Genomic DNA, 115,107 nt, shown 5'->3' on the forward strand with positions numbered 1-115,107 from the left:
CAACCTGCAGACTCTCATTATGAACGAGGGACCAACAGGGGGCAGGTCACCCTCAGTCGCCATTTCTTCAGTGTGTTCAGCGAGGCTTTCCGTCTATGATTATGCCATCATAGAAGATGTTAGCGGCACCTGCCGGAGTCTTGAAGCGAAGCCCCCAGTCAGGGCGAGCAAGCAGGTGCTGTGCAACGTCCTCCAAGGATCGGTAGAATACAGCATTCGCTGACTCATTGTGACCATCTCCGGCCGGATGCACACGATAACCCCCTCTCTTGCCAAAGCGATCTACTTTCGTCCTTGCGTCACCGGGGGCATACCAGTGTGGTTCTAAGGTAACGCCTTTCCAATCAACCGTTATTTTCGTCATGAATGACGGCCTTCTTTCGTCAGTTTGAAAATGTTTTTGCGTTGTAAGTGCTACCCGAGAAATTGGACTGCCATCAAGCAGTTGTAGGGTCGACTTCTGCCTATCAAGGCGACCAGCAGGGCAAGATTAGCCCTCACTGCTGACCGAGGACTGCAAGACCATGCCACGGATAATCAGTCCAGTGACGCTGCGCTGCGGCGATGACTATCCTGTTAAATGTCAGCAAAGGGCCGATAGCGAAGAACGCATCTCTCTCGTCGCTCGAGCAATTCCATCCGTGCTTCGCATTTGAAAACGTGATGGATTGGACCCGCGGCTGCGCTCTCTGGCGCGAGGCCGGGTAGCAGGAGGCCCGGTCAAAAGGGCTTCTCAGAGGGGGATGTAGGGAACCGGCTCTCCGGCTCGGGCGGCGGGGGCGTCGGGGGCGCGGACGAGGAGGGCGGAGGCGCCGGAGAGGACCGACAGGAGCGCGCTGTCCTGGCGGGTGTCGGGGGCGATGGCTCCGGTCTGGTCCAGGCGGGCGCGCATGTAATGTTCGCGGGGGCCGTTGGCGGGGATATCCTGAGCCAGCGGAGCCGACAGGCGCGGGACCGGGGCCGCGCCGAGGCCCAGCATGTGACGGATCACCGGCACCACGAAGATGTGGCCGCAGACCATGGCCGAGACCGGGTTGCCGGGCAGGCCGATCATCGCCGCATTGCCTAACCGGCCCGCCATCAGCGGTTTGCCGGGGCGCATGGCGACCTTGTAGAAGCTCTGCTCCATCCCCTGGCCCTGGGCGGCCTGGGCGACGAGGTCGTGATCGCCGACGGAGGCGCCGCCGATGGTCAGGATCAGGTCGGCATCGCGGGCGAGCGAGAAGATCATCTCGAGGCTGTCGATCCGGTCGCGGGCAATGGGCATCAGGCGGGGGGCGGCGCCTGCGGCCTCCAGCAGGGCGTGCAGACCGTAGGAATTCGACGCGACGATCTGGTCGGGGCCGGGGGTTTCGCCGGGCTGCACGAGTTCATCGCCCGTGGGGATCAAAGCGACGGTGGGGCGGCGAGTGACAGTGACCCGGGGCACGTTCATCGCGGCGAAGAGCGCGATATCCGCAGGCGAGATCACCCGCGGGGCGGAGATCGTGTCGCCCTCGCGGAAATCGCCGCCGGCGGCGCGGATATTGGCGCCTTCGCCGTACTCGCCGGTCAGGGTGACCTGGAAGCCGCGGGCGGTCGTGTCCTCCTGAATGACGACGTGATCGGCGCCGTCGGGCACGGGGGCGCCGGTGAAGATGCGCACAGCCTGGCCCGCCGCGACGGTGCCGGCGAAGCCGCGGCCGGCGGCGGCCTCTCCGATCACGTCGAAGGTTGCGCCGGGGGCGAGGTCGGCGGCGCGCAGGGCGTAGCCGTCCATGGCCGAGGCGGCGAAGGGCGGCTGGTTGCGCCGCGCGGTGACGGGGGCGGCGAGGGTGCGGTTGGCGGCACGGGTCAGCGGCACCTCTTCGGTGCCGAGGGGCGCGGTGAGCGCGAAGAGGTGGTCGAGGGCTTCGGCGACGGAGATCATGGGCGGTCCGGTGTCATGGGTCAGGCTTTGGGCGACGCTGGCGGCTGAGGATCCCGGGGTCAAGTCCGAGGATGGTCGCGGGGGGCTGTCCGGGCGCGCGCCGTCTTGGGGGGCTCCGTTGCGGGCCGGCCGGGCGTGGCGTCAGCCGTTACGCGCCCTGATCCGTTCCGGCCTCGTACCGGCCGGACTTGCCGCCATCCTTGAGCCGGACGTGAAGGCCGCCGATCTCCATCCCGCGATCCACGGCCTTGCACATGTCGTAGACCGTCAGCGCGGCGGTGGAGGCGGCGGTGAGCGCTTCCATCTCGACCCCGGTCTTGCCGGTGGTCTTGACCATCGCCTCGATCCGAAGGCCGGGCAGGTCGGGATCGGGGGTCAGGTCGACGGTGACCTTGGTGATGGGCAGCGGATGGCAGAGCGGGATCAGGTCCGCCGTCTTCTTGGCCCCCATGATACCGGCGAGGCGGGCAATGCCCATCACGTCGCCCTTTTTCGCGGTGCCGTCCTGGATCAGTGCCAGGGTTTCGGGCAGCATGCGGATATGGGCGGCGGCCACGGCGATGCGGTCGGTATCGGCCTTGTCGGAGACGTCGACCATATGCGCCTGGCCGGCGGCGTCGAAATGGGTGAGGCTCATAGCCCGACCCCCACGCCGGGGGCGAGATAGGGATCGGCCAGCAGGTCGCGGGTGGCCTGTTCCACGTCGTCCTTGCGCATCAGGCTTTCGCCGATCAGGAAGCAGCGGGCGCCGTACTGGGCGATATCGGCCAGGTCCTCGGGCGTGTTGAGCCCGCTTTCGGAGACCAGGATCTTGTCCTCGTGGGCCAGCCGGGCAAGGTGCCGGGTGGTGTCGAGAGAGGTCTCGAAGGTGCGCAGGTCGCGGTTGTTGATGCCAAGCAGGTTGGATTTCAGCTTGGCCGCGCGGTTGAGTTCGTCCTCGTTATGGACCTCGACCAGGACATCCATGCCCCAGACTTGCGCCGCGGCCTCGAGCTCGGCCGCCTGGCTGTCCTCGAGCGAGGCCATGATGAGCAGGATGCAATCGGCGCCAAGGGCGCGGGCCTCGGCCACTTGGTAGGTGTCGTACATGAAATCCTTGCGCAGCACCGGCAGGTCGCAGGCGGCACGGGCCTGGCCAAGGTAATCCTTGGAGCCCTGGAAGGACGGCGTGTCGGTCAGCACCGACAGGCAGGTCGCACCGCCGGCGGCATAGGCGCTGGCGATGGCGGCGGGGTCGAAATCTTCGCGGATGAGCCCTTTGGAGGGCGAGGCCTTCTTGACCTCGGCGATCAGGCCGTAGCCCCCGCGGGAGGCATGAAGCAGGGCTTCGGTGAAGGGGCGGACGGGGCCTTCTTCCCGGGCCAGCGCCTCGACATCGGAGAGCGGGTAGCGGGCCTTGTCGGCCTCGATTTCGTCGAGCTTGTAGGCCTTGATGCGGTCGAGGGCGGTTTCGGTCATGGGATGCTGGCTCCGATCCAGTTGATTGGCGGCTCTCCCCGAGACGTAAGCCAGTTATTGACGGATGAAAATGGGCGAGACCCGAAAAACCCGCGCCGCGCCGAAAGGGGCGAGGGGTGTGCCGAACGCAGGATCAGGTGGTCGGGGTGGGTGATCCGGTCCGCAAAGGATTGGGCATGGGCGCCCCAGAGGATGTAGGCGCGGGGCCGGTCGTCGAGCCGGTCGAGCACCTGGCGGGTGAGCGTGGCCCAGCCGAGCTTGGCATGGCCGCCGGCCTTGCCCGCCGGCACGGAGAGCGCGGTGTTGAGCAACAGCACACCCTGGCGGGCCCAGGGGCGGAGGTCGCCGCTGGCGGGATGGCCCCCGAGATCGGTCTGCGTTTCCTTGAAGATATTGGTCAGGGAGCGCGGTAGGGGCCGGACATCCGGTTCGACGGAAAAGGCCAGGCCATGGGCGTGGCCCGGTGTCGGGTAGGGGTCCTGGCCCAGGATCACCACGCGGGTCTCGGCAGGGGCGGTCAGGTCGAGCGCCGCGAACCGGTCGGGATCGGGCGGCAGGACGGGGTCGGGGGAGGCCGCGAGGGTTTGCGCGATGCGCGGGTAGTCTTCGGCAAAGAAGGGCAGGTCGCGCCAGGCGGGGGGCAGGGTCATCGGCAAGGGTCGTCCTTGGGGGCGGGCGCGCCGCCCCCGGGGTTGGGGCCGCGCCGGGTCAGGTGGCGGCGGAGGTGATGCGCGCCAGCGCCTCGATCCGGCCCCGGGCGGCACCGCTGTCGATGCTTTCCACGGCCATGTCGCGCCCTTCGGTCAGCGAACCGGCGCGGCCGGCGACGACGAGGGCGGCGGCGGAGTTCAGCAGCACCGCATCGCGATAGGCCGAGGGTTCGCCCGCCAGCAGGGCGCGGAAGGCGGCGCCGTTTTCCTCGGGCGTGCCGCCGACGATCGACTCGAAGGGATGCACGGGCAGGCCGGCCTCTTCGGGGTGGATCTCGATCTCGTTGACCGATCCGTCCTCTTCCAGGGCGGCAACCCAGCTGATGCCGGTGATCGTCAGCTCGTCCGTGCCGTCCGACCCATGCACCAGCCAGGCGCGTTCGGACCCGAGCAGTCCCAGGGTTTCGGCCATCGGGCGGATCAGGTCGCGGGAAAACGCACCGGTCAGCTGACGCTTGACCCCGGCGGGGTTGGTGAGCGGCCCGAGGATGTTGAAGATCGTGCGGGTGCCCAGTTCGGTCCGGGCGGGCATGACATGGCGGATCGCCGGGTGATGCATCGGCGCCATCATGAAGGCGATCCCGGCCTCGGCCAGGGCGGCCTCGACCACGGGCACGCCGACCATGACGTTGACGCCCAGGGCGGCCAGCGCATCCGCCGCCCCGGATTTGGAGCTGAGGTTGCGGTTGCCGTGCTTGGCCACGGGCACGCCCGCCCCGGCCACCACGAAGGCGGTGGCGGTCGAGATGTTCAGCGTGCCCTTGCCGTCGCCCCCGGTGCCGACGATGTCCATCGAGCCCTCCGGCGCGGTGACGGCATTGCACTTGGCCCGCATCACGGCGGCGGCTGCGGCGTATTCCTCGACCGTTTCGCCACGGGTGCGCAGGGCCATCAGGAAGCCGCCGATCTGGGCCGGCGTCGCCTCGCCCTCGAAGAGCAGGTCAAAGGCGGTTTCCGCCTCCTGCCGGGTCAGCGGGCGCTCTGGCGCGGCGGCGATCATCGGTTTCAGCGCGTCGCTCATTCTCCATCCCTTTCCGCCGATTACGGCGCCGCGGCCACTGGAACGCGGCTGCGCTTGTGATATCATCCTGTCATACGGGCCGGTGACCGGTCCGCAGTCGCCCTGGTTCGGGCCGAGACCCGGGGCACATGTCCCGGGGCGGGGCCCGAGGCAAAGTCTGTCCCCCGACGGTCCTGTCCGGCCTTCTCTGGCTGTCCTGGTCCGTGCTTGGTTCCGGTTGCGCCGCTGTCGGCTTGCTGCCCGGAGAGGTCGGCCTTAAATGGGCCGAGCGGAAAGCCAGCGTCAAGAGGGCAGGCTGATCCATGAGGCTGATCCATGAGACCGGGGACCATCCCGGCGGAAGGAGAGCAGAGGTGTTGCGCGGTTTCATCCTTGGGACGATCTGGGGCCTGATCCTGGCCGGTGGCGTGGCGGCGGTGTCATCGCTGAGCCTGCCGTTGCCCGGCGACATGCCGCCCGCGACCGGCGCGGCCGAAGTGCCGGCGGGGTCGGGGTTCATGTCCAACCGGGCCGACAGTCCGGCAGAATTGCCCCGCACCGAAGCCAGCCCCGAGATCGCCGACGTGCCGCGCAGCGAAACGCCCGAGGCCGATGACCTGGCCGCCATCCGGGACGACGCGCTGGAACCGGCGACGCCGCCCGCCATCGGCGGCCCGGAAAGCGAATTGTCCGACCCGCCCGGCACCGGCAGCACCGAGGGCGCGGAGCCCACGGCGGAACAGCCCGTGCTGCCCAACCCGCAGGCCGCCTTGCCCGGCGTGCCGGGGCAGGAGCCGCAGCCCGACGCCGCGACCGAGCCGCGCACCCCGCCGCGCGCCGAGCCGGGCGAGACGATCACGCAGTTCTCCTCCTCCGACCTGGAGATGGCCGCGACCACGCCCGACGCGCCCGAAGCGCAGGCCGATCTGCCGACGCCGCCGGAGGACCCGGCAGAAGCCGGGGCCGGCGCGGGTGGGATGGACGCCGTGGCCGGCGATCCGGCCGAGGCGGTGGCTGAGCCGTCCGACGAACCTGCGGAGCCCGCTGGCGAGGCCGCGACCGATGCAGAGGGGGCCGATGCCACGGTGGCGGAAGCCCCGGTACCTGACGCCACGGGCGCGCCAAATGCCGAAACGACCGAGGACGCCGCTGCCGATCCGGCCGACGCGGCTGTCGCGGACACGGCCGAGGATGCCGACGCCTCGGTCGCCCAGGCTCTGGACCCCGAAACGACCGAAGAACCGGCCGAGGCCGACGCCGAAGCCACCACCGCAGGGACCGGCCTCGCGGGGCGTCCCGCCACGACCATGCCCGGCCAGCGCGCGGTGCCCCTGACCGAGCGCAATGCCACCCCGGCAGAGGAAACCGCGACCGAGGCCGCGCCGGAGGCCGCCCCCGTCGACCCCGATGCCCCCGCGATCGACCGTTTCGCCGCCCCGTTCGACAACCCTGAGGCCAAGCCGCTCCTCTCCATCGTGCTGATCGACGACGGGCTGGCCGAGGACGGGTTCGAACTCCCGCGCAATTTCCCCTATCCGCTATCCGTCGCGATCCCGGTCGACGCCCCCGACGCGGCCGAGAAACAGGCGATGTACCGTGCCGCCGGCCATGAAGTGCTCGCGCTGGTCGACCTGCCGGAGGGTGTCACCGCGCAGGATATGGAAACCCAGGCCGCCGGCTGGTTCCAGGCGCTGGACGAGGCCGTGGCCGTCATGGAAACCCCGGATCGCTCGCTCCAGGCGGGGCGGGCGCAATCGGAACAGCTGGCCGAGATCCTGACCGATAGCGGCCATGGCCTGCTGCTTTATCCCGAGGGGCTGGACACGGCGCGCAAGCTGGCGGCCCGCGAAGGCGTGCCCGCCGCCACCGTGTTCCGCGACCTCGACGGAGAGGGGCAGAGCGGCACGGTGATGCGCCGCTTCATGGACAACGCCGCCTTCCGCGCGGGCCAGGAGGAGGCGGTGATCCTCGTCGCCCGGCTGCGGCCCGACACGGTGTCGGTGCTGCTGCTCTGGGGGTTGGCGGATCGCGCGTCGCGGGTGGCCATGGCGCCTGTTTCCTACGCGCTCAAAGCCTCTACCGAAGAGTAGAATTCAGCGTTGCGATGCCGTCGCGGCAGGTCTATCCCTGAGATATCAGGGAGGATGGCATGAGTGATGGACAAGTGCTGGGCTTCATCGGCCTGGGGGTGATGGGCGAACCCATCTGCCGCAACATGATGCAGAAATCCGGGGCTCGGATGCTGGTCAGCGACCTTTCTGAGGGCCCGGTGGACCGGCTGACCGCCCTGGGCGCAGAGGCGGCGACAGCAGAGCAGATCGCGCAGGAGGCCGACCTGATCTTCCTGTCGCTGCCCGGCGGCCCCCAGGTGGAGGCCGTGGCCGGCGCGCTGATCCCGCAGCTGCGCGCAGGCCAGGTGCTGATCGACATGTCCACCGCCCCGGTCGGCCTGACCCGGCGCCTTGCGGAGGAGGCCGCGGCGCGCGGGGCCTCTTACGCCGATGCCCCGGTCGCGCGCACCCGTGCGGCGGCCGAGGCCGGCACGCTTGCCATCATGGTCGGCGCCGCGGCGGACGTCTTCGCCCGGATCGAACCGATCCTGGCCCATGCCGGCGAGGCGATCCTGCATTGCGGCGATGTGGGCTGCGGTCAGGTGGCCAAGATCCTCAACAACATGGTGCTGTTCCAGAACGTGGTCGCCCTGTCCGAGGCGCAGGCGCTTGGCCGCGCGGCGGGCATGGCGCCCGAGCGGCTCTTCGAGGTGCTGTCGCAGGGATCGGCGGACAGTTTCGCCCTGCGCAACCATGGCCAGAAGGCGATGATCCCCGACACTTTCCCGCAGGGCGCCTTTCCGACGGATTATGCGCTCAAGGACGTCTCCTATGCGCTGGAAATGGCCGAGGAGGCGGGGCTCGTGGCCCCCGGCGCCGAACTGGCGCAGGCGCGGATGAAGATGGCGCAGAAAGTGGGCTTTGCCGCGGAGTATTTCCCCGTGCTCACCCGCCTCGCCGGAGAGCCCACCCGCGACTGACATTCATCTTTTGGCGTGTTCAGGGAACTTCCGGCGTCTTCCGGGCGCATCCCCTGCTTCATCTTGCCGGAAATACTCCCGCCGGAGGCCCCGCCCGATCGGCCCGAAGGGCGGATCGGGCACATGGATGGAATGCCGCAGGCCCATTTGGATCACGACGGTTTTTGCCCCTTTCCCCTCCGGCACATCCATGCAATAGGGAAGCGCCAAGTGAACAACGCCATGGAGGTATCCGATGGAGATTCGCGAGGCCCTGACCTTCGACGACGTCCTGCTAACGCCCGCAGCTTCGAACGTGCTGCCGTCTACGGCGGATACCCGCACCAAGGTCACGAAATCCATTTCCCTGAACATCCCGCTGCTGTCATCGGCCATGGACACCGTGACCGAGGCCCGGATGGCGATCTGCATGGCCCAGGCCGGCGGCATGGGCGTGGTGCACCGCAACCTGACGGTGCAGCAGCAATCCGACGAGGTCCGCCGCGTCAAACGCTTCGAAAGCGGGATCGTCTACAAGCCCATCACGCTGCGCCCCGACCAGACCCTGGCCGATGCCAACGCGCTGCGCGAACAATATCGCATCTCGGGCTTTCCGGTCGTCGACGAGGGCGGCCGCGTCGTGGGCATCCTGACCAACCGCGACATGCGGTTCGCCACGGATGAGAACACCCCGGTCCACGCGATGATGACCGCCGAGGATCTGGCGATCATGCATGAACCCGCCGATCGCGCCGAGGCGCTGTCGCTGATGAAGGCCAAGCGGATCGAGAAACTGCTGATCACCGACAAGACCGGCAAGCTGACCGGCCTGCTGACCCTGAAGGACAGCGAACAGGCCGTGCTGAACCCGACCGCCTGCAAGGACGACCTGGGCCGACTGCGGGTCGCGGCGGCCACCACGGTGGGCGATGCGGGCTTTGAGCGCTCCGAGGCATTGATCGATGCGGGCTGCGACCTGATCGTGATCGACACGGCGCATGGCCATTCCGAAGGCGTGGCCAAGGCCGTGGAGCGGGTCAAGCGCCTGTCCAACGAGGTCCAGGTCGTGGCCGGCAACGTCGCCACCGCCGAGGCCACCCGCGCCCTGATCGGCGCCGGCGCGGATGCGATCAAGGTCGGGATCGGCCCGGGGTCGATCTGCACCACGCGGATGGTCGCCGGTGTCGGCGTGCCGCAGCTGACCGCGATCATGGATTGCGCGGGCGCGGCGGGCGACACCCCGGTCATCGCCGATGGCGGCATCAAGTTCTCGGGCGATTTCGCAAAGGCGATCGCGGCGGGCGCCTCGGTTGCCATGGTCGGCTCGATGATCGCGGGCACCGACGAATCCCCGGGCGAGGTGATCCTCTACCAGGGCCGGTCCTTCAAATCCTATCGCGGCATGGGCTCCATCGCGGCAATGGCGCGCGGCTCGGCCGACCGCTATTTCCAGAAGGACGCGGCATCGGACAAGCTGGTGCCGGAAGGCATCGAAGGCCAGGTGCCCTACAAGGGGTCGGCCAACACGGTCGTGCACCAGCTGGTCGGCGGTCTGCGCGCGGCCATGGGCTATACCGGCTGCGCCACGGTCGAGGAAATGCGCAACAATTGCCAGTTCGTGAAGATCACCGGCGCGGGGCTGAAGGAAAGCCACGTGCACGACGTTCAGATCACCCGCGAAAGCCCGAACTACCGGATCGGTTGACGGCCAGCGCACAGTTGCAATCGGCCGAACCTCGGTCGGTTGCTACCTGATACGGAACCTTTTGCGGTACTCGCTGGCGCTGAGGCCAGAGACACTGCGGAACAGGCGGCTGAAGGCGGAGGGGTCCTCGTATCCCACGGCCCAGCAGATCTCGTTGACCGGCATCTGGCTGCGTTCCAGCAACCCGCGCGCCTTTTCGACCCGCAGCTCCTGCGCGTAGGTGCTGAGCGGCAGACCGGTGGCCCGGGTGAAGCGGCGTTGCAGGCTGCGCTCGGGCAGGGCGCAGCGGGAGGCGAGCGCGGTAACGGACAGATCGCCGGTCACGTTGGCCTCCATCCAGACCTGCAGGTCGCGGATCCTTGTGTCACCGTGATCCAGGCGCGGCCGGAAACTGCGGTAATTGCGCTGCTCGCGTCCCTGCGGGTCGATCAGCATGTGGCGACAGACCTGCGACACGACCTCTGCCCCCAGCCAGCGCTTGACCAGGTGCAGCCCCAGATCGACCCAGGCCATCACGCCGCAGGCGGTGACGATGTCGTGGTCGTCGACGAGGATGCTCTCTGCGTGAAGCTGCGCCTTGGGGAAAGCCGCGCGAAACTCCGGCTCGAGCGCCCAGTGCGTGGTGACCGGTCGCCCGTCCAGGAGGCCCGCATGACCCAGCCAGAAGGCCCCGGCGCATGCGGAGCAGATCAGGGCGCCCGCCTGGTGCCGGTCGCTTAGCCAGGTATGGATCGCCGTGTCTGCGGCCCCGCGCTGCCCCGTCAGGTTCGGCGGCAGCCAGACGGCATCGAAACGCGTGTCGGGCAGCGCGCCGTCGCGCAGGACGTCGTGCAGGATCTGTCCGGCCCCGGTTTCCTTGCCATAGCGGTTCGCGATCTCCAGCAGGTCGATCAGGCCGAGCACGGCCGACATCTGAACCCCCTCGTAGCCAAGAAGGGCGATCCGGGCGCGGATTGGCGTATCTGGCACATCATTTGTCATACGCGCCAATCGTAGGGCGGGGCACTGTGCGCGTAAACAGGGGTCAGGAGGTACTTCAACATGACCCAGACTGCCCTGATCCTTGTCGATATCCAGAACGACTACTTCGCGGGGGGCCGCATGGCCCTGCCGGGCATGGAGGCTGCCGCGACCAAGGCCGCGGCGATCCTCGATATGGCCCGGGACAAGGCCTATCCCATCCTGCACATCCGCCACATCGCGCCTGCCGACGCGCCCTTTTTTCGCAAAGGGACCGAGGGCAGCGAAATCCACGACACCGTGGCGTCCCGGGATGGCGAACGCGTCGTCGAAAAGGCGCGTCCGAACAGCTTTGTCGGGACCGGGCTGGATGACATTCTGCGGGCCGACGGGGTGGAACACCTGATCATATGCGGCGCGATGAGCCAGATGTGCATAGATGCCACAACCCGCGCGGCGGCGGATCTTGGCTACAAGGTCACGCTGGTGTCGGACGCCTGCGCGGCGGCTGCGGTCAGCTTTGACGGTGTCGATGTCGCGGCGGATCAGGTCCATGCGGCGATCATGGCACCGCTCGCAGCGCGCTATGCGACGGTCGTGAAGGCGGCGGACCTCAGCGTTCCGGCCTGAAGGCAAGCACCGCGCAGGGTCAGTCCACCGGGGGGCGGGCCTCTCCGGGCAGGCGGACATCCATCCAGGCGGGCAGGTGGCTTTCGCCGTCCCGCATCTGGCGGATGTAGTCGCGCAACATCTGCATGTAGCGGTTGGCCAGCGGCGAGGCGATGCGGTCGCGGGGGCGGAAGGCGGAGAAGGTGAACTCGATCGGCGGATCGAAGGGGATGGCGCGGACGTCGGGCCAGAAATTCTGGCGCACGCCGAGCGGTTCGACGATGGCCACCCCGACACCCCGCGACACAAGCGCGTTGGCCTCGGCGGAGGCGAAGACCTCGATCCGCATCTTCCGGGCGACGCGGTATTGTTCAAACACGCCATCGGTGATGTGCCGCATCCGGGTGTCGCGGGTGAAGGAGATGAACTCTTCTCCCTCAAGGTCCTTGGGGCCCAGCCGGTCGCGATCCGCCAGCGGATGATCCTTGTGCACGATACAGACCGAACTGACATGGAAGAGCGGTTCGATCTTGAGCGAGGGATGCTGGAACTGCGTCACCGAGAAGCCGATATCGACATTGGCGGCCAGCACGTCCGGCCCGACATTGGACGACATGTCCATCAGCACGTCGACCTCGGGGTTTTCCTTGCAGAAATCCGACAGCGCATCGGCGACCAGCGTCAGGCCGAGGGTCGAGCCGGTGATGATCCGCAGCTCTCCGGTGCGGAAGGTGCGCAGGTCCTCGGCAAAGCGTTCCACGTCGGAAAGCGAGGCAAAGAGGCGCCGGACCTCGTTATAGAGCAGCCGGGCCTCGTCGGTGGGGATCAGGCGGCGTTTCTCGCGCTGGAAGAGCGTCAGCTTGAGGTCGATCTCCAGCCCGGCGAGCATCTTGCTCATCGCGGGCTGGGTGACCAGCATCCGTTCGGCCGCCGCGGTGACGGTGCCGGTTTCCATGAACTGGATGAATGCCTCGAGCTGGCGGTGCGTGATGCGCATGCGTCCGTCCTCCCTGAGCTTACCGTAGTGGCAATGCGCTGAAAGACAACGGGATTTTCCGGTGTCCCTTCCGGGTGCGGGCGCAGGTCATCGGACGGACAGGGGGCGCATCACCGCGCGGCGGGCGGCCAGCGGTCGGCCCAGGGCATCATCGCCTCGAGCGCAGCGGCGATGGAGAGAAGCCGTTCCTCGCTGTGCCAGGGGCCGACGATCTGCATGCCGATGGGGATGCCTGCGGAGGACATGCCCACGGGCACCGACATTGCCGGGTGGCCGCTGGCATTCTGCGGCACCGTGTAGGGATACCATGCCTCGCGCAGCGCGCCGTGGTTCACCCCGTCGACGATCAGCGGTTCGTCCTGTTTCTGGTCGGCGGCCAGCGATGGAGTGGTGATGGTCGGCGTGATGTAGATATCCGCGCCGTCGAACTGCCGCTCGACCTCGTGGAAGATATCGGTGCGGGCCTTCATCGACTTGGCGAGGGATTCGTAGGTCAGTTCGGGATTGGCGGTCAGGGACATCTTCGCCGTCCGGTCGAGCCTGTCGCCGTGGGTTTCCATCAGGTGGCCGAAGCGCGCGTATTGGTAGCCGCGCATGAAGATCAGCGCGTTGTTGATGTCGTAGACCGGGTTGTCGATCTGGCCCACATCCCGCGCGCCGGCGTCGATCATCTGCTGCACCGCGCCCTGCACGGCAGCCTCGACCTCCGGGTCCAGCCAGTCGTTCACGGTGCGCATGACGACGCGGAGGCGCAGGCCCTTGAGCGTTTCGCGCGGGTCGGCGGGCAGGTGGATCGGGCCAGTCGTGCTGCCGAAGGTCATCGGGTCGCGGCGGTCCGGGCCTTTCATGGCGTTGAAGCCCAGCACGAGGTCCGGCACCGTACGGGCCATGACGCCGATCACGGTGAGAGAGCCGAAGACATCTGGCGTCGTTTCATGCGGGATGGCGCCCCAGGTCGGTTTGAGCCCGGTGACCCCGCAGGCCGAGGCGGGGATGCGCCCCGATCCCGCCCCGTCGGACGAGATGTGGATCGGTCCGAACCCCATGGAGGCCGCGATGCCGGACCCGCCGGATGACCCGCCGCAGCTGCGCGACAGGTCCCAGGGGTTGCGGCTGACGCCGTTGATCGGGCTGTCGGTCAGCACCTTGTGGCCGAATTCAGGGGTGGCGGACTTGGCGAAGGGAATGGCCCCGGCGCGGCGCAGGCGGGCGATGCCTTCGGCGTCGTCTTCGGGGGTCTGCCCCTCGAAGGCGTAGGAGGCCATCTCCATCGGGAGGCCTTTGACCTTGAGCAGGTCCTTGGCGGTGACCGGGATGCCCTGCAGGTCGCCCGGCGCCTCGCCTGCGGCCAGCGCCTTGTCGCGTGCCTCTGCCTCGGCCATGGCCAGGTCGGGGTCCATATGGGCGATGCCGTTGGTTTCGGTGTCCAGTCGCGTCACGCGGTCCAGCACGGCACGCATCAGCGCGGCGGCCTTGACCTCTCCGGATTTCAGGCGCGGCAGGAGGTCCGTCGCGGACATGCGGCACAGATCGTCTTCGGTCATTCTGGGGTCTCCTCTCCCTCCGCCATACTGGCGCGTCTGGTCGCGGGGTGCATCCCCCTGCGGCATGTCAAAGGCGCAGGAGCGCCTTCGCGTTTTCGCCAAGCCAGCGATTGGCGATGGTTTCGTCGATGGGCAGGGCGCGGATTTCCTCGATCGCGCGTTTCATCGGCAGCATCGGCCAGGCCGTGCCGAAGAGCATCCGGTCCTTCAGTATCGTGCGTCCGTATTGCATGAGCGGCCCGTAGCCCGAATTCTCGACGCCCAGCAGCTTGGGCCGCATCGCGACCAGCCCGATCGACAGGTTGGGGTGACGCCAGGCCACGGCAAGCAATTCCTCGACCCAGGGCCAGCCGGGCGGGGAGGCGATGACCCGCAGATCGGGGAAGTCGCACAGCACCTTGTCGAGCAGCATGGGCCGCCCGAATTCCGGCGAGGTTTTGAGCGAGAAGTTCATGCCGACATGGATGTTCACCGGGATGTCGAGCTCGATACACTTGGCATAGACCGGGTACATGCGGCGGTCGTCGATGGCGAGTCGGTTCTCGAAACACTGGATGTTCAGGCCCTTGAGGCCCAGCCCGGTCACCGCGTCCTCAAGTTCGCGCAGCGCGGTCATGCCCTTGTTCGGATCGACGCCCGCGAAGCCCAGGAAGCGGCCGGGATGATCCGCGACGACCTTGGCCACCGCTTCGTTCGTGACGCGGCCGCCGAAGGTGGTTTCCACGTCGCGGGCCTTGATCACGGTCAGGTCGATCCCGGCCTCGTCCACGGCGGAAAACCATTGCTCGAGGTCCATGGATCCGCGATCCGCGGCCTTTTCGGCCGAGGCATAGACCCGGCGGTAATTCTTCAGATGCGCCCCGTCGGAGAGCGAGAGTTCGGGGATGGGCGGGGTGGCGCCGTAGTCGATGATCATCGGGATGCTCCTATCGCCAGATCTGGTCAACCCGGTCGAAGGCGCTGGTGCGCTGGTCGTCCCGGTCCTTGGTCAATGCGGTCTTGGCGACCTTGAAAGACGGTGTGCGCGGCATCTCTTCGATGAATTCGAAGTAGCGGGGCACCTTGAACGAGGCGAGGCGCTTTTCCGCGTAGCTGACGATCTGGTCGATCAGGGCCTCGTCGCCCGTGTGTCCGTCCTGGAGGGTCAGAAAGGCCTTCACTTCCTCGCCGCGCATGTCGTCGGGGACGGGCACCAGGGCGACCTCTTCGATCTGGTCCATGTCGCGCAGGACGCCTTCGACCTCGCGGCAGGCGATGTTCTCGCCCGAGCGGCGGATCATGTCCTTCTTGCGCCCGACGATGTAGTGGAAACCGTTCTCGTCCTTGCGGAACAGGTCGCCGGAATGGAACCAGCCGTCGCGGATCGCCTTGGCGGTCGCGTCAGGGTTGTTGTAATAGCCCTGAAAGATGCCGGGGCCCTTGATCAGCAGTTCTCCGATCTCGCCCGGCGGCAGGTCCTGGCCGTTATCGTCGACGATGCGGGTTTCGCGGAAGGGCGAGGCAAGCCCGCAGCTGCCGGACCCGATCATGTCCTCGGCTTCGATGGGGACATACATGCCCGACCCGATTTCGGTCATGCCGAAGGCCTCGCGCGCCTTGAAGCCGAAACGGGCCTCGATCTCGCGATGGGCGGAGGCGCGGACGCCGTAGATATTGGCGCGTTTGACGACGTTTTGGTTGTCATGGGGGGCAGGGGGCTGCTTGCTGGCGGCCTCGGGGAAGAGGCAGAAGTCGATCCGGTGATCGGCCAGCCAGCCCGAGAACCGCGTGGCGCTCTGCTTGCGGCCGACGACCAGCGTGCCGCGCTGGTATATCGCCATCAGCAAGAGCCATTGCGGGTCCATGTAGGTGAAGGGCGTCGTCGCCAGGATGCGGCGCAGGCGCAGGCCGTCGCGCCAGGCATTCACCATTCCCGTGGTCAGCCAGTAGCGATGGGTCAGCAGGCAGCCCTTGGGCAGGCCGGTCGTGCCGGACGTGTACTGGATGTTGACCAGCGTATCGCGGTCCAGCCGGGGCGTTGGACACTTGGCGGCATCGGCGCGGCTGACGCGTTTGTCCCAGTCGGGGGGGCCCACGATGATGACCTCGATATCCAGGTCGCCCTCTTCCAAAAGGTCGGCATAATCTTCGTGGATCAGCAGAAGCCGCGCCCCCGAGTTTTCGACTGCATATGCCAGTTCGCGGGCGGAGGAGCGGGTGTTGACCGGCACCATCACCGCCCCGATCCGGCCCAGGCCCAGCCAGGTCAGCGGCATTTCGGGGATGTTGGGCAGCATGACGGCCACGCGGTCGCCCTGCCAGATGCCTTCACCGGCCAGGAACGCGCCCATCCGCATGCTGTCCCGGCGCACCTCGGCAAAGGTGGCAGAGAGGCCTTCGTCGAAGAATTCCCACAGCGTGGCCTCCGGGCAATCCGCGACCGCTTCGTCGAGGAGCGCGGGGATCGAGTTTGGCATCGGGGCCTGTTCTATCGCGGCGCGGCGGTCTGCAGGGGATTGGTCCGGCGTGGTCAGGGGAACGGGTGTCATCGAAAGGGAATTTCCTGCAGTTCTTGTCATCTGCACGGCGATTTTTCCGTGCGGTCGACCCTACCTAGACAGCCTTCCGTCAGACCCGCAAATTTCGAATTTGGCGCATATCATAACCAGAAGTTATCTTCTCTGATCTCGGCATCCGATTGTTTTTGAACAAGTTTGACGACGACGTGGCGCGTCAGGTTTCCATAAGTTTTTGGAATGATGTGCTGCAGACTTGATATTTGACTTGGGGGGCATCCCCGGCCCCACATTAGGGCCATGTTCGACCACCGATCCACTGATCCCATTCACCACAACCGGAGCCTCTGCGTGCCCGACACAGCTACTTTGTCCCAGCCGATCCTGCAGATTGATGCCGTCACCAAGGAATTCGACGGAACGACAGCGGTCGACCGCGTGACCCTTGATGTTGCCGAGGGCGAGTTCGTCACGCTGCTCGGGCCGTCGGGCTGCGGGAAATCCACCCTGTTGCGCATGATGGCCGGGTTCGAGACGCCGACCTCGGGTCGTATCCTGATGCGCGGCGAGGACATGTCGAAGGACCCGGCCTACGAGCGCGAGATCGGGCTGGTGTTCCAGAACCTGGCGCTGTTTCCGCATATGAACGTCTACGACAACGTGGCCTTCGGGCTGCGGGCCCGCAAGCGGACCGAGGGGCTGGACCGCAAGGTGCGCGACATCCTTGCGCTGGTCGGGCTGGAGGGGTTCGAGACACGTCGTACCGGCCAGATCTCGGGCGGGCAGCGGCAGCGCGTGGCGCTGGCCCGGTCGCTGGTCACGTCGCCCGACGTGCTGCTGCTGGACGAGCCGCTTTCGGCGCTGGACCTCAAGCTGCGGCGGCAATTGCAGGTCGAGCTCAAGCGTATCCAGAAAGAGACCGGGATCACCTTCATCTTCGTCACCCACGACCAGGAGGAAGCGCTGTCCATGTCCGACCGGATCGCGGTGATGAATGCGGGCCGGGTCGAACAGTTCAGCTCGGCCGTGGAAACCTATCATCATCCGCAAACGCGTTTCGTCGCCCAGTTCGTGGGCGAGACCAACCTCGTCGAGGCCCGCGCCGTGTCGCGCGATGCCGTCGGAGCGGTGCTGGCCGTCGATGGCATCGACCAGCCGTTTTCCGTGCCCCTGGTCGAAGGGTCCGGGATCGGGGCAGGGGACAGCGTCTGGATCTCGATCCGCCCGGAATACATGACGCTTGGCCCCAACACCGACCCGGCGCCGACCGGGCCGACACTGACCGGGCAAGTCGTCTCTCACAGCTTTTCCGGGTCCACCGTGACCTATGCGCTCGACAGTGCGGCGGGGCCGCTCTTGGCGCAGGTGCCATTCCGCGCGGGCGAGGGGCATCCCTTTCCGAACGGCGAGACGGTCCAGATCAGCTGGGCCGCCGATACCACAACCGTGATCCCGGGCTAACCGGGGCGATCCAACCCGACATAGAGGACCATCAGATGAAATTCACCAGACGACAGACCCTTGCCAGCGCACTTGGCGCCACGGCGACCCTTTCGATGCCCAGCCGGTTGCTGGCGCAATCCGGCCCGCTTCTGCATGCCTCATGGGGTGGTGGCGTCGGGGACACCTGGACCAACGCCTTTGCCGAACCCTATGCAGAGGAGACGGGGACGGAGGTCCGCATCGTCGAACTGCCCAACCCCGAGGCGCAGTTCCGCGCCCAGGCCGGCAATCCGCAATACCATACCGGGATCGGCACTTTCGTGCAGGGCGTGAACCTGATGCGGGACGACATGCTGGAGACGTTCGGCCTGGACGAGATCCCCAACATGAAGAACATCGACGAGAAATACTGGCTGAAGACCGAGGATGGCCGCATCGCCGGCGTCACCCCGTATTTCGCCTATTACGGGATCGCCGTGAACACCAACGAGGCCCCGGTCGAGGAGTTCAGTTCGTGGAAGAACCTGGCCGATCCGAAATGGGAAAGCCGCCTGGGCATGACCCGGCCGATCTACCTGTCGACCTATGACCTGACGATCCTGTCGAAGACGGCGGGCGGTGACGAATACAACACCGAGGGCGGCATGGAGCTGCTGAAGGGCATGGCGAAGAACGTGCTGAACGTCGGCAATTCGCTGGCACAGCAGAACACCATGCTGGAGCGCGGAGAGGTCGCGGCCATGCCGTTCTATTCGGTCCGTGTCTGGTCGCTGAACGAAGCGGGTGTCGATTACGTGCGTATCGTCATCCCCGAAGAGGGGGCGCTGCTGCTGCCCTATGCGATTTTTGCGCCAAAGGGCGTCAAGAACCGCGAAATGGTGGCGGAATGGCTGAACTACATCGCCTCTGCCGCGCCACAGGAACGGGGCACGGCCCTGTCGGGCTACATCCCTGCCAACAACGACGCCAAGGCCACCGACGAGATCAAGGCCAAGCTGGGCGGCGAATATGACGAGCTGCGGGCGCGGCTCTACCAGCCCGACTGGGGCTATATCGCCGAGAACCAGAAAGACACCGTTGCCGCCATCGACCAGATGCTGGCCACGCTCTGACCCACCCCTGAGCATCCCAGTACGGCCCGGCCAGTCCGGGCCGTTCTCTGCCCGCCGGTGCGCCCTTTCGGCACCGGCGGGTCCCTAAGCGAAACCGGAGCCTCCTTTGCCGCGATCCCTGCGAATAGCCTTGTTGTTGGCGCCCTCGGGCCTGCTGATGTGCGTCTTCCTGTACGGTCTGATCCGACTGATCGGATCGTCCCTTGTGACCGACGGGCAGATCGACCTGTCCTATTACGAGGCGATCTTCAGCCGGGCCGATTACGTCGCCATGCTGGGCCGGACCCTGCGCATCGCGGCGATGACCACATTCTTCTGCCTGCTGCTGGGCTTTCCGACGGCCTATTACGTGGCGCGCTATCGCGGGAACCGGAACTTCCTGCTGCTGATGATCATCTTCCCCTGGCTCGTGTCGATCGTGGTGCGCAGCTATGGCTGGGTGGTGATCCTGGGCCCGCGCGGCCTGATCAACGGATTCCTGACCTGGACCGGGCTGATCGAACGACCGGCCAAGCTGATGTACAATGATTTCGGGGTGATCCTCGGGCTGGTGCATGTGCTGCTGCCCTTCATGATCATCGCAATCCTGTCGGTGCTGATGCAGATCCCTCGCAACCTGGAAGAGGCGTCGATGAGCCTGGGCGGGCGGCCCTCCTACAGTTTCCGCACGGTGCTGTTGCCGTTGTCGCTGCCCGGCGTGCTGACCGGTATCACGCTGGTCTACCTGATGGCGACGGGGGCGATCGTGACGCCGCTGCTGCTGGGCGGGCTGGGTGACACGATGCTGGGCACCGAGATCTTCCAGGAGGTCATGCATTTCTTCGATTATCCCAAGGCCGCGGCGCTGGCCACGGTGCTTCTGATCACCGCGCTGGCCGTCGTCCTGCCCATCCAGATCCTTGAACGCTGGGTCGCCCGGCGCCTGTCCGACGGAGGTTCGCAATGACCACCCGTGCCATCGCCATTGCGGTGCTTCTTTTCCTGCCCCTGCCCATCGTCATTGTGGTGCTGTCGTCCTTCACCTCGGCCGGGTACCTGTCCTTTCCGATCAAGGGCGTCTCGCTGCGCTGGTATGCGGAATTCCTTGGCTCGGCCGACTGGCTGAAGGTGCTGGGCACCTCCGCGTTGCTGGCCCTGATCGGGGCGCTGGTCAGCACGGCGGCCTCTTTCGCTGCCGCCTGGGCCGTGGTCCGCCACGAGATGCGGTTCGGCACGACCTACGAGACGATCCTGCTGACCCCGCTGATCTTTCCCCATGCGGCCATCGGGGTGATCATGATCGTGACGTTGTCGGGCCTTGGCTGGCTGGGCACGTTCACCGGGCTGATCCTGGTGCATTGCATCCTGACGATCCCCTATGCCTACCGCCCCGTCGTCGCCGCCCTGCGCAAGGCCGATCCGGCACTGGAGGAAGCGGCGGCAAGCCTTGGGGCTCGTCCCTGGCGGACCTTCTGGCTGGTGTCGCTGCCGGCGGTGCGGCCGGGTCTGGTGACCTCGCTCCTGTTCAGTTTCATCATCTCCTTCGACGAGGTGACCGTGACGATGTTCCTGGTCGGCCCCTTCGTGATGACGCTGCCGGTGCAGGTCTTTTCCGAAGTGCTGGAAAGCGCCAGCCCGATCATCGCGGCCGTCTCTGCGGCGCTGGTCCTGTTCACCTCGCTGATGGTCTTCGTGCTCGACAAGGTCATCGGCATCCAGTTCTTCGTGGAGCGTGACTGATGAGCCTGATCCAGACCCCCTATTGGTGGGAAGAGGCCCCGCCGCGCAAGCTGGGCCACACGCCGCCCGCCCGGGCCGATGTCGTCATTGTCGGCGGCGGGTTCACCGGGCTGAACGCGGCCATCGCGCTGCGGCAGGCGGGGGCAGAGGTCGTCGTGCTGGAGGCCGAGGATTTCGGCCATGGCGCCAGCAGCCGCAATGCGGGCCACGTGTCGAGCGGCGTGAACCTGGGCAAGACGGCCTCGTCCTCGAATGTCCGTTCGCCGCTGGAACAGAGCCTGCCCGAGGGTGTGTTCGACCAGTTGAAGACCGAGGCGGCGGCGTCCTTCGATTTCGTCGAGGCGCGCACGGCAGAGCTGTCGCGCGATGCGAAATACCGCCGGTCGGGGCGCGTGGTCTGTGCGACGCTGCCGGGGCATTTCGAGGCGATGAAGGGCAAGGCGGCCAAGATGCGGCGCGACGGCGTGCAGCTGTATGACCGTGACCAGCAACGCCGGGTGATCGGGTCGGACCTCTATCACGGGGCCATGACCATCGACCGTGCGGGGCAGTTGCATCCGGGGCGTTACGTGCAGGGCCTTGTCGACATGGCCGAGGCGCGCGGCGCGGTGCTGTGCGACAATATCCGCGTGACCGGTATCGAACGGCAGGGGACCGAATGGCAGGTCAGGGCCGGCGATGTGGCGATCCGCTGCGACAAGGTGCTGATCGCGACGAACGGCTATTCCGACGGGCTGAACCCCTGGGTGCGGCGGCGGGTGATCCCGGCGGCAAGCTATATCGTCGTGACCGAGGAACTGCCCGAAGGCATGATCGACACGCTGCTGCCCGAGGGGCGGACAGCCGTCGACAGCCGCCGCCTGCTGAGCTATTTCCGGCCCACGCCGGACCGCAAACGCATCCTCTTCGGCGGGCGCGCCAGCCTGCGCATCCGCGATGCGTCAGAGCTGGCGACAGAGCTGGCCGCCAGGCTTCACGCCGTTTTTCCCGAAACCAGCGGCATCCCGATCCGCTATGCTTGGTCCGGTCAGATCGCCTTTACCTTCGACCTGCTGCCGCATCTGGGCGAACGCGAGGGCATCGTCTATGCGCTTGGCTGCAACGGGTCGGGCGTGGCGATGCAAAGCTACCTGGGCCATATGGCGGGGCAGGCGATGGCGGGGGGCGAAAGATCGGCCTTCTGGAACCTCGGCTTCCCGACCATGCCGTTTTACCGCGAAAAGGCGTGGTTCCTGCCGATGATGACCGGCTGGTACAAGCTGCGCGACCAGATCGAGCGGGTCACCGGGCGCTAGGCGTCCAGTGCCCGGTCGATGGCGGCGCTCAGCCGGTCGGCCAGCATGCCGATTTCGTCTTCGGAAATGATGTAGGGCGGGGCGAGCAGCACGTGATCGCCTGCCTTGCCATCCGCCGTGCCGCCCATCGGGTAGCAGACCAGCCCTTCCTCCATCGCCGCAGTCTTGACCTTGGCATGCAGTTTGCGCGCCGGGTCGAAGGGGGTTTTCGTGTCGCGATCCGCCACCAGTTCCACGCTGCGGAACAGGCCGCGGCCGCGGATGTCGCCGATATGGGGGTGCTGGCCCAGCCGGTCGGTGAGTGCCGCCTGCAGCGCCTCGCCCGCCGGGATGACCCGCCCGAGGACGTCGTCGTCGATCAGCCGGCCCATCACTGCATTGGCGGCGGCCGCGGCGACCGGGTGGCCGATATAGGTATGGCCGTGCTGGAACGCGCCGCTGGCGTTGACGATGGTCTGGTAGAGGGCTTCGGTGCACAGGACAGCGCCAATTGGCTGGTAGCCTGCGCCCAGCCCCTTGGCGATGGTGACGATATCGGGGGTGATCCCCTCGGCTTCGAAGGCGAAGAAGGTGCCGCAGCGGCCCGAACCACACATGACCTCGTCCAGGATCAGCAGGATCCCGTATTGGTCGCAGATCTCGCGGATGCGTCTGAAATAGCCTTGCGCCGCCGGCACCGACCCGAGGGTCGCGCCGACGACGGTTTCGGCGACGAAGGCCAGCACCGTTTCGGGGCCGAGGGCGAGGATCTGCGCCTCGAGCGTGTCGGCGGCGCGGCGGCCGTATTCGGCCTCGCTCTCGCCGTTGTCCTGCCCGCGATAGGCGTAGCAGGGCGGGATATGCCAGGTTTCTGGCAGCAGCGGCGCGAAAGGTGCGCGGCGTGCGGCGTTGCCGCCGGTCGCGAGCGCGCCGAGCGTGTTGCCATGATAGCTTTGATCCCGCGCGATGATGCGGCGGCGGTCGGGCTGTCCGCTGTCGATGGCCCACTGCCGGGCCAGTTTCAGTGCGGCCTCGACGGATTCACTGCCGCCGGAGGTGAGGTAGACGCGGCCGAACCCCTCGGGCGCTTGGGCGATCAGCTTTTCCGCCAGCGCCTCGGCGGGGGCGGAGGTAAAGAAGCCGGTATGGGCGAAGGGCAGGGCGTCGATCTGGGCGTGAACCGCGGCCTTCACCGTGTCGTCGGAATGGCCAAGGCAGGACACCGCCGCGCCGCCACTGCCATCGAGGTATCGCTTGCCGTCCGCCCCGATCAGGAAGCAGCCCTCCCCGCCGGTGGCGAGGAGGGGCGGGGAGAGGGGCGCGCGGTGAAACAGGTGGGTCATGGTCAACTCGACTGACGTTGCACGAAGAAGCTAAGCCCGGCGACCCGTTCCAGCAACAGGATTGCGAGGAAGGTGATGACCACCGACAGGGTCGAGATCGCGGCAAGAACGGGAGAGGCGTCGTCCTGGATGAAGGTGAAGATCTGCACCGGCAGCGTCGTGATGTCGGGGCCGATCAGGAACATGGTCACCGTCACCTCGTCGAACGAAATGATCCCGGTGAACAGCAGCGATGTCAGGATGCCGGACCGGCAGATCGGCAGGATGATGTCCCACAGCGCGCGCAGTTCCGACGCGCCCATGACCTCGGCCGCGCGGATCAGGTCCGGATCGACGGATTTCAGGGCCACGTGGATGGGCCGGTAGGAGAACGGGATCGTCACCATCAGATGTGCCAGGATGATCGCGATCGGTGTGCCGACGATGCCCATGCCGGCCATCAGCGCCACCGCCGCAACCCCCATGGAGGCATGGGGGAAGAAGAGCGGAGAGAAGATCGCCAGTTCCAGCCAGCCCGAGATCCTAGGCGCGTAGCGCAGGGTGAAATAGGCGGCGAGAAAGCTGATCGCGGTGATCAGCGTGGCCACCACGGCGGCGATCCAGAGCGAGGTCAGCACCGCTCGGCCCCATCTGGGATCGGTGAAGGCGTCCACGTACCAGCGCAGAGACCAGCTTTCCGGTGGGAACTGGATGTAACCGGTTCCGTTGAAGGACGCGCCGAAGACGATGAAGATCGGGGCCGGCAGCAGCAACAGCAGCACGATGCCGATTGTCTTCATGAGGGGGGTCATCTTGGCCATGGGGTTACTCCTGCCCGCGCAGGGCGCGGCGTTCGATGAATTTGAGGAGGACGAGGGACACGAAGCTGAGCGACAGCAGGCAGATCGACCAGGCGGCGGCCTTGGACATGTTGAAGGTCGCCATGACCTCCTGGTAGATCTGCGAGCCCACGAATTTCTCGGTGATCCCGCCCAGCAGAAGCGGCGTGACGATGGCGCCGATGCAGGCCAGGTAGATCACCATTAGAGAGGTGAAGACCCCGGGCAGCGAGAGAGGGAAGACGATGGTCCGGAAGGTCTGCCAGCGACCGGCGCCGAGGACGCGGGACGCCTCTTCCAGGTTTTCCTCGATCGACAAGAGTGACGCCAGGATCGAGATCACCGCGAAGGGGATCAGTACATGAGTCAGACCGATGATGATACCCGTGTCGTTGAACATCAGCTTGAGCGGCGTGTCGATCACGCCGACCCAGCCGAGGAAGGCATTCACGAACCCCTTGGGGCCCAGCAGGATGATCCAGCCATAGGTCCGCACCACGAGGCTGACGAGCCAGGGCACCAGCACCACGATCAGCAGCATGTTGCGGTGCTTTTCCGACCGCCAGAGCAGCAGGGAGATCGGATAAGCCAATAGCACCGCCAGCAGCGCCACGATGATCGAGGTCAGGACGGTGCGGTAGAAGACGACGTGGTAGTCGGGCCGTGCGAGGATCTGTTCGAAATATTTCAGGGAAAACCCGCCGCGATCCACGAAAGCGTTGGAAAACAGCAGGATGACGGAGGTGAAGAAGAGCCCCAGCACGATCAGCGCGGGCAGCAGCATCAACCCCTTGGCGAGGGTGGGTCTTTCGCCGGTGTTCATGCGTGATCTCCGAAGGCGGTGGCCAGGTCGGCGGTGAGCGGCGCGAAGACGCGCGCGGCGTCGGCGGGAAAGCCGATGCGGACCGTGGCGCCGGGCGTCACGCGGCCAGTAACGGGGCCAAGCGCGTCGGTCATCTGGATGGAGGTCATCCGCGTGCCCTGTGCGTCGAGCGTGATGCGGGTCAGCGGGCCGATGACCAGCGTGTCGATCACCTGTGCCTGCGCCGTGACGATGCCGGGAGCGGGGGCCGTGTCGCCGAGCATGGTGATCTTTTCGGGGCGCAGGCAGATGGTGACGTTGTCGCCGGCTGCGGGGCTGGGCCCGCGCGCCACGCCGGGGGGGAGTTCGAACGTGCCGGCGCCGGTTTCCACGGCCAGCGTCTGCCCTGCCGAGCGGACCCGGCCGGGCAGTTCGTTCACCTCTCCGATGAACTTGGACACGAACAGGTTCTGGGGGTCGGAATAGATTTCCTGCGGGGTGCCGACCTGCTGGACGTGGCCGTTGCTCATCACCACGATCCGGTCGGAGATCATCGTCGCCTCTTCCTGGTCGTGGGTGACGAAGACGAAGGTGGTGCGCAGTTGTTTCTGGATGTCCTTCAGCGCGAACTGCAATTGCTTGCGCAATTGCAGGTCAAGCGCCGAAAGCGGTTCGTCAAGCAGCAGGATCGAGGGTTCCAGCACCAGAGACCGGGCCAGCGCGACCCGCTGTTTCTGGCCGCCCGACAGCTGCGCGATGCGCCGGTCGCCCAGGCCGTCCAGCCCGACAAGCTGGATGAACTTGGCCACCCGCGCCTGGGTTTCGGCCTGTGACGTGCCGCGCAGCTTGAGCCCGTAGGCGATGTTCTCGGCCACCGAGAAATGCGGGAAGAGGGCGAGGTTCTGGAACACCATCCCGATGGGACGTTTCTGCGTGGGCACCTGCGTCATGGTGCGACCGTCGATCTGGATGCTGCCCCGGGTCGGTGCGATGAAGCCCGCGATCAGGCGCAGCAGGGTGGTCTTGCCGCAGCCCGACGGTCCGAGAAGCGTCAGGAAGCTGCCGGCCGGGATCGAAAGCGATACCTCGGACAGCACTTCGGCATCACCGTAAGATTTCGAAACGGAAGAGATGTCGATGCTGCCGAAGGCGGCATTCGGGGTCGGGGTCTGTCGTGTCATGAGGTTCTCGGTGTTCCGTGGGGCAAAACTGGCCGGAACATGTCCGGCCAGGTCCTGAAGGGCGTGTCGGAGGGTGGGTCAGTTCCCGACCTGGGACATCATCTGCTCGACCATGTTGATGCGGTCTTCGTGGTTGTCCCAGACGGTCTTCCAGTCGGGGATGTACATCTTCTTCATCAGCTCTTCGCGGGTGGTGCCGAGGGTATCGAGGTATTCCTGCGGCAATTGCGCGGTGTTGTTGGTCGGGATGCCGCCACCGTGCACCGAAACCGAGACCTGGCTTTCGGCGGAGGCGAGGTAGTTCATGTATTTCGCCGTTTCCTCGCGGTTCCCGGACCCTTTGGGCGACACGACCGCGTAGGCCAGCATCAAACCGCCTTCTTCGGGGATGGCGATCTTGATGTTGTCCTGCCCCTCGTTCTGAAGCTGCCAGACGCGGGTGGAATAGAAGGGCACGGCCGTGACCTCTCCGGTGCCGAGCAGCGTGTTCATATGCGCCAGCGAGGTGTAGGTGGTCAGGGAATTCGAGATCAGCCCCTTCAGGATGTCGACGCCGGGTTCGATATTGGCGGCATCGCCGCCTGCCGCATGGGCATACATCGTCAGGTCATAGGCGGCGGCGTAGACGGGCCGGGTGATCGCCAGCTTGCCCTTCCATTTGGGGTCGGCAAGACTTTTCCAGCTCTTGAAGTCCTCGGCGTCGGCCAGGTCTTCGTTGTAGACGATGCCGTAATAGGAAAAGTAGGTCGGGATGCCGACGATCAGGCCTTCGTCGTTGCGGATCACGACCTCGGGCGGCAGGTTCTTCACCTCGGGGATTTCCTCGTCCGTGAAGCCCTGAAGCAGGTCTGTGCCCGACAGGCCGACGCCTTCGAAGAAGGTCACCGTGACGGCGTTGTATTGCGAGGCAGTCGGCGAGCGGACGGCACCGGCCGTGTTGGGCACTTCGGTCACGCGGGCATCGACGCCGGTCTTTTCCATGAAGGGCTTCTGGACGTATTCCTCGAGCTTCCTCGCGCCGCCGCCGCCCCAGGTGGCGTGGATCACCTCAGCCGTGGCGGTCGTGGCGAATGTTGCGGCCAATCCGAACGCCGCTGCTGTGATGTAAGTGTTCATTTCGCTCCCCATTGATTGCGGTCGGACATCTGCCGAGCCTTGGTATCGCTTCACTGTGCGAGGGGTTCAGCGGCCCTGTAAAATTCAATAGTCGGGTCATTTTATAATCCAGGGTTATGTATCCGCGCTGGTGGGGCGCTGCCGGAAATCCGTGTCCCTGCATTCTGCGGCGCAGCAAGAAGGCATGCGTTTCGACCCGCAATATCGGGTGTTTGCGGTGGGCTGACAGATAACCTGCCGGAATGGCATGGCGTCCGCTTTGCATTATTCGGCGCGGTCCGAACCGAATACCGTTCCCGGAATGCGAAACGAAAACGGGATTTTGGAATGATCGGAGCGGAAGTCGTCGTCAGGACGTTGGACAGGTGCGGGGTCGATGTCTGTTTCGCCAATCCCGGTACCTCGGAAATGCACGTCCTGTCGGCACTGGACAGCGCCCCCGACATGCGCCCGGTTCTGGTCCTGCAGGAAAACGTGGCCACCGGGGCGGCGGACGGGTTCGCACGGATCGCAGGGCGACCGGCGGCGACGTTGCTGCACCTGGGGCCGGGGTTGGCGAACGGATTGTCGAACCTGCACAACGCTTCGCGCGCGCTGAGCCCGGTGGTGAACATCGTGGGCGATCACGCGACCGGGCACCGCCGGCTGGATGCGCCGCTGACCTCGGATATCCGGTCGCTGTCGGAGACCGTCAGCGTCTCGACCCGCTGCGCCATGCCCGGGCGCGGCATCGGGGCAGAAACCGCGGCGGTGGTGTCGGACAGCCTTGGGCCGGTGCCGGGGGTGGCGACGATGCTGCTGCCTGCCGATGCCGCGTGGCAGGAGGCCGCGGACGACATCGGCAGCCTGCCCGTCAGCCGGGCCGAGGCGCCGGAGGTCGATCATGGCCGGATCGCGCAGGCCCTGCGCCAGCCCGGCGCGGTTCTGATGCTGGGCCATGACGCCGTGCGGGGTGAGCCCTTGCGCATTGCCGGCCGTATCGCGGCGGCGACGGGGGCCGCGCTGATGGCGCAGACGACCACCCCGGTGACGGATCGCGGGGCGGGGCGCGTGGCGCTGGAACGCCTGCCGTTCAATCCCGATCAGGCGCGGCAACGGCTGGCCGGGGCTCCGGTTGTCGTTCTGGCCGGGGCGCGGGCGCCGGTTGCCTTTTTCGCCTATCCCGGAACGCCTGGGCGCCTGACCGCGCCGGACACCACGGTGATCGAACTGTGCCCGCCCGAGGTCACGGCGAGCGACCCTCTCTCTGCCCTGGCGGAGGCCTGTGGCGCCACGGAGGATCCGGTTGTGCAGCCGCCGCGCCTTCCCGACCTGCGGGGCGGAGCGCTGGATGCGGCCAAGGTGGGGGCCGTGCTGGCGCGCCACCTGCCCGAAGGCGCCATCGTCGTGGACGAGGCGATGACCAATGGCGTGCCGATTGCCGCCGCCACGGCCGCCGCCGCGCCGCATCGCTGGTGCCAGAACATGGGCGGGTCGATCGGATATGGCGCGCCGCTGGCCATCGGCTGTGCGGCGGCGGACCCGACTGTGCCGGTCGTGGCCCTGATCGGGGACGGCTCGGCCATGTACACGATCCAGGCGCTGTGGACGCAGGCGCGCGAGAACCAGAACGTGACCACGATCATACTCGCCAACCGGTCCTACCGTATCCTGCAGGCCGAGGTCGCCAAGATGGACCCGACCCAGAGATCCAACGCGATGGACGACATGCTGCGGATCGATGCGCCGGTGCTCGACTTCGTGGCGATGGCGCAGGGGATGGGCGTCGCGGCGGATCGCGTGTCAACCGCGGAGGAACTGGACCGCGTGTTGCGTGACGCCTTTGTCCAGCCGGGGCCGCGACTGATCGAGGTGTCGTTGTGACCACGATTGCGGATGTCATCATCATCGGGGCCGGGATCGCGGGGGCCTCTCTCGCCTGGCGATTGCGCGGGACGCGGCGGGTCGTGCTGCTGGAGGCAGAGGACAGCCCGTCGCACCATTCCACCGGCCGCTCGGCAGCGATGATGACACCCTACGCAGGCGCGCCGCTGATCCGTGCCGCCAGCGTGGCCAGCCGTGCGTTCCTGCTGGCCCCGTCGGACGGGTTCAGTGACGCGTCTCTGACAACGCCGCGTGGCGTGCTGCGCCTGGCGGGCGAGGCGGAGCTGGCCGCGCTGGATGCCGCCCATGACGACGGGATTGCGGAGGGGCGTCCGTTCAAGCGGATGACCCGGGCCGAGCTGATGGCAATGGGGCTGCCGATCACGGACCGCGTGGTCCGTGGGCTGCTGGATACGGAGCCGCGCGACATCGATGTCGACGCGCTGCACCGGGGCTTTCTGAAAGGGTCCGGGGCGGAGCTGTGGTTGAAAGCTCCTGCTGTTTCCATCAGTCGGAAAGGGCCTGACTGGGTGGTCGAGACACCCAAAGGGGTCGTCACCGCGCCCGTCTTAGTCAATGCGGCGGGGGCCTTTGCGGACCGGGTCGCTGGTTTGGCGGGCGTGACGCCCCGCGGTCTGACCCCGTGCAAACGAACCATCGCCCATTTCGATCTGCCATCACATCGGACGGGCAAATGGCCGTTGATCGCCGACCCGACCTTCAGCTTCTACGCGAAACCCGAGGCGACGGGGCTGGTTGTCTCGCCCTCCGACGCCAGCCCGGTCGACCCGGGAGAGGTCTGGCCGGATGACATTGACATCGCGGTGGCGGTGGACCGGATGCAAGGCTGGCTGGATATCGCGGTGCGCCGCCCGAGCGCCGCATGGTCCGGCCTGCGCAGTTTCTTCGTGGATGAAGACCCGGTTGCGGGCTTCGATCCCGAGGTTCCGGGGTTTTTCTGGTATGCCGGGCAGGGGGGATACGGGATCCAGTCCTCTCCGGCCCTGTCGCGGGTGGCTGCGGCGATCCTGTGCGATGCCCCCATCCCGGCCGATCTTTCCGACGCTGGCCTGACGCGCGATGCGCTGTCGCCGGCGCGGCTGTCTCAATCATCAAGGAAGGACCCGATATGACCCGTTTGTTCATCGGCGGTATTGCCACCGAAACCAATTCGTTCAGCCCCATCCCCACGACCATGAGCGATTTCGAAATCGGCGGTATATACGAGGGCACCGCGACGCAGGCGGAGCCGCAGCATTTCACCGCGCCCCTTCATGTCTGGCGCAAACGGGCCGAGGCAGAGGGGATCGAGGTAGTCGAGGGTCTGATGGCCGCCGCGCAGCCCGGGGGCACCACGCTGGGCGCTGTCTGGAGCGACCTGCGCGACCGACTTCTGCAGGATGTGCGCCGGGCCGGGCCGCTGGATATGATCCTGCTGAACCTGCATGGCGCGATGATCGCGACGGATGAGTTCGACTGCGAGGGCGAACTGTTGGCGGGGATCCGCGAGATCTGTCCCGATGCGGTGATCGGCTGCGAGCTGGACCTGCATTGCCACCTGACCCGGCGCATGATGCAGGTCACGGACCTGATCGTGCCTTACAAGGAATACCCGCATACCGACATCGTCGAAGGGGCCGAGGACCTCTGGTCACTGGCCCTGCGGATGCAACGCGGGGAGATCAGGCCGGTCGGTGCCACGGCCGAGTGCAACATGCTGTCGGTCTGGCACACGACCAAGGCGCCGATGAGCGATTTCGTCGCCCGCATGTCGGCGCTGGAACAGGACGGGACGGCTCTGTCCGTGAGTTTCTGCCATGGCTTTGCCTTGGGGGATTTGCCGGAGCTTGGATCGCGCATGCTGGTTTACGGGGATGGCGACGGGGCGGCGGCGCAGGACCTGGCCGACACGCTGGCCCGAGAGATATGGGACATGCGCGACCAGACGCGCACCCGGATGATGACGGAGGCCGAGGCAGTCAAGGCTGCGCTTGCCGTCGGCAATGGGCCTGTCGTCATCGCCGATGTCGCGGACAATCCCGGCGTCGGGGCCGGCGCCGACAGCACCTACCTGCTGAGCGCGCTGATCGACGCGCAGGTCAAGGGCGCAGTGGTCGGGCTGATGTACGATCCGATGGCCGTCGCGACCGCGGCCGGTGCGGGCGAAGGGGCAGAGCTGACGCTGCGGATCGGCGGCAAATTCAGCCCGCGGTCGGGGCCGCCGCTCGATCTGGATGTGCAGGTGTTGCGGGTGGTGGACGACCTGGCCCAGACCACGGTGGCCGGGCAGACCATGTCCTGCGGCCAGGTGGTTCTTGTCGAGACGACAGGCGGTATCCGGATCGCGCTGGCCGACCGGCGCGTGCAGACCTTCCACCCGGATGCCTTCACCGGTCTGGGCGTCGACCTGGACGAGGCGCCGGTCATCGTGGTCAAGTCGACCCAGCATTTCCACGCGGGTTTTGCCCCGGTCGCGGCGGAGATCCTCTATGCGCGCTCGCCCACGGCGGTGCAGTTCGAGGGGCCGGAAAACCCCTACAAGCATCGCGACGGCAATTACTGGCCGCTCACCGAAACACCGGTTCCGGCATAGGTCGTTTCAGGTTCCGCATGAAGGCATGCAGTCAGGGACCGGGCGGGGGGCGGTCAGACCGATTGCACCTGGGGTTCGGTGCAAATGCACAGAACCTCGGCCTGGCCCTCGCCGGTACTGACGTAGCCATGGGCCATCTGGCTGTCGAGGTAGACACTGTCCCCCTTGTGCAGGATCAGCGGTTCGTAATGTTCGGTGTGGACTTCGACCGAGCCTTCCAGCACGTACAGGAACTCTTCACCGCCATGGCGGAACAGCTCTCCGAAGCTCTTGAGGTCACGGGCTTTCAGCTTTGCCAGGATCGGGACGATGAACTTGTTCTTCACGTCCGGGCACAGGTAGAAATAGTCGTAATTCTCGGTGCTTATCAGCGCGCCTTCACCCTTGTAGGCCGGAGCGAGCCGGCTGTTCGGCGCGGTCATTTCCTTGGTGGCGCGGTTGTCGGTTCCCGACACCAGGTCGCCGATCTGCACCGACAATCCGTCACACAACTTCAGGATGACATCGAGCGTGGGCGAAAGCGCCCCGTTCTCGATTTTGGAGATGGTGGAGACCGAAACGCCGGACCGGCTGGCCAGGTCTGCGAGGGTCAGTTGTCCGGCCTTGCGCAGCGTTCTGAGGCGTTGGCCGACTTCGCTTTTGTACGACATGACAAGATCCCCCCTGACGGTCGGCCCGCTTTTTCCACAAAACTACCGTCCGGCATAGCTGTAAATCAACGAAATTTTCGTATGTGAGAATTTTTCTTGTAATAAAATTCGAATCTGGCAAGGCTCGGGGCACAGGCGAAAAGGGAAGCCATGAGCGCGCAAGACAATATTCAGACAGAGATCGTGGTGATCGGTGCCGGGATCGCGGGGGCCTCGGTCGCGGCAGAACTGGCGGCGACCCGGCAGGTTGTGCTGCTGGAGATGGAAAGCCAGCCGGGCTATCACACGACCGGACGCTCCGCCGCGGTCTTCGCCCCATGCTATGGGCCCGCGCCGATCCGGCACCTGACCCGCGCATCGGAGGCGTTCTTTCGTAATCCGCCTGAGGGGTTCAGCGCGGCCCCGCTGTTTTCACCGCGGTCGATCCTGATGATTGCCCGTCCCGAACAGGTTGCGGCGCTGGATCAACTGACCGAAGCCGTATCCGCCGAAACCGTCGTCCGCCGACTGCAAGGGGCGGAGGTGACGCAAGCGCAGCCCTTGCTGCGTGAGGGCTATGCCAGCGACGCGATGCTGGACGAACTGGGGCAGGATATCGACGTGCATGCCCTGCATCAGGGTTTCCTGCGGATGTTCCGTGCAAGGGGCGGCAAGCTGATGACCGGGGCCGGGGTGACGGCGCTGGATCGGGACGGCCAAGATTGGCGGATCGAGACGCCGCAGGGCCAGTTGCGGGCGCCCATCGTGGTGAACGCTGCCGGCGCCTGGGCTGAAGAGATCGGCACGCTGGCCGGGGCAGAGCGGATCGGCCTGACGCCCAAGCGCCGCACGGCGCTGATGGTCGCCGATCATCCCGACATCGCCACCGCCGCATTGCCGATCACGGTCGATGTGGAAGAGGAATTCTACCTCAAGCCCGATGCGGGCCGCCTGCTGATTTCCCCGGCGGACGAGACGCCGTCGGCCCCCTGTGACGCCCAGCCCGAAGAGCTGGACATCGCCATCTGCGCGGACCGGATCATGACCGCCTTCGACCTTGAGATCCGGCGGATCGAAAACAGCTGGGCCGGCTTGCGCAGCTTCGTGCCCGATGGCGCGCCGGTGGTGGGCTATTCCGACCGCGCGCCGGCCTTCTTCTGGCTGGCGGGGCAGGGCGGATACGGCATCCAGTCGGCGCCCGGCATGGCGCAATTCGCAGCCTCGGGCATCCTGGGACAGGACGTGCCGTCGCATATCATGGAAACCGGGTTCGACCCCGACAGCGTCCGGCCTGGCCGGTTGAAGGCGGCCGCATGATCTGGCTGGTCCCCGTCGTCTCGCTGGTCTTCCTCGCTTCGGGGTTGGCGCTGGCCTATGTGATCGGTGGATCGGCCATGCTGGCCTTCGTGGCCACGGAAAAGACCCGCTACCTGGCGATCATGCCGCAGAAAGTGTTCTCGCAGATCAGCGTGTTTTCCCTGCTGGCGATGCCGCTTTTCATTCTCGCCGGCGAGGTGATGAACCGGGGCGGCGTGACCAAGGCGCTGATCGACCTGTCGATGGCGCTGGTGGGACGGGTCCGGGGCGGGCTGGGCCATGTGAACATCATGACATCCGTCTTCTTTGCCGGGATCTCGGGATCGGCGGTGGCGGACGCGGCGGCGCTGTCGAACACGCTGGTCCCGGCCATGAAGGAACGCGGCTACACGGCGGCCTATGCCGGGGCGATCACCGCAGCGTCGTCGATCATCGGGCCGATCGTGCCGCCCTCGATCATCCTGATCTTCTATGGCGCGCTGATGCAGACCTCGGTCGCGGCGCTGTTCGTGGCGGGGATCCTGCCCGGGCTGGTGCTGGCCGGGGCGCTGTTTGCCGTCAATGCCTGGTATGCCTGGCGCGAGGATCATCCGCGGGTCGAAAAGGGCGATGCCCCGCCCGTTCTGCCCGCGATCTGGAAGGCGCTGCCCGCCATGGCGCTGCCCTTCATCATCGTGGGCGGTATCGTCTTCGGCTGGATGACCCCGACCGAGGCCGCCGCCGTGGCCGTGGTTGCCGCCGCCGCCGTGGCTTGGTTCTACGAGGGGCTGAACCGGTCCGACCTCTGGGAAGCGCTGTCGCGCACCGCCGTCCTGACCGGGTCGATTTTCATGATCCTATGCGCCGTCGCGGCCTTCGGCCACCTGGCGGCCTTGGAACGCATTCCGCAGGCGCTGGCCGCGCTGGTGGACCGGATGGGGCTGGGCCCGGTGGGCTACCTGCTGGTGATGAACGTGCTGTTCATCATCGCGGGAATGGTGCTGGACGTGACCGTCGCGCTGGCCCTGCTGGTGCCGCTGCTGGCGCCTGTCGCGCTGGCCAACGGCGCGGACCCGGTGCACCTGGGCATCGTCATCTGCTTCAATCTGTCGATCGGCCTCGTCTCTCCGCCACTGGGCGGGTGCCTTCTGATCGTGTCGACCGTCACCGGCGTCCGCTACTGGGAACTGGCCCGCAAGGTCATCCCCTTCGTGATCGCCGAGATCGTGGTGCTGGGCCTGCTGGTCGCGGTGCCGGATATCAGCCTGCTGCTGCCCCGTCTGATGGGGCTGTGGAACTGACAAGACACTCAATAACAAACTGAAAACCAATAGAGAAAATCAACGGAGAGGAAAACAACATGAACATGAGGACATGCATCGCCGCGTCGGCCGCGGCCATCCTGCTGGCCCTGCCGGCCACCGCCGAGGTCAAGATCGCCTTGGACGGCCCGCCGGACATGGAGCAATCGGGCACCTATGTCTGGGCCCATACCTTTGCCGAACACCTGAAGGCCAACGGGATGGAGGCGGTCGAATACGAGCGCAACTCCTTGGGCGAAGAAGCCGAGCGCCTGGACCAGGTCAGCACGGGCCTTCTGGAAGTGTCGATGTCGGACGCCAAATCGGCGGGTCAACTGGACGGAACGATCTTCGGGTCGATGATGCCGTTCTTCTTTGCCGATGGCGATGAACTGGACATGGCGCTGGAAGACGGCGGCATGCTGGAAATGATCAACGAGGGCACGACGCCGCATGGCGTGCGGGTGCTGGACCTTGTCTATCTCGGCCTGCCCTCGGGCATCTTCACCACCGAAACGCCGGTCCGCACCTTCGAGGATTTCTCGGGCCTGCGAATGCGCGCGCTGGACGAGCTGCAGATCCAGACCTTTGAACAATGGGGCGCCAAGGGTACCATCGTGTCCTGGTCCGAAGTGCCGAACGCCCTGCAGACGGGTGTGGCAGAGGGCTACCTGAACCCGCCCTTCGTGCCGCTGGTCTATGGCCATACCTCGTTCATCAACTACTTCACCGACGTGAAGACCTCGGCCTCTGTCCGGATCGCGATTGCGTCCGAGGACTGGTACCAGTCGCTGTCGGACGAGGAACGCGCCGTGGTCGATGAAGGCGCGCAGCTGGCACATGACGCCAACCGGACCTTCGTGAAGGAACGCGAGCAGGTCTTCGACGATCTGGAAGCCGCCGGTATCGAGGTGATCCGCCTGACCGAGGAAGAGCGCGCCAAGTTCCGCGAAGCCTCCCAGCCGCTTTACGAGGCTGTCGACATGCCCGAGGGCGCGTTCGAGGCCTGGAAAGCCGCGGTCGGTCGGTGAGCACCCTCCGCGCCATAGCAAGAGGGCTGGACCGGGTTTCGGTCCAGCTGAACCGCGTCGGGCTGGTCGTCGCCGTGCTGGCAGTGCTGGTGATGCTGGCCGCCGCGTCCTGGCAGGTGATTGCCCGCTACGTGCTGTCCCAGCCCCCTATCTGGACCGAGGAACTGGCGCGGTTCTCGATGGTCTGGGCGGGGCTGATGGGGGCATCCTGCGCATTCCGCTTCAAGGCCGATCCGACGCTCTTTCCCGAGGCGCTGAAGGCGACGGGGGCGGTCGGGGTGATCGTCACCCTGATCCGCAGCGCGGGCACCCTGATCTTTGTCTGCGTGTGCATCTGGTTCTGCGTGTTCGGCCCGGGCATGAATATCGCACGCGGCTATATCGGCCGCCTTGCCGGGCGCCAGGCGGAAACCATGGACGTGCCGATGCTTGTCTTCGGCATCGCCATCCCGATCGCCTTCACTTTCATCGTCATCCACGTGCTCGCCGATATCGCGCGGCTGGTCCTGCCGCAGGACAGGCCCGCGTCCGAGCCGGATGTGGACCCTGATACGGACCCTGATACGGACCCTGCCACATGAAGATGTTCATGGCCTCGCTGGCCACCGAAACGAACTCATTCTCGCCCATCCCGACGGGGTGGAGCGGGTTCAAGGAACACCTCTATTCCAAGACTGCCTCGCGCGGGGAAGCCGGGCTATACGCGACCGCCGTCACCGCCTGGCGCAACATGGCCGAGGACAAGGGCTGGGAGGTCGTTGAGGGGCTGGCCACCTATGCGCAGCCCGCCGGGCCGACCGTGCGTGCCGTCTACGAGACAATGCGCGACGACATTCTTTCTGACCTGACGGCCGCGATGCCGGTCGACGTGGTCCTGCTGTCGATGCACGGCGCGATGATCGCCGAGGGGTATGACGATTGCGAGGGCGACATGCTGCAACGCGTGCGGGCCATAGTCGGGCCTGACGCCGTGGTGGGCCTTGAGATCGACCCGCATTGCCACCTGACCGAAGAGATGCTCGAGGCCGCCACCGCCATCATCTGCTACAAGGAATATCCCCATATCGACATCACCGAGCGGGCGGTCGACCTGTTCCACCTCTGCGCCGATGCGGCAGAAGGGAAGACGCGGCCGGTGATGCGCGATTACGATTGTCGCATGATGGCGATGTATCACACCCCGTTCGAGCCGGTCCGCGGCTATGTCGACCGGATGAGCGCGATGGAGGGGCAGGGCGGTATCCTGTCCGTGTCGCTGGCCCATGGTTTTCCCTGGGGCGACAACCCGCGTGTCGGGACCCGGACGCTGGTGATCACCGATGGCGATACCGAGCTGGCCGCGACCCGCGCGCGAGAGCTGGGCGAGGAGTTGTGGGAGATGCGGCACGATCTGCGCAGCTTCCCCTCGATGGAGGCCGGTCTGGACCGGGCCGTTGCGGCCAATGCCTACCCGGTGGTGCTGGCTGATTTCGCCGATAATGCGGGCGGCGGGGCACCGTCGGATTCCACCTTCGTGCTGCGCGCGGCGCTGGACCGGGGTCTGACCGATATCGCCTTCGGCATCTTCTGGGACCCGGTGCTGGTCGGGATGTGCATCGACGCCGGTGAAGGCGCGGTCCTGCCGATGCGCATTGGCGGCAAGATCGGCCCGATGTCGGGCGATCCTGTCGATCTGACCGTCAGGGTGCGGGGGATCGCGCGCGACGCGGTGCAGCACCTGGGCACGGCGGCCATGGGCATGGGCGATGCCGTCTGGCTGGAGGCGCCGGGCGGGGTGCATATCGTGGTCAACACGCAGCGCACCCAATGTTTCCACCCCGAAGCCTTCGAATGCCTGGGGCTCGACCTGTCGACGTTGAAGATCGTCGTGGTGAAATCCTCGCAGCATTTCTACGACGGCTTCGCGCCGATCGCGTCCGAGGTGATCCACCTGGCGACGCCGGGGGCGATCCCGCCGGATTATTCGATCATCCCCTACACCAAGCGCGACGACAATTTCTGGCCCAAGACAGAGAACCCATTCAAGGACGAGGCATTGGCATGACCCACGATATCCTGATCCGCAACGGTCGCGTGATGGACCCCGAGACCGGGTTCGACGAGGTCTGCGACGTCGCGATTTCGGGCGGCACCATCGCGAAGATCGGCACGGAACTGGGCGCCGCGAAGGACGAGATCGACGCGACCGGGCTGGTCGTGTCGCCGGGCTTCATCGACATCCACGCCCATGGCCAGTCGGTGGCTGCTGACCGGATGCAGGCCTTCGATGGGATGACAACCGCGCTGGAGCTTGAGGTCGGGTCGCTGCCGGTGGGGGAATGGTACGATCACCAGGCGGGTGTGCCGCGGGTGCTGAATTACGGAACCGCCGCGGCCTGGGGCTTTGCCCGCCGGGCGGCCTTTGGCGGGTTCACACCGGATGGCACGCGAAATCCGATCGACCACATGGCGTCCTCCAACGACCTGCGCTGGACGACCGACGCGGCCAGCCCGGACCAGACCGATGCCGTTGTGTCCCTGACCCGACAGGCGCTGGAGGAAGGCGCGATCGGGATCGGCATGCCCAACGGATACCTTCCCGGGGCCGGGTTGAAGGAATTGTCGTTGATCTGCGACCTGGCGGCAGAGTTCGGCCGACCGACCTATACCCACATCGCCTTCATGGGGAATATCGACCCCAAGAGTTCCGTCGATGCCTATATCCGCCTGATCGGGCTTGCCGGCGCGACGGGTGCGCATATGCATATCTGTCACCTGAATTCGACCAGCCTGCTGGATATCGACCGGGTGGTTCAGCTGATCGGCAAGGCGCAGGCGCAGGGCCTGCCCGTGACGACCGAGGCCTATCCCTACGGCGCCGGGTCAACGGTTGTCGGGGCCGGGTTCTTCAAGGACCCGGACTTCACCAAGCGCACGGGCAGCGAGTATTCCGCCATCGAACTGGTCAAGAACCTGCACCGCTTCACCGACCGCGACGATCTGCTGAAGGCCGCCCATGAGGATCCGAGCGACCTGGTGATGTGGCATTACCTCGATGTCGAGGCCAATGACGATCACCGGCGGATGCTGGATGCCTCCGTCACCTATCCCGGTGCCTCCATCGCATCGGATGCGATGCCATGGGTGCGGCCGGACGGGTCGATCTACGAAGGCGACGAGTGGCCGCTGCCGGCCGAGGTCTCGGCGCATCCCCGGTCTTCGGGCACCTTCACGCGGTTCCTGCGCGAATATACCCGCGAGCGCGAGGTGATGCCGCTGATGGAGGCGCTGGCAAAATGCACGATCTACCCGGCCAGCGTCATCGAAGGCTGTGCCCCGCAGATCGCCCGCAAGGCGCGGCTGCGCGAAGGGTTTGACGCGGATGTCACGATCTTCAATCCTGCCACGGTGACCGACCGCGCGACCTTCACCGAAATGAACAAGGCCTCCGAGGGGGTCGTTCACCTGTTGGTCGGCGGCACCCGGGTGATCGTGGATGGAACGCTGGACACCTCGCAATCCCCCGGCCAGCCGATCCGCTGCCCGGTGTCATGACGGTTCCCATCCTGCTGGTCACCGGGTTCCTCGGGGCCGGAAAGACGACCTTCATCAACGCGTTGCTGCAGGACAGTGCGGGGCTGCGCATTGCCGCGATCGTCAACGATTTCGGCAGCATCAACATCGACGCGGCCCTGCTGGAAACCGCGACGGACGAGGTGATCGGGCTGAAGAACGGCTGCATCTGCTGTTCGCTGCAGGGCGACCTGCTGCGCACGCTCCGCACCGTTCTGCGCGAGGGCGAGCCGGACCTGATCGTGATCGAGGCCAGCGGCGTGGCCGATCCGCAGGGGATCATGTCCGCGCTGATGGACCCGGTGCTGTGGCAGGCGGCGCGGCTGGATACGGTGCTTTGCCTTGTCGATGCGGAGGACGTGTCGCGGGATATTGGCCGTTGGGAGGATCCGCTGTGGAAGTCGCAGGTGGCCGGGGCCGATATCGTCCAGCTGAGCAAGGTCGAAAGCTGCGAGGGTGCGGTGGAAGCGTTGGCGACGCGGCTGCATGCCATGGGCAAACCGGCGGTCTTTGGCCAGGATGGCACGACGCTGGCCATCCGGGATCTGATCGGTCGGGCTCATCCGCGGAGCGTCTCGGGCGCGGCTCCGGTCATCGACAGTGGCCGGTTTGCGACGCTGGAATGGACGCATGACGCGCCGGTTTCGATGCCGAAGTTCCAACGGCTGATCGGGACCGAGGCGGGCGTCGTTCGGGCCAAGGGTTTCCTGAGCTTTCACGAAAAACCCGGCGAGACGCTGCTGTTCCAGCTGGTTGGTCGCCGCGCGACGCTGGCCCCGGCAGACAGGGATCAGAAGGGCTGCGGCCTGGTTCTGATCGGCGAGGCAGACGCCTTCGACCCTGAGGCCACGCGTCGCCGGATGGATGCCGCCCTGATCGAGGGCTGACCTGTCCGCCGGCATCACCTGCCGGCGTCAATCCGATGATGGTGTTCCCTTCCCGATGTCGATTTTCTGCCGGATGAGGCCGAGGACGCGTTTGACGGCCGGTGATTGTTCGATGGTCCGCATGTGGATCAGGGAAAAGGGCACAACGGCGAGGTCTGCGGCGGTTTCCAGCCGCCTGATCCGCCCGCCGAAAGCCTTTTCACCGGCATAGAAATCCGCGGCAGAACGGGCGAGCGGGGCGATGGCGTTGGTTTCGCAGATGATGGCCAGGGTCAGCAGCATGGATGACGTGCTGAGGATCCGTTCGGGCGGGTTGAACCCGTTCCTCAGCAGATAGGCCTCGGCGGTACGGCGCAGCAGGCCGTTTTCGGGCTGCATTACCCAGTCATAGGCCAGGCAATCGGCGACCTGCAGGTCGGATTTGCGCGACAGGGGATGTTCGAGGCGGGCGACGAGGGATACCGGCTCCGGCCCCACTTCGAAGAGCGTGATGGCGCGGGTGTCCATGCCGTCGGGCACGCGGCCGATATAGAAATCCAGCTCTCCGGCGGTCAGGGCATCGGCGAGTTTGTCGCTGGTATCCACATGTACCGATAATTCGATGTCAGGGTAGGTGACGCGCAATTCCCGGATAACCGGCAACACCAGTTCGACGGCCGGGCCGGTCACGCTGCCGATGCGGACCTTGCCACGTTCGCCGCTGCCAAGCGCGGTGATCTGCTGCTGTACCTCGTCGAGGCCATGAAGCATCTCGCGCGCGCGGGCGGCCAGCGCAAGGCCGGCGGCGGTCAGGGTGACCCCGCGGGCATGGCGGTCGTAAAGCCGGGCATCCACGGTCTTTTCCAGTTCCGACAATAGCCGAGAGGCCGCAGGCTGGGTCATGGCGACTTGTGCGGCGGCACCCGAGACCTGGCCGGTATCCTGCAAGGCGACCAGCAGTCTGAGCTGCGGCAGGCGCAGTCCACGCCGGATCAGTTCATCACGGACGGGGACGACCGGTGGGGCGGTGACGGGGATGGAGGTCGGCATGATCTCTCTCCTATACCTATTACGGTATATCATTTAGCAGATTGCGAATTTGATTGATATAGCGATGCAAGCGCATGGTGCCGCCACGGCCCCGGGAATCGCGGGGCACGACACAACGGGTCCGAGACGCCGCAGAGGAGCGGTGACCGGATAATGGGAGGATTACAGATGGTTTTCACCAGACGCGCCCTTGGCGCGACCGCGCTTGCGCTTGTCATTGCCGGTCCGGCCTTCGCGCAGGACAAGGGCTATGTCGGCATCGCAATGCCCACCAAGTCGTCCGCTCGCTGGATCGACGACGGCAACAACATGGTCAAGCAATTCGAAGAGGCTGGCTATACGACCGACCTGCAATATGCCGAGGATGACATCCCCAACCAGCTGGCCCAGATCGAGAACATGATCACCAAGGGCGTCGATGCGCTGGTGATCGCGGCGATCGACGGCACCACGTTGACCTCGGCGCTGGCCAATGCGGCCGCCATGGATATTCCGGTCGTCGCCTATGACCGGCTGATCCGCGACAGTGGCGACGTGAGCTATTACGCCACCTTCGACAACTTCAAGGTGGGTGTGCAGCAGGCCGAAACGCTGGTTGCGGGCCTCGAAGAACGTTTCCCCGATACGCAGCCTTGGAATGTCGAATTGTTCGGCGGCAGCCCGGACGACAACAATGCCTACTTCTTTTACGATGGCGCGATGTCGGTGCTGCAGCCGATGATCGACGATGGCAGCATTGCCATTCCCTCCGGCCAGATGGGTATGGACACCGTCGGCACGCTTCGCTGGGACGGATCGGTCGCACAGGCGCGGATGGATAACCTGTTGTCCGCCAACTATACCGATCAGCAGGTCCATGGCGTTCTGTCGCCCTATGACGGGCTGTCCATCGGCATCATCTCGTCCCTGCAGGGGGTCGGCTATGGCTCCGGCGACATGAAGATGCCGATCGTGTCGGGCCAGGATGCCGAGGTGCCCTCGGTCAAGGCGATCCTGCGCGGCGACCAGTATTCGACGATCTTCAAGGACACCCGGGAACTGGCCCGCGTGACCGTGGGCATGGTCGATGCGCTGCTGCAGGGCGGTGAGCCCGAAATCAACGACACCGAGACCTACGATAACGGGGTCAAGGTCGTGCCGTCCTACCTTCTCGAACCGCTGCCGGTGACCGCCGACAACTGGGAAGAGCGGCTGGTGGACAGCGGCTATTACGACAAGAGCGAGATCGAATGATCTATCCTCCCTGACCGGTCCTGCGTGACCGGTCCGACTGGCCCGCCGGGCATTGTCCGGCGGGTGCTTCCCGAAAGTACGAGCCCCCAGATGTCGATTATTTTGGAAATGCGCGGGATCACCAAGGAATTCCCCGGTGTGAAGGCGCTGGACGACGTGACGCTGTCCGTCGCCGAAGGCGAGATACACGCCCTGGTCGGTGAAAACGGCGCGGGCAAGTCGACCCTGATGAAGGTGTTGTCCGGGGTCTATCCCGACGGGTCCTTCGACGGAGAGATCGTCTATGACGGCCAGCCGCGCGGCTTCCGGTCAATCCGCGACAGCGAAGACATCGGGATCATCATCATCCACCAGGAACTGGCGCTGATCCCGCTTCTGTCGGTGGCCGAGAACATCTTCCTGGGCAATGAACGCGCCGCGAAGGGCATCATCGACTGGCGCGAGACCCATGACCGCGCCGCGGAGCTTCTGGCCCGTGTCGGTCTGGACGAAAACCCCGAGACGATCCTAGACGATCTTGGCCTGGGCAAGCAGCAGCTGGTCGAGATCGCCAAGGCGCTGTCCAAGAATGTGCGCCTGCTCATCCTGGACGAGCCGACCTCGTCCCTGAACGAGGATGACAGCGCCAAGCTTTTGGATCTGCTCATGGATTTCCGCGATAAGGGTCTGACTTCGATCCTGATTTCGCACAAGCTGAACGAGGTGTCGAAGGTCGCGGACACGATCACCGTGTTGCGTGACGGCGCGACGGTGGCGCGGATGAACTGCGCCGATGGCGTGGACGAGAATGACATCGTACGCAACATGGTCGGGCGCGCGCTGGAGGATCGTTATCCGCCCAAGGGCGACGCCAGGCCGGGCGACATCGCGATGGAAGTGCGCAACTGGAGCGTCCATCACCCGCTGCATCCCGAACGTCGCGTCGTGGACGATGTCAGCTTTCATGTCCGCAAGGGCGAGGTGCTGGGCATTGCCGGCCTGATGGGGGCGGGGCGCACGGAACTGGCGATGAGCCTGTTCGGCCGGTCCTATGGCCGCGATATCTCGGGCTACGTGGCGATCAACGGCGCGTCGGCCGACCTGTCGACCGTGCGCCGCGCGATCAATGCGGGGCTGGCCTATGCCACCGAGGACCGCAAGACCTATGGTCTGGTCCTGGATGACACGATCCGGCGCAATGTGCCCATGGCGGACCTGCCGGCCATCGCGCGCAACGGCATCGTCGACCGCAACCGCGAGGCCGAGGTGGCCAGCGAGTACCGCAAGAAGCTGGCGATCAAGTCGTCTTCGATCGAGCAGGCGACCGTGAACCTGTCGGGCGGGAACCAGCAGAAGGTCGTGCTGTCCAAGTGGCTGTTCGCCGATCCGGAAATCCTGATCCTGGACGAACCGACCCGCGGCATCGATGTCGGGGCCAAGTACGAAATCTACACCGTGATCCGTGACCTCGCGGCGCAGGGCAAGGCGATCGTCGTGATCTCGTCTGAACTGCCCGAACTGCTGGGCGTGACGGATCGCCTTTACGTCATGAACGAGGGCCGCTTCGTGGGCGAAATGCCGACCGGAGAGGCCAGCCAGGAAAAGATCATGTCAATGATCGTCAAGTCGGGAGAAGTCGCATGACCGACACAACCACACAAACCACCGGCCGGGGCGAAAGCCCCCAGAAATCGGGCTGGCAGTTCCTCAAGGGCCACCTGCGGGAATACGGCATCCTGATCGCGCTTGTGGTCATCATGGCCTTCTTCCAGGTCGCGACCGGGGGCATCCTGCTGAAACCGGTCAACCTGACCAACCTGATCCTGCAGAATTCCTACATCGTCATCATGGCCGTAGGCATGCTGCTGGTGATCGTCTGCGGACATATCGACCTGTCGGTCGGGTCGGTCCTGGGCTTCATTGGCGCGCTGGCCGCGGTGATGATCGTGAACTGGGAGATCCCCTGGCTGATCGCCGCTATCCTGTGCCTTGCCGCCGGGGCCGCCATTGGCGCCGCGCAGGGCTTCTGGGTGGCCTATTTCCGGATACCGTCGTTCATCGTGACGCTAGCTGGTATGCTTGTTTTCAAGGGTCTGACGTTGTGGCTGCTGGCCGGGCAATCCGTGGGGCCGTTCCCGCCGGAGTTTCGCCTGATCTCCTCTGGCTTCGTTCCGGACATCTTCGGCGGCGAGAACCTGAACCTGCTGTCGCTTTTCGCAGGGGTCGCCGTGGCCGCGCTGCTGCTATGGCTCGCGATCCGGACCCGGGCACGCCAGGTCGCTGCAGGGGCCGAGGCCGAACCCTTCGCCTTCTTCGCCGGTCGTAACCTGCTGATCTTCGGGGCGCTCGTCTATATGTCCTGGCTGATGGCGGATTTCCGGGGGCTGCCGAATGTTTTCATCGTCATGGCGCTGCTGATCGCGATCTATTCCTTCCTGACCTCGCGCACCACCTTCGGCCGCCGCATCTATGCGATCGGCGGCAACGAGAAGGCGGCGAGCCTGTCGGGCATCAACTCTCAGCGCCTGACCTTCCTGACCTTCGCCAATATGGGGATGCTGGCGGCGTTGGCAGGGCTTGTCTTCGCGGCGCGGCTGAACACCGCGACGCCCAAGGCGGGTGTCGCGTTCGAACTGGACGTGATCGCCGCGGTCTTCATCGGCGGTGCGTCGATGTCGGGTGGCGTGGGCACCGTGGTGGGGGCCGTCGTCGGTGCTTTCATCATGGGGGTCATGAACAACGGCATGTCGATCCTGGGGATCGGCATCGACTGGCAACAGGTCATCAAGGGCCTCGTGCTGCTGGCTGCCGTGATCTTCGACGTGCTGAACAAGCAGAAAGGCTAACGACATGCTGCTTTCCCAATATGCCCGCGAGGACGGAACCCCGCAGATCGTCGCCCGTGATGGGACCGAGGCCTACGAGGTGAAGACCGACCTGTCGCTTTATGCGCTGGCCATGGAATGTCTCAAAAAGGGGCAGGGCCTGCGCGACAGGATCGCATCGCTCGGGATGAACGGCGCGGTGGACCTGGATGCGCTTTACGTCTCGCACCGCCTGCTGCCGCCCGTGACGCATCCCGATCCGGCGCATCTGCACCTGACGGGAACCGGGCTGACCCATCTTGGATCGGCCTCCACCCGGGCCGAGATGCACAAGAAGGCGACCGGCGACGAGACCGACAGCATGAAGATGTTCCGGATGGGCGTCGAGGGCGGCAAGCCCGCCAACGGGGCCGCCGGGGTCCAGCCGGAATGGTTCTACAAGGGCAATGGCACGGTGCTTGCAGCGCCGGCGGGCGAACTGGCTTCACCGGAATTTGCCGAGGATGGCGGGGAGGAACCCGAGATCGCGGGTATCTACCTGATCGCCCCCGACGGCACGCCTGTCCGCCTGGGCTGGGCCTTGGCGAACGAGTTCTCGGACCACGTGATGGAGCGCCGCAATTACCTCTACCTCGCGCATTCCAAGCTGCGCCCCGCCTCCATCGGGCCGGAACTGCTGATCGGTGACCTGCCGGACCACGTGGAGGGGACCAGCCGCGTCTATCGCGGCAACCGGGTGATCTTTGAAAAGCCGTTCCTGTCGGGCGAGGCGAACATGAGCCATTCCTTCGCCAACTTGGAACACCACCATTTCAAGTATCCGCTGTTCCGTCAGCCGGGCGACCTGCATGTCCACATGTTCGGGACCGCCACGCTGTCCTTTGCCGATGGCGTGCAGACCCGCGACGGCGACATCTTCGAGATCGAGGCCGAGCCTTTCGGCCTGCCGCTGCGCAACACGCTGGCCTACACGCCGCTCGGGGCTCCCGAACCGCGCACTGAAATCCGCACGCTCTGAGGATTGCCATGACCTTTACTCCGGCCGAATGGCCCAGAAAACTCAGGTCCCAGGAATGGTACGGCGGCACGTCGCGGGACAATATCTACCATCGCGGCTGGCTCAAGAACCAGGGCTACCCGCATGACCTGTTCGATGGCCGCCCGGTCATCGGCATCCTGAACACCTGGTCCGAACTGACCCCCTGCAACGGCCATCTGCGCGAGCTGGCGGAAAAGGTGAAGGCTGGCGTCTGGGAGGCCGGGGGCTTCCCGGTCGAGGTGCCTGTCTTCTCGGCCTCCGAGAACACGTTCCGCCCGACGGCGATGATGTATCGCAACCTTGCCGCCATGGCGGTCGAAGAACAGATTCGCGCCCAGCCTATCGACGGGGCGGTGCTGCTGGTGGGCTGCGACAAGACCACCCCGTCGCTGATGATGGGCGCGGCCTCCACGGATATCCCCTCGATTGTCGTGACCGGTGGGCCGATGCTGAATGGCTGGTTCCGGGGCGAACGGGTCGGGTCGGGCACCGCGCTTTGGCAGATGAGCGAGGATATCAAGGCCGGCAAGATGAGCCAGGAAGATTTCCTGGAAGCCGAGCAGGCCATGAGCCGCTCCTCCGGCACCTGCAACACGATGGGCACCGCGTCGACCATGGCGTCGATGGCCGAGGCGCTTGGCATGGCGCTGTCGGGCAACGCAGCGATCCCGGGCGTCGACGCGCGGCGCCGGGTGATGGCGCAGATGACCGGACGGCGCATCGTTCAGATGGTCAAGGACGACCTGAAACCCTCGGACATCATGACCAAGGACGCGTTCGAGAACGCGATCCGCGTGAACGGGGCCATCGGTGGCTCGACCAACGCGGTGATCCACCTGCTGGCCATGGCGGGCCGGGTCGGCGTCGACCTGACGCTGGACGACTGGGACCGGCTGGGGCGTGACGTTCCGACGATCGTGAACCTGATGCCGTCGGGCAAGTACCTGATGGAGGAGTTCTTCTATGCCGGTGGCCTGCCCGTCGTTCTGAAACGCCTGGGCGAGGCCGGGATGCTGCACCGCGAGGCGCTGACCGTCTCGGGCGGGGCCATCTGGGACGAGGTCAAGGATGCCGTGAACTGGAACGAGGACGTGATCCGGCCCGCCGACAAGGCTTTGACCGCATCGGGGGGCATCGCCGTTCTGAAGGGCAACCTGGCGCCGGCGGGCTGCGTGCTGAAACCCTCCGCCGCCACGCCCGAACTGATGCAGCACCGGGGCAGGGCGGTCGTCTTCGAGGATATCGACGACTACAAGGCCAAGATCAACGACGACGCGCTGGACATCGACGAGACCTGCGTGATGGTCCTGAAGAATTGCGGGCCCAAGGGATATCCCGGCATGTCCGAGGTCGGCAATATGGGCCTTCCGCCCAAGGTGCTGAAGAAGGGCATCACCGACATGGTGCGGATCTCTGACGCGCGCATGTCGGGCACCGCCTATGGCACCGTGATCCTGCACACCGCGCCGGAGGCTGCCGCCGGTGGCCCGCTGGCCATCGTGCAGACCGGCGACATGATCGAGGTCGATGTCGCCAACCGGCGCATCCACCTGGACCTGACGGACGCGGAGATCGCCGCGCGCCTGGCCGACTGGACCCCGCCCGAAATTCCCGCTGCGAATGGCGGTTATACCCGGCTCTATCATGATGCAGTCGAGGGCGCGGATACGGGTGCAGATTTCAGCTTCCTGAAAGGATGCAGAGGAAACGAGGTGCCCCGTGACAGCCACTAAAATCGCACTGGTCGGCATCGGCAAGATCGCCCGCGACCAGCATATTCCGGCCCTCGCGGCCTCGGATGCGTTCGACCTGGCCGCCACGGTCAGCCGCTCGGGCGGGGTCGAGGGCATCGAGAATTACGAGACGGTCGAGGCGCTGCTGGAGGCCCGGCCCGACATTCCCGCCATCAGTTACTGTACGCCGCCGCAGGTTCGCTATGCCGGTGCCCGCGCGGCCCTAGTGGCCGGGCGCCACGTGATGCTGGAAAAGCCGCCCGGGGCGTCTTTGTCCGAAGTGCATGCGCTCCAGTCGCTGGCTGCAGAAAAGGGCCTCAGCCTCTTTGCCACCTGGCATTCGCGGCACGCAGCCTCTGTTCCGGCCGCCAAGGCGTGGCTGGCAGACAAGGTGATCCGGTCGGTGAAGATCGACTGGAAGGAAGACGTCCGCGTCTGGCATCCCGGCCAGCAATGGATTTGGGAGGCCGGGGGGCTAGGCATCTTCGACCCCACCATCAACGCCTTTTCCATCCTGACCGAGATCCTGCCGGTGGAGGTCCATGTCACCGGAGCCGAACTGCGCTTTCCGACCAATTGCGAAACGCCGATCGCGGGCGAGATCCGTATGGATGGCCCCGATGGCCCGCTGGTCACGGCGGATGTCGATTTCCTCTATGAGGGCGACCCGTTCTGGCGGCAGATCATCGAAACCGACGCCGGCACCCTGACGCTGAACCAAGGCGGCGCGATCATGGAGATCGACGGCGGCGCGCAGCAGGGCGAGGGCTGGGAGGAACCCGGCATCCACGGAGAATATGACGGGCTCTATGCCCGCTTCGCCGACCTGCTGGCCACGACATCATCCGAGGTCGACCTGCGCCCCATGGTGCTGGTGGCCGACGCTTTCACCCTCGGCAAGCGCCTTGACGCGCCCGAGTTCATTGACCCGACATTGGAGGAGAGCTGACATGCTCGACAGCGCACCCCTGACCGGCAAACACCTGATCAAAGGCGAATGGACCGATGGCGGTCCGGCCTTCACCTCGGACCCCGTTACCGGCGACGCGGTCGGCGTCCAGTGCGGCGGGGCGGCAGAGATCGACGCCGCCGTCCAGGCCGCGGAAGAGGCGTTCGCCACCTATGGCTGGACCGACCGCGAGACCCGCGCCCGTTTCCTTGAGGCAATCGCGGATGAGATCGAGGCTCGAGGCGATCAACTTACAGCGTATGGCTCCGCCGAAACCGGCCTGCCGGAGGGACGGCTGGAAGGCGAGCGTGGCCGCACCACGGGGCAGCTGCGCATGTTCGCCGACCATATCCGCAAGGGCGATTACCTGGACGTGCGCCACGACGCGGCGCTGCCCGACCGCCAGCCGCTGCCGCGGCCCGATCTGCGGCTGATCCAACGGCCGCTGGGGCCGGTCGGGGTTTTTGGCGCGTCGAACTTCCCGCTGGCCTTCTCGACCGCCGGGGGTGACACCGCCGCGGCGCTCGCCGCCGGTTGCCCGGTGGTCTACAAGGGCCATCCCGGCCACCCGGCGACGGGCGAACTGGTCGCACAGGCCATTGCTGCGGCCATCGAAAAGACCGGCATGCCCAAGGGGACATTCGGTTTCGTACAGTCCAATACCAACGAGGCAGGCGAGGCACTGGTCCAGCATCCGCTGATCCGTGCGGTCGGCTTCACCGGATCGTTCCGGGGCGGCAAGGCGCTGTTCGACCTTGCCATGGCGCGGCCCGAACCGATCCCGTTCTACGGAGAGCTCGGCTCGATCAACCCGGTCTTCGTCATGCCCGCCGCCTTGTCGGCACGCGCGGCGGAAACCGGGAAGGCCTGGGCCGGGTCGCTGACCATGGGCGTGGGCCAGTTCTGCACCAATCCCGGCATCGTCGTCCTGCCGCAGGGGGCCGATGGGGATGCTTTCCGCGAAGCCGCACTGGCCGCGCTGACCGAGGTCGCGCCGCAGCCGATGCTGACCGGCGGAACCGCCAAGGGCTACAGTGCGGCGGTGGCCGAAACTGCGGGCAAGGCACATCGCCTGACCGACGCGGCAGAAGCGCCGGATCGCTGCGGTCTGCCCGCCGTCTTCGAGGTCACTGGCGCCGAATGGCTGGCCAATCCCGACCTCGCGCACGAGATGTTCGGCCCCGCCGCGATCCTCGTCCGCACGGCATCACTGGCGGAAACGCTTGATGTGGCCAGGTCCTTCGACGGTCAGCTGACTGTCACGCTGCAGATGGAGGACGGCGATATCGAGGCCGCCCGCCCCCTGATGCCCGTGCTGGAACGCATGGCGGGGCGGGTGCTGGCCAATGGCTTTCCCACCGGGGTCGAGGTGGCCGATGCCATGGTGCATGGCGGCCCATTCCCGGCTTCCACGAATTTCGGCGCGACCTCGGTCGGCAGTCTCGGCATTCGCCGGTTCCTGCGTCCGGTGTCGTTCCAGAATATTCCCGACGCGCTGTTGCCGGAGGATTTGAAGGACGGTTGACGGCGCGCCGGGAACAGAGAGTATCGGCGGCGGATGGTCCGCCGCCGGTGGACAGGACCCGGGGAGGAAATGGGTCCGTCATCCCAAGGGAGGAATACCAATGAAGAAATTACTTACGAGCGCGGCTTTCATAGCCTTTGGCGCATCTGCTGCCATGGCCCAGACCGTCGGCTTTTCCCAGATCGGGTCGGAATCCGGCTGGCGTGCGGCAGAAACCACGCTGACCAAGCAGCAGGCCGAAGAGCGGGGCATTGACCTGAAGTTCTCGGATGCGCAGCAAAAGCAGGAAAACCAGATCGCCGCGATCCGGTCCTTCATCGCCCAAGGCGTAGATGCGATCCTGCTGGCGCCGGTCGTGGCGACCGGCTGGGACAGCGTGCTTGAGGAAGCCAAGGAAGCCGAGATCCCCGTCGTTCTGCTGGACCGCCAGGTAGACAGCGACAAGTCGCTCTACCTGACCGCTGTCGGGTCCGACCTCGTGCACGAAGGTGAAGTGGCCGGTCAGTGGCTGGTCGATGCGGTGGACGGTGCGGAATGCCGCGTGGTCGAGCTTCAGGGCACAACCGGGTCGTCGCCTGCCATCGACCGCAAGACCGGGTTCGAAAAGGGCATCGCAGGCGCAGACAATATCGAGATCGTACGCTCGCAGACCGGCGATTTCACCCGAGCCCAGGGCAAGGAAGTCATGGAAAGCTTCCTTCAGGCCGAGGGTGGCGGCGCGGATATCTGTGCGCTCTATGCCCATAACGACGACATGGCCGTGGGCGCGATCCAGGCCATCAAGGAAGCGGGGCTGAAGCCGGGCGAGGACATCCTGATCGTGTCGATCGACGCGGTGCCGGATATCTTCCAGGCGATGGCCGCCGGCGAAGCCAACGCAACGGTCGAGTTGACGCCGAACATGGCTGGCCCGGCCTTCGACGCACTGAAGGCCTACATGGCCGACGGCACGGAACCGGCGAAGTTCATCCAGACCGAGTCGAAGCTCTACACCCAGGACGACGATCCGGCGGGTGAATACGAGCGCCGCAAGGATCTGGGCTACTGATCCCGACCTGAGAACCGGCGGCGGCCCTGTCTGCTGCCGGTTTTACCGCGCGGGCCCCTTGGGCTCGCGCGGTCAGATATGACTTTCCGGTGCGACATGCTTCTGACGATCCGATCCCTGACCAAGACCTTTCCCGGCACCAAGGCGCTGGACCGGGTCGATTTCGACCTTGCCGCCGGAGAGGTGCACGCCCTTCTGGGTGAAAACGGCGCCGGGAAATCGACTCTGATCAAGTGCCTCACCGGGGCCTATGAACGCGACGAAGGCGTGATCGCGCTGGATGGCGCCACGGTGTCGCCTCGCTCGACCTCGGAGGCGCAGGAGCTTGGCATCGGCACCGTCTACCAAGAGGTCAACCTGCTGCCCAACCTGACCGTGGCGCAGAACCTGACCTTCGGGCAGGAACCCACCCGGTTCGGCATGGTCGACCGCCGCGCACAGCGGCGGCAGGCCGAAGCGATGCTGGAGGGTTACGGGTTGGATATCGATGTGGGCCGGGACCTGTCGGCCTATTCGGTCGCGATCCGCCAGATCATCGCGATTGCCCGCGCGGTTGCGCTTTCGGGCAAGGTTCTGATCCTGGACGAACCGACAGCCAGTCTCGATGCGCGCGAGGTAGAGACGCTGTTCGACGTGGTGCGCGGGCTGCGTGATCGCGGGCTGGGCATCGTCTTCGTCTCGCATTTCCTGGACCAGGTGTTCGAGCTGACCGACCGGGTCACCGTGCTGCGCAACGGGCAGAAGGTGACGACCGAACGCACCGCCGACCTGGACCGGGTGCAATTGATCGAACACATGCTGGGCCGCGCGCTAGAAAACGAAGTGGTGGGCCATGCAAAGACGCATGTGGCACAGGACCGGCCCGAATTGCTGGCGTTCGAAAATTTCGGCCGGCGCGGCCATGTCGAGCCGTTCGACCTGACGGTGGGCGAGGGCGAGGTGCTGGGGCTGGCCGGGCTGCTGGGGTCGGGCCGTACCGAAAGTGCGGAGCTGATGTTCGGCCTCGCCGCCGCCCATAGCGGCGGGGCGCGGGACCAGTCCGGCGCGCTGGACCTGTCCTCGCCCCGCGCGGCCATCGCGGCGGGGTTCGGCTTTGCCCCCGAAGAGCGCAAGGAGGACGGCATCGTCGCCGATCTGTCTGTGCGTGAGAACATCGCGCTGGCCTTGCAGGCCCGCCGGGGCTGGGCGCGACCGGTGCCCCGGGCGGAACAGCTGAGGTTGGCCGATGAATATATCGAAAAGCTGGACATCCGCACCTCCGGCCCGGAACAGCCCATCGGGGACCTGTCGGGCGGCAACCAGCAGAAGGTCGTGCTGGCCCGCTGGCTGGCGATGAACCCGCGCTTCCTGATCCTGGACGAACCGACCCGCGGCATCGACGTGGGCGCCCATGCCGAGATCCTGAGGCTGATCCAGCAGGTGACGGCACAGGGCATGTCGATCCTCGTGATCTCGTCCGAACTGGACGAGTTGATCGCCGTGGCCGACCGGGTCATCGTGGTGCGCGATCGGCGGCACGTGGCTGAACTGACCGGCTCCGAGATCACCACCGACACCATCGTCCGCGCCATCGCTGCGCCGGGCCGCGACCAGGCGGAGGCTTCGGTATGACCGCCCTGCGCCGCGTGACCCCGCAATTGTTGACCCTGGCCGCGCTGGTGGCGCTGGTGACGTTGTTCTTCCCCGATTTCCTGCGGATCGAGGTGGTGAACGGCCGCCTTGTCGGTCCGATCATGGACATTTTGAAACGCGGCGCACCGGTTGGCCTGCTGGCCGTCGGCATGACCCTCGTCATCGCCACGCGGGGCATCGACCTGAGCGTCGGCACCACCATGGCGATCACCGGCGCGGTGGCGGCCTGGTCGATTACCCAAGGGTATGGCCTGGGCGGCGCACTGGCGCTGGCGCTTCTGGCCGGCGTGCTGGCGGGGCTGTGGAACGGCACGCTGGTGGCGATCATCGGCATCCAGCCCATCGTGGCGACGCTGATCCTGATGACCTCAGGACGGGGGATCGCGCAGCTGGTCACCGAGGGGCGGATCCTGACCTTTTCCCATGACGGCATGGCCTTTTTCGGCTCGGGCGACCTGCTGGGGATCCCGGCGCCTGCGCTGCTATGGGGGCTGACGGCCGTGGCGGTGGCGCTGCTGATGCGACGTTCGGCCCTGGGCATGCTGATCGAGGCCGTGGGCGTGAACCGTGCGGCCTCGGCCCTGGCGGGGGTCAATGCGACGGTTCTGCTGATCGCGGTCTACGTGGCCTCCGGCCTGTGTGCGGCGCTGGCGGGGATCGTCGCCACAGCCGACATTCGCGGGGCCGATGCCAACAATGCCGGGCTGTGGCTGGAACTGGATGCGATCCTGGCGGTGGTGATCGGCGGCAATTCCCTGCTGGGCGGTCGGTTTTCCATCGCCGCGTCGGTGCTGGGCGCGCTGATCATCCAGACCGTCGACACGGGCATCCTGCTGGCCGGGTTCCCGTCGGAATACAACCTCGTCATCAAAGCGGGCCTCGTCCTGGTCATCCTCGTCCTGCAGAGCCCGAACCTGGCGCATCACTGGTACGCCTTGCGCCGCGCCGCGCAGGCACGGCGTGAACGTGCGATGGATACCGCGAAGGAGACCGGCCAATGAACCCCCGCCTTTATCCGCTGGCCGCGACAATCGCGATCTTCCTGCTGGCCTGGGTGATCTGCGTGATGCAATTCCCCTACATGCTGTCGACCCGCGTGGTGGGCAACCTGCTGACCGACAACGCCTATTTGGGCATCGTCGCGGTCGGCATGACGGTGGTGATCCTGTCGGGCGGCATCGATCTGTCGGTGGGCTCGGTCATCGCCTTTTCCGGTGTCTTCATCGCGGTGATGCTGCGCGACAGCGGGCTGCACCCGCTGGTGGTCTTCGCATTGCTGCTGGTGGTGACTTCCGCTTTCGGCGCAGCCATGGGGTGGTTGATCCACGCGCTGGCCATGCCGCCCTTCATCGTGACGCTGGCGGGGATGTTCCTGGCCCGAGGCGCGGCCTACATGCTGACGATCGACTCCGTGCCGATAGACCATGCGTTTTATGACCTGTTGGATGACGCCTATTACTTGATGCCGGGCAAGGGGCGGCTGACCCTGATCGGGGTGGTCATGCTGCTGACCGTGCTGGTCGGCATGATCGTCGCGCATCGCACCCGCTTCGGCGCCTCGGTCTTCGCCCTTGGGGGCGGAGAGGCGACCGCGCGGCTGATGGGCGTGAAGGTCGGGCGCACGACCGTCGCGATCTATGCGTTCTCCGGCCTGATGGCGGGGCTCTCGGGCATCGTCTTCTCGATCTACACCAGCTCCGGCTATCCGCTGGCCACGGTGGGGACCGAGCTGACCGCGATTGCCGCCGTGGTGATCGGGGGCACGTTGCTGACCGGGGGCGCCGGCTTTGTCTTCGGCACGCTGATCGGGGTGCTGACGATGGGGCTGATCCAGACCTACATCGTCTTCGATGGCACCCTGTCCAGCTGGTGGACCAAGATCATCATCGGGCTGCTGCTGCTGGCCTTCATCCTGTTGCAGAAGGGGCTGCTGCGGGTCACCACGGCAAGGGCCGGGGCATGACAGCCTGGATCGCGGTGGATTGGGGCACGTCCCGGCTGCGTCTCTGGGCCATGGACGCGGATGGAGAGGTGATCGCCACCGCGACGTCCGAGGCCGGGATGGGCCGCCTGTCGCCGCCGGAATTCGAACCGGCCTTCCTGGCCGCGGCGGGCGATCTGGTGCCCGATATCGGCGAAGTCGAGGTTCTGATCTGCGGCATGGCGGGGGCGCGGACCGGCTGGCAGGAGGTGTCCTATACCGCCGTGCCCTGCGCCCCCGTGACCTGGCCCGAGGCGATCGCCGCCACCGATCCGCGCCTGTCGGTGCGGATCATCCCCGGCCTCAGCCAATCCGCGCCGCCCGACGTGATGCGCGGTGAGGAAACGCAGATCGCGGGCTTCCTGTCGGACCATCCGGACCATGACGGTGTGATCTGCCTGCCTGGGACACACACGAAATGGGTGCGCGTGGCCGATGGACAGGTTGAAAGCTTCCGAACCGCCATGACCGGAGAGCTGTTCGAACTGCTGAGCGCGCGATCCACCCTTGCGAGTTTCACTGCAGAGGGGTGGGACGACACTGCCTTCGATGACGCCTGCGCAGAGGCGATGCAGTCGACCGAGGCCTTGGCCGCCGATCTTTTCGGTCTGCGCGCGGCGGCCCTGCTGGACGGCTTCCGTCCCGGCGCGGCCAGGGGGCGCTTGTCTGGGCTTCTGATCGGGCATGAGGTGGCCGCGTTGCGCGACCTGTGGCGGGATCGCCCGGTGGCGCTGGTGGGCGACGACCGGCTGGTCGATCTCTACCGTCGGGCCCTGCAGGCCGCCGGGCAGGGGGCCGAGAGTTTCGGGGCGGAGGCGCTGACGCTCAGGGGCCTGCGCCTCGCCCATCACCATTTCGGAAAGGACGCATCGTGAGAGAGATCGTCGCCATCCTGCGCGGCATCACGCCGTCAGAGGTCGAAGCCGTCGGGCAGGCGCTGATCACCGCCGGGATCACCCGGATCGAGGTGCCGCTGAATTCGCCCGATCCACTGGACAGCATCGCCCGCCTTGCCGCGGCCTTTGGCAACCAGGCGGAGGTCGGGGCGGGCACAGTGCTTGAGCCATCCCAGGTGCGCGATGTGGCGGATGCGGGCGGGCGGCTGATCGTGTCGCCCGATACCAACACGGCGGTGATCGAGGAAACGAAACGCCTGGGCCTGACCTCCTGCCCCGGGGCGATGACCCCGACGGAATGCTTTGCGGCCCTGCGGGCAGGGGCTGATGCGATCAAGCTGTTCCCGGCATCGCTGATCGGTCCCGCCGGGCTGGCCGCGATCCGCGCCGTCCTGCCGCCCGACGCAAAGGTGCTGGCCGTCGGCGGTGCGGGGCCTGAGAATTTCGCCGAGTGGATCGGCGCGGGGGCGTCGGGGTTCGGGGTCGGCACCGCGCTCTACCGGCCCGGAGACTCGGCAGACGTGGTCGCGGACAAGGCCGCCCGGCTGGTTGCTGCATATGACGAGGCGATGCGATGACGCGTGTATTTGACGAAGCGCCCTGCGAACTGGGCGAGGGGCCGTTCTGGCATCCCGAACGGCAGGCGCTGTTCTGGTTCGACATCCTGGGGCATCGCCTTTTGTCGCGTGGCGCGGAGGGCGCGCAAGTCTGGGACATGGGCGAACACGCTTCCGCCGCGGGCTGGATCGACCGGGACAGGCTGATCGTGGCCACCGAAATCGGGCTCTACCGGTTTGACCTCGTCACCGGGGCACGACAGCTGATCGTGGCGCTGGAGCCCGACAGGCCGGACACCCGGTCCAATGACGGGCGGGCCGATCCCATGGGCGGCTTTTGGATCGGGACGATGGGCAAGAAGGCCGAACCGCGCGCGGGCGCGATTTATCGGTATTTCGAGGGTCGGCTTGAGCGGCTCTTCCCGGAAATCACGATCCCGAACGCGATATGTTTCGCGCCGGACGGACGCAGGGCTTATTACGCGGACACGCCGCGACAGCGGATCTGGACCGTGCCGCTGGATGCGGATGGTTGGCCCGATGGCCCGTCGGACGTCTTCGTCGATCTGCGCAGCGAGGGGCTGAACCCCGATGGCGCGGTCGTGGATTCAGAGGGCGGCCTGTGGAACGCGCAATGGGGCGCGGGCCGGATCGTGCGCTACTTGTCGGACGGACGGGCGGACAGGGTGATCGACCTGCCTGCGCGGCTGACGACATGTCCCTGTTTCGGCGGGGCGGGCCTGGACCAGATGTTCGTCACGAGCGCCTGGGAAGGCCTGGCCGAGCGTACAGCCTCCGACGGGCAGACCTTCGCGGTCGATCCCGGCTGCGCCGGGTTGCCGGTGCCGAAGGTTCGCGCATGAGCGGGCTGGAGGTCTTCGGCCATTTGCCGGACGGGCGCTCCGTCGAGCGGTATCGCATCGCGGCGGGTGATCTGGAGGCCTGGGTCATGACCTGGGGTGCCACCGTGCAGGACCTGCGCCATCGCGGCCAGCGCGTGGTGATCGGGGCGGACACGCTAACCCCCTATTTGGAAGAATTGGTCTATGCCGGCGCCATCGTCGGCCGTTTTGCCAACAGGATCGGGCAGGCGCGCTTCGCATTGGACGGAGAGACCTTTGCCACCGATCCCAATTTTCTGGACCGACATACCTTGCATGGTGGGGCCGAGGGCGCCGGCAACCTGTTATGGACGGCTGACGAGGTTCGGCAGGATCGCATCCGCCTGACTCTGACACTGCCCGACGGACATATGGGTTTCCCGGGTGAGATGACGGTATGCGCCTGCTACAGTATCGAACCGCCGGGATGCCTTCGCGTGGTGATCGAGGCCCGGACGACCCGCGCCACGCCCTGCAGCTTTGCCCATCACGGCTATTTCGCGCTGGATGACAGCGGAACGATCACGGACCACCTGCTGGAAATCGCGGCAGAGCATTACCTGCCCGTCGACGCCGACCTGATCCCAGAGGGGCCGCCGATGCCGGTCTCGGGAACAGCGTTCGATTTCCGGTCGGCGCGGGTGGTCGGGCAGGCTGGCTATGATCACAATTTCTGCCTGTCGGACGGCGCAGCGCCGATGCGTCCGGTCGCCCGCTTGATCAGCCCATCCAGCGGTTTGGCGATGCAGGTCGCGACCACCGAACCGGGCTTGCAGGTCTATGACGGCGCGCATCTTGGCGGGGCGCGGGGGCATGAGGGCAGGGCGTTGCAACCGAAAGCCGCGATGGCACTGGAAACGCAGGCCTGGCCGGACAGCCCCAACCGTTCGGATTTCCCCGGCTGCATTCTGCGATCGGGAGAGACCTATCGGACGGAGACGACTTATGCGTTCTTCGGGGATGGTGCGGACTAGGCCTGCTCCGCAAGTCCGACGCTTGATCTGACGTCCCGACCTTATGGGCACACTATCACCTTCGGGTCCGGCAAAGCGATCGCCCAATAGCCAAACCGCCGATCGACCGCATCCGCACTAGGCGAACACGGCCGACACGGGGGGTAGTCGTCGCACCCGCGGCTCAGTCCAGCAGCAGGGCGTCCAGGATGAGCGCGCCATCGGTCATGGCGAGCACGGGATTCATGTCGGCGCTTTCCAGCCCCGGAGAGGCCGCTGCGATCTGGCTGACCTGAGACAGCAGTCGCGCCAGTGCACCGATATCGGCAGGGTCGGACCCACGCGGATGGGTCAGCAGGCGGATCGCCCGGACCTCGTGGATCATGGCATGGGCCTCGTCCTCGCTAAACGGGGCGGCGCGGAAGACCACGTCGCGCAGCGCTTCGACATGGACACCGCCCAGGCCGAACATCACGACCGGCCCGAAGGTCGGGTCACGCTGCACGCCGATCACGCATTCGGCCACGCCCCGTCGCATCGGCGCGACCATCAGGCCGTCGAGCCGGGCCCCGGGCGCCTTGGCTCCCGCCGCGGCGAGGATGCGCTCTCCGGCGGCTTCGGCCTCGGCGCGTCCGCTCAGGTTCAGTTCCACCCCGCCGATATCGGATTTGTGGCCGATATCCGGCGACACGATCTTGACGACGACGCGACCGCCCAGTTCCTCCGCCGCCTGACCAGCCTCGGCGGCGGTGGCGACGTGGCGGAAGTCGACGACCGGCAGGCCCTGCTTGCCAAGCGCGGCAAGGGCCAGCGGTTCGGTGCAGGCCTCGGGCACGGTTAGTGGTGTTGGCTGGGCGTCGGGCGCGGTGTCCGTTCGCTGGAACCCGCGATTGATCCGTGCCAGGGCCGCCACGGCCTTGACCGCGCGGTTGGGGTCTTCGAAGACCGGCACACCCGCCGCCTCGACCGCCTTGCGGAATTCGGGGCTGGGCAGGGTCGACACGACCTGTAGCACGTCCGGCGACTGGGCCCGTACCGCGGCGATATCTTCGGCGATTTCCAACCCCAAAGGCGACAGGCCGGCGGCCGAGATGAAGCTGACCACCGTGTCACAGGTCCCGTCGGCCGTGATCAGCCCCAGGGCCTTTCGCGACGCGCCGGGGATCTGGCCGACCTGCCCGGTGATGTCGAGCGGGTTGCGTGTCCCGGCGAAGGGCACCATCTCCAGCACCTTGTCCTGAGTGGCGCGGGTGAATTCCGGAACGTCCAGACCGTGGGCTTCGGCGGTGTCCGCCATCAGCACGCCGGCACCGCCCGAAACGGTGTAGAACCCGACGCGGTTGCCGCTGGGCAGGCCCGCGATCGAGGCGGCATAGGCGATGTCGAGGCATTCCTCGATGCTGTCGGCGCGCAGCACGTTGTACTGGCGGAAGATGCCTTCGAAAACCGCATCCTCGCCCGCCAGTGCGGCGGTGTGGGACGCGGCGGCCTTGGCACCGGCCTCGGTCTTGCCGACCTTGCAGACGACCAGCGGCTTGCCGGCCTTTCGGCAGGCGTCCAGTGCACGGCGCAGGCCGTCGCCATCACGGCAGCCTTCCATGTAGCCGACGATGACGTCTGTGCCGGGATCGGTCGCCAGCCATTCCACGCTTTCGGCAAAGCCGAGATCGGCTTCGTTCCCGGTGGTGATCCAGTAGCTGAGACCGATGCCGCGTTCGCGGGCCACCGAGAAGGCGAACCCGCCGAAGGCACCGGACTGGCTGACCAGCCCGATCCGGCCCTTGGGGGCGACGCCCGCCTTCACGACGGGCGCGAAGGTGGCGAAGATCTTTTCCTCGATATTCATGAAGCCAAGGCAATTCGGCCCCATCAGTCGCAGCCCGGATTTGCGGGCGATGTCCTGCATCTGGCTTTGGGCCGCGGCACCTTCTTCGCCGATCTCGGCAAAGCCGGAGGAGAACATGACCACGCCCTTCACACCCGCATCCGCGCAATCCTGCAAGGCCTGGACGGCCAGGCTGGCGGGGACGGCGATGATGGCCAGGTCGATCGGACCCGGCGCATCCTTGATGTTGGCATAGGCCGGAAGCCCCTGGATCTCAGGGGCTTTCGGGTTGATCGGGATCACACGCCCCGCGTAGCCGCGGGACCTGAGATAATACAGCGGCGTGCCACCGATCTTGCTTTCGGTATCCGAGGCACCGATCACCGCCACCGAACGGGGGCGGAAAACGGCGTCGAGATCGGCGCGTTGCTTGCCGTTGTCGAGCATTACACGGCCTCCGGCGGGATATATTCCTCGGGCACCTCGACGCCGTTCTCCTTGTACCAGCGATAGGCCCCGGCATGGACCGGCGCGTTCAGCTGGAGAAGGGCCGTGTCGGTGGTGAAGTAATCCATCCAGTCGGCGGCGGCATGCATGTCGGGCAGGTTTTCGAACATGGCCTTGGTGACCGCGTAGACGGTATCGGCGTCCACGCCCACATGCGATCCGATGCCCACCCAGCTGCCGACGGCGGCGATCGGGTCTTCATTGACCTGGTTCTCGCCATAGATGTCCGGCGGGATCTCGGTCATGGTGCGGCCCGGGATTTTCAGCATATCCTGAAGCGGTCCACGGGTCAGGGCCTCGTCCGGGATGGTGATCAGCTTGATCTTGCCCAGCAGGGCGAACTGCATCATCGAGGCCGAAGGCAGTTCGGTCGGAATGATCGCAAGATCGACCTGGCGGTCCTGGAATGCCTGCTGACCCGAAGACCAGTCCAGTTTTGCCTGTTCGTAATCGCCAGGCTTCATGCCGGTCGCGCTTTCCATGATGGCCAGTCCGACGGTCGTCGCTGCGCCACCCGGGGGGCCGATGAAGATGCGGCGCCCGCGGCAATCCTCGAGCGTTTCGATCCCGGAATCCGCGTAGGTGATGATGTGATACGGCCCGAGCGGGAAGTTCACCACCTGGCGGACATTCTTGAACAGCTCCGGCGCGTTGGCCATGCCGCTGAACATCTGGATGCCTTCGCTCATGTAGTAATTGATAGCGGGCGAGGAGATGAACAGGTCCACGTTGCCGTTCGCCGCATCCAGGGTCGAGCGTGTCGCGGTCTGGCCCGAGGTCACGTTCATCTTGATCGGGGTTTCGCGCTGCACGATCGTCTGCATCGTCGTGGTGAAGGTGAAGGTCGAACTGCCCGGCGATCCGGTATGCACCCGCAGGTTTTCCTGCAGGGCCCAGGCGGGGATCGCGGTCGAGGCAAGGCCGAGCGCGGCCATGCTGCCCATGGCCGTCCGGCGGGTCATCTTAGTCATGTTTGGGTCTCCTCCCTTGAATGACGGGCTGTGGTTCGGGGATGTCGTAGCGTCCCTCCAGCAGCTCCGGTTTCGCGAAATAGGCTCGCAAAAGCAGTGTGTAAGGACCGGCGGGCGCGGGCAGCCAATTGGCCTCGTCCTCTGCGCCGGGGCTGTCGTGGCCGATCCAGATATCCAGCGATCCGTCGTGGTTGCGGACCAGTCCCGGGGTCCGGTCGCCGATGGCGTATCGCGAGAGCGGGTTTTCGATGAAGAACAGCTCTCCGTCCTCCGTCGGTTCGTACATGGACAGCGACCAGAACGCGTTGACAGGGATCGGCTGGTCGGCGGGGATGTGCCAGCGCATCATCTGCCGCCCGTCCAACGCGGTGCCGCCGAAGGACTTCGCCGGGAAATACGTCGCTTCCTCCAGCGTCAGCGCGCCGAGGCCGCCGATGGCCACGCGGGCACGGAATTCGTAATCCTGGTTGTAGAAGCCGAGACCCGATTTCGGGTCGAGCCATCCGTCCCCGTCAGCGGCCATGATCATTCCGCCTTCTAGCGTGCGGCGGGCATCGGCGACGCCAGCAGCGATCTGCGCGATCTCGTCCTCATCGAAACGGTCGGGATCGAACCCGTCGGAATCGTCGAGGCCCAGGGGCGCAATGCGCTGCATCACCCCCATATCGGTTGCCCGAGGCCGGTGCAGCCTTAGCAGCTCGGCCGCCTGGGCGAAATATTCCGACCAGGGCGCGATGCGGGTTCCCTGCGCCGGATCGCCCACAGGGGTATTGGGCGGAGGCGGCATCTGCAGCACCAGCCCGTCCTGAACTGCCCGGGCTTCGGCCAGGTCTTCGGGGCCCGCGACGAGGATACGCGCCAGCACCCAGCAGATCGGCGTGGTCGACCGGATCACCGGCCCCTCGATCCCCTCGGTGCCCGCATCTGGCCCGACGATGGTGTAGCGACCGCCAGAGCCGCCCGTCGTCCGGGTGCCGAGAATGGCGATATTGTCGGTCCACATATCCATAACGGCGACCGAAATGTAGCGATCCCCGGTCTCGGGCAGGTCGATCACCGCCGGACCCTGCCTCAGGTCGAGCCAGGCATTCGAATAGAGCGTGTCGTTGTTCGGCGCGGTGATGTGGCGCGACTTGAAATGCAGCAGTTTGCGGGCGTGAAACATCTCGTTCATCGGCCCCAGGGACATGCGGCGGCGGCGGAAGCTCTCCATCGCGACAAGCGGCAGGGTGAAGGTATAGGCCTCTTGTGCGATGTCGCGCAGATCGGGTTTCACCTTGGTCTGAAGCATCGGGGACCTCATGCCGTTCTGGGGTGCGCGCGAAGGCGGAGAACCTCGCCCACGAGGATCGCGATGACGAGGCCGAAGCCGATCACGTCGATCTCTGTCCCGCGGGCCAGGCAGAGGGCGGCGGCCAGGATATAGGCTCCGCGCCAGACCGGTTGCAGGCGTGCGACCCCGAACCCGGCCAGTGCTGCGGACAGCGCCCAGGTGATGCAGATGATCCGCAGCAGGCCGATGGTGAAATCGGCAATGTCGAAATTCTCGATCAACAGCAACGACGGGTTCAGCACGAAGAGGAACGGCACGATGAAACCGACGATGGTCAGCCGCAGGGCCACCACGCCGATCCTCATCGGGTTCGCGTCGGCGATCGGGGCGGCGGCGAAGGCGGCTAGCGCCACTGGCGGGGTGATCGCCGACAGCACCGCGTAATACAGCACGAACATGTGCACGGCGATGCGCGGGGCCCCCATGGCCGACAGGGCCGGGCCCATCACCAGCACGATGATCAGGTAGGCGGGCAGGGTGGGCATCCCCATGCCAAGCGCCAGGCAGGCCAGCGCCGTCAGGATCAGCGACAGGAACAGGTTCTGCGACCCGAGCGATCCGACCGCCTGGGCGAAGTTCAGGCCCAGCCCGGTCAGGTTCATGCCCGCCACGACGATGCCGATGGCCCCGACGGCGATCATGATCCGCGCGCCCGAAATGCCGCCCTTGGCCAGCGCCTCGACCAGGCGCCAGGGGTTCTTCCGCACCTCGGGGTTGAGAAAGCCAAGCGCCAGCGCCGTGACCGTCGCGCCAAAACCTGCCATGGCCGGGGACCGGCCCATCATCAGGATCGCGATCACGGTGAGGATCGGGATGATGAACATCAGGCTTTCCACGGCGTCGCGCCGGTTCAGGACGGGCATCTCCTCGGGCGCGGTCGAACCGATGCCGCTGCGCCGCGCCTCAAGCCAGACGGCCAGGAACAGGGCCGAGACATAGGCGGCCGCGGGCACCAAAGCCGCGACACAGACCAGCAGGTAGGGCGTGCTGGTCAACTGGGCCAGCATGAAGGCCACGGCCCCCATCACCGGCGGAATGAACTGACCTGCGGTCGATGCCGCGGCCTCAACTGCGCCCGCAAATTCGGGGCGGAACCCCTTCTGTTTCATCATGGGGATGGTGAAGGTCCCGGTTCCAGCAACGTTTGCAGTGACAGACCCGGACATCGAACCGAAAAGCGTCGAGGCGACGATGGAGGCATGGGCCGGGCCGCCAGCGACACGGCCGGTCAACCGGATCGCGATGCGGATCAGGGCGTGGCCGGCGCCCGTGGCCTCCAGCACCATGCCGAAGACGATGTAGATGAACAAAAGCTCGATCACGACCGAGACGGGCAGGCCGAACACCCCGGCATAGCCGTACCATGTGCCCTGCACGATCTGGTCGAGGGTGAAGCCCGCATGCCGGAACATGCCCGGCAGGCTTTCGCCCCACAGCACATAGGCCAACACCCCGCCTGCGACGATTGTCAGGCCAAGGCCGAACTCACGCCGTGTCAGCTCCACGCAGGCGAAGAGCGCCAGCAGGGCCAACCACTGATCCGTGGTGGAATAGCTGATCAGCATGTTCTCCATCGCGTCTGCGGTGGCGATGAACCGCTGCAGGGCTGCAAAAATGATCGCCATTAGGGCAATGTCGATGGTCCAGCACAGCGCCAGTTTCAGCGGCGTGGGCGTCTCCAGCCGTGCGGCTAACGGCCGGATCGAAACGGCCGCGAGGATACAGGCGCCAAAGGCCAGCGTCCGGTGCAGCCCGGGTTCGAACATGCCGAAATAGGCGGTGTAAATTGCCTGCAATGCCAGCAGAACGCCGAGCGTCAGCCCGAACTTGCGCGAGAGCGTAAGTGCCATGAATCTCCTCCGTCGGGGCCGGTCTCCTCTCCGGTCCCAGCGGCAGATCAGCACAGGAATTAATTGATGTCAATTATTCCATCAGGGATCTCGGCGGAGAATTTCTCGGCGCATCCGAGATTTTCGCAAGCGCATCGGCCGTGCGGGCGGGGATGGGGGCGTCCAGCATGGTGATCAGGACGGATTTCAGTTCTTCGATCCGGAAAATCGCTTCGTCACGGCTGTAGCGTTCGCCGAGCCGATCCTCGGCGCCTTCGATTTCGGCCATCTCGAACATCGAGAAATTGACCGCGCTGCGGAAGCGGCTGCGCACGACCTGGGGCGGCAGCATCGGGCGGGCGCGGTGCAATTCCTGCTGCAATTCGATCAGCGTCCAGGCTTGTCGCTCACGCTCATAACGGCGCCAGGCTTCGATGTTCATGCGGAGTTGGATCAGGAATCTTTGTGAATAATGAGGGCCTTGCGTGTCTATGAACCGATCAATGCCCGGCTTCATCAGCAGGTGTATGATCGTTTCTGTCGATAGTGGTCCACCGTTCGCGGCAGCGCGCGCCTCGGCCAGAAGTTGCTCTCGATGGGCGTTCGCGGGGGCGACCCGGATGGCGATGATCGCGTCGAGAATCGCGTCGCGGGATCCGAAATGGTAATGGATGGCCGAACTGTTCTTCTGTCCGGCCTCGGTGTTGATCTGGCGAATCGTCGTGGCGGCAATGCCCTGGGTGGCGAACAATCGCTCAGCCGCCAGAAGCAGTCCCATCTTGGTGTCACTCAGTTCTGTTTGTGCGTCCACGGGCGGCCTCTCAGATCGGTGGTTGATTCTTTTCGGTTTCGCGAAAATAATGTACGTCGATTAGATCGGTCGAGGGAAGTCTTGACCGACGGTCTGGGAGGATAGCCGCGGCGCAGCGACTTGGCGAGGGTTCCGAGCACGGGACCCAGAGCCGCGCATCCGGTGACATGGAGGAGGATCCAGTGAAAACAGAGCTTTGCGAGCGCTTTGGAATCGACGTGCCGATTTTCGGCTTCAGCCACGCGGTCGAGGTCGTCTCGGCCGTGACCAATGCGGGCGGCTACGGTGTCTACGGTGCCACCCGTCGCCTGGCCGGGGAAATCACCGACGAGGTGAATGCGATTCGTGCGGCGGTTGGCGACCGGCCCTTCGGGCTCGACCTCGTGATCCCGAACAAGGTGCCGGAGAAGAACGACCGCGACGAGTTGGAAAGGATGGTGCCCGACGCGCATCGCAGCTTTGTCGAGGGGATCGAGGCCAAGTATTCCGTGCCAAAACCGTCCGAGCCGGGGATGCGGACGCGGTTCATCCGATCGGAGGAAATCCAGGACGAACAGATCGCCGCGGTGGCCGCATCGGATGTGAACATGGTCGCGCTCGGTATCGGCTGCCCGCCCGAGGTGATCGAGATCATGAAGGCCCAAGGCAAGACCACCGTCGCATTGGTGGGCCAGGAACGGCACGCGGCCCGCGCGTTGGAGGCCGGTGTCGATCTGCTGGTGGCGCAGGGCTATGACGCGGGCGGCCATACCGGCCAGGTCGGGACCTTTTCGCTGGTGCCGCGTATCGTCGACATGGCCGGCAATGTGCCGGTGCTGGCCGCGGGCGGCGTTGCCACCGGTCGTCATATCGCAGCCGCGCTGGCGCTTGGTGCACAGGGCGTCTGGATCGGCACTGCCTTCCTGATGACCGAGGAATACAAGTCCCACCTTTCGCCCGGCGAACTGGCCGCGCTGATCAATGCACAGACCACCGACACGGTCATCAGTCGTGCCGAAAGCGGCAAGCCATTCCGCCAGACACGGTCCGCCTGGTCCGAGGAATGGGCGACACCCGACGCTCCGCAACCGCTGAGCCATCCACTGCATGACGTGCTGGTCGGCGATATCCTGGGCGCGATCATCGAACACGATATCCGCCCGCTTCAGCATTACGGCGCGGGGCAGGGGATCGGCTGGTTTGACACGCTGCGCCCGGTCAAGGAGGTCATGGATGGCCTCGTGCGTGACGGCGACGCGGCGCTGGCCCGGTTCGGTCAGCTGAAAGGGGTCGCCGCATGAACATGCATACGGGAAACGAAGCGGCCTTCCGCGCCGAGATCGCGGAGTTCTGCAAGGATAACCTTGATCCCGAGGTGCGGCGGCTCAGCGATCTGGGGCTGCCCGTCGGCGACGAGGCCGCGCTCGATTGGCAAACCAAGCTGGTCGCGCGCGGCTGGGGGGCGCCATCCTGGTCCGAGGAATGGGGCGGCTCCGGCTGGGACATGCGCAAGCTTTTCATCTTCGAGGAGGAGATGGCCGCCCATGGCGCACCTCTGGTCGGGACCTTCAACATCAAGATGATCGGCCCGATCCTGCAGGCTCACGGTACGCCCGAACAGAAGGCGCATTACCTGCCCAAGGCGCTGAACTTCGACCATCAATGGTGCCAGGGGTATTCCGAGCCGGGCGCCGGGTCCGATCTGGCCTCGCTGCAGACGCGGGCGGATCGGGACGGGGACGATTACGTCGTCAACGGCACCAAGATCTGGACGTCCGGCGGGCATCTGGCCAATCACATGTTCTGCCTTGTCCGCACTTCGCGTGAGGGGCGTCAGCAGGGGGGGATCTCCTTCCTGCTGATCGACCTGGACACGCCGGGCATCTCGCGGCGGCCGGTGCACCATTTCTACGGCGCGCATGTCTTCAACCAGTTTTTCTTCGACAATGTGCGCGTCCCCGTGGCTAATCGCGTCGGCGAAGAAAATGCAGGCTGGGGCATCGCGAAATCCCTGCTGGAACATGAGCGGCTCTTCTCGGCCCGCCACACGGAGGCGCGCCGCAAGCTGGGCCGGCTGGAACGCCTGTCGCTGGAGGTGCGGATCGACAATCGCCAGGCGATCGAGGATGCGCAATTCCGCGATGACCTGGCCAAGCGCAAGATCGAGTTGCGGGCGCTGGAAAACGCGACGATGCGGGCGCTGGAGCGGCTGGTCGACGATGGCGGCATCGGGCCCTTCGCATCAGTGCTGAAACTGCGCGGGATCGAGGTGAACCAGCGGCTCGACCGTGCCATTGTCCAGCTTCTGGGGCCCGATGCGCTTCCCGCGCAGGCGGCCTGGGAGGACAGCGCGGCACTGGACGGGATCGTCCCGGGCGAGGCGCGCAACGCGGCAGAGTCGCGCTATTGGTGGCGCGGCCCGGCGATTGCCGGCGGCAGCCAGGAGGTGCAGCGCACCATCATCACGAAACACATTCTGAACCTGTGAGGCGGCCATGAGATTTGCGGCAACCGAAGACGAGATCATGGTCGAGGACATGCTCGACCGCGCCCTGCGCGAGGCCCGCGATGGCGCCCCACGGGCGGACGGACATGCGCCGCGGCCTGACCCGGATGCCTTGCGGGCGCAACTTGGGTCTCTCGGGCTCTGGGGCGCGTGGCTGCCCGAGGCGGCAGGGGGCTCCGACGGCGGTCCCCGGCTGCTGATGACGCTGGCACGGGGCCTGGGCTGGGTCCCGACGCATCACGGCCTGATCGGCGGCTGCGTCCTGCCGGGCGCGATCCTGTCGCGTGCCGGCCGTGAGGACACGCTGGACCTCGCCGAGCAGATGGCAGGGGGCGATCAGCCGGTCGCCGTGGCCGCGATGGAACCGGGCGCTCGCTGGGACCTGAGCGTTCCGACCATGCGGGCCGAACCGGATGGCGACGGCTATCGTCTGACTGGCGTCAAGAGCCACGTGGCAGAGGGCACGACGGCGGGGATGTTCATCGTCTCGGCCCGGGATCGTACCGGGATCAGCCTGTTCCTGGTGCCGGCGGATGCGGCTGGGCTGACCGTGTCGTCCTACCCGGTAACCGATGGCACCACCTGGGCGATGGTGCGTGCGGAGGGCGTGACGGTTCCCGCCTCGGCCCGCCTGGTGGGGCCAGACGACGGGCTGGCCACGCTCGAGCAGGCGTTCACGCTGGCCGCGTTCACGGCAGCGGCGGAAATACTCGGCTCCTGCGAGGCGGCACTTACTCAGACGCTGGATTACCTGCGCACGCGGGAACAATTCGGCAAGCCGCTAGCGACCAAGCAGGCGCTGCAATTCCGCGCCGCCGATCTGCACACGGATATCGAGATGTTGCGCTCGCAGGTGCTGGGTGCGGCCAATGCGCTGTCCAAGGGCTATTCCCGGCGGGCACGGGCAGATGTGGCCGCAGCGATGGCCCTTGCGGTGCAGACCGGCGACCTTGTCGGGCGGGAGGCGATCCACCTGCACGGTGCGATCGGCATGACCCGCGAACTGGGCGTCGGCTACCACTTGCTGCGCGCCGATGTGCTCAGCCGCTGGCTCGGCAGCGCAGAGCATTTCCGCGCGAAATTCATGGCTATGGAGGAGCAGGCCGCATGAACGACGTCGTCAGGACAGAGGTCGAGGGCGCGGTCACGACTGTGACCGTGGACGCCCCCGATTATCGCAATTCCATGGGCGCCCCCGGCGTGAGGGAAGGGCTGGCCGCCGCGGTCGAGGCGTTCGAGGCGGATGCCACGCAGCGCGTGCTGGTGCTGACCGGCGCGAACGGCACCTTTTCCGCAGGCGGCAACCTGAAGGTTCTCAGCGGCTTGCGGACCCGGCCCCAGATGGAGGATCGGATCACCAAGGGCGGCGGCACGATCGGTGTCATGTTGCGGTCCGACAAGCTCTACATTGCTGCGGTCGAGGGGCCGGCCTTTGGCGCGGGGATCGGGCTGGCCGCGGCCTGCGACCTTGTCGTCGCGGCGGATGGCGCGCGGTTCTGCGCCGCCCAGATCCGGGTGGGCGCCTCTCCCGATGGCGGGATGTTCTGGTCGGTGCCGCGCCGGATGGGGCGCGCGGCGGCCAAGCGGCTGTTGCTGACCGGAGAGGAGATCGACCAGACCGCGGCGCTGGCCCACGGTTTGGCGGATTACCCGGCCCCCGACGGCGGCGCGCTGGAGGCGGCGCAGAAACTGGCCCGTAAGCTCGCCTTCGGCCCGCCGCTGGCGCAGGCCACGGTGAAGCGCTTCTTCGCGCAGGACATTGCCGGGATGGATGCGGTGCTGGACTGGGAACGCGACACCGCCATCGACAACTTCCTGACCGACGATTTCGCGGAAGGCGCGGCGGCCTTCCTGGAAAAGCGCCGGCCCACCTTCGGAGGCACCTGATGGACGACCGCATGACCACCGATCTGGGCCAACGTCTGAAAGACATCATGGCGGAGGAAATTTTCCCACGCGTCAAGGAGATGAAGGCCTTTGTTGCCGCGAACCCGCCCGGCGCTCGTCCAGCATTCATGGCGGATCTCAAGCACATGGCGCGGCAAGAGGGGCTTTGGAACCTCGGCCTGCCGAACCTGCCCGACTGGGCGCCCGGCACGCGTCTGAGCAATGCGGAATTCGCACCGATGGCGGAAACGCTGGGCTGGGTCGACTGGGCGGCGGAGGTGTTCAACTGCCACGCGCCCGACCTTCCGACGATGGAGATGCTGGTGGCCATCGGGACGGAGGCGCAGAAGGAAACATGGCTCAAACCCATGCTGGAAGGGCAGATTTGCACTGGGTTCTCGATGACAGAGCCGGACACCGCGTCCTCGGACGCGCGCAACATCGCCACCCGGATCGAGGACAAGGGCGATCACTGGCTCGTCAATGGCCACAAATGGTTCACCGGGAACCGCGGCGTGCCGGGGTGGAGCTTTACCGTGTTGATCGGCGTGTCGGATTCCGAGGCGTCGGATTACGCAAAGCACTCGGCCTTGATCGTGCCGGTGGATTTGCCGGGGGTGCATGTGGTGCGGGATATTCCCGTGCTGGGTTTTTCGCATCGGGCGCGGCCCCATGCGGAGGTCGTGTTCGAGAACGTGCGCGTGCCCAAGGAGAACCTGCTGGGCGAACGTGGCAAGGGGTTCGTGGCCGCGCAGGTGCGGCTGGCCACGGCAAGGATCCATCACTGCATGCGGTCCATCGGCGGGGCTGAACTGATGCTGTCGCTGATGTGCGAACGGGCTGGAAAACGCGAGACATTTGGCCGGGCCATCGCGGATCACGGCAAGGTGCAGGAGTTCGTCGCGCTGAGCCGGATCGAGCTGGAACAGGCGCGGCTGCTGGTCATGAACGCGGCAGAAGCCCTTGATGCCAAGGGCGGAAAGGGCGCGCAGGCCGAGATCTCGATGATCAAGCTGGCCGTGGCGCGGACCTGCTACGAGGTGGCGGATCGGGCGGTTCAGATCTTCGGGGCCATGGGCATGACCGATGACAGCCCGGCGGCGGATTTCCTGGCCTCGATGCGGGCGTTGCGGATCTACGACGGCCCGGACGAGGTGCATGTGCGCACGATTGCGCGGCATGAATTCAAGACGCAGGCCAGCCGCCATCCCGACGGTTTGTTGCAGTATTTCTGCACCGATTTCTCGGACCGCTCCCGCTGGTCGGCCAGTTAGGCCATCCTTCTACGTCCAGAGAGGACAGGCGAATTCGGCAACGCGACGGTAGATCAGCTCCATGGGCCGGTGCGAGAGCGTTTGCGCGTGTTGGGAATGCTGCTGGACGATAGAGGCGTCGGGGCCTTTCGTTGAGCCGACCCTGAGCCGCCTGACATCGCGCGCAGGGTCGCGACGCGGTTTTCGGTCGCCGGGTGCGTCGCGAAAAGATTGTCGCGCTTGTGGGCGTGCAGCGGGTTGATGATGAACATATGCGCTGTGGCCGGGTTCCGCTCGGCCGCGTCGTTGTCGATCCGGGCGGCGCCCGAGGCGATCTTTTCGAGCGCAGAGGCCAGCCAGAGAGGGTGTCCGCAGATCTCGGCCCCGGCCTTGTCGGCGGCGTATTCGCGGGTTCGGCTGATGGCCATCTGGACCAACGCAGCCGCAAGGGGCGCCAAGACCATCATCAGCAGCGTGCCGACCAGCCCCAGACGTTCTCGCGACCCACCGAAGAAAAGTGCGAAATTGGCCAGCATGGAAATCGCACCGGCGAAGGTCGCGGTGACGGTCATGATGGCGGTGTCGTGGTTGCGGATATGGGCAAGCTCGTGGGCGATCACTCCGGCAAGCTCCTCGCGGTTGAGGCTGCGGACAAGGCCTGCGGTCACGGCGACGGCGGCATTGGCCGGATTGCGCCCGGTGGCGAAGGCATTGGGCTGGGGCGTGTCGATCAGGTAGACCTTTGGCTCTGGCAGGCCGGCGTTGCGGGCCAGTTCCATCGTCAGGTCATGCAAGCCCAGACGGTCGCCGGGCATCACCGGCTGCGCGTTGTGCATGCGCAGGACCATCCGATCGGAGGTCCACCAGGTGAAGACGTTCATTGCCGCGGCTACCACCAGCGCGATGATCGCGCCGCCCGATCCGCCGATCAGGTAGCCCACGCCCATGAAGAGCGCGGTCATCGCTGCCATCAGCATCGCTGTCTTTACGTAGCCCATCTGTGCCTCCTGGCCGTCTGCATATCGGCAATGCCTGAGATATGGCGACGGTTCCGGTCAGTACAAGCGGGGGCGCGGGGTCTGGCGGGTCGTTGCGCGCGGCGGCTCAGGGCAGTTCTGCGCGCTGGAACGTGTCGGACCAGAAGCGGAACAGCAATTGCTGGCGGTTCGCATCGCGCGCCACAAGGATCGCCGGTGACAGCGGAATGGTGCGCCTGGCGCTCACGGCGAGGCCGGTTTCGGCGGGGTCGAGATCGGTCACCAGCCCGGTCTGCCTGAGCAGCGCCTGCGCCTCTGCGGTCAGCAGGAAATCCAGCAGGCGGGCGGCGATCCGGCCCTGCGCGGCCCCCTTGGGGATCATGAAGGCACGGGACAGGAGCAGCGTGTAATCCTCGGGGTAGATGATGCCGACATCGGGTTCGTCGGCGGCCACCACGTAGGAGCCGAGGACGTTATAGGCGATCAGGTAGCGGCCCTGGGCCACGCCGTCGATGATTTCGGCCGAGCAGCATGTGGCCACGGCATCGACGCGGGCGAAGCCTTCGAGAAGGGCGCCAAAGGTCGTGGCCTCAAGGCTGTCGCTGTAGGCAAAAAGGAAGCCCAGGCCGGATTCGGCGATATCGTAGGTGGCGATGCGGTTGCGGAACAGGGCGGGCCGTTCGCGCAGCGCGTCCAGCAGGGCAAAGCGGTTGCGCGGCACTTCGGCCCCCGACAGGAGCTGTCGGTTGTAGGCGATTACGGCAGGTTCGGTCGTGACGCCCCAAACCTCGTCGCGCCAGCGGCGGGACGGGGGCAGGGCGGTCGTGTTGGGGGACCGGTAGGGCGCGGCGCAGGCGGCGTTGACCAGCCAGACCATCTGCTGCACCGCCGAGGACAGGATCGCATCGGCCGGTTCGGTCCCGTTCCGGCAATCCTCCCGACTGCGATCGAAGAGCGCGTTGGAACCCCATTGTTCATACATGATCGAAAGGTCGGGGTTGAGCGCCACGAAGCGGTCGATGACGGGGGTGATGATCGCGATATCCGTGGTGGAGCGCAGCAATACCTCTGTCGTGCCGGTGCCGAACCGGGCCGTCGCCTCCTGCGCGGTGAGCGGGGCGGCTGTGATGAGGGCGAGGGTCAGGGCGGTCAGCCAGCGTCGGATCATTGACCTGCCTCCTCTGCCGGGAAAACCAGCGCGGCGCGGAAGCCATCGGGCTGTCGGGTCATTTCGACCCGGCCGCCAAAGGCCGCGGCAACCGATGACACGATGGACAGGCCGATCCCCGTGCTCTGTTCGCGCGAAGCGTTGTCGCGGTTGAAACGGTCCCCCAGGCGGTCAACGATTGTGTCGTCCGGCCCGGCGCCGCTGTCCTGGACCCAGAGCACGGCGTCTTTCCCACGCCGCTCCGCCCCGATGGAGACCGGCTGCACCCCGTGGCGCAGCGCATTGCCCAGCAGGTTGCGGCCCGCTTCGCCCAGGGAAAACGCGTCACCGCGCATCAGCACCGGGTCCTCGCCGATCACAAGCCGAAGCTCTGCTTCAGGAGCGAGGACCGATTGGTCGTCGCGTTCCATGATCTCCAGCGCGATTTCGCGCAGGTCGACGGGGGCGCGGGGGACGCTGTCGGTGCGGTGCACGACCAGCGCGCGGCTGAGCAATTGATCCAGCAGGTTGCCCAGAGACCTACTGCGCACCAGCAGGCGATCCAGTGCGCGGCTGCGCGTCTCGCCTTCGGGCTCTGCCGCGGCGGTTTCAGCCTGAACCCGGATCGCGGCGACGGGCGTGCGAAGCTGGTGGGCGGTGTCCGAGATCAGGTTGCGCATCGCCTCGACCTGGCCATCCAGCCGTCCCATGAAGCGGTTCATCGCGCCGAGCATGACCTGCAATTCGCGCGGCAGGCGGTCGGCCGGCATCGGAGTCAGGTCATAGGGATCGCGGCCCGACAGGTCGTCCACCAGCGCCTCGAGCGGGCGCAGCGCCGACCGGATCACCAGCGAGGCCAGCAGCATCAGCACGATGCCTGCCACGGCCATCGGCAGCAGCGCATCCAGCATCAGGTCCCGTGTCATCGCCTTGCGGGCGCGCAGCGTCTGGCCGACGACGATATCGACGGGGCCTGAGAAATCGCGTTCCACGAAGCGCCGGGTCACCTGGACAAAGCGCGCGGGTTCGCCATCCAGCACCTCGTCGAAGAACCGGACGGAGCTGCCGCCTCGGGCCGGTGGGGTGACCCGCAGGGCCGGGTCGATGCCGGTCAGGATCTGACCGCGCGGGCCGAACACGGCGTAGTAGACCCGGTCCTCGGGCGCCTGGGCCAGCAATTCGAAGGCCGAGACGGGCAGATCGGTGACCGGCACGCCCTCCTGGATGCGGATCGATTCCGCGATGTCGCTGGCCGCCCCCATCAGCAGCCGGTCGTAGGATTGCCGCGCCGCCTGGCGTCCGTTCAGCCAGATCGAGCCGGCCACCAGCACGCCGCCCAGCACGAGGATTGCCAGCACCGTCGCCAGGACGCGTGAAAGGAGGCTGCGTTGCGTGCGAGGTTCAGCCATCCAGGTCGATCCGGTAGCCGACGCCGCGCTGCGTCGCGATGCTGACCGCGGTGCCCGAGAATTTCTTGCGCAGCCGCGCGATGTAGAGCTCGATCGCGTTCACGCCGACATCGGCGTCCTCGAAGCCGTAGAGTGAATCGTAGAGCCGCGTCTTCGACAGGTATTGGCCGCGATGGCGGATCAGCATGTCGAGAAGCGCGGCTTCGCGCCGGGTCAGGTCGAGTTGTCGCCCATCCAGGGCCGCGCTGCGATCCTTGGGGGCATAGGTCAGCGGCCCCAACACGATGCGCTCCTGCTTGCGGTCGGTTTCGCGTCGCACCAGCGCGCGCAGCCGCGCCTCGAGCTCGCGCTGATCGAAAGGTTTGCCCAGGTAGTCGTCGGCCCCCTGGTCCAGCGCAATCACACGGTCGTCGACCGACGACAGCGCGGTCAACATCAGGACAGGCGTCCGGTCGCCGCCGCCGCGCATTTCGCGCAGCAGGGACAGGCCGGACCCGTCGGGCAGGTTGATGTCGAGGATCACCGCCTCGTATTGCTGGACCGCGCGGCAATCGCGGGCATCCTCGATACTGGGGGCCAGGTCGCAGACAATGCCCGACCGCGCGAGGTGGGCGATCACCCCCTCGGCCAGGTCCTCTGCATCCTCGACCATCAAGATGCGCATGTGCCGCGTTCCCGTCCGTCTTTCACTTGTCCGCCCCGTCCGGGGCGGTGTCGCAAACCTGTCGGGGTGACAGGTTCATGACAGGTTGCACGGTTACACATCCGCAACCCGCGGGGAAGTGGCCCGATCCACGACCCGCCGGGAGATGCTTTCGGCGCTTGGGAGAGCGCCCGCAAGGACCTGAGGAGGACCCTATGAAATTTCTCGCAACCCGCGGCGCGATCGCCGCAGTCGCCCTGTCGCTGTCGGCCTTCACGGCCAGCGCGCAGGAAAACCCCGAATGCATCGCGCCTGCCAACCCGGGTGGCGGCTGGGACTTCACCTGCCGCCAGGTCGGGAAGTCGCTGCAGGACCAAGGCCTGATCGACCAGACGATGCAGGTCGTGAACCTGGCCGGTGGCGGTGGTGGCGTGGCCTTTGCCGAAGTGGTCAACAAGCGCAACGACGCCGACAACCTGATCGTCGCGGCCTCCTCCGCCACGGCGACGCGTCTGGCCCAGGGAGCCTATCCCGGCAACACGATGGAGCAGGTCCGTTGGCTGGCCTCGGTCGGCGCGGATTACGGCGTGATCGCCGTGGCCGCCGACAGCGAGATCGAGACGCTGCCGCAGCTGCTGGACCAGATCAAGGCCGACCCGACCTCCGTGTCGATCGCCGGCGGGTCCGCCGTGGGCGGCTGGGACCACCTGAAGGTCCTGATCGCTGCCGATGCCTATGGCGTCGAGGACGTGCGCCGCGTGAAATACATCGCCTTCGACGGTGGCGGCGAGGCCGTGACCCAGCTGCTGGCCGGGTCGGTCCAGGGCTTCACCGGCGACATCTCCGAAGCGAAGGGTTTTGTCGACAGCGGTGACATCAAGGTCATCGCGGTGCTGGCACCGGAACGGCTGGACGGTGAGTTTGCCGATTTCCCGACCGCCCGCGAACAGGGCATCGACGCGATCGGCGCCAACTGGCGCGGCTTCTACGCCCCGGGTGGCATGTCCGACGCAGCCTATGACGAATGGGTATCGAAGATCGGCGAGCTGTATGCGTCCGACGCTTGGAAAGAAGTGATGGCGGCCAACGGCCTGGCCCCGCTCGACCTGCAGGGCGATGAATTCCAGTCATTCGTGGCCAACTCGGTCGCTCAGATTCAGTCGATCTCCAGAGAAATCGGCATCATCAAGTAATCCGCGTCATCGGATCACCTGACCGGGGGCCGTTCCACCAAACGGCCCCCGGATTTTCCCGACACCCACCCAAGAGGAGATCTGCCATGAGCGATCGTATCTTCGGTGTCGTCGGCATCCTCATCGCCATCGGCTACGTCATCGCAGCCCTTGCCATCGAAGAGAGTTTTCTCTCGGATGCCGTCGGACCCAAAGCCTTCCCCCTGATCATCGCGGCCATCCTGGGCTTGTCGAGCGCGGTCATCGCGCTGCGCCCCGATGCCGAACCGACCTGGCCTGGCCTGGGTCGGCTGGTCGAGATCGCCGCCGCCGTCGTGGTGATGATCCTCTATGCCGAGATGCTGCCTGTCGCGGGCTTTGTCATCGCGACCGCCTTTGCCGCGGCCTACCTCGCCTGGCGGCTGGGTTCTGTCCCACTCGAGGCAGTGCTGACCGGCATCGGCACCTCGGTCGGTATCTACGTCATCTTCCACCTGGTCCTGGGCCTGTCGCTGGCCCGCGGCCCCTTCGGTTTCTGAGGAGGTGCCAATGGAAACCCTTGCAAACCTCGGCGACGGCTTTGCCATCGCCATCACCTGGCAAAACCTGCTGCTGGCTCTTCTCGGCTGCTTCCTGGGCACGATCATGGGAGCGCTGCCGGGCCTTGGCCCGTCGAACGGCGTGGCCATCCTGATCCCGCTGGCCTTCACGCTGGGACTGGGCGCGACGCCGTCGCTGATCCTGCTGACCTCGGTCTATTACGGGGCGATGTACGGGGGACGGATCAGTTCGATCCTGCTGAACATCCCGGGTGACGAACCGGCCATGATGACCTGCCTTGACGGGCACCCGATGGCCAAGAAGGGCATGGCCGGCGAGGCGCTGTCGCTGTCCGGTGTCGCGTCCTTCGTCGGTGCGTTCTTCGCGACCTGGGGCCTGATCCTTCTGGCGCCGCAGCTGGTCAAGATCGCGCTGCTCTTTGGTCCGGCGGAATATTTCGCACTGTTCGCGCTGGCCTTCATGACGCTGGGCGGCGTGTCCTCGACCAACCAAGCGAAATCGGCCTTTGCCGCAGCGCTTGGCCTTGGCCTGGCCACGATCGGTGTCGACACCCAGACCGGGGTGCCGCGTTTCACCTTCGGTGAGGTGCATCTTTACGACGGGCTCGACTTCCTGGTTGCCATCGTCGGCCTCTTCGCGCTGTCCGAGGTGTTCATCTTTCTCGAGACCCGGCATGGCGGGTCGAATGCAGAGGGCAAGAAAATCTCCATCGGACGGCTCTATCCGCCGCTGGCGATGCTGAAGGCCTGTACGCCGACGATGTTGCGGACCTCGGTTCTTGGTTTCATCGCGGGTGTTCTGCCGGGGGCAGGGGCGTCGCTCGGCTCGTTCATCTCCTATTCGATGGAGAAGCGTCTGGTCGACAAGGAGGGCACCTTCGGCACCGGCGATCCGCGTGGTGTCGCAGCGCCCGAGACCGGCAACAACGCCGCCGCAGGTGGTGCGCTGGTGCCGATGCTGGCGCTTGGTGTGCCGGGGTCGGGGACCACGGCGGTTCTGCTGGCGGTTCTGCTGGCGCTGAACATCACGCCCGGCCCGCTGCTGTTCACCCAGAATCCCGACGTGGTCTGGGGCCTGATTGCGGCGCTCTTCATCGCGAACTTCATGCTGCTGGCGATGAACATCCCGATGGTGGGTCTTTTCACGCGCGTGCTGATGGTGCCACCACGCATCCTGATGCCGATCGTGGCGATGGTCAGCTTTGTCGGGATCTACGGCATCTCGGGCTCGACCTTCGATCTGCTGGTGATGATCGGCTTCGGCGTGATGGGCTGGGGCCTGCGCAAGCTGGACGTGCCGCTGGTGCCGATCATCCTGGGCACGCTGCTGGGCAACGCGATGGAGAACAACCTGCGCCGCGCGGTGACCATCGACAACGGCAACTGGTGGACGCTGATCGACAGTCCGCTGAGCCTCGGGCTCTGGGCCGTGGCGATCATCGGTTTCGTCATGCCGCTGATCATCGGTGCACGGGTCAAGGCCAAGATGCATGCCCGCCGCGACGAGGAAGGGTCGATCAGCGACTGATCGGTTCTTTTCGAAAAGACATGAATACCCCCGGTGTCCCGAGACGCCGGGGGTTTTTTCTTGTCACAAAGGGACGGGGCAGCGTTGCGCGGGGGAGAGGTTTTTCAAATCAATTAGCTTGCAAACTGTTACCAAGCTACTTAAAAGAAATCTGAGGAGGAGACCAGATGATCGATTACGACGCGCTCATGCGGCGGGAATTTCCTGTCGTCGAACATACCTACACCGAGAAGGATACCATCCTTTACGCGCTCGGTCTCGGCCTTGGGACCGATCCGTTGTCGCCGTCGCATCTGCGGGCGACCTACGAGCGGGCAGAGGGGTTCGGTGCCCTGCCGGCCATGGTCAACGTGCTGACCTATCCGGGTTTCTGGGCGATGGAGCCGGATACCGGCCTGACCTGGCAGAAAATCCTGCATGGCGAACAGAGCCTGACGCTGCACGCCCCGCTGCCTGCCAAGGGCACGCTGGAAGGTCGGACCCGGATCACCGGCATCGTCGACAAGGGAGCCGACAAGGGTGCGCTGATCTATTCCGAACGGGAAATGACCGACAAGGCGACTGGCGAGAAGATCGCGACCATCGTCAGCACCTCTTTCGCGCGGGGCGATGGTGGGTTCGGCGGGTCGGACGATCCGGTGCGCCCGGTGCACAAGATGCCCGAGGGCGAGCCCGACACCTTCTACGATTTCAAGACGCCCGAGGGCGCGGCGCTGGTCTACCGGCTGTCGGGGGATTTCAACCCGTTGCATGCCGATCCGGCGGTGGCCAAGCAGGCCGGGTTCGAACGCCCGATCCTGCACGGGCTGTGCACGCTGGGCGTGGCGTCGTGGTCGATCACCGAGGCGCTGGCAGAGGGCGATTTCACCGCCCTGACGCACCTGCAACTGCGGTTTTCCTCGCCGGTCTATCCCGGCGAAACCATCCGGACCGAGATGTGGACGCAAGGCGACGGGATCAGCTTCCGCTCGCGCGTCGTGGAGCGGGACGTGGTGGTTCTGAACAACGGTCTGGCCCGGCTGCGCTGACGGCCGGCCCGACCCAATTATCGAAAATCCGAGGAGATGAAAGATGAGTGACCGGCCGCTGCCGACCATCTATGCCGAGACGCAGTTCTACTGGGACGGCGCGAAAGAGGGCAAGCTGCTGCTGCAGAGCTGCCCGTCCTGTGACAAGGCTTATTTCCCGCCGCGGCCGTTCTGCCCGACCTGCGGGTCGCGGGATGTGACGGTGCAGGAGGCCTCCGGCAAGGGGCGGCTCTATTCCTACATCATCAACCACCTGCCGGCACCGGGCTACGAGACGCCGTTCACGGTCGCCGTCGTGATGCTGGAGGAAGGCGTGAAGATGGTCGCCAATATCCTCGACTGTCCCGCCGATCCCGAGGCGCTGGTCCTCGACATGCCGCTGGAAGTGACCTTCGAGCAGCGTGGCGACATCGCCGTTCCCCAGTTCAAGCCCGCCGGAGGTGCAGCATGAGCCGCGCAAGTATCGCAATCGTCGGCGCCGCCGAAACCACGCGTATGGGCAAGGTACCGGAGCTGAGCCAGACCGGCCTGCATGCCGATGCCGCCCTGAATGCCATGGCTGAATGCGGCCTGACGCCGGCCGATATCGACGGCGTGGCGACCGGCGGTCATGACGTGGCCGAGATCATCCAGTATCTCGGCATCACGCCCACATGGTATGATGGCACGTCCGTTGGCGGCTGTTCCTTCATCACGCTGGTCCGCCATGCTGCGGCGGCCATCGAGACGGGGCTGTGCAAGACGGTCTTGATCACCCACGGCGAAAGCGGCCGGTCGAACAACCGCGATCACCGTCCGCTGTTCCCGTCGATGCAGCAGCGCGAATTCGAATCCATCTATGGCCCCCTGTTCCCGCCGTCGCGTTTCACTCTCCCGGTGATGCGCAAAATGAAGGATGACGGCCTGACCGAGGAACAACTGGCCATGGTCGCCGTGGTGCAGCGAGAGTGGGCCTCCCACCACCCTCGTGCCACCATGCGCGATCCCATTACCGTGGACGACGTCCTGAACTCCAAGATGATCGCCTATCCGTTCCGTCTGATGATGTGCTGCCTTGTCTCCGACGGCGGCGGCGCGTTGATCCTGACGTCGGCTGACCGGGCCAAGGATTTCCCGACCAAGCCCGTCTACCTGCGCGGCATGGGCGGCGAGAGCGCCGAAGGCCCGATGATCTCGCAAATGGAGAGCTTCTCGTCCTCCAAGGCGTTCCGCGTCTCGGGCAAGCTGGCGTTCGAAAGCGCGGGCATCACCCATTCTGATGTCGATCACCTGATGGTCTACGATGCCTTCGCGCATCTCCCGATCTACGGGTTGGAAGACTTGGGCTTCGTCAAGCCGGGTGAGGGTGGGGCCTTCATCGCCGAGGGCAACACCCGTCCGGGTGGCAAGCTGCCGATGAACACCAACGGTGGCGGGCTGAGCTACATGCATTCGGGCATGTACGGCATGTATGCCCTGCAGGAAGGCGTGCGACAGATGCGCGGCGTCTCTCCGGCACAGGTCGAAGATGCCAAGTTGTCGGTCGTGCACGGCGTTGGCGGCATGTTCTCTGCCGCCGCCACGGTCGTGATGACCTCGGAGGATCAGTGGTGACCGAATTCGCCGGCAAGACCGTTTTCGTCTCTGGCGGCACCAGCGGCATCAACCTCGGGATCGCGCAGCATTTTGCGCGGTCCGGGGCGCGGGTCTTTGTCATCTCGCGCGATCCGGCCAAGGTCGATGCCGCGGTGGCGGGCCTGCGGGAGCTGGGCGCGGAGGCCGACGGCATGTCCGCCGACGTGCGCCAATACGATCAGGTCAAAGCCGCCTTCGACCGCTGCGCCGAAGTGTTCGGCCAGATCGACATCCTTGTATCGGGTGCGGCAGGCAACTTCCTGGCCAAGGCGGAGAATATCAGCTCGAACGGGTTCCGCGCGGTGATGGAGATCGACGTGCTGGGTACCCACCATGTCATGCATGCAGCCTATCCGCATCTGACGAAGCCCGGCGCCTGCATCATAAACCTTTCTGCCCCGCAGGGCAGTGTCGCGATGGTGGGGCAGGCACATGTCTGTGCGGCCAAGTCCGGCATCGACATGCTGACCCGCGCGCTGGCACTGGAATGGGGGCCGAAGGGCATTCGCGTGAACTCTGTCTCTCCCGGGCCGATCAATGGCACAGAGGGGCAGAAGCGGCTAGTTCCCGACCCCGCAGCGGTGGAGGAGCGGATCAATTCCGTCCCGTTGCGGCGCATGGGAACGGTGCAGGAGGTCGCGGACCTCTGTGCCTTCCTCGCCTCTGACAAGGCAACCTACATCACCGGCACGGTGATCCCGGTGGATGGGGGCACGACGCTGAACCCGACACCGACCCGAATGGGACAATTCCTGGAGGAGTGAACATGTCCGGAGCACTGAAGGGCCTGCGGGTCCTGGATCTGACCGATTGGCGCGGTGTTCTCACCGGGCGGATGCTGGCGATCATGGGGGCGGATGTCCTTCAGGTCGAAGATGCGGGCGGCACGAATAGCCGCCGGATGGCGCCCTTCGACGACGATGGCGGGTCGCTCTTCTGGGCCGCATACGGCGCCGGACGGCGATCGCTGGTGCTGGACCGCGCGGCGGATCGCGACCGGCTGATGGCGCTGGCGGCGACGGCGGATATCGTGCTGGAAAGCGGCGTGCCGGGGCGGATGTCCTTTCTTGAGACGGATGCGTTGCTGGCAGCCAATCCGGGCGTGATCCATTCCATCGTGACGCCCTTTGGCCTGACCGGGCCGAAGGCGGGATATGCCGACAGTGACCTGACACTCTGGGCATCCGGTGGGCCGCTCAAGCCCACGGAAAGCCAGGCGGGCGTGCCGACACGGGTCAGCCTGCCGCAGGCCTATCACCATGCGGCGGCGGATGCGCTGTGCGGTGTCATGGTCGCGCTTGAGGCGCGGCGGCGGGGCGGGCGAGGGCAACAGGTGGTGACCAGTGCCCAGGCCTCGGCCACGCAATGCACGCTGAGCCTGTCGATGGCGACCGTGATCGGACACCCGAATTACGTCTTCCGCGCCGAGGTGAAGTCCAAAAAGAAGAAGGAGCTGGACCTGTCCGGCTCTGGCTCCCGTACGCAGCGGTCCAAGTGGCCGGTCAAGGACGGCCTGGTCGAGATGCATCTGGCGCTTGGTCCGGCCGCCGGGCGGTTCACCAACAACCTGTTCAAGTTGATGTCGGCGCGCGGCGTCTGTTCGCCGAAATTCGCGGATTGGGACTGGATCACCCTGCCGCCGCGGATCGAGAATGATGAGGTCAGCGAGGAAGAGATGGAGGAGGCCCGGCAGGAGGTCGCGGCCTTCCTGTCCGGCATGACCAAGCGCGAAGCGGTCGAGATGGCGCTGGAGCATCGCCTGATGCTGGCCCCGATCATGACCGTCGCCGACCTGTCCGACAGCCCCCATGCGGCTGCGCGCGGGTTCCTGACGCGTGTCGGTGCGCTGGATCTGCCGGGTAAGCTGGCCCTTGGGTTCGACGAAGGGTTCGCGCCGCTACGACCTGCGCCCGCGATCGGCGAGGGTGGGACAGAGGCCGAAGCCGAGTGGCTGGCCAGCCCGGCCAAGGGGCCGTTTCCCGCCGCAGCGACACCGGCCGAGGTCGCCCGTCCGCTGGATCATATCACCGTGCTGGATCTGTCCTGGGTCGTCGCCGGCCCGATGATCGGGCGCAACATGGCAGATTTCGGGGCGCGGGTGATCCGCGTCGAAAGCTCCAAGAAGCCCGAGGTCGCACGGCTGACCGGACCCTTCCCGGAAGGCGTGCGGGACCTGAACCGTTCGGGCCTTTACGAGAATTGCAATGCGGGCAAGGATGGCGTGACGCTCGATCTGTCCAGCGCCGAGGCGCGCGATATCGTCAAGGCGATGGCGGGCAAGGTCGACGTGCTGGTCGAAAGCTTTGCCCCCGGCCAGATGGACAAGTGGGGCTTGGGCTACGAGGCGCTTTCTGCCGAAAACCCCGGTCTCATCATGCTGTCGACCTCGCTGATGGGCCAGTCCGGCCCTTGGTCGGCGCTGGCCGGGTTCGGCAATATCGGCGCCGCGATGTCGGGGCTTCAGGTCATGGCGGGGCGCGAAGGCGCGGACCCGGTCGGCCCCTATGGCCCCTACACCGATTTCGTGGCACCGCGCCTGGCGCTGCCCGTTCTCATGGCCGCGCTGGAAGAGCGCCGGTCGACGGGCAAGGGGCGGCGTCTCGATGTCAGCCAGGCCGAGGCTGGAATGCAGTTCATCGCGGAGGCCTTTGCCGGCTGGTCGGCCAAGGGGCTGGTCCCCGTGGCCCATGGCAATCGCGATCCGCAGGTGGCGCCAAACGGCTGCTATCCCTGCGCCGCACCCGAAGGGGAAACCGCCTGGGTCGCGATCTCGGTCAACGACGATGCGGCCTGGTCTGCGCTGTGCGATGTGGTGGGTGATGACGCGCTGTCGGACCCGTCCTTTGCGACGCTGGAGGGCCGCAAGGCCGGCGAGGCGCAGATCGATGCAGTGCTGAATGCCTGGTGCAGGGACCGCGAGGCGCAGGATGTCGAAACGACGTTGCAGGCCAAGGGTGTCGCGGCCTATGTCGCGGCATCGCCGGCCGATCTGGCGGCGGACCCGCAATTGGCGGCCTGGGGGCATTTCCAGAATTCCCCCCGCACCGACGGTACGCCCGCCCATCACGAGGCCTGCCGGTTCCAGCTGAGCCTGACACCGGCCGAGGTGCGCCGCGCCGCACCTGAATATGGCCGCGACACGCGTGACGTGTTGTCAGGGTTCCTGGGTATGGACGCGGCCGCAATCGACCGGCTGGCGGCGGAAGGCGTGCTGACCTGACATAGGCCTGTCGACAAGGTTCCTCCCGTCCGGCTCCCCCGTGCCGGGCATGGCCGTCCCTTCGGGGGCGGCTTTTTTCTGGTCGGTTAGTGGGGCGAAAAACCAGCGGAACGAAAAATGGCGGACCGTGTGGCCCGCCATCTGTGTCGATCTGATTGTGGGATCAGCGGAAGTCGAACCGCGGCGGCTTCTTGTTGGTGAAGCGGTCGATGGCATCCTTGTGGTATTCCGAGGCCAGGCAGACGGACTGCGCCTGCGCCTCGAGCTGGAGGAGCGCTTCGCTGTCGAGGTCGAGAGACCGGCCAGAAATCGTCTTGGTCATGGCGAATGCTGTGCGCGAGGTCTCGCACATCATGCGGGCCATTTCCTGTGCGCGAGGCAGCAGATCGTCGGGCGGCAGGACCTCCATGCAGATGCCGATCCTCTGCGCCTCTTCGGCATCGACGGTGCGACCGGTATAGAACATCTCTCGCGCGCGCTGCAGGCCGACCATGCGGGGCAGGGAGTAGAAGAGGTTCCCATCCGGCACCGCACCGACCTTGCAGAAGGACGCGTTGAAAGAGGCACGGTCAGAGGCCAGGATGATGTCCCCGGTCAGGGCGATGCCAAGGCCCGCGCCATAGGCCGGGCCGTCCACCGCGACGATCACCGGCACCGGCAGGTCGCGCAGAAGCTTGATCCAGCCATGCAGGTGTTTCATCCGGGGCAGGATATCCTCGGCCCCCGAGACCAGCCCGGCCTTATGGTTGGCCAGCATCTTTTTCAGATCGCCACCGGCGCAGAAGACGCCGCCCGAACCGGTCAGGATGACAGCCTGGACATCAGGGTCGACCGTCAGGTCATTGATCGCGGAGGACAGGCCTTCGCGCATGGCATCCGACAGGGCATTGCGCGAGGCCGGTTCGTTCATCGTCAGGGTGACGACACCGCCGTCACGGGTGATTTTCAGAGCCTCGGTCACGCCGGATCCTCCTGCAAGAGCTGGGATTTGATCGCCTTCTTGTCGATCTTGTTGGTGGCGGAAAGGGGCAGGGCGCCGTCCCAGACCTTGACGCTGCGGGGCGCCTTGTAATCCGCGATCTTCTCGCGACAGAACTTGATAAGCTCTTCGCCGGTCACGGATTTCCCGTCATGCAGGGCAACGACGGCACAGACCATTTCGCCCCATTTCTCGTGCGGGACGCCGATCACGGCGGCCTGTGCGACGGCGGGATGCTTGGACAGGGCGTTCTCGGTCTCGATCGGGTAGACGTTTTCGCCGCCGGAAATGATCATCTCCTTCGTGCGCCCGACCAGCGTGAGGTAGCCGTCCTCGTCCAGAAAGCCCGCATCGCCCGTGTGGTAGAACCCGCCGCGCATCGCGTCGGCGGTTTCCTCGGGACGGTTCCAGTAGCCGTTCATGACCTGGGGGCCGCGGATGATGACCTCGCCCGGCTGTCCGGTGGGGACGGGGGTGTCGTTCTCGTCCACGATCCGCAGGTCGGCATAGATGACCGGTTTCCCGACCGAGCCGAGCTTGCCGATCATCGGGTTGCCGGGCACGTGGTCGGCGGGCGTCAGCACGGTCAGGACCGGAGACGTTTCCGTCATCCCGTAGCCCTGGCAGAAGACGACGCCGGGAATCGCCTCGATCGCGCGTTCCATCAGCGTCACCGGCATCGGGGCCGCGCCGTAGGTCAGGCAGCGAATCGAGGAAAAGTCGAAATCGCCGAAGCGCGGGTGATCCATGATCATGCGCAGCATCGTCGGCACGAGGGTCATCGTGGTGATGCGCTGATCCTCTATGATGCGCATCGTGTCCTCGACCTCGAACCGGGGCTGGATGACCATGGTCGTGCCATAGGCGATGGCCGTGTAGACGCGGCTGCCCGTTCCAAGATGGAAGAGCGGCCCCGACAGCAGCAGCACATCGGTTTCCACGTAACCATAGAGGTGACCGGAGCCGGTGGCGTTGGTCAGCAGGTTGGCATGGCTGAGCATAACCCCCTTCGGCACGCCGGTGGTGCCGGAGGTGTAGAAGATGATCATCGTGTCGTTGGTGTGGCTGGCGCGGTCGTCGAAGGCGTCGTCGGCCACATGGCCCGCCGCCGTGATCAGCGCGTCATAGCTGGGCGTGCCGTCGGGCAGGCCGGGGGCCGTGTCGTCCCAATCGGCAAAGATCAGGTGCTTGAGCGACGGACAGCGCTCCATCAGCGTGGCGGCACGGGGCACGAAATGCCGGTCCACGACCAGCACTTCGGGCGTGCAATCCGCGATGACGTCGACCATCTCGTCCTCGGACAGGCGGTAGTTCAGCGGCACCAGCATCGCGCCCACCACGCAGGGGACGTAGTACATCTCGACCAGCCAGTGGGAGTTCTGGCCCAGATAGGCGACGCGATCGCCGGGTTGCACGCCGCGATCCACCAGGGCCTGGCCCATGGCGTGGATGCGGTCGCGAAACTGCGCATAGGTGAAGTCGCGCCCTTCGAAATGGGTGGCCTTCTTCTGCGGTGTCCGGAAGGCGTATTTCCGGATCAGGTCGGGGAAGCGGTTCATTTCCGCCCCCCAAGCAGCGACCGACCGATGATTTCGCGCATGACCTCACCGGTGCCGCCGGCGATACGGCCGACGCGGGCATCGGCCCAGGCGCGGGCAATCGGGTATTCCCACATGTAGCCGTAGCCACCGAACAGCTGAAGCAGGTCGTCGAGGCACCGGCACAGGGCCTCGGAGGTCAGCATCTTGCCCATGGCGGCATCCACGGCATCGAGTTCACCGGCGACGTGCATCTCGAGACATTTGTCGGTGAAGACACGCAGCATGACGGACTGGGCCTTGATCTCGGCCAGCTTGAAGCGGGTGTTCTGGAAGTCGGCGATGGTCTGGCCAAAGGCCTTGCGTTCGGTGACGTGATCGACGGTCCATTGCAGCGCGGCCTCGAGCGCGGAGGTGGCGCGCACGCATTGCAGCAGGCGTTCCTGAGGCAGTTGTTCCATCAGTTGGTAGAAGCCGCGCCCTTCGGACCCGATGAGGTTCGCGGCAGGCACGCGGACATTGTCGAAGAACAGCTCGGCCGTGTCCTGCGCCTTCCAGCCGACCTTTTCCAACAGCTGGTTCCCCTTGCGGAAGCCCGGCGTGTCGGCGGGGACGAGGATCAGCGAGGTGCCCTTGGCGCCTTGGCTCGGGTCAGTCTTGCAGGCGAGGACAAGGATGTCGCAATTGCCGCCATTGGTGATGAAGACCTTCTGCCCGTTGATGACATAGTCGTCGCCGTCGCGGATCGCGGTCGTCTTGATGCCCTGCACGTCGGACCCGGCGGCGGGTTCGGTCATGGCGATGGCGCCGATCGCCTCGCCGGCGGCCATCTTGGGCAGCCATTCCTTCTTCAGCTCATCGGTGCCGTAATGCAGGATATAGGGCGCGACGATATCGGAATGCAGCGAAAAGCCCGGGCCCATGGCGCCGGCCGAGGACAGCTCTTCCATGACGACCATGGAGAACAGGAAATCCGCACCGGCCCCGCCGTATTCCTCGGGCATGGCGGCACAGAGCAGGCCGTTTTCGCCGGCCTTCTTCCAGGCCTCGCGGCTGACGCGGCCGTCTTTTTCCCATTGCGCGTGGTAGGGTGTGATTTCCTCGGCCACGAAGCGGCGAACCTGGTCGCGGAACATTTCGTGGTCTTCATTGAATACTGTACGCTTGAACATAGCGGCGTCTCCTCCCTCAGAACGGACGGCTGCCGTGCCGTCGGTTGTCTTTCCTCATAATTAGCTTGCAAACATTTATCAAGCTAATTACAAGTCGGGAAGAACATGAGGAGGAGAACACCATGCTGGAAGGCAAGGCAGTCGTCGTAACTGGCGCGGGTCGTGGAATCGGTCGCGACATCGCATTGATGATGGCATCGAAGGGCGCGAAAGTCGTGGTCAACGACCTTGGTGGCGCGGCAGACGGGGCAGGCGCAGATGCGTCCCCGGCCGAAGAAGTCGTCAACGAGATCAAGGCCGCGGGCGGCGAGGCGGTGGCAAACTTTGGCAACGTCGCCAAGATCGAAGATGCCAACGCGATGTACGAACAGTCGATGGACGAGTTCGGCACGATCGACGTCATCGTCAACAATGCGGGCATCCTGCGCGACGTGATCTTTCACAAGATGACCGAAGCGGAGTGGGACAGCGTGATCGATGTCCACCTCAAGGGCAGCTTCAACATGGCGCAGGCCGTGGCCAAGCAGTTCAAGATGCAGGCGTCGGGCTGCTTCATCAACTTCACCTCGACCTCCGGTCTGATCGGCAATTTCGGGCAGGCGAACTACTCCGCTGCGAAGATGGGCATTGTCGGCCTGTCGAAGTCGCTGGCGCTGGACATGGCGCGGTTCAATGTGCGGTCCAACTGCATCGCGCCCTTCGCATGGTCGCGCCTGATCGGCACGATCCCCGCGAAGACCGAAGCGGAAAAGGCCCGGGTAGAACGGATCAAGGAAATGACGCCGGCCAAGATCGCGCCGCTCTGCGTTGCGCTGGCGGACCCGACCTGCGACACCACCGGCCAGATCTTCTGCGTGCGCAACAACGAGATCTTCCTGATGTCGCAGCCTCGCCCGATCCGCTCCGTGCATCGGTCCGAAGGCTGGACGCCGGAAACCGTCCGCGATCACGCCCTGCCTGCGATGAAGGCGAGCTTCTTCGATCTTGAACGTTCGGGCGATGTTTTCACCTGGGATCCGATTTAACGGTATTGGCGAAGAGGGGCGAATTCCGTAGGTTACCGGTCGGTCAATATGGCCGGGTCGAAGAAAGAGTATGCTGATCGTGACACAAGATGCCACCACCGCGCAAAAGCAGACGTCGCTGAGCGAAGACAACAATCCTGTCTTCCAGGACATTGCGCGGTTCCGGGCGATCCTGTTCGACTTCATGCTCAAGCCGCATGACATGACCATGTCGCAGGGCTGGGTGCTGGTCCATCTCGTTCGTGAGAACGGACTGCGACAGTCCGAGCTTGCGGACCGGCTGGAAGTGGCGACCGTGACCACGTCCAAGCTGATCGACCGGCTGGAGGCGCGCGGCTATGTCGAGCGGCGCGCCGACCCCGATGACCGCCGGTCCAACCGGGTCTACGCGACGCCGCAGGCCAAGGAGCTCGTCAAGGTGCTGACCAAGACGATCTTCGAGGTCGACGAGATCGCCAATGCCGGGATCCCGGCAGAGGACCTGGCAACGACCCTCGGTGTGCTTCAGCGGATGCGGAAGAACCTCAAGACCGCCCTGAACAACAGATAAACCCGGTTTCGGCGCCTGTGATGGCGCCGCCGGGCCTTCCTCCGAAAAAGGACATGTGCGATGCCTGCTGACGCATCCGCGCCCCCGCTTGCGGGGCTGCGCATCATTGAATTCGCCGGAATTGGACCGGGGCCCTTTGCCGGCATGATGCTGGCCGACATGGGCGCGGAGATCATCCGGATCGAACGGCCCGGCGCTGCGTCGCCGACCGGACAGGGCGCGCATGAGCTGGAATTCCTTGCGCGGGGCCGCAAGTCCATCGCGCTGAACATGAAGAAACCCGGCGCGTTGGACCTCGCGCTTGAGCTGATCGAAAGCGCGGACGGGCTGATCGAAGGCTTCCGTCCGGGCGTCATGGAGCGCCTTGGGCTGGGGCCCGATGTCTGCCTGGAGCGCAACCCGCGCCTCGTCTATGGCCGGATGACCGGCTGGGGGCAGGAGGGGCCCGTGTCCAAGACTGCGGGGCATGACCTGAATTATATCGCCCTGTCCGGCGCGCTTTACGCCAGCGGCGAGGGCGACCGGGCGCCGACCTTCCCGCTGAACCTGCTGGGCGATTTCGGCGGCGGTGGCATGTTCCTGGCCTTCGGGATGGTCACCGGCCTGCTGAAGGTTGCGCGGACCGGCAAGGGCGACGTGGTCGATGCGGCGATTGTCGATGGCACCGCTGCACTGATGGCGATGATCTACAGCCGCCGCGCCATGGGTGTGTGGCGCGACGAAAGGGCCTCCAACGCGCTGGATGGCGGTGTGCCGTGGTACGGCGTCTATGAATGCGCGGATGGGCAATGGGTCACCATCGGCTCTCTGGAGCCGCAATTCTGGGCGGTCCTGTTGGACAAGCTGGGCCTGACCGCTGAGGACATGGGCGACCGGGCCGACCGCAGCCAATGGCCCGCGATGCGCGCGCGTCTGACCGAGATTTTCCTGTCACAGCCCCGGGATCACTGGGTCGCGCTGTTGCAGGACACCGATGCCTGTTTTGCCCCGGTCCTCAGCATGGCCGAGGCGCCGGATCATCCGCACAACCAGGCGCGGGGCATATTCTCGGACGGGCCCGTTCAGCCGATGCCGGCCCCTCGTTTCACCCATTCGGACACGCCGCTGCCCTCGACGCCGCCGCAACCGGGCGCGGACAGTCGGACCGTTCTGGAAACCCTCGGGCTGGCGTCCGGGAAGATCGAAACCCTGTTCAAGGAGGGCGTGGTGTCCTGACGGACCCGCGCGGAGGAGACCTCATGACCACACCTGCGATCCTGCAAAACCTGAAACTGCCGCTGATTGCCAGCCCGCTTTTCATTATCTCGAACCCCGACCTCGTCATTGCCCAGTGCAAGGCAGGCATCGTCGGGTCGTTCCCGGCGCTGAATGCGCGGGAAAAGGACGGGCACAGCCTGGACGAATGGCTGACCCGCATCCGCGAGGAACTGGATCGTCACAACCAGGCGAACCCCGACAACCCCGCCGCGCCCTATGCGGTCAACCAGATCGTGCACAAGTCGAACGGTCGGCTGGAGCGCGATATCGAGCTGTGCGTGAAGCACGAGGTCCCGGTCTGGATCACCTCGCTCGGCGCGCGGGAAGAGGTCAACGAGGCCGCGCATTCCTGCGGCGGGATCGTCCTGCATGACGTCATCAACAACCGGTTCGCTCACAAGGCGATCGAAAAAGGGGCCGATGGCCTGGTCGCGGTTGCTGCTGGGGCAGGGGGGCATGCCGGGGCGCTGTCACCGCTGGCGTTGATCCAGGAGATCCGCAGCTGGTTCGATGGGCCGCTCTACCTGTCCGGCGCGATTGCCAAGGGCGACTCGATTCTCGCTGCCTTGGCCATGGGGGCGGATGGCGGCTATGCCGGGTCGGCCTTCATCGCCACCGAAGAGGCGAACGCGGTCGAGGGTTACAAGCGCATGATCGCGGAGAACGGTGCTGACGATATCGTGTATTCCAACCTCTTCACCGGCGTCTGGGGGAATTACCTGAAGCCGTCCATCGCGGCGGCCGGCATGGACCCCGATGCGCTGGAACGGTCCGATCCGTCCAAGATGAACTTCGCCGAGGATCGGGAAAAACCCAAGAGCTGGAAAGAGATATGGGGTTCGGGCCAGGGAATCGGTGCCGTGGAAGACGTTGTGCCGACCGCCGAGCTTGTCGCCCGGCTGAAGCGTGAGTTCGACGCGGCGCGCACGCGCCTGAACGGACAACTGGCCGCCTACTGAAATCGCGGAGCGCCCGCAAAACATAGGTAAGCAGCCTGCAAATACATTGCTAGATAATAGTTATCATGCTACCTAACATGTAGAGAGGACTCGCCCCCAGCAAGGGGAGTGAGAAATAGGGAGGAGAACCAAAATGAAGAAATCCATCACGAGAGCTCTGCTTGCTGCATCGGTGTCCGCGCTGGCCATTCCGGCGGTTGCAGAAACCATGCTGATCGCAAACGAGCCGGGACCGAACCGTGGCGTGCGCGCCCAGGCGGTCAACTACATCGCGGAGCAGATTGCCGAGCGGACCGACGGCGAAGTGACCGTCGAACAGAACTGGGGCGGTGCCCTGTTCAAGACCAGCGCGGCGCTGCAGTCGCTGGGCCTCGGCGTGGCCGACATGGGTGTCATCATCGGCGCCTATTCCGCTTCGGAATTCCCCGAACTGCAGATGGCGGGCCTTCAGCTGAAGCCGGCGCACCCCTGGGTGATGATGCAGGCGATGTACGAGCTGTTCACGACGAACGAACATCTCCAGCAGCGCATGGAAGACATGAACATCGAGTACATCTCGACCTACTCGCTGACCCCCGGCATCATGGCGTGCTCGGGCGATGGCATCCGGTCGCTGGATGACGTTCCCGGCACCAAGTTCGCGCATACCGGCGCATCGACCGACATCTTCGGTGAACTGGGTGGCAACCTTGTTGCAATGCCGATCTACGATGTCTACCAGGGCATGGAAACCGGTCTGGTCGAGTGCTCGGTCACCTATGCCTACTACGCGGTGGCGTCCAAGCTGAGCGAACTGACCGACACGGTCACCGACCTGCATTTCTCCAGCCTCGCAAGCCTCGCGACGGTGATGAACAAGGACACTTATGACAGTCTGTCGCCCGAAGTTCAGGAAACGATCAAGCAGGTCGGCCGCGATGCGATGAACTTCTACGGTGAGGAACTGGTCACCGCAGATATCGAGGCAATGGAAGAGCTGACGACCGGCGAAGATGCTGCCGATCTGATCGAGCTGACGGATGCGGAATATGCCCGCATGCAGGAGCTGGTCCAGCCGTCCATCGAAAACTGGAAAGCGGACATGAGCGCCGTCGGCTCCGACGGTGACGCGCTGATGGCCGAGCTCTATGCGCTGATCGACAAGTGGACCAAGGTCATGGAGACCGAGGGCCTCCCCTGGGAGCGCAGCTGATCCACGCCAATCGCTCCGGCGCGCCCTGCGCCGGAGCATCTGATTTGGCCCCACCGACAGAACGGGAATTCCCATGAAACGCATCGAGCATGCCCTCGATACGATGGCGGCTGTGTCCATCGTGCTGTTGTGTATCCTGATCACGGCCAACATCGTGGCCCGCGAAGTGATCATGACCGGCGTTCCGGACATTATCGTCATGGTCCAGGAACTGATGGTCCCCGCAATCCTATTCCCGCTGGCTGCTGCCACCGCCGCGCGCGGGCACATCGCCATCGACGTGATCGCGAATTTCTTTCCCGCCCCGCTGAAACGCTGGATCGCCGTCTTTGCCGCCCTGATCGGAATGGTGATCGCGACCGTGCTGTTGATGGCGGGCTGGATGGAGTTCTGGAAGACCTTCAATTCGAACGCGCATTACGGCGGTGAATTCATGTGGCCCAAATGGCCCGGACGCGCCCTGTTCGTGGTGGCCATCGCCATCTTCGAACTGCGCCTGCTGCATGTGCTCTGGGTCGACCTCCGCGCCGCGATCACCGGGCAGCCGGCCCCCGAAACGCTTTAAGCCGAAAGAACCGTCATGGACCTTGCAACCGTTGGCTATGTCGCCTGTGCGGCCGTCATCTTTCTTCTGGCGATCCGCGTCCCGATTTCCTTTGCGATTGGCGGGGTCGCCGTCACCGCGATCTTCGTGGTCTTCGCCTTCCGCACCGGCACCTTCATGCCAGAGCGGGCCTTCTGGACCACGCTGTCGCTGGCCTTTTCGTCAAGCTTCGACCTGGTGCACAGCTATGACCTGTCGATGATCCCACTGTTCATCGCCCTTGGGCACATCGCCTACAAGGCCGGCATCACGACCGAGATCTACGAGGCGGCCCGCGTCTGGCTGTCGCGCCTGCCGGGTGGTGTCGCCATCGCCTCCATCGCGGGCTGCGGCGGGTTCTCGGCCATTTCGGGATCGTCGATCGCCTGTGCGTCCACCATGGGCCGGATCTGTACGCCCGAGATGATGCGATTGAACTACGATCCGCGCCTTGCCACGGCATCGGTCGCCGCGGGTGGTACGCTGGGGTCGCTGATCCCGCCGTCGGTCTTGTTCATCATCTATGGCATCTTCACCGAAAGTTCGATCAGCCAGCTGTTTCTGGCGGGCTTCCTGCCCGGTGTGATCTCGATGCTGGGGTACACGCTGGTCGTGGTCATGTGGGTCAAGCGCAGCCCGGAGATCGCCCCGCGCCCGGACGAGATCGTGCCCTTCCGTCAGCGGATGATCGTCGGCCTGCGCTGCTGGCCCGCCGTTCTGCTGTTCCTGACTGTCATCGGCGGCATCTATGGAGGGTTCTTCACCGCGACCGAGGCGGCGGCGATTTCGCTGATGTTCGCCACGATCCTCGGCATTGCACGCGGCCTGATCAAGGTGCGGGACATCATCCCGCTGCTGCGTGAAACCATGGCGACGACAGGTGCGATCTTCTTCATCGCGGCCTGTGCCAAGATCTTCGTCGCGCTGATCGCCCTGACGGGTCTGTCGAACTCGCTGGTCGGCCTGCTGGACAATGCCGAGATCAGCGTGTGGTTCTTCATCCTCTGCGTCTGCCTGATCTACCTTGTCCTGGGCATGTTCCTGGACCCGGTGGGGATCATGGTGCTGACGCTGCCGCTGATGATCCCGATGGTCGAAAGCTATGGCCTGAACCTGATCTGGTTCGGCGTGGTGATCGTCAAATTGCTCGAGATCGGGCTGATCACGCCGCCGGTGGGGCTGAACGTCTTTGTCCTGGCCAGCGTGCTGGAGGACAAGGTGGAGATCGGCAAGATCTTCTCGGGTCTGTGGCGCTTCCTAGGCATCGACATCGTGGTGCTTGCGATCCTGATCCTGGTGCCGGCGATCTCGCTCTACCTGCCGATGTCCATGAACTAGAGGAGCCGTCATGAAACGCTTCACACCTCCCGAGGTTGAAAACGAGGCCTTCCTTGATTTCGGCGCGGCCATCCAGGCGAATGCGCGGGACAAGGCCGAAAGGCCGGCGATCATCCTGGGCGAAACCAGCCTGACCTGGGCCGACTTCGGCGCGATGGTGGCGCAAGTGGCCGGCAAGTTGCGGGCCGAGGGGATCGGCAGGGGGCACTATGTTGCCTCGCTCGCCGAGAACTCGATCGGGCATATCGTCCTCTACAGTGCCGTTGTCGCAGCCGGGGCGTGCATCGTGCCGCTGCCGTTCTCGGCCACGCCCGAGGCGTTGACCCGGATGGTCGAGGATAGCGGGTCGCGCCTGCTGTTTGCGTCTGCCGCGCAGCGCCAGGTGGCCGAAGGGCTGGGGGCCGAGCAGGTGATCGGCATGGAAACCGTGACCGACTGGGCCGCGGATGCAGAGCCTGCCGCGCCCGCAGATGTCGCGCCGGACGATCTGTTCAACATCATCTATTCCTCGGGCACCACGGGGCTGCCCAAGGGTATCCTGCACGATCATCGATTCCGGTCGCGGCAATTGCGCCGGATCACGAATTTCGGGATGACCGGCGACGATACGATGGTGATCTCGACCCCTATCTATTCGAACACCACGCTGTTCGGGATGCTGCCGGCGCTTTCGCTGGGTGCTACGCTGATCGTGATGGCCAAGTTCAACACGCTAGAGTTCCTTGACCTCAGCCAGCGTCACCGCCCGACCCATGCGATCCTTGTTCCGGTGCAGTACATGCGCCTGATGGCAGAGCCGCGCTTCGACGAGTTCGACCTGAGCAGCTATCGCTGCAAGTTCTCGACCTCCGCCCCGCTGCCGGGCAAACTGATTGCCAAGGTCATGGAGAAATGGCCCGGCAACCTGATCGAGGTCTATGGCATGACCGAAGGGGGCATCTCGACGGCCCTGAATTGCGAGGCCTTCCCGGACAAATGGGACACGGTCGGCCGCGTCGGAGCCGGCGTCGACATGCGTGTGATCGACGAGGAGGGCAATGAACTGCCTGCAGGCTCCTTTGGCGAGTTGGTCGGGCGCGGCCCGTCGATGACGCAGGGCTATCACAACCTGCCCGACAAGACGTCCGAACTGTTGTGGCGCGACGCGGAGGGCAAGGATTTCATCCGCTCGGGCGATATGGGCCGGATCGACGAGGACGGCTTCGTGCACCTGATGGATCGCAAGAAGGACATGATCATCTCGGGCGGTTTCAACATCTATGCCGCCGATCTGGAAGCCGTGTTGCGCCAGCACCCGGATGTCACCGATACGGCGGTGATCGCGATCCCGAGCGACGCCTGGGGCGAGACGCCCTTGGGCTTTGTCGTGCTGGCCTCCGGTTCGTCTGCCACGGCAGAGGAGGTGCTGGAATTCGCCAACGCACGTTTGGGCAAGACCCAGCGGATTTCGAAGATCGAGGTGCGGGATGAGTTGCCGCGCAGTGATATCGGCAAGATCCTCAAGAAGGACCTGCGTGCGGAGTATGAGGCGGCCTGACGTCCATATTCCGCCTGAGATGAACAGGGCAGGGGCTCCGTGTCAGCCCTTGCCGCTGATGTTGCGCCGCATGGCTTTCTGGTAGAGCGCCGGAGAGGCGCGCATCAGCCAGGATGACAGGCGCGCGACGCGGCCCACGGGGATGAACTCCCTGCTGCGGACATAGCCGTCCAGGATCACTTTCGCGGCGTCTTCGGGTGACATGTAATCCAACCCGTCCGCAGCAGAGCCGGGACGCAGGATGCCATCCTTCGACGCCTCCGGCCGCCCGATATTGGTGGCGACGAAGCTGGGAGCGGCGATCAGGCAGCGCACGCCATGGGCCGCCTCCTCTGACCGGAGCGAGGCGAAGAAGCCCTGCAGGGCGTGTTTCGACCCGGCATAGGCTGTCCGGTTGTGCAAAGGCGCAAACCCTGCGACCGAGGAAATGGCCAGATGCGTGCCGCTGCTTTTGCGCAAGGGGAGCAGGAAGGCGCGGGCCATTTCGACGGCGGCGAAATAATTGATCTCGAAAACGCGGCGATGGCTGGCGGTGTCGGCCTCTGCAAAGGGGCCGATTTGCGAGACGCCTGCATTGTAGATCACCAGGTCGATGGACGGGCGTGCGGCGATGATCGCCTGGGCGGCCTGAGCGAGGGCGGGGGTGTCGGTCAGGTCCACCGCGACAGGGGTCCGGCTGGCTGTTGCCTCAAGCCCGGAGACGTCGATATCCAGAAGGATGCAGTGCCACCCATCGGCCTCAAGCCGGTCGGCCAGGGCGCGTCCAAGGCCACCGTTGCCGCCTGAGATCACGGCGCTTTTTTTTGTCTGGGTCATAGCCCGGCCTCCTTCTGCCAGAGGTCGAAAACCTGGGCCGAACTCAGCTCAGGCTCGTAGCCGAAAACCGTCTTGAGCCGGTCATTCGCCAGCACGGGACGGTATTGCAGGAAGCGCACTTGTTCCGGGCCGTAGCGCGTCAGCCGCAATGGCCGGGCGATGGCGAGTGCGGTCTTAAGCACCCAGGCGGGCAGGCGAAGCACGGGCTTGCCCAGCTTTGCAGCGAGGTCGTCGACGCTCAACCAGCCATCGCCCGCGACGTTGAAGATGCCCGCCGGCCCGTCGGTCGCCGCGCGCTGCACGATCCGGGCCAGGTCGCGGGTCCAGATGAAGACGAAGGGGCTGTCGCTGCCCTTCACCGCGAGCAGTCGGGGACGATGGAATAGCGCCGTGATCTGGTTGTCTGTGCCCGCGCCCAGAACGGTTCCGACCCGCAGAACGACCTGTTCAAGCTCGGGATGGGTTTCGCGCGCGGCGGCCAGTATCTCTTCAACCTGGCGCTTGTGGTCGGCATAGGCGAATTCCGGGTTGCCACGGCAAGGCGCGTCTTCGGTCAGGGGCACGGGGTTGTCGGCATGGTAGCCGTAAGCCGCACCGGAACTGGTGACGACCAGTCGACGTACGCCGTAAGTTGCGCAGGCTGCCAGAACATTTCGGGTGCCGGTGACATCAACTGCGTGGGCCTGGTCCCGGGTCATGCCGGGCGGCGGCGTGACGATAGAGGCAAGGTGCACGACGACTTCCGGTCGCTCTTCCGCGATGATGGTTTCCGGGTCCTGGCCGGTCACATCCATCCGGCGAAACCGTATGTGATCGGGCAGGGCGCCCCGGTTCAGGTCGGTCGCGACGATATCGTCGGGCGGCAACGCATCGGCCAATGCACGGCCGACCATGCCGGCGGCGCCGGTGATCAGGATGCGGGTCATCGGGCGGCCTCCGTCCTCGACATGATAGCGGCGAGGGCGAGGCCTGAAACCGCATGCCAGATGCCCCAGAAGGCTGCGACCACGGCCATGCCGCCCAACCCGCCGAAGAAGGCGAAGATCAGCACCAGCCCGAGGCCCGAGTTCTGGATCCCTGTCTCGATCGTCACGGCGCGACGGTCGAAGGGCGCGAGGCCCGCGACGGTCGCAGTTGCATAGCCACCGCCAAGCGCCAGCGCATTGTGCAGGATCACCAGCCCCGCGATGCCCCCGGCATAGGCCAGGAATTGCGTCCAGTTGGCCGCCAGCGCCACGGCGATGAAGGCGATGAAGATCGCCATCGACAGCCATTGTAGCGGTTTGCGCAACTTGGCGGTGAGCGTCGGGCGTTTCGTGTTCAACAGCATCCCCAGCACCAGCGGTAGGACCAGCATCAGGCTGACCGTGATCGCGATCTGCACCGGCTCCACGGAGGTGGCGCGCAGGATCTCGGCCGAGGGGCCGTAGAGGCTCCCCCAGAAGGCGATGTTGAGCGGGGTCAGCAGGATCGCCCCGACGGTCGCGAAGGCGGTCATCGACACCGAAAGCGCCGCGTTGCCCCCCGCCCGGTGGGTGATGAAGTTCGAGATGTTGCCGCCCGGACAGGCGGCGACGAGGATCAGGCCAAGCGCGACTGAGGCCTGCGGTTGCGTGACCAGCACCAGCAGGAAGGTCAGCACCGGCAGAACCACGAATTGCGACACGAGCCCCGCGATCAGCGGGCGCGGCGCGCGGGCCAGCACACGGAAGTCGCGCGGCAGCAGGTCGATCGCGATGGAGAACATGACGATCGCAAGGATGCCGTTCAGCAGCATCAGCGACCCGGGCGAGAAATCGAGAACGGCCTCGTCGATCATGCCGCTTTCCCCCGCAACCGGGAGATCCACCCGGTGACGGCCTTTCTGTAGGTCGCCTTGTCGACGTAATAGGCCATGCGCGGCAGGTCGATGTAGTTCATGCCGCCGGTGGCGCGGTCGAAGCCCTGCGCCTTGGTCTCTTGCAGGGCCTTGGCGTCTGCCCGGCCCTCGCGGAGGCCCTTGATGTAGCGCACGACCATCTCGGCCTGTTCATGGCGGCCCTGCCAGCCAAGGCCCGAAGCCTCGACCATGCCCAGCACGAAGAGATCATCCCGCCGCGGATGCATGCAGTTGAGGTAAAGATGCGGCGCGTCCCCCTGCCAGTTCAGCAGGGTGTTGTCGATGAACGGATAGTCGAGTTTGTAGCCCGTCGCCGCCAGGATCATGTCGTAGTCGCGGCTGGTGCCGTCCTTGAAATGGACGGTTTTCCCATCGAACCGGTCGATGTCGGGGCGGATCGCGATATCGCCGTGCCCCGCGTGGTAGAGGACCAACGAGTTCACCACCGGGTGGCTTTCGTAAAGCTTGTAATCGGGCTTGGGAAACCCGTATTTCTGCGGATCGCCCAGGAACCACTTGAGGATTGCCCCGTCGACGATCCGCTTCAGCGCCATCGGCAGCTTGATCGCGCCGCCTAATGTGTCGGCAGGTTTGCCGAAGACGTATTTCGGCACGAAGTAATATCCCCGCCGCATCGACAGGTCGCAGGAGGTGCCGTGGTGGATCGCGTCGACCGCGATGTCGCAGCCCGAGTTGCCCGCGCCGATCACCAGCACGCGCTTGCCGTCGAATTGGCTGGCATGGCGATAGGCGGAGGAATGGATCAGCTCTCCGGTGAACTCACCTTTGAAGGTCGGCATGTTGGGGGTGCTGAGCGTGCCGTTGGCGATGAGCAGCCCGGCGTAATCCTCGGTGTGCTCGCCCTCGGCGTCGCGCCAGGTGATCCGCCAGCCGTCGCCGGGACCGCCGAGCGGCGTGCAGTACAGCACCTCGGCCCCGAAACGGTAGTGGCGGGCCAGGTCGTAGTGATCCGCGAACTCCTCGAAATAGCGCTTAATCTCGCGGTGCGAGGGGTATTCCGCGACCTCGTCCCGCATGGGGAAGTCGGTGAATTCGGTCATCCGCTTGGAGGAGATCAGGTGCGCGGTCTCGTACATGGTCGAGCGGGGGGCGTCGATGTCCCAAAGCCCGCCGACGCCGGAATTCAACTCGAACCCCTGAAAGGCGATGCCCTGTTCCTGAAGCACCTTCGCGGTTGCCAGTCCCATCGGGCCGGCCCCTATCAGGGCAAGCCTGTCGCGCGTTTCGGTCATGTCATCCTCCCTAGATAGCTTTAACTTGAACATATGTTCAAAATAAGACAAGCTGTTTTCATGACAGGTCTTCAAGGCATTGACGCGAAACGACAAAGAGCCCCTTCAAAGAGGGCACTTGCCACCCGAAAGCGCGTCTTTGATGCGGCCGAGAAGGTCTTTGCGGCGCGGGGATTCGATGGTGCGACCATTCGCGATATCGCGGCTGAGGCAGGTGAGCCGGTCGGTACCATACATCACCATGGCGGCGGCAAAGAAGCGTTGTTCCATGGCACGGTCGCGCGCCGCGCCGCAGACTTGTCGCAGGCCCGATTGGATGCTTTACAGCGGTTGCGCGAGCAGGGTGATCCGGGACTGGAAGGGGTGCTGGGCGCCTTCATTCGGCCGTTCTTCGACTTGTCGCGAGACGATCCTCGTTGGCGCGACTATGCCCGGCTTGTCGCCTTCGTTTCGGCTGATGACAGGTGGCGCGAGATTTCTGCGGCGTGTTTCGACGAAACTGCCGAAGTGTTCCTTGCCGAGATGATGATATGCCTGCCAGGGAAGTCCCGTCTGAAGGTCGCCGAGGGTTTCGTCTTTGCCGTATCTGCGCTGCTGGCCCTTCTGACCACGCAAAAGCGTATTGAGGCCCTTGGCGGGGGTGTCACTCCGGAAGAGGAGCAGGTTGGTCACCTGATAGGTTTCTGTGCCGCGGGCCTGAGAACCTGAAGATCACGTGAGAGATACTCGCGGGCATATTTTTCAACATGCGAGCAGGATTCGTGCCTGACGTTGCAAAGATGTAGACAGGTCAATCTGCCTGTTTGCACAAGCATTCAGCGCAATTTTCTTGGATTTACCCAGAGTTACCCGCTGGATCGGCAAACTGTTGACAGTTTGCTGTTTCCGCACTTAGCCTGAACGCATCGGGCGGTGCTCCGCGAGGATGCACCGGCCGCAACAAAAAGACCGTGCCCTGGGACAGTCCCCGTTTCCGGGCGCAGCGGACAAGTGATCGAAAAACCGTAGGGAGACCCTTTATGACCTATTTCCACCGTTTCCGGACGACCTTCGGGTCTGCCCTCGTGGCAGCCTCGCTGGCCGTGGCCGGGCCTGCCGCCATGGCGCAGGAGGGGCCGGAAGAACTGACCATCGCGCTGTCGGGTGACTTCCCGTCGCTGGACCCCAGCAAGGACACCGCACCGATCGCGCTGAACTATCGCCTGAATGTCTTCGAGGCGCTGACGCAGATCGGCAAGGACGGTTCCGTCCTGCCGCGCGCCGCTGAATCCTGGGAGCATTCCGACGACCTGCTGACCTGGACCTTCAAACTGCGCGAAGGCATGCTGTTTCACAACGGCGAAGAGGTCGAGGCCGAAGACGTCGTCTGGACCGTCGAGCGCATCCTCGCGGACGACAAGACGCCCGTCCGCAACTTCCTCAAGCTGGTGGAAAGCGTCGAGGCGCTGGACAAGTACACCGTCCAGTTCACGGTGTCGCAGCCCTATGCGATCTTCGACCGTCAGACCAAGTACACCTACATCATGAGCAAGGACTACTGGGAAGAGGTTGGTGACGAAGGCTATGCCACCGCGCCGATCGGTTCGGGTCCCTACAAGATGGTCGAGTGGATCAAGGACGACCGGATGGTCCTGGAACAGTTCGAGGATCACTACGGTGAGAAATCCTCGGTCAAGAAGGCGACATTCCGTCCGATCCCGTCCGAGGCCGGTCGTGCAAACGCGCTGCTGTCGGGCGAAATTGACATCGTGCCGGAGCTGCCGCCGTCGCTGATGCCGATGCTGGAAGGCCAGGAAGGCCTGACCGTCGAAGCGGCACCGGGCTTCCGCGTGGCTTACCTGGCCATGGACCCGACCCAGCCGCCCTTCGATGATCCGATGGTCCGCGAAGCCGTGGATATTGCCATCGACCGCAACGCCATCGCCGACCGCCTGATGCGCGGCTCTGCCAAGGCAAGCGGTGTGATGATCCCGCCGGGCAACGAAGGCTACGAACCCGTTTTCGATCCTGTTGAATACGATCCCGAGCGTGCCGCGCAGCTGATCGCCGATTCTGGCTACGACGGCGAGGAAATCTCGATCGACTATCCCAACAACAACGTTGCGATGGCGAACGAGCAGGCCCAGGCCATTGCCGGCTACCTGACCGAGGCGGGTCTGAATGTCACGCTGAATTCGCTGGAATTCACCGCGTTCTTCCCGCTCTGGATCCAGAACCAGCTGGACAAGATGCACTTCTTCGCCTTTGGGTCTTCGCAGTTCCACGCGGAAACCGTTCTGGCCTCGATCTTCGAGGAAGGCGCACACAACTACCGCGCCGATCCTGAAATGAGCGCCCTGATCAAGGAACAGCGCCAGGAGGCCGACCCCGAGCGCCAGCAGGAACTGATCACCGAGGCGTTCCGCCTGGGCAACGCGGATCGTCAGTACATCCCGCTGTGGGACCTCTACATCGTCTACGGCGCCAAGACCGAAGTGGGCTACGAGCCCTATACCGACGGCATCGTCCGGCTCTACGCCTTCGACTGAGCCGAACCTGTCGGGGCGTGCTGCGGCGCGCCCCGATTTTTTTGACCCTCCCAATTTAACGAATGTTCACCCGGCGCGGTCCGGGCAGGAGTGACCCCATGAGCGCATCCTCTGACCCCATTCTGATCGCCGGCGCCGGTATCGGCGGATTGTGTGCCGCTCTGGCTTTGCTGCGGGCGGGTCAGGATGTCCGCGTTCTGGAGCAGGCGCCGGAACTGGGCGAGGTCGGGGCCGGGCTGACCGTGCAGCCGAGCGCGACCCGGGCGGTCGACTTCCTGGGGCTGGGGGACGACCTGCGAGAGGTCGCAGATATGTCGGGTCAGCCCTATATCTTTCACTACCGTACCGGCGAACAGATCGGAGAGATCACCGGCGTCGGGAAGGTTACCGATGAGAACGGTGTCAGCTGGTATCACCGCATCCACCGGGCCGATTTCCACGCCATGTTGGTCGATGCGATCCGCGCCCTGTCACCCGGTGCGATCCGCCTCAACGCGCGCGTTGCGGGGGTGGAACAGGACGAGATCGGGGTTAGTGTCACGCTTGAAAATGGCGAGGTCCTGAAGGGACGCGCGCTGATCGGGGCGGACGGGTCACGCTCGACCGTGCGAAACTGCCTGTTCGACACTCCGATGCCTCAGTTCCGCGGGCAGGTGGCCTATCGCAGCCTGATCCCAATGGAACGTGTGGCCCATCTGCTGGAGGATCACCCGGCTGGCACCTATGTGGGACCCGGAGCGATCTTCAATCGTTATCCCGTGCGGCAGGGCAAATTGCTGAACTGCATCGGGATTGTGGAAACCGCTGCCTGGACTGAAGAGGGCTGGGCTTGTCCGGCCACCCGCGCGGAATTCCTGGAGAAGTTCGCGGGCTGGCACGAAAGCCTGACGGGCCTGATCCGCGAGGCGCCGGAAGAGGGTCTGTTCAAATGGGCGCTTTATGACCGCGAACCGTTGGCGGAATGGACCAAGGGCCGAATCACGCTTCTAGGCGACGCGGCCCATCCGATCCTGCCGTTCCTTGGGCTGGCCGGTGCCATGGCTGTCGAGGATGGCGTCGTTCTGGGACGCGCCATTGCCGCGACGCCGGATGATCTGCCCGGTGCGTTTGCCCGGTATGAGGCCGCCCGCAAACCGCGAACCGACGACATCTTCGAGAAGTCGAGAGAGCAGGGACGTATCTTCCAGGACCCGGATACGGATGGCTTCGCCAGCAAGAAGCGGCCCCATTCGGACAAGACCCTGTTCGCATATGATCCGGCGACCGTGGCGATCTGAACTGCGCCTTTTGGGAAACAAAGAAAAACCGCCCGGTGCATGTTCTGCATCGGGCGGTTTCTTTTTCGGTGACACTCAATGATCGTCGCGCAACTCGAAGAGGTTCCCGGGGCTCATGATGCCATCCGGATCATGCAAGGCCTTCAACTGGCGCAGGAGCGTCTGAACCTCGGGCTGTCGGGTCTCGAAATAGGGGTATTTCTGACCGATCTGCACGTGCACGCCCCCAAGGTCCTTCCAATCGGCGAGGATCTCGTTCGAGAGGCGTTTGAGGACTGCGCGGGCTGCGGGATTGTCGTCGCGCCGTTTCAACGCGGCCTGTTCCGCGTCCGACATGAAATGCAGATGCAGGGGCAGCGGAGCATCCGGCCAACGGATCAGCGTTTCCACCCCGACAGCCGTTGGGCCATGGGTTGACAACAGGTAGCCATGGGCGATGCCATGCTGTTTCAGTTCGTCCTTCATGCGGGTGAAGACAGCCTCGGTCCGAGTGAAGGCCTCACCGCCACGAGAGTTCGGCACTACCGTATGCAACCAGGCCATGCGTTTTCCCGAGGGCGTCAGCAGGCTATTCATTGGCGGGAAAGGGATTTTCCGCATGACCCGCGGGACGGAGGCAGGCACGGCGCGGCCCCCGGCATCCTTCGCGATCTGGCGGACGCGTTTGATCTTGCGGTTCGCCTCGTGTCGATCCTGCCCCTCGACGATGGTGTTCATCAGGTAGCCGATCTTGTTGGCAAACCGACGGCCTGACAGGCCGATCAGGGCGGCATCCCGCAGGCCGTGGGTCAGGCTGTTTGCTTCCGTCACCACCTGGCCGATGGTCTTGAGATCGGACAGGAACCCCTGGCTGGCCATACGGGTGCGGGCCGTGAACGGGTCGATACCGCTGCATTCACTGGCCAGAAGCTCTGCCCCGATCTGCGCCATGGCGCCCATCTGTGCGGCCGGGTCGTCGAATGAGAAGGAGGCATAAGCCTCTTCCTTCGCGGTCGGGATCAATTGCAGCGTGATCGCGGTCTTGATGCCGAAGGCACCGCAATCGCCCAGGAACATCCCGGTCAGGTCAGGGCCGTAATTGCGGAAGAAGGGGCTGGCGCGCCCAGTGGCCGAGGCCGATCCGGTGGTCAGAATCTCGGCCCGGCCTGTGACGACCCGCAGGCCAAGGACGGATTCCGCGGACCCGCCGCGCGATGCGGAGCCATAGAACTTTGCCCCTTGCGAGACAGAGCCACCGATGGTGGCGTGAAGTCCCGAAAACGTACCCCAGAAGGGCGTGGTCATGCCGTGCGGGCGCAGGGCGTCGCGCAGGGCAGACCATGTCACGCCGGGTTGCACGGTGACGAAGCGATCCGTCAGGTTCAGCTCGATGATCTCGGTCATGGCCGACAGGTCGACCAGCAGGCTGTGATCGTTCTTGGCCAGGTACCCGGCGGAATAGGACAACCCTCCGCCACGCATGTTCAGGCTGAAACCCAGTTCGCGCGCGGCCTGAACCAGCTTGACGACATCTGTTTCATCCCAAGGCCGCACCAACGCGGCGGGAAGGTGTTCTGCCCCGTAATAGACATCCGTTCCATACAGGGACAGATCGTCCGTGGTGATCGCCAGATTGGGCAGACGTGCGGTCAGGTCGTCGAGCGGCGCGGCAGAGCGGGGTTGGGCGGTCATCATCAGGCCGACAGCGACCGGCGCTGGTAGCGGCCATGCCCATCGGAGCCCTCTACGATGACCCCGTCACGGAACACCGCGCGTCCACGGACCAGCGTGTCGGTCACCTTGCCGCGCATCGTCCAGCCTTCGTAGATCGAATAACCGGCATCGCTGAGCAGGCTGTCCTGGGTCACTTCGTATTCCGCGTCTAGATCGAGGATCGCGATATCAGCGTCGAAGCCGGGCCGGATCGCGCCCTTGCGCCCCCAGAGCCCCATGGACTTCGCCGGGACCTCGCACAGCATGGACACGATCCGGTTGAGAGGTACGCCGCGCTTGTGGTGGCCTTCGGTCAGCATGACAGGAAGGATCGTCTCGAGACCCGGGCAGCCGGGGGATGCTTTCCAGATGCCGCCATCCTTGCCAGCGATGGTGCGGTGCACGTGGTCGCTGGCAATGGTATCGACATGGCCGTCGATGATCGCCTGCCACAGTGCGTCACAATCTTCCTTTTCGCGCAGTGGCGGGTTGATCTTGCCGACGGTGCCCCGCTCCCAGGTGACGTCATGTGTCAGGTAGTGGGGGCAGGTCTCGATGGTGATGTCGACACCCTGCTGGCGTGCGGCCAGGGCGGCGTCGAAGGCCTCACCCGAAGAGGTGTGCACGACGTAGATCGGGGACCCGGCGGATTTACAGAGCCGCGAGGCGCGCTGGATCGCATCGGCTTCGACAAAGGGCGGACGGGTCGCATTCCAGGTCGCCAGGCCGCCTTTGCCCTCGGGGTCGTCCTTCATCACCTTTTCGCGCAGGTAATGGGCGACTTCGATGCTTTCAGGGTGGGGGCAGACCATGCCCCCATTGGCCGCGCAGGCCTCGGCCAGTCGGAAGAGGTAGGCGTCGTCGATATCCGGCAGGCCAAGTCGTTTGCCTTCGCCGTTTCGGTTGTTCATGAAAATCTTGAAGCTGGGCACGCCGTAGTCCGAGACGTATTTCGGCACGTTGGCCAGCTGATCCTCGGTCGAGATGATCAGGTGGTAGCCGAAATCGACGCGGGCGCCGGCCTCGGTCGTGGCGACGACATCGTCGAAGATGGTCGAAAGTTCCTCGGCGGCGAGCAGATAGGCGATGAACGTGGTCACGCCACCACTGGCAGCCGCCGCGGTTTCGCTGGCCGCATCAGATGCAGCGCGGGGGCGCGAGATGTCATTGCCGTGGCCAAGGTGCACATGAACGTCCAGCGCGCCGGGCATGACGGTCTTGCCGCCCGCATCCAGCGTTTCCTTTGCTTCGACGGCGGTGCCGGGCTCCATCACCGCTGCGATCTTCCCGTCCTTGACGGCGATGTCGAGCGGGGCAGGGTCGTTGCCCGGCGTGATGACCAGGCCATTGATGATGAGAAGATCAAACATGGGGCCTCTCTTGATAACTTGAACGGATCGGGCGGGACGCGCGATCAGGCGTACCGTTTTTCCAGCGCGTCATGGGCGTCCTTGCGGACAGAGTTCTGGCGTTCCTCGAAGCTGGCCAACTGGTCACGGACGCTTTCCAGCGATCCGGTTTCCTTGAGCGTGCCAAGGACGTCGGTGACAGAGCGCAGTGCGGCCTGCAGGGCGGCATTGGCAAAAAGCGCTGCGCCGAAATTCATCTGCTTCAGGTCATCGTGGCTCTGCGCCGGCGTTTTGCCGCCGAAGACATAATTGAAAATCTGCGGCACGGGCAGTTCAGAGGCAATGCGGGCCAGATCTTCGCGCGTCTCGGGGGCCTCGACAAAGGTGACGTCGGCGCCTGCCTCGATGAACTTGTGCGCGCGCTCGAGAGCCTCTTCGATACCGTGCACCGCAATTGCATCGGTGCGGGCAACGATCTGGAAGTCATCATCCTGCCGCGCATCGGCGGCGGCGCGGATCTTCTGCAGCATCTCATCTGTCGACACCACGGCCTTGCCTGCGAAGTGACCGCATTTCTTGGGGAAAACCTGATCTTCCAGTTGGATACCGGATGCGCCGGCGCGTTCATAGCTGCGCACGGTGCGGCCCACGTTGATCGCGTTGCCGAAGCCCGTATCGCCGTCCACCAGCAGCGGAATGTCGATTGCATCCGAAATTGCAGAGATATGGTCCGTCATCTCGGACATGGTGATCAGGCCAACATCGGGCGCGCCGAGATACATGTTGGTGACGCCTGCGCCCGAGATGTAGGCGCATTCATATCCAAGGTTTTCAATGACATTCGCGAACAGGGCATTGGGCGTGCCGGGCATGAGCGCGGCATCGCGTCTGGCGAAAATGGTTTTAAGTCGTGCGGCTTTCGTCGTCACGCTGATGTCTCCTTAAGCAATTTGCTGGATCGCCTGATGCCACAATCCCTCGCTACTGGACACAGTCTTTATCCTGTGATGTAAACTGTCAACAGTTATAAAGGCGAAACCGCCGAACCCAGGCTCAGAGGGACCCAGATGACTGAAACTATGGCGCAGACCAAGTCCGACAATACCGGGGTCCGCAAGGGGTTTGTCGAAGCTGGCGGTGGTCTGCTGCATTACGTGCGGTGCGGGCAGGGGCCTGCGGTCGTGATGCTTCATGCCAGCCCGTGTTCGGCCAAGGTCATGGCGCCGATCCAGGCCGCCTGGTCCGGCGAGTTCACGACATTTGCCTTCGACCTGCCAGGTTTCGGAATGTCCGACCTGCCGCAGGCGGATGACATCACGATCGAACTTCTGGCCGACGTGATCGCCGAGGGGATGGACGCGCTCGGGATCAGCCAGGCGGCCCTCTATGGGCGGCATACCGGAGCCAGCGTTTGCCTGGCGCTGGCCCTGCAGCGACCCGACCTGGTGTCCATGATGCTGACCGATGGTCTGCCTGTTTTCGCGACGCCCTATTCCGAGGATCGCCTGAAGAAATACCTTAAGCCGATTACCCCGTCTGGCGATGGCATGCACCTGCCATGGACCTTCTTCCGCTACCGGGACCAGCATATGTTCTGGCCTTGGGATGCTGCGGATATCGACCATCGTTCGGATGCAGACCTGCCCGACGAACACTTCCTTCACCGTGGCGCGGTCGAGATGCTGGAGGCGGCCGAGACATATGTGCCGGTCTACAAATCGGCTTTTCTCTACGACACTCTATCCCGCATCGGCGGCGTGTCCTGTCCGGCTTATTACGGCAATCGCCCGGGCGACAGCCAGTTCAAGACCATCCAGCATTACCCCGAAACGGCGGACATTCGTGTCATGCCGCGTGATCCCGCCGAAGCCGAATTGGCGGAGCTGGAATTGATCCGAAAGCATCCGGCAGAAGGTGCCGTGCCGGACTGGACGAGCCGGATCGGCACGGGTGGTGACAATCGGGATTACATCGCGACACGGCATGGGGTTGTCTATGCGATCGGAGCCAATCTGGGGGCCGAAGGGCTACCTCAACTGCTTCTCCCTGACATGCCGGGCGGCATCGACCTGCATAAGGCGCAAATCATAGCGGCATCGGAGACACGTCCCGTCATCGCGGTCGATCCCGGTGGGGTCGGTAACTCCGATATCGACGGGGTGGCAACTGTCGACAGGTGGTGCGAGCAGATTGACGACATCTTGAAGCATTTGGGTTGGGACCGGGTCGAGGTCATCGCAAATGGTCTGTCCGGTGCCCTCGCCTCAGAGTTCGCGGAAAGGGCTGGCGACCGTGTCGACAGCTTGCTGCTGCGCTCGCCTGCCTTGCTGAACGAAGAGGAGCGTGCGGGGTTCATCGCGAACCCTGCGCCTGAGGCGACGCCCCGCGCCGATGGCGGACATTTGCTGCCCGTTTGGCACCACCTGCGCGACCAGGAATTGTGGTGGCCTTGGTTCGACACGTCGCACGAGGCCGTCCGCACCAACCCGCCGCGGATTTCCGCCGCCACGCTGAACAAGCGCGCGGTCGCCATGTTGAAACAGGCACACCATTATCGACCCGTCTGGGCCGAGCTGATCAGCCGGGACGTCGCCGCGCAGATCGCTGCATTGCCGCAGCCTGTCCGCATCGAAACCGATCCGTCCGACATCTTCCACATCCCTGCGGCGCGAAACCTCACGGCCGCCGCGGCCTGACCAAGACCACCCCAACCGGAGAGACTGAATGTCCACTGCCCCGACCGATTACACGCTGCCCGACATCCTGTACCAGCCATGGGAGGACGTCGAAGCGCTGCAGGATCGCCTGCTGAAGCAAATGGTCGAGATCTGCTATGATCATCACCCGTACTATTCCCGCGTGATGAAGGAACTGGGGCTGACCCCCGCGGATATCCAGAACCGCGAGGACCTGAAGAAGCTGCCGGTCATCGGCAAGAAGGAATTCCTGGCAGAGCCGGAGAACTTTCGCCTCGATCCGGATGGGCTGCCGATGCAGGAGGCGACTCTCTGGAAGATCATCTACACCACCGGCACGACGTCGGGCCGGCCTGCGCCCATCTTCGTCACCGCGCATGATTACTTCGCTTACCAGGACCTCTTCCGTACCCGCGGGAGCCTGCTGGGGATCAATGACACGGACATGATCGCCAACCTCTTCCCGATGACCAACTTCCCGCTTGGTGCGTTTTCCCGGGCACCGGACGAGGCGGCGGCCATGGGCGCGTCGATCATGTTCGGCCTGACCGGCCGCGTCGACAGCCCTTACCCGGTGAACCGCAGCGTCGATGAAGCAGTCGAAGCCGTGGCGCGTCATGGGGCAACCGTGCTTTGGGGCGTAGCGGGATTCGTCCGGCGCGTATTGCTGCGCGCGATCGAGATGAAGTCCGACTTCACCAAGGTGCGCATGGTCGTCACCACGGGCGAGGCATCTTCCCCAGCCATGCGTGAGGACCTGCGGACCCGGATGCGCAGCCTTGGTTGTGCCGACACGCTGATCGTGAACCGGTATGGCTCGACCGAGCAGGGGGGCACGATGATCGAATGCCAGGACGGGTCGGGCTTCCACAGTTCGATGCCCGACCAGGTCTTCCACGAGATCGTGGATGACGAGACAGGCGAGCGGCTGGGCGATGGCGAGGCCGGAATGCTGGCCATCACCCATCTTAACCGCCGCGGCACCGTCTTCCTGCGGTACAAGATCGGGGACATGGGGGAACTGGATCACAGCCCTTGCCCACATTGCGGCCGGACCACCGTGCGCCTTTCGTCGAAACCCGTGCGGACCGGCGACATCATCAAGATCAAGGGCGCGCTGGTGAACCTTGGCAACCTGAAGTCGGAACTCGACAAGGTCGACGGGCTCGAGGAATACCAGATCGTCGTGTCCTCCGAGGACCTGTCCGACCCGTTTTCGCCTGACGTGCTCAAAGTCCGTATCTCGGCCCGCGAAGGGTCGGTCGCCGAGATGCCGGACACCGTTTCGGGTATCGTCACAAAGCTGTCGAACCTGCGTCCGAAGATCGAGGAAGCCAAGCGGGACGAGATCTTCGATCCCACGACCATGGCAAAGCCCAAGCGTATCGTCGACGAGCGGAAACCGCGTTGATCCGATGAGCGACCCGTTCTTTCTTGACCAGACCGGCCCGGTCGCGCGGATCACCATCGCGCGGCCAGAGCGGCGCAATGCGCTGACGCCCGCCGAATTGCACGGACTGGCTGATATCCTGGACCGTCTGGACCGGGATGAGGACGTGCGTGTCGTCGTCCTGACTGGGCAGGGGGAAAGGGCGTTCTGCGCAGGTCTGAACCTGAAGGCAGAGGAAGAAATCGCGGCGGAAATGTCGGGTTCGGGCCCGACCGGTTTAGGCGCGGTTCTGCGCCGTGCTCAGTCCATGTCGAAGCCGTTGATCGGGCGGATCAATGGGGCCTGTGTTGCCGGCGGTGTCGGGCTTCTGTCTGCCTGCGATCTGGCCTTGGCCGGTGCGGATGCGGTCTTTGCCCTGCCGGAGGTCGAGGTCGAGGTCGGGCTCTATCCCTTCGTGGTAATCGAAGGACTGCGCGGGCGGGTCTCTGATGGGGTGCTCGCCGGGCTCGCAGGCACGGCGCGCAAGGTGACTGCGGCGGAAGCGGTGACTTTGGGGCTGATTGCCCAGGCGGTTCCGCGGGATGAGCTGGACGCTGCGACAGAGCAGGTGGCGCAACGCACGCTGCAAATCCCGGACGGCCAGGCCAGTGCCCTGCGTACAGCCTATGCCCCGCACATGAAGGATTTCACGGCCCGGATCGACGCGGCAGAGACCCGGACCCGGGCCTATCGCCAGGCGAAACTGGCCCAAGGATGAAGCAAGAGACCAAGCGGAAGACGCTGGTCGGAAGGAAGAGAGAGTAACGTGAGCGATTACAAGTTCGATGCCAGCAAGACGAAGGATGGCTATGGCGCCGTCGACATCGTCGTGAACTACTACACACCTGAAATCGTTGCCGAAGGGCGCATTCCCACGGACGACAATTTCCGCAACAAGGTGCGGATGAAGGATGACCCGCGCAACGGGACTACGGCCGAGCAATATATCGAGAAGATGGATCGCGCTGGTATCGAACGGTCGCTGCTGATTGCCACGCGGTGTGGTGACCGTCGGATGCAGGGATCGAAGGAAATTCCCTACGAATACATCTACGAGGCCTGCAAGAAGTACCCGCACCGGTTCTCGGGCCTAGCCGGGATCGACCCGACCCGTGGCATTGCCGGGCTGAAGGAACTGGACAAGGCCGTGCACGAATATGGGTTCGTCGGCGCGCACCTCTATCCGCACTGGTTCGGTCAGGCGCCTGATGCGGCGATCTACTATCCCTATTACGCTCGCTGCGCGGAGTTGGGGATCCCGATCATGATGCAGGTGGGGCACTGCCTCGTCTATCAGAAGGATTTCCGACTGCCGAGCGTCGGTCGTCCGATCACGCTGGACCGCATCGCCATCGACTTCCCGGAGCTGACGATCATCGGCATCCACCTGGGCTATCCCTGGACGGAAGAGATGATTTCTGTCTGCACAAAGCATGAAAACGTCTACATGGCCGGCGATGCCTATGCGCCCAAGCATTGGGGGCAGAGCGCGACCCACTACGCGAACACCTACGGGCAGGACAAGTTCATGTTCGGAACGGATTGGTGGGTGATTGACCCGGAACGCGCGGTGCAGGAGGTCGATGAGCTTGATTTTCGTCCCGCTTCGCGCCGCAAGATCATGCGTGACAATGCGATGAAGGTGTTCAATCTGCCGGAATGACACGGGTGGCGCTTTTTGGCGCCACGCGACTTCCTGTTAACCGTCAGCACTGGTAAACTGTTGGCCAATGAATGTGAGGGGCACGGAGAGCGGCCCGTATTCAAGACCTGCCAGGGGAGAGCAAGTTGAGCAATATCAAGCCGATCGTCGGTGCATCGCTGAGTTCCGAAGCCTTCGAGAAAGTCGTCGAGGCGATCACCTCGGGCGAGTTCGAGCTGGGGCAGCGTCTGTCCGAAGCCGAACTGGCCCGTCGCCTCGGCATCAGCCGGGGCCCCCTGCGCGAGGCGCTCGGCCGTTTAGAAGGCCGCCTTGTACGTCGAACGCCGCGCATCGGTGTCCACGTGATCGAATTCTCCCGCGATGACCTTGAGGCCCTTTTCCTGACCCGTGAGGCGTTGGAGGGCATGGCCGCACGACTGGCCTGCGAACGCATCAGCACGAAGGAGCTGAAAAACCTCAGCGCGCTTCTTGAGGATCACGCCAATCAGCCGGAGATCGCATCGGGCGAGAGCTATGCGCCGCGTACGCGCGACGAGGATTTCCATTTCTCGATTATCAGGGCGGCGGAATGCGACCGGATCGAACGGTTGCTGATGGACGAGATCTATTACCAGCTTCGAATCCAGCGGCGCAAATCTTCGTCCCAACCGGGGCGTGCCAAGGCGGCGTTGAAAGAGCATCAGCTGATTGTCGCCGCGCTGGAAAGCCGTGACCCGGACGAGGCGGAAAAGTCCATGCGCACCCATCTACGCAATGCCCGGATCAGTGCCATGTCCGCCTGGGAGGCAGACGAGGCCGAGGCGAGCTGAACCTCCCAACTGCCTGCCTGAAAACTGTTGACAGTTTTGCCTTGGGTGGCTTGAATGCCACCCAAGGCGCGGGTTTGTCGCGCGGTATCACGTGAAGGAAAGGGCTCTCCATGGCTGGTGAAATCTGGGACAACGTCATCCCCGACGAGGAAAAGAAGGCCTATGAGGCTGCGGGCTTCGGCGAGGCCTCGGGTATGGGATCGAATCCGGCCCTTCTGATCATCGACGTGCAGTACCGTACCGTCGGGACGGAGCCCAAACCGTTCTGGGAGTCGATCAAGGAATTTCCAACCTCCTGCGGCGATGTGGGCTGGAACGCTGTGGCGAACATCAAGAAGCTGCTGGGCACCTTCCGGGAAAACGACTGGCCGGTGATCTATCCCTATGTGGCACCGAAGGAATCCTTCGATACCGGCCGACTTGCGGCGAAAGTTCCGGCGCTGATGGGCGTGTCGGCCAAGGGTTATGAATTCGTGCCGGATTGCGCCCCGCAGGACGGTGATATCCTTCTGCCCAAGCGCCACCCGAGCGCCTTTTTCGGCACGCCGCTGGTCAGCTACCTGGTAGAGCGTGGCATCGACACGCTGGTGGTGACCGGTTGCACGACCAGCGGCTGTGTCCGAGGCAGTGTCGTCGACGGTTTCGCCTACAATTATCGCTGCGTCGTTCCTCAGGATGCGGTCTATGACAGGTCCGAGACCTCGCACCTGGTCAACCTGTTCGACATGAACGCGAAATACGCGGACGTCATGCCGACTGACGAGGTTGTG

Annotated in this window: 100 protein-coding genes (1 of these 100 only partly in view); 64 read left to right on the plus strand and 36 right to left on the minus strand. The window is 65.2% G+C overall.

The annotated features are described in order from the left end of the window. Window positions 1-733: 733 nt before the first annotated feature. The 5 genes from ATO9_RS15435 to trpD all read right to left on the minus strand — a co-directional run bounded on the left by ATO9_RS15435 (window position 734) and on the right by trpD (window position 5,098). On the minus strand, window positions 734-1,909 hold the full coding sequence (locus ATO9_RS15435) for a molybdopterin molybdotransferase MoeA (RefSeq protein ID WP_043751110.1): 1,176 nt from the start codon (window positions 1,907-1,909) through the stop codon (window positions 734-736). 148 nt (window positions 1,910-2,057) lie between these two features. Then, on the minus strand, window positions 2,058-2,546 hold the full coding sequence (moaC, locus tag ATO9_RS15440) for a cyclic pyranopterin monophosphate synthase MoaC (RefSeq protein WP_043751113.1): 489 nt from the start codon (window positions 2,544-2,546) through the stop codon (window positions 2,058-2,060). Then, window positions 2,543-3,367 (minus strand): indole-3-glycerol phosphate synthase TrpC, encoded by an 825-nt coding sequence (gene trpC, locus ATO9_RS15445; RefSeq protein WP_043751115.1) that lies wholly within the window; start codon window positions 3,365-3,367, stop codon window positions 2,543-2,545. The genes moaC and trpC overlap by 4 nt, the downstream gene beginning before the upstream one ends. Next, window positions 3,364-4,017, minus strand: a complete 654-nt coding sequence (locus ATO9_RS15450; protein WP_043751117.1) for a uracil-DNA glycosylase — start codon at window positions 4,015-4,017, stop codon at window positions 3,364-3,366. The genes trpC and ATO9_RS15450 overlap by 4 nt, the downstream gene beginning before the upstream one ends. A gap of 58 nt (window positions 4,018-4,075) precedes the next feature. Further along, window positions 4,076-5,098, minus strand: coding sequence for an anthranilate phosphoribosyltransferase (gene trpD / locus ATO9_RS15455; RefSeq protein WP_043751120.1), 1,023 nt, complete (start codon window positions 5,096-5,098; stop codon window positions 4,076-4,078). Window positions 5,099-5,400: 302 nt separating this feature from the next. Here trpD and ATO9_RS23555 point away from each other — a divergent pair, with 302 nt between their 5' ends. From ATO9_RS23555 to guaB, 3 genes are all read left to right on the plus strand, one after another. After that, window positions 5,401-7,167: a divergent polysaccharide deacetylase family protein gene (locus ATO9_RS23555; protein ID WP_156127887.1), complete on the plus strand. Its 1,767-nt coding sequence runs from the start codon at window positions 5,401-5,403 to the stop codon at window positions 7,165-7,167. A gap of 59 nt (window positions 7,168-7,226) precedes the next feature. Beyond that, complete coding sequence (locus tag ATO9_RS15465; protein ID WP_043751123.1) at window positions 7,227-8,108, plus strand: NAD(P)-dependent oxidoreductase; 882 nt, start codon at window positions 7,227-7,229, stop codon at window positions 8,106-8,108. A gap of 235 nt (window positions 8,109-8,343) precedes the next feature. Beyond that, window positions 8,344-9,792, plus strand: a complete 1,449-nt coding sequence (gene guaB / locus ATO9_RS15470; protein ID WP_043751126.1) for an IMP dehydrogenase — start codon at window positions 8,344-8,346, stop codon at window positions 9,790-9,792. Between the two features lie 42 nt (window positions 9,793-9,834). Here guaB and ATO9_RS15475 read toward each other — a convergent pair whose 3' ends face one another. Beyond that, on the minus strand, window positions 9,835-10,761 hold the full coding sequence (locus tag ATO9_RS15475) for a GlxA family transcriptional regulator (protein ID WP_043751134.1): 927 nt from the start codon (window positions 10,759-10,761) through the stop codon (window positions 9,835-9,837). A 72-nt stretch (window positions 10,762-10,833) separates the two neighbouring features. On the opposite strand from ATO9_RS15475, the gene ATO9_RS15480 reads away from it, so the two are divergent. Further along, entirely contained in the window at window positions 10,834-11,382 is a 549-nt protein-coding gene (locus ATO9_RS15480; RefSeq protein WP_043751141.1) for a cysteine hydrolase family protein, read from the plus strand. A 19-nt stretch (window positions 11,383-11,401) separates the two neighbouring features. On the opposite strand, the gene ATO9_RS15485 is transcribed toward ATO9_RS15480, so the two are convergent. From ATO9_RS15485 to ATO9_RS15500, 4 genes are all read right to left on the minus strand, one after another. Further along, window positions 11,402-12,358, minus strand: coding sequence for a LysR substrate-binding domain-containing protein (locus ATO9_RS15485; protein WP_043751143.1), 957 nt, complete (start codon window positions 12,356-12,358; stop codon window positions 11,402-11,404). A 110-nt stretch (window positions 12,359-12,468) separates the two neighbouring features. Continuing rightward, on the minus strand, window positions 12,469-13,902 hold the full coding sequence (locus ATO9_RS15490; RefSeq protein WP_043751152.1) for an amidase: 1,434 nt from the start codon (window positions 13,900-13,902) through the stop codon (window positions 12,469-12,471). Between the two features lie 67 nt (window positions 13,903-13,969). Continuing rightward, the gene (locus tag ATO9_RS15495; RefSeq protein WP_043751154.1) at window positions 13,970-14,818 is read right to left on the minus strand and encodes an amidohydrolase family protein; all 849 of its coding nucleotides are present in this window, start codon (window positions 14,816-14,818) and stop codon (window positions 13,970-13,972) included. A gap of 10 nt (window positions 14,819-14,828) precedes the next feature. Then, entirely contained in the window at window positions 14,829-16,430 is a 1,602-nt protein-coding gene (locus ATO9_RS15500; RefSeq protein WP_052418364.1) for a class I adenylate-forming enzyme family protein, read from the minus strand. A 318-nt stretch (window positions 16,431-16,748) separates the two neighbouring features. On the opposite strand from ATO9_RS15500, the gene ATO9_RS15505 reads away from it, so the two are divergent. The 5 genes from ATO9_RS15505 to ATO9_RS15525 all read left to right on the plus strand — a co-directional run bounded on the left by ATO9_RS15505 (window position 16,749) and on the right by ATO9_RS15525 (window position 21,966). Next, window positions 16,749-17,858: an ABC transporter ATP-binding protein gene (locus ATO9_RS15505; protein WP_052418365.1), complete on the plus strand. Its 1,110-nt coding sequence runs from the start codon at window positions 16,749-16,751 to the stop codon at window positions 17,856-17,858. 35 nt (window positions 17,859-17,893) lie between these two features. After that, window positions 17,894-18,952: an extracellular solute-binding protein gene (locus ATO9_RS15510; protein WP_043751156.1), complete on the plus strand. Its 1,059-nt coding sequence runs from the start codon at window positions 17,894-17,896 to the stop codon at window positions 18,950-18,952. Between the two features lie 157 nt (window positions 18,953-19,109). Then, window positions 19,110-19,898, plus strand: a complete 789-nt coding sequence (locus tag ATO9_RS15515; RefSeq protein WP_202902149.1) for an ABC transporter permease — start codon at window positions 19,110-19,112, stop codon at window positions 19,896-19,898. Then, a complete protein-coding gene (locus ATO9_RS15520; protein ID WP_043751163.1) occupies window positions 19,895-20,671 on the plus strand; it encodes an ABC transporter permease in 777 nt (258 codons plus the stop codon). Before ATO9_RS15515 ends, ATO9_RS15520 begins: the two co-directional genes overlap by 4 nt. Then, a complete protein-coding gene (locus tag ATO9_RS15525) occupies window positions 20,671-21,966 on the plus strand; it encodes an NAD(P)/FAD-dependent oxidoreductase (protein WP_043751165.1) in 1,296 nt (431 codons plus the stop codon). Before ATO9_RS15520 ends, ATO9_RS15525 begins: the two co-directional genes overlap by 1 nt. On the opposite strand, the gene ATO9_RS15530 is transcribed toward ATO9_RS15525, so the two are convergent. The 5 genes from ATO9_RS15530 to ATO9_RS15550 all read right to left on the minus strand — a co-directional run bounded on the left by ATO9_RS15530 (window position 21,963) and on the right by ATO9_RS15550 (window position 27,205). After that, window positions 21,963-23,288 (minus strand): aspartate aminotransferase family protein, encoded by a 1,326-nt coding sequence (locus ATO9_RS15530; protein WP_043751167.1) that lies wholly within the window; start codon window positions 23,286-23,288, stop codon window positions 21,963-21,965. The genes ATO9_RS15525 and ATO9_RS15530 overlap by 4 nt on opposite strands. Before the next feature lie 2 nt (window positions 23,289-23,290). Continuing rightward, window positions 23,291-24,088 carry an ABC transporter permease gene (locus tag ATO9_RS15535; RefSeq protein WP_052418366.1) on the minus strand — a complete coding sequence of 266 codons (798 nt, stop codon included), beginning with the start codon at window positions 24,086-24,088 and terminating at the stop codon, window positions 23,291-23,293. A gap of 4 nt (window positions 24,089-24,092) precedes the next feature. Further along, on the minus strand, window positions 24,093-24,929 hold the full coding sequence (locus ATO9_RS15540) for an ABC transporter permease (protein ID WP_043751175.1): 837 nt from the start codon (window positions 24,927-24,929) through the stop codon (window positions 24,093-24,095). After that, window positions 24,926-26,089, minus strand: coding sequence for an ABC transporter ATP-binding protein (locus ATO9_RS15545; protein WP_052418367.1), 1,164 nt, complete (start codon window positions 26,087-26,089; stop codon window positions 24,926-24,928). Before ATO9_RS15545 ends, ATO9_RS15540 begins: the two co-directional genes overlap by 4 nt. A gap of 78 nt (window positions 26,090-26,167) precedes the next feature. Next, window positions 26,168-27,205 (minus strand): ABC transporter substrate-binding protein, encoded by a 1,038-nt coding sequence (locus ATO9_RS15550; protein WP_043751177.1) that lies wholly within the window; start codon window positions 27,203-27,205, stop codon window positions 26,168-26,170. A gap of 327 nt (window positions 27,206-27,532) precedes the next feature. On the opposite strand from ATO9_RS15550, the gene ATO9_RS15555 reads away from it, so the two are divergent. From ATO9_RS15555 to ATO9_RS15565, 3 genes are read left to right on the plus strand one after another with little or no spacing between them, the layout of a single operon-like run. Further along, complete coding sequence (locus ATO9_RS15555; RefSeq protein WP_043751179.1) at window positions 27,533-29,068, plus strand: acetolactate synthase large subunit; 1,536 nt, start codon at window positions 27,533-27,535, stop codon at window positions 29,066-29,068. Beyond that, the gene (locus tag ATO9_RS15560) at window positions 29,065-30,201 is read left to right on the plus strand and encodes an NAD(P)/FAD-dependent oxidoreductase (protein WP_043751181.1); all 1,137 of its coding nucleotides are present in this window, start codon (window positions 29,065-29,067) and stop codon (window positions 30,199-30,201) included. Before ATO9_RS15555 ends, ATO9_RS15560 begins: the two co-directional genes overlap by 4 nt. Beyond that, a complete protein-coding gene (locus ATO9_RS15565) occupies window positions 30,198-31,661 on the plus strand; it encodes a M81 family metallopeptidase (RefSeq protein WP_043751201.1) in 1,464 nt (487 codons plus the stop codon). Before ATO9_RS15560 ends, ATO9_RS15565 begins: the two co-directional genes overlap by 4 nt. Before the next feature lie 53 nt (window positions 31,662-31,714). Here the strand turns inward: ATO9_RS15565 and ATO9_RS15570 are convergent, their stop codons facing one another. Next, window positions 31,715-32,311, minus strand: coding sequence for a helix-turn-helix domain-containing protein (locus tag ATO9_RS15570; protein WP_043751203.1), 597 nt, complete (start codon window positions 32,309-32,311; stop codon window positions 31,715-31,717). A gap of 150 nt (window positions 32,312-32,461) precedes the next feature. Between ATO9_RS15570 and ATO9_RS15575 the strand changes: the two genes are divergently transcribed. The 7 genes from ATO9_RS15575 to ATO9_RS15605 are packed head-to-tail and all read left to right on the plus strand — an operon-like array spanning window position 32,462 to window position 40,357. Beyond that, on the plus strand, window positions 32,462-33,607 hold the full coding sequence (locus ATO9_RS15575) for an NAD(P)/FAD-dependent oxidoreductase (RefSeq protein WP_043751206.1): 1,146 nt from the start codon (window positions 32,462-32,464) through the stop codon (window positions 33,605-33,607). After that, the gene (locus ATO9_RS15580; RefSeq protein WP_043751209.1) at window positions 33,604-34,887 is read left to right on the plus strand and encodes a TRAP transporter large permease; all 1,284 of its coding nucleotides are present in this window, start codon (window positions 33,604-33,606) and stop codon (window positions 34,885-34,887) included. Before ATO9_RS15575 ends, ATO9_RS15580 begins: the two co-directional genes overlap by 4 nt. 59 nt (window positions 34,888-34,946) lie before the next feature. Next, window positions 34,947-35,918 (plus strand): TRAP transporter substrate-binding protein, encoded by a 972-nt coding sequence (locus tag ATO9_RS15585; RefSeq protein ID WP_052418368.1) that lies wholly within the window; start codon window positions 34,947-34,949, stop codon window positions 35,916-35,918. Further along, the gene (locus tag ATO9_RS15590; protein ID WP_238318787.1) at window positions 35,915-36,499 is read left to right on the plus strand and encodes a TRAP transporter small permease; all 585 of its coding nucleotides are present in this window, start codon (window positions 35,915-35,917) and stop codon (window positions 36,497-36,499) included. Before ATO9_RS15585 ends, ATO9_RS15590 begins: the two co-directional genes overlap by 4 nt. Then, complete coding sequence (locus ATO9_RS15595; protein WP_043751212.1) at window positions 36,496-37,962, plus strand: M81 family metallopeptidase; 1,467 nt, start codon at window positions 36,496-36,498, stop codon at window positions 37,960-37,962. Before ATO9_RS15590 ends, ATO9_RS15595 begins: the two co-directional genes overlap by 4 nt. Next, a complete protein-coding gene (locus ATO9_RS15600; protein WP_043751222.1) occupies window positions 37,959-39,452 on the plus strand; it encodes an amidohydrolase family protein in 1,494 nt (497 codons plus the stop codon). Before ATO9_RS15595 ends, ATO9_RS15600 begins: the two co-directional genes overlap by 4 nt. Beyond that, entirely contained in the window at window positions 39,449-40,357 is a 909-nt protein-coding gene (locus ATO9_RS15605; RefSeq protein ID WP_043751225.1) for a CobW family GTP-binding protein, read from the plus strand. Before ATO9_RS15600 ends, ATO9_RS15605 begins: the two co-directional genes overlap by 4 nt. A 27-nt stretch (window positions 40,358-40,384) precedes the next feature. Here ATO9_RS15605 and ATO9_RS15610 read toward each other — a convergent pair whose 3' ends face one another. Further along, on the minus strand, window positions 40,385-41,386 hold the full coding sequence (locus tag ATO9_RS15610) for a LysR family transcriptional regulator (RefSeq protein ID WP_052418370.1): 1,002 nt from the start codon (window positions 41,384-41,386) through the stop codon (window positions 40,385-40,387). 168 nt (window positions 41,387-41,554) lie between these two features. Between ATO9_RS15610 and chvE the strand changes: the two genes are divergently transcribed. The 15 genes from chvE to ATO9_RS15685 all read left to right on the plus strand — a co-directional run bounded on the left by chvE (window position 41,555) and on the right by ATO9_RS15685 (window position 58,638). After that, window positions 41,555-42,619 (plus strand): multiple monosaccharide ABC transporter substrate-binding protein, encoded by a 1,065-nt coding sequence (gene chvE / locus ATO9_RS15615; RefSeq protein WP_043751228.1) that lies wholly within the window; start codon window positions 41,555-41,557, stop codon window positions 42,617-42,619. Between the two features lie 90 nt (window positions 42,620-42,709). Further along, a complete protein-coding gene (gene mmsA / locus ATO9_RS15620; RefSeq protein ID WP_043751231.1) occupies window positions 42,710-44,242 on the plus strand; it encodes a multiple monosaccharide ABC transporter ATP-binding protein in 1,533 nt (510 codons plus the stop codon). Then, a complete protein-coding gene (gene mmsB, locus ATO9_RS15625) occupies window positions 44,239-45,444 on the plus strand; it encodes a multiple monosaccharide ABC transporter permease (RefSeq protein ID WP_043751234.1) in 1,206 nt (401 codons plus the stop codon). Before mmsA ends, mmsB begins: the two co-directional genes overlap by 4 nt. A 4-nt stretch (window positions 45,445-45,448) precedes the next feature. Beyond that, window positions 45,449-46,441 (plus strand): AraD1 family protein, encoded by a 993-nt coding sequence (gene araD1 / locus ATO9_RS15630; RefSeq protein WP_043751237.1) that lies wholly within the window; start codon window positions 45,449-45,451, stop codon window positions 46,439-46,441. Window positions 46,442-46,449: 8 nt separating this feature from the next. After that, on the plus strand, window positions 46,450-48,195 hold the full coding sequence (gene araD / locus ATO9_RS15635; protein ID WP_043751240.1) for an L-arabinonate dehydratase: 1,746 nt from the start codon (window positions 46,450-46,452) through the stop codon (window positions 48,193-48,195). Then, a complete protein-coding gene (locus ATO9_RS15640; protein ID WP_043751242.1) occupies window positions 48,182-49,144 on the plus strand; it encodes a Gfo/Idh/MocA family protein in 963 nt (320 codons plus the stop codon). The genes araD and ATO9_RS15640 overlap by 14 nt, the downstream gene beginning before the upstream one ends. Window position 49,145: 1 nt before the next feature. Then, window positions 49,146-50,669, plus strand: a complete 1,524-nt coding sequence (locus ATO9_RS15645) for an aldehyde dehydrogenase (NADP(+)) (protein ID WP_043751245.1) — start codon at window positions 49,146-49,148, stop codon at window positions 50,667-50,669. A gap of 100 nt (window positions 50,670-50,769) precedes the next feature. Then, window positions 50,770-51,717: a galactofuranose ABC transporter, galactofuranose-binding protein YtfQ gene (gene ytfQ, locus ATO9_RS15650; RefSeq protein ID WP_043751248.1), complete on the plus strand. Its 948-nt coding sequence runs from the start codon at window positions 50,770-50,772 to the stop codon at window positions 51,715-51,717. A gap of 96 nt (window positions 51,718-51,813) precedes the next feature. Next, window positions 51,814-53,328, plus strand: a complete 1,515-nt coding sequence (locus tag ATO9_RS15655; protein WP_052418371.1) for a sugar ABC transporter ATP-binding protein — start codon at window positions 51,814-51,816, stop codon at window positions 53,326-53,328. After that, window positions 53,325-54,350: an ABC transporter permease gene (locus tag ATO9_RS15660; RefSeq protein ID WP_043751254.1), complete on the plus strand. Its 1,026-nt coding sequence runs from the start codon at window positions 53,325-53,327 to the stop codon at window positions 54,348-54,350. The genes ATO9_RS15655 and ATO9_RS15660 overlap by 4 nt, the downstream gene beginning before the upstream one ends. Then, complete coding sequence (gene yjfF, locus ATO9_RS15665; protein WP_043751256.1) at window positions 54,347-55,312, plus strand: galactofuranose ABC transporter, permease protein YjfF; 966 nt, start codon at window positions 54,347-54,349, stop codon at window positions 55,310-55,312. The genes ATO9_RS15660 and yjfF overlap by 4 nt, the downstream gene beginning before the upstream one ends. After that, window positions 55,309-56,205 carry a 2-dehydro-3-deoxygalactonokinase gene (locus ATO9_RS15670; protein ID WP_043751259.1) on the plus strand — a complete coding sequence of 299 codons (897 nt, stop codon included), beginning with the start codon at window positions 55,309-55,311 and terminating at the stop codon, window positions 56,203-56,205. The genes yjfF and ATO9_RS15670 overlap by 4 nt, the downstream gene beginning before the upstream one ends. After that, the gene (locus tag ATO9_RS15675) at window positions 56,199-56,804 is read left to right on the plus strand and encodes a 2-dehydro-3-deoxy-6-phosphogalactonate aldolase (RefSeq protein WP_043751479.1); all 606 of its coding nucleotides are present in this window, start codon (window positions 56,199-56,201) and stop codon (window positions 56,802-56,804) included. The genes ATO9_RS15670 and ATO9_RS15675 overlap by 7 nt, the downstream gene beginning before the upstream one ends. Then, a complete protein-coding gene (locus ATO9_RS15680) occupies window positions 56,801-57,646 on the plus strand; it encodes an SMP-30/gluconolactonase/LRE family protein (protein WP_043751262.1) in 846 nt (281 codons plus the stop codon). Before ATO9_RS15675 ends, ATO9_RS15680 begins: the two co-directional genes overlap by 4 nt. Further along, window positions 57,643-58,638 carry an aldose epimerase family protein gene (locus tag ATO9_RS15685; RefSeq protein WP_043751265.1) on the plus strand — a complete coding sequence of 332 codons (996 nt, stop codon included), beginning with the start codon at window positions 57,643-57,645 and terminating at the stop codon, window positions 58,636-58,638. The genes ATO9_RS15680 and ATO9_RS15685 overlap by 4 nt, the downstream gene beginning before the upstream one ends. Window positions 58,639-58,801: 163 nt before the next feature. On the opposite strand, the gene ATO9_RS15690 is transcribed toward ATO9_RS15685, so the two are convergent. From ATO9_RS15690 to ATO9_RS23560, 5 genes are all read right to left on the minus strand, one after another. Further along, a complete protein-coding gene (locus tag ATO9_RS15690; RefSeq protein ID WP_043751267.1) occupies window positions 58,802-60,889 on the minus strand; it encodes an acetate--CoA ligase family protein in 2,088 nt (695 codons plus the stop codon). Next, window positions 60,889-61,920, minus strand: a complete 1,032-nt coding sequence (locus ATO9_RS15695) for a TAXI family TRAP transporter solute-binding subunit (RefSeq protein ID WP_202902150.1) — start codon at window positions 61,918-61,920, stop codon at window positions 60,889-60,891. The genes ATO9_RS15690 and ATO9_RS15695 overlap by 1 nt, the downstream gene beginning before the upstream one ends. Then, complete coding sequence (locus ATO9_RS15700; RefSeq protein ID WP_052418372.1) at window positions 61,913-63,211, minus strand: DUF1254 domain-containing protein; 1,299 nt, start codon at window positions 63,209-63,211, stop codon at window positions 61,913-61,915. Before ATO9_RS15700 ends, ATO9_RS15695 begins: the two co-directional genes overlap by 8 nt. A gap of 8 nt (window positions 63,212-63,219) precedes the next feature. Next, the gene (locus ATO9_RS15705; protein WP_052418373.1) at window positions 63,220-65,103 is read right to left on the minus strand and encodes a TRAP transporter permease; all 1,884 of its coding nucleotides are present in this window, start codon (window positions 65,101-65,103) and stop codon (window positions 63,220-63,222) included. 73 nt (window positions 65,104-65,176) lie between these two features. Beyond that, entirely contained in the window at window positions 65,177-65,893 is a 717-nt protein-coding gene (locus ATO9_RS23560) for a TetR/AcrR family transcriptional regulator (RefSeq protein WP_052418374.1), read from the minus strand. 182 nt (window positions 65,894-66,075) lie between these two features. Between ATO9_RS23560 and ATO9_RS15715 the strand changes: the two genes are divergently transcribed. Genes ATO9_RS15715 through ATO9_RS15735 form a run of 5 tightly spaced genes read left to right on the plus strand, consistent with a single transcriptional unit; the run spans window position 66,076 to window position 71,539 of the window. Continuing rightward, window positions 66,076-67,173, plus strand: a complete 1,098-nt coding sequence (locus ATO9_RS15715) for an NAD(P)H-dependent flavin oxidoreductase (RefSeq protein WP_052418375.1) — start codon at window positions 66,076-66,078, stop codon at window positions 67,171-67,173. Further along, window positions 67,170-68,360, plus strand: a complete 1,191-nt coding sequence (locus tag ATO9_RS15720; protein ID WP_043751279.1) for an acyl-CoA dehydrogenase family protein — start codon at window positions 67,170-67,172, stop codon at window positions 68,358-68,360. The genes ATO9_RS15715 and ATO9_RS15720 overlap by 4 nt, the downstream gene beginning before the upstream one ends. A 7-nt stretch (window positions 68,361-68,367) precedes the next feature. After that, window positions 68,368-69,489, plus strand: a complete 1,122-nt coding sequence (locus ATO9_RS15725; protein WP_052418376.1) for an acyl-CoA dehydrogenase family protein — start codon at window positions 68,368-68,370, stop codon at window positions 69,487-69,489. Continuing rightward, complete coding sequence (locus tag ATO9_RS15730) at window positions 69,486-70,265, plus strand: enoyl-CoA hydratase/isomerase family protein (RefSeq protein WP_043751280.1); 780 nt, start codon at window positions 69,486-69,488, stop codon at window positions 70,263-70,265. Before ATO9_RS15725 ends, ATO9_RS15730 begins: the two co-directional genes overlap by 4 nt. Beyond that, window positions 70,265-71,539 (plus strand): acyl-CoA dehydrogenase family protein, encoded by a 1,275-nt coding sequence (locus tag ATO9_RS15735; protein ID WP_081979610.1) that lies wholly within the window; start codon window positions 70,265-70,267, stop codon window positions 71,537-71,539. Before ATO9_RS15730 ends, ATO9_RS15735 begins: the two co-directional genes overlap by 1 nt. Before the next feature lie 53 nt (window positions 71,540-71,592). Here the strand turns inward: ATO9_RS15735 and htpX are convergent, their stop codons facing one another. From htpX to ATO9_RS15755, 4 genes are all read right to left on the minus strand, one after another. Continuing rightward, window positions 71,593-72,516 (minus strand): zinc metalloprotease HtpX, encoded by a 924-nt coding sequence (gene htpX, locus ATO9_RS15740; RefSeq protein ID WP_043751281.1) that lies wholly within the window; start codon window positions 72,514-72,516, stop codon window positions 71,593-71,595. A 106-nt stretch (window positions 72,517-72,622) separates the two neighbouring features. Further along, window positions 72,623-73,663 (minus strand): ABC transporter substrate-binding protein, encoded by a 1,041-nt coding sequence (locus ATO9_RS15745; RefSeq protein WP_043751282.1) that lies wholly within the window; start codon window positions 73,661-73,663, stop codon window positions 72,623-72,625. Next, window positions 73,660-75,051, minus strand: a complete 1,392-nt coding sequence (locus ATO9_RS15750) for a sensor histidine kinase (protein ID WP_043751283.1) — start codon at window positions 75,049-75,051, stop codon at window positions 73,660-73,662. Before ATO9_RS15750 ends, ATO9_RS15745 begins: the two co-directional genes overlap by 4 nt. Next, the gene (locus tag ATO9_RS15755) at window positions 75,044-75,715 is read right to left on the minus strand and encodes a response regulator transcription factor (protein ID WP_043751289.1); all 672 of its coding nucleotides are present in this window, start codon (window positions 75,713-75,715) and stop codon (window positions 75,044-75,046) included. Before ATO9_RS15755 ends, ATO9_RS15750 begins: the two co-directional genes overlap by 8 nt. Window positions 75,716-75,909: 194 nt before the next feature. Here ATO9_RS15755 and ATO9_RS15760 point away from each other — a divergent pair, with 194 nt between their 5' ends. From ATO9_RS15760 to ATO9_RS23915, 8 genes are all read left to right on the plus strand, one after another. Next, complete coding sequence (locus ATO9_RS15760) at window positions 75,910-76,887, plus strand: Bug family tripartite tricarboxylate transporter substrate binding protein (protein WP_043751291.1); 978 nt, start codon at window positions 75,910-75,912, stop codon at window positions 76,885-76,887. 86 nt (window positions 76,888-76,973) lie between these two features. Then, a complete protein-coding gene (locus tag ATO9_RS15765) occupies window positions 76,974-77,405 on the plus strand; it encodes a tripartite tricarboxylate transporter TctB family protein (RefSeq protein ID WP_043751293.1) in 432 nt (143 codons plus the stop codon). 10 nt (window positions 77,406-77,415) lie between these two features. Beyond that, the gene (locus tag ATO9_RS15770; RefSeq protein WP_043751295.1) at window positions 77,416-78,954 is read left to right on the plus strand and encodes a tripartite tricarboxylate transporter permease; all 1,539 of its coding nucleotides are present in this window, start codon (window positions 77,416-77,418) and stop codon (window positions 78,952-78,954) included. 167 nt (window positions 78,955-79,121) lie between these two features. Next, window positions 79,122-79,982 (plus strand): MaoC/PaaZ C-terminal domain-containing protein, encoded by an 861-nt coding sequence (locus ATO9_RS15775; protein WP_043751297.1) that lies wholly within the window; start codon window positions 79,122-79,124, stop codon window positions 79,980-79,982. Between the two features lie 43 nt (window positions 79,983-80,025). Then, a complete protein-coding gene (locus tag ATO9_RS15780) occupies window positions 80,026-80,433 on the plus strand; it encodes a Zn-ribbon domain-containing OB-fold protein (protein WP_043751304.1) in 408 nt (135 codons plus the stop codon). Continuing rightward, window positions 80,430-81,575 carry a thiolase C-terminal domain-containing protein gene (locus tag ATO9_RS15785; RefSeq protein WP_043751311.1) on the plus strand — a complete coding sequence of 382 codons (1,146 nt, stop codon included), beginning with the start codon at window positions 80,430-80,432 and terminating at the stop codon, window positions 81,573-81,575. The genes ATO9_RS15780 and ATO9_RS15785 overlap by 4 nt, the downstream gene beginning before the upstream one ends. After that, entirely contained in the window at window positions 81,572-82,360 is a 789-nt protein-coding gene (locus ATO9_RS15790; RefSeq protein WP_238318788.1) for an SDR family oxidoreductase, read from the plus strand. Before ATO9_RS15785 ends, ATO9_RS15790 begins: the two co-directional genes overlap by 4 nt. Window positions 82,361-82,362: 2 nt before the next feature. Continuing rightward, a complete protein-coding gene (locus ATO9_RS23915; protein ID WP_081979611.1) occupies window positions 82,363-84,816 on the plus strand; it encodes a CaiB/BaiF CoA-transferase family protein in 2,454 nt (817 codons plus the stop codon). Window positions 84,817-84,979: 163 nt separating this feature from the next. Here ATO9_RS23915 and ATO9_RS15805 read toward each other — a convergent pair whose 3' ends face one another. From ATO9_RS15805 to ATO9_RS15815, 3 genes are read right to left on the minus strand one after another with little or no spacing between them, the layout of a single operon-like run. Further along, window positions 84,980-85,777, minus strand: a complete 798-nt coding sequence (locus tag ATO9_RS15805) for an enoyl-CoA hydratase/isomerase family protein (RefSeq protein ID WP_043751321.1) — start codon at window positions 85,775-85,777, stop codon at window positions 84,980-84,982. Continuing rightward, on the minus strand, window positions 85,774-87,354 hold the full coding sequence (locus ATO9_RS15810) for a long-chain-fatty-acid--CoA ligase (protein ID WP_052418377.1): 1,581 nt from the start codon (window positions 87,352-87,354) through the stop codon (window positions 85,774-85,776). Before ATO9_RS15810 ends, ATO9_RS15805 begins: the two co-directional genes overlap by 4 nt. Continuing rightward, entirely contained in the window at window positions 87,351-88,505 is a 1,155-nt protein-coding gene (locus tag ATO9_RS15815; RefSeq protein ID WP_043751324.1) for an acyl-CoA dehydrogenase family protein, read from the minus strand. The genes ATO9_RS15810 and ATO9_RS15815 overlap by 4 nt, the downstream gene beginning before the upstream one ends. 122 nt (window positions 88,506-88,627) lie before the next feature. Between ATO9_RS15815 and ATO9_RS15820 the strand changes: the two genes are divergently transcribed. The 8 genes from ATO9_RS15820 to ATO9_RS15855 all read left to right on the plus strand — a co-directional run bounded on the left by ATO9_RS15820 (window position 88,628) and on the right by ATO9_RS15855 (window position 96,946). Continuing rightward, complete coding sequence (locus tag ATO9_RS15820; RefSeq protein ID WP_043751325.1) at window positions 88,628-89,530, plus strand: SDR family NAD(P)-dependent oxidoreductase; 903 nt, start codon at window positions 88,628-88,630, stop codon at window positions 89,528-89,530. A gap of 70 nt (window positions 89,531-89,600) precedes the next feature. Then, the gene (locus ATO9_RS15825; RefSeq protein WP_043751328.1) at window positions 89,601-90,080 is read left to right on the plus strand and encodes a MarR family winged helix-turn-helix transcriptional regulator; all 480 of its coding nucleotides are present in this window, start codon (window positions 89,601-89,603) and stop codon (window positions 90,078-90,080) included. 60 nt (window positions 90,081-90,140) lie between these two features. Then, the gene (locus ATO9_RS15830; RefSeq protein ID WP_043751330.1) at window positions 90,141-91,295 is read left to right on the plus strand and encodes a CaiB/BaiF CoA transferase family protein; all 1,155 of its coding nucleotides are present in this window, start codon (window positions 90,141-90,143) and stop codon (window positions 91,293-91,295) included. Between the two features lie 23 nt (window positions 91,296-91,318). Then, window positions 91,319-92,296 (plus strand): NAD(P)H-dependent flavin oxidoreductase, encoded by a 978-nt coding sequence (locus ATO9_RS15835; RefSeq protein WP_043751334.1) that lies wholly within the window; start codon window positions 91,319-91,321, stop codon window positions 92,294-92,296. Window positions 92,297-92,429: 133 nt separating this feature from the next. Then, window positions 92,430-93,488, plus strand: a complete 1,059-nt coding sequence (locus ATO9_RS15840; RefSeq protein ID WP_043751337.1) for a C4-dicarboxylate TRAP transporter substrate-binding protein — start codon at window positions 92,430-92,432, stop codon at window positions 93,486-93,488. A gap of 73 nt (window positions 93,489-93,561) precedes the next feature. Beyond that, window positions 93,562-94,053, plus strand: coding sequence for a TRAP transporter small permease (locus ATO9_RS15845; protein WP_043751340.1), 492 nt, complete (start codon window positions 93,562-93,564; stop codon window positions 94,051-94,053). A gap of 15 nt (window positions 94,054-94,068) precedes the next feature. Continuing rightward, complete coding sequence (locus ATO9_RS15850) at window positions 94,069-95,409, plus strand: TRAP transporter large permease (protein ID WP_043751343.1); 1,341 nt, start codon at window positions 94,069-94,071, stop codon at window positions 95,407-95,409. Between the two features lie 10 nt (window positions 95,410-95,419). After that, window positions 95,420-96,946, plus strand: coding sequence for a class I adenylate-forming enzyme family protein (locus ATO9_RS15855; RefSeq protein WP_043751346.1), 1,527 nt, complete (start codon window positions 95,420-95,422; stop codon window positions 96,944-96,946). A gap of 42 nt (window positions 96,947-96,988) precedes the next feature. Here the strand turns inward: ATO9_RS15855 and ATO9_RS15860 are convergent, their stop codons facing one another. From ATO9_RS15860 to ATO9_RS15875, 4 genes are read right to left on the minus strand one after another with little or no spacing between them, the layout of a single operon-like run. Continuing rightward, a complete protein-coding gene (locus ATO9_RS15860) occupies window positions 96,989-97,762 on the minus strand; it encodes an SDR family NAD(P)-dependent oxidoreductase (RefSeq protein ID WP_043751349.1) in 774 nt (257 codons plus the stop codon). Then, complete coding sequence (locus ATO9_RS15865) at window positions 97,759-98,688, minus strand: SDR family oxidoreductase (protein ID WP_043751352.1); 930 nt, start codon at window positions 98,686-98,688, stop codon at window positions 97,759-97,761. Before ATO9_RS15865 ends, ATO9_RS15860 begins: the two co-directional genes overlap by 4 nt. Next, entirely contained in the window at window positions 98,685-99,581 is an 897-nt protein-coding gene (locus tag ATO9_RS15870; RefSeq protein ID WP_043751504.1) for a bile acid:sodium symporter family protein, read from the minus strand. Before ATO9_RS15870 ends, ATO9_RS15865 begins: the two co-directional genes overlap by 4 nt. Next, window positions 99,578-100,894, minus strand: a complete 1,317-nt coding sequence (locus ATO9_RS15875) for a flavin-containing monooxygenase (RefSeq protein WP_043751354.1) — start codon at window positions 100,892-100,894, stop codon at window positions 99,578-99,580. The genes ATO9_RS15870 and ATO9_RS15875 overlap by 4 nt, the downstream gene beginning before the upstream one ends. Window positions 100,895-100,954: 60 nt before the next feature. On the opposite strand from ATO9_RS15875, the gene ATO9_RS15880 reads away from it, so the two are divergent. The 3 genes from ATO9_RS15880 to ATO9_RS15890 all read left to right on the plus strand — a co-directional run bounded on the left by ATO9_RS15880 (window position 100,955) and on the right by ATO9_RS15890 (window position 104,699). Further along, window positions 100,955-101,602 (plus strand): TetR/AcrR family transcriptional regulator, encoded by a 648-nt coding sequence (locus tag ATO9_RS15880; RefSeq protein ID WP_043751507.1) that lies wholly within the window; start codon window positions 100,955-100,957, stop codon window positions 101,600-101,602. A gap of 311 nt (window positions 101,603-101,913) precedes the next feature. Further along, window positions 101,914-103,422, plus strand: a complete 1,509-nt coding sequence (locus tag ATO9_RS15885; protein WP_043751356.1) for an ABC transporter substrate-binding protein — start codon at window positions 101,914-101,916, stop codon at window positions 103,420-103,422. Between the two features lie 98 nt (window positions 103,423-103,520). Beyond that, window positions 103,521-104,699 carry an FAD-dependent monooxygenase gene (locus ATO9_RS15890; RefSeq protein WP_052418378.1) on the plus strand — a complete coding sequence of 393 codons (1,179 nt, stop codon included), beginning with the start codon at window positions 103,521-103,523 and terminating at the stop codon, window positions 104,697-104,699. Between the two features lie 75 nt (window positions 104,700-104,774). Here the strand turns inward: ATO9_RS15890 and ATO9_RS15895 are convergent, their stop codons facing one another. Genes ATO9_RS15895 through ATO9_RS15905 form a run of 3 tightly spaced genes read right to left on the minus strand, consistent with a single transcriptional unit; the run spans window position 104,775 to window position 108,669 of the window. Further along, the gene (locus ATO9_RS15895) at window positions 104,775-106,373 is read right to left on the minus strand and encodes an FAD-binding oxidoreductase (RefSeq protein WP_043751359.1); all 1,599 of its coding nucleotides are present in this window, start codon (window positions 106,371-106,373) and stop codon (window positions 104,775-104,777) included. After that, window positions 106,373-107,761, minus strand: a complete 1,389-nt coding sequence (locus ATO9_RS15900) for a dihydroorotase (RefSeq protein ID WP_043751362.1) — start codon at window positions 107,759-107,761, stop codon at window positions 106,373-106,375. The genes ATO9_RS15895 and ATO9_RS15900 overlap by 1 nt, the downstream gene beginning before the upstream one ends. Before the next feature lie 44 nt (window positions 107,762-107,805). After that, window positions 107,806-108,669: an isocitrate lyase/PEP mutase family protein gene (locus ATO9_RS15905; protein ID WP_043751365.1), complete on the minus strand. Its 864-nt coding sequence runs from the start codon at window positions 108,667-108,669 to the stop codon at window positions 107,806-107,808. Window positions 108,670-108,807: 138 nt separating this feature from the next. Between ATO9_RS15905 and ATO9_RS15910 the strand changes: the two genes are divergently transcribed. The 6 genes from ATO9_RS15910 to ATO9_RS15935 form a co-directional block, all read left to right on the plus strand. After that, the gene (locus ATO9_RS15910) at window positions 108,808-110,436 is read left to right on the plus strand and encodes an alpha/beta fold hydrolase (protein WP_081979613.1); all 1,629 of its coding nucleotides are present in this window, start codon (window positions 108,808-108,810) and stop codon (window positions 110,434-110,436) included. Window positions 110,437-110,464: 28 nt separating this feature from the next. Beyond that, complete coding sequence (locus ATO9_RS15915) at window positions 110,465-111,847, plus strand: phenylacetate--CoA ligase family protein (protein ID WP_043751369.1); 1,383 nt, start codon at window positions 110,465-110,467, stop codon at window positions 111,845-111,847. 4 nt (window positions 111,848-111,851) lie between these two features. After that, window positions 111,852-112,583 carry an enoyl-CoA hydratase/isomerase family protein gene (locus ATO9_RS15920; protein ID WP_052418379.1) on the plus strand — a complete coding sequence of 244 codons (732 nt, stop codon included), beginning with the start codon at window positions 111,852-111,854 and terminating at the stop codon, window positions 112,581-112,583. Window positions 112,584-112,631: 48 nt separating this feature from the next. After that, complete coding sequence (locus tag ATO9_RS15925; RefSeq protein WP_052418380.1) at window positions 112,632-113,528, plus strand: amidohydrolase family protein; 897 nt, start codon at window positions 112,632-112,634, stop codon at window positions 113,526-113,528. A gap of 125 nt (window positions 113,529-113,653) precedes the next feature. Beyond that, window positions 113,654-114,337 (plus strand): GntR family transcriptional regulator, encoded by a 684-nt coding sequence (locus tag ATO9_RS15930; protein ID WP_052418381.1) that lies wholly within the window; start codon window positions 113,654-113,656, stop codon window positions 114,335-114,337. A 110-nt stretch (window positions 114,338-114,447) separates the two neighbouring features. Next, window positions 114,448-115,107, plus strand: partial view of an isochorismatase family protein gene (locus tag ATO9_RS15935; protein WP_043751373.1) — the 5' portion only. 27 nt of this gene lie beyond the right edge of the window; only the first 660 of its 687 coding nucleotides appear in the window; it begins with the start codon at window positions 114,448-114,450; the stop codon falls past the right edge of the window.

This window comes from Pseudooceanicola atlanticus, from assembly GCF_000768315.1.
GTDB classification, from domain to species: Bacteria; Pseudomonadota; Alphaproteobacteria; order Rhodobacterales; family Rhodobacteraceae; genus Pseudooceanicola; species Pseudooceanicola atlanticus.

Excerpts from the sequence above, each read along its gene's own strand:
- ATO9_RS15485 (WP_043751143.1), bottom strand. The coding sequence starts at position 12,358 with ATGCGCATCACGCACCGCCAGCTCGAGGCATTCATCCAGTTCATGGAA.
- ATO9_RS15520 (WP_043751163.1), top strand. The coding sequence starts at position 19,895 with ATGACCACCCGTGCCATCGCCATTGCGGTGCTTCTTTTCCTGCCCCTG.
- ATO9_RS15465 (WP_043751123.1), top strand. The coding sequence starts at position 7,227 with ATGAGTGATGGACAAGTGCTGGGCTTCATCGGCCTGGGGGTGATGGGC.
- ATO9_RS15865 (WP_043751352.1), bottom strand. The coding sequence starts at position 98,688 with ATGACCCGCATCCTGATCACCGGCGCCGCCGGCATGGTCGGCCGTGCA.
- ATO9_RS23915 (WP_081979611.1), top strand. The coding sequence starts at position 82,363 with ATGTCCGGAGCACTGAAGGGCCTGCGGGTCCTGGATCTGACCGATTGG.
- ATO9_RS15585 (WP_052418368.1), top strand. The coding sequence starts at position 34,947 with ATGAACATGAGGACATGCATCGCCGCGTCGGCCGCGGCCATCCTGCTG.
- guaB (WP_043751126.1), top strand. The coding sequence starts at position 8,344 with ATGGAGATTCGCGAGGCCCTGACCTTCGACGACGTCCTGCTAACGCCC.
- ATO9_RS15575 (WP_043751206.1), top strand. The coding sequence starts at position 32,462 with ATGAGCGCGCAAGACAATATTCAGACAGAGATCGTGGTGATCGGTGCC.
- ATO9_RS15745 (WP_043751282.1), bottom strand. The coding sequence starts at position 73,663 with ATGATCCGACGCTGGCTGACCGCCCTGACCCTCGCCCTCATCACAGCC.
- ATO9_RS15555 (WP_043751179.1), top strand. The coding sequence starts at position 27,533 with ATGATCGGAGCGGAAGTCGTCGTCAGGACGTTGGACAGGTGCGGGGTC.
- ATO9_RS15900 (WP_043751362.1), bottom strand. The coding sequence starts at position 107,761 with ATGTTTGATCTTCTCATCATCAATGGCCTGGTCATCACGCCGGGCAAC.
- ATO9_RS15850 (WP_043751343.1), top strand. The coding sequence starts at position 94,069 with ATGGACCTTGCAACCGTTGGCTATGTCGCCTGTGCGGCCGTCATCTTT.
- ATO9_RS15435 (WP_043751110.1), bottom strand. The coding sequence starts at position 1,909 with ATGATCTCCGTCGCCGAAGCCCTCGACCACCTCTTCGCGCTCACCGCG.
- ATO9_RS15770 (WP_043751295.1), top strand. The coding sequence starts at position 77,416 with ATGGAAACCCTTGCAAACCTCGGCGACGGCTTTGCCATCGCCATCACC.
- ATO9_RS15840 (WP_043751337.1), top strand. The coding sequence starts at position 92,430 with ATGAAGAAATCCATCACGAGAGCTCTGCTTGCTGCATCGGTGTCCGCG.
- htpX (WP_043751281.1), bottom strand. The coding sequence starts at position 72,516 with ATGGGCTACGTAAAGACAGCGATGCTGATGGCAGCGATGACCGCGCTC.
- moaC (WP_043751113.1), bottom strand. The coding sequence starts at position 2,546 with ATGAGCCTCACCCATTTCGACGCCGCCGGCCAGGCGCATATGGTCGAC.
- ATO9_RS15680 (WP_043751262.1), top strand. The coding sequence starts at position 56,801 with ATGACGCGTGTATTTGACGAAGCGCCCTGCGAACTGGGCGAGGGGCCG.
- ATO9_RS15725 (WP_052418376.1), top strand. The coding sequence starts at position 68,368 with ATGAGATTTGCGGCAACCGAAGACGAGATCATGGTCGAGGACATGCTC.
- ATO9_RS15515 (WP_202902149.1), top strand. The coding sequence starts at position 19,110 with ATGTGCGTCTTCCTGTACGGTCTGATCCGACTGATCGGATCGTCCCTT.
- ATO9_RS15760 (WP_043751291.1), top strand. The coding sequence starts at position 75,910 with ATGAAATTTCTCGCAACCCGCGGCGCGATCGCCGCAGTCGCCCTGTCG.
- ATO9_RS15825 (WP_043751328.1), top strand. The coding sequence starts at position 89,601 with ATGCTGATCGTGACACAAGATGCCACCACCGCGCAAAAGCAGACGTCG.
- ATO9_RS15845 (WP_043751340.1), top strand. The coding sequence starts at position 93,562 with ATGAAACGCATCGAGCATGCCCTCGATACGATGGCGGCTGTGTCCATC.
- ATO9_RS15885 (WP_043751356.1), top strand. The coding sequence starts at position 101,914 with ATGACCTATTTCCACCGTTTCCGGACGACCTTCGGGTCTGCCCTCGTG.
- ATO9_RS15540 (WP_043751175.1), bottom strand. The coding sequence starts at position 24,929 with ATGAACACCGGCGAAAGACCCACCCTCGCCAAGGGGTTGATGCTGCTG.
- ATO9_RS15830 (WP_043751330.1), top strand. The coding sequence starts at position 90,141 with ATGCCTGCTGACGCATCCGCGCCCCCGCTTGCGGGGCTGCGCATCATT.
- mmsB (WP_043751234.1), top strand. The coding sequence starts at position 44,239 with ATGACCGACACAACCACACAAACCACCGGCCGGGGCGAAAGCCCCCAG.
- ATO9_RS15495 (WP_043751154.1), bottom strand. The coding sequence starts at position 14,818 with ATGATCATCGACTACGGCGCCACCCCGCCCATCCCCGAACTCTCGCTC.
- ATO9_RS15530 (WP_043751167.1), bottom strand. The coding sequence starts at position 23,288 with ATGACCCACCTGTTTCACCGCGCGCCCCTCTCCCCGCCCCTCCTCGCC.
- trpC (WP_043751115.1), bottom strand. The coding sequence starts at position 3,367 with ATGACCGAAACCGCCCTCGACCGCATCAAGGCCTACAAGCTCGACGAA.
- ATO9_RS15565 (WP_043751201.1), top strand. The coding sequence starts at position 30,198 with ATGACCCGTTTGTTCATCGGCGGTATTGCCACCGAAACCAATTCGTTC.
- ATO9_RS23555 (WP_156127887.1), top strand. The coding sequence starts at position 5,401 with ATGAGGCTGATCCATGAGACCGGGGACCATCCCGGCGGAAGGAGAGCA.
- mmsA (WP_043751231.1), top strand. The coding sequence starts at position 42,710 with ATGTCGATTATTTTGGAAATGCGCGGGATCACCAAGGAATTCCCCGGT.
- ATO9_RS15915 (WP_043751369.1), top strand. The coding sequence starts at position 110,465 with ATGTCCACTGCCCCGACCGATTACACGCTGCCCGACATCCTGTACCAG.
- ATO9_RS15545 (WP_052418367.1), bottom strand. The coding sequence starts at position 26,089 with ATGACACGACAGACCCCGACCCCGAATGCCGCCTTCGGCAGCATCGAC.
- ATO9_RS15730 (WP_043751280.1), top strand. The coding sequence starts at position 69,486 with ATGAACGACGTCGTCAGGACAGAGGTCGAGGGCGCGGTCACGACTGTG.
- ATO9_RS15735 (WP_081979610.1), top strand. The coding sequence starts at position 70,265 with ATGGACGACCGCATGACCACCGATCTGGGCCAACGTCTGAAAGACATC.
- chvE (WP_043751228.1), top strand. The coding sequence starts at position 41,555 with ATGGTTTTCACCAGACGCGCCCTTGGCGCGACCGCGCTTGCGCTTGTC.
- ATO9_RS15595 (WP_043751212.1), top strand. The coding sequence starts at position 36,496 with ATGAAGATGTTCATGGCCTCGCTGGCCACCGAAACGAACTCATTCTCG.
- ATO9_RS15815 (WP_043751324.1), bottom strand. The coding sequence starts at position 88,505 with ATGTTCAAGCGTACAGTATTCAATGAAGACCACGAAATGTTCCGCGAC.
- yjfF (WP_043751256.1), top strand. The coding sequence starts at position 54,347 with ATGAACCCCCGCCTTTATCCGCTGGCCGCGACAATCGCGATCTTCCTG.
- ATO9_RS15510 (WP_043751156.1), top strand. The coding sequence starts at position 17,894 with ATGAAATTCACCAGACGACAGACCCTTGCCAGCGCACTTGGCGCCACG.
- ATO9_RS15820 (WP_043751325.1), top strand. The coding sequence starts at position 88,628 with ATGCTGGAAGGCAAGGCAGTCGTCGTAACTGGCGCGGGTCGTGGAATC.
- ATO9_RS15450 (WP_043751117.1), bottom strand. The coding sequence starts at position 4,017 with ATGACCCTGCCCCCCGCCTGGCGCGACCTGCCCTTCTTTGCCGAAGAC.
- ATO9_RS15880 (WP_043751507.1), top strand. The coding sequence starts at position 100,955 with ATGACAGGTCTTCAAGGCATTGACGCGAAACGACAAAGAGCCCCTTCA.
- ATO9_RS15780 (WP_043751304.1), top strand. The coding sequence starts at position 80,026 with ATGAGTGACCGGCCGCTGCCGACCATCTATGCCGAGACGCAGTTCTAC.
- ATO9_RS15655 (WP_052418371.1), top strand. The coding sequence starts at position 51,814 with ATGCTTCTGACGATCCGATCCCTGACCAAGACCTTTCCCGGCACCAAG.
- ATO9_RS15685 (WP_043751265.1), top strand. The coding sequence starts at position 57,643 with ATGAGCGGGCTGGAGGTCTTCGGCCATTTGCCGGACGGGCGCTCCGTC.
- araD1 (WP_043751237.1), top strand. The coding sequence starts at position 45,449 with ATGCTGCTTTCCCAATATGCCCGCGAGGACGGAACCCCGCAGATCGTC.
- ATO9_RS15895 (WP_043751359.1), bottom strand. The coding sequence starts at position 106,373 with ATGATGACCGCCCAACCCCGCTCTGCCGCGCCGCTCGACGACCTGACC.
- ATO9_RS15610 (WP_052418370.1), bottom strand. The coding sequence starts at position 41,386 with ATGCCGACCTCCATCCCCGTCACCGCCCCACCGGTCGTCCCCGTCCGT.
- ATO9_RS15700 (WP_052418372.1), bottom strand. The coding sequence starts at position 63,211 with ATGCTTCAGACCAAGGTGAAACCCGATCTGCGCGACATCGCACAAGAG.
- ATO9_RS15705 (WP_052418373.1), bottom strand. The coding sequence starts at position 65,103 with ATGGCACTTACGCTCTCGCGCAAGTTCGGGCTGACGCTCGGCGTTCTG.
- ATO9_RS15660 (WP_043751254.1), top strand. The coding sequence starts at position 53,325 with ATGACCGCCCTGCGCCGCGTGACCCCGCAATTGTTGACCCTGGCCGCG.
- ATO9_RS15785 (WP_043751311.1), top strand. The coding sequence starts at position 80,430 with ATGAGCCGCGCAAGTATCGCAATCGTCGGCGCCGCCGAAACCACGCGT.
- ATO9_RS15720 (WP_043751279.1), top strand. The coding sequence starts at position 67,170 with ATGAACATGCATACGGGAAACGAAGCGGCCTTCCGCGCCGAGATCGCG.
- ATO9_RS15750 (WP_043751283.1), bottom strand. The coding sequence starts at position 75,051 with ATGGCTGAACCTCGCACGCAACGCAGCCTCCTTTCACGCGTCCTGGCG.
- ATO9_RS15570 (WP_043751203.1), bottom strand. The coding sequence starts at position 32,311 with ATGTCGTACAAAAGCGAAGTCGGCCAACGCCTCAGAACGCTGCGCAAG.
- ATO9_RS15890 (WP_052418378.1), top strand. The coding sequence starts at position 103,521 with ATGAGCGCATCCTCTGACCCCATTCTGATCGCCGGCGCCGGTATCGGC.
- ATO9_RS15535 (WP_052418366.1), bottom strand. The coding sequence starts at position 24,088 with ATGGCCAAGATGACCCCCCTCATGAAGACAATCGGCATCGTGCTGCTG.
- araD (WP_043751240.1), top strand. The coding sequence starts at position 46,450 with ATGACCTTTACTCCGGCCGAATGGCCCAGAAAACTCAGGTCCCAGGAA.
- ATO9_RS15690 (WP_043751267.1), bottom strand. The coding sequence starts at position 60,889 with ATGCTCGACAACGGCAAGCAACGCGCCGATCTCGACGCCGTTTTCCGC.
- ATO9_RS15490 (WP_043751152.1), bottom strand. The coding sequence starts at position 13,902 with ATGACCGAAGACGATCTGTGCCGCATGTCCGCGACGGACCTCCTGCCG.
- ATO9_RS15755 (WP_043751289.1), bottom strand. The coding sequence starts at position 75,715 with ATGCGCATCTTGATGGTCGAGGATGCAGAGGACCTGGCCGAGGGGGTG.
- ATO9_RS15605 (WP_043751225.1), top strand. The coding sequence starts at position 39,449 with ATGACGGTTCCCATCCTGCTGGTCACCGGGTTCCTCGGGGCCGGAAAG.
- ATO9_RS15500 (WP_052418364.1), bottom strand. The coding sequence starts at position 16,430 with ATGACACCCGTTCCCCTGACCACGCCGGACCAATCCCCTGCAGACCGC.
- ATO9_RS15670 (WP_043751259.1), top strand. The coding sequence starts at position 55,309 with ATGACAGCCTGGATCGCGGTGGATTGGGGCACGTCCCGGCTGCGTCTC.
- ATO9_RS15550 (WP_043751177.1), bottom strand. The coding sequence starts at position 27,205 with ATGAACACTTACATCACAGCAGCGGCGTTCGGATTGGCCGCAACATTC.
- ATO9_RS15855 (WP_043751346.1), top strand. The coding sequence starts at position 95,420 with ATGAAACGCTTCACACCTCCCGAGGTTGAAAACGAGGCCTTCCTTGAT.
- ATO9_RS15480 (WP_043751141.1), top strand. The coding sequence starts at position 10,834 with ATGACCCAGACTGCCCTGATCCTTGTCGATATCCAGAACGACTACTTC.
- ATO9_RS15870 (WP_043751504.1), bottom strand. The coding sequence starts at position 99,581 with ATGATCGACGAGGCCGTTCTCGATTTCTCGCCCGGGTCGCTGATGCTG.
- ATO9_RS15810 (WP_052418377.1), bottom strand. The coding sequence starts at position 87,354 with ATGAACCGCTTCCCCGACCTGATCCGGAAATACGCCTTCCGGACACCG.
- ATO9_RS15765 (WP_043751293.1), top strand. The coding sequence starts at position 76,974 with ATGAGCGATCGTATCTTCGGTGTCGTCGGCATCCTCATCGCCATCGGC.
- ATO9_RS15910 (WP_081979613.1), top strand. The coding sequence starts at position 108,808 with ATGACTGAAACTATGGCGCAGACCAAGTCCGACAATACCGGGGTCCGC.
- trpD (WP_043751120.1), bottom strand. The coding sequence starts at position 5,098 with ATGAGCGACGCGCTGAAACCGATGATCGCCGCCGCGCCAGAGCGCCCG.
- ATO9_RS15695 (WP_202902150.1), bottom strand. The coding sequence starts at position 61,920 with ATGACTAAGATGACCCGCCGGACGGCCATGGGCAGCATGGCCGCGCTC.
- ATO9_RS15775 (WP_043751297.1), top strand. The coding sequence starts at position 79,122 with ATGATCGATTACGACGCGCTCATGCGGCGGGAATTTCCTGTCGTCGAA.
- ytfQ (WP_043751248.1), top strand. The coding sequence starts at position 50,770 with ATGAAGAAATTACTTACGAGCGCGGCTTTCATAGCCTTTGGCGCATCT.
- ATO9_RS15920 (WP_052418379.1), top strand. The coding sequence starts at position 111,852 with ATGAGCGACCCGTTCTTTCTTGACCAGACCGGCCCGGTCGCGCGGATC.
- ATO9_RS15580 (WP_043751209.1), top strand. The coding sequence starts at position 33,604 with ATGATCTGGCTGGTCCCCGTCGTCTCGCTGGTCTTCCTCGCTTCGGGG.
- ATO9_RS15645 (WP_043751245.1), top strand. The coding sequence starts at position 49,146 with ATGCTCGACAGCGCACCCCTGACCGGCAAACACCTGATCAAAGGCGAA.
- ATO9_RS15860 (WP_043751349.1), bottom strand. The coding sequence starts at position 97,762 with ATGACCCAGACAAAAAAAAGCGCCGTGATCTCAGGCGGCAACGGTGGC.
- ATO9_RS15875 (WP_043751354.1), bottom strand. The coding sequence starts at position 100,894 with ATGACCGAAACGCGCGACAGGCTTGCCCTGATAGGGGCCGGCCCGATG.
- ATO9_RS15835 (WP_043751334.1), top strand. The coding sequence starts at position 91,319 with ATGACCACACCTGCGATCCTGCAAAACCTGAAACTGCCGCTGATTGCC.
- ATO9_RS15525 (WP_043751165.1), top strand. The coding sequence starts at position 20,671 with ATGAGCCTGATCCAGACCCCCTATTGGTGGGAAGAGGCCCCGCCGCGC.
- ATO9_RS15600 (WP_043751222.1), top strand. The coding sequence starts at position 37,959 with ATGACCCACGATATCCTGATCCGCAACGGTCGCGTGATGGACCCCGAG.